Source organism: Azospirillum thiophilum (genome assembly GCF_001305595.1).
GTDB lineage: Bacteria > Pseudomonadota > Alphaproteobacteria > Azospirillales > Azospirillaceae > Azospirillum > Azospirillum thiophilum.
In genome coordinates this window covers 227,086-341,328 of sequence record NZ_CP012404.1, presented here as the reverse complement: position 1 = coordinate 341,328, position 114,243 = coordinate 227,086, and the positions used below count along the sequence as shown (strand labels likewise).

Here is a 114,243-nt window from a genome sequence, read left to right as displayed (position 1 = left end):
GCACCATCGGATCGTCATTCATCGTCCGCCTCCAATTCCGTCGGCATGCGCGCCGGTTCGGCTTGCCTTTCGGGACAGCGGGCATCGGAGAAAAGGAATTCGCACCGGAGGGGAATTTCATCCCGAAAGACAAGTCGGGGTGCGGCAAAGGCAATCGCCGCTCGCTCCATCGCCCATCACGCCCCGCCGGATTGACGTCGATAGGAACCCGACATTCCGCCGGGCACTTGCAGGGCCGACCGCAGGGCCGACCGCAGGACCGCGCCGCACCCGATCGCTGCGATTGCCGGATGGAAGGTATGCCATGAACGACACGATGTTCGTACCGCGAGTCATCCGGATCGATGACCGCCCCTACCAAATTCGCGGCAGACTCGGCCTTGGCAGTTTCAGCCGTGTCTTCGAGGCCGTCGGTCGGACCGGACAAATCCTGGCTCTGAAGCTGCCGCTACCGGAAGTTCCCGACGCGGTGCGCTATCTGCATCGCGACCGCGACGCCCGCCTGCTGTTGCGGCGTCACCATGGCCCGCTCGCCCTTCACGGGATCGACGATCTCGTCGATCACGGAACCGTGCGGGAACCGGACGAATATCTTGGACTTCCGGCGCTCGTCCTGCCGAAACATGCGGCGACCGTAGCCGATATCTTCGCACAGGCAGATCCCTTCCCGGAAATCAGGCATTTCCTGCGGACGCCGGCCGGCTTCCTGCGTCTGTGCCGGGGGTCGCTCAGCGCGCTTGCCGCCATCGAGGCGGTGAACATGCGCCACTCCGACATAAAGCTCAGCAACATGGCCGTGATCCCGCACCGGGACGGCGGCCGGCTCTACGACATCGATTTCCGTCTCCTCGATTTCGGGGGCGCCAAATGGGCGGAAAACATGGATGCCTCGATGGGCGTCGGAACCCCCTCCTACATGCCGCCGGAAGCGCGCTGGCCGGGTTTCGGCAAGTGGGAAGGCGGGGAGAACCGGGAACAGCAACCGCTGACGGACGACATGTTCGGTCTCGGAAATGCGCTGTACGGCATCCTGATGGGATCCCTGCCGCACCGGCAGCGCAACGGATTGCCCCCGCCTCCGGAAAGCGGCGACGTGCTGGAACCGGACGAGGTCAGGCAATTGAAAGCGGTCTGCGCCGCCATCGGCAAGCGGCTGCGCCCCGTGGGCTCCGCGCCCGTCGGCGGCGATGACCTGCTGTGCGACCTGATCCGCCGCTGTCTGTCCGTCGACCGCCGACGGCGTCCGACGGCTGTCGACGGTCTGGCGCGCCTCCGCAACTACGCCGATGACCATCATGATGCTGAAACCATTCTGTGCGCCGGCTTTCGCGTCGAGGGGGCGAGAGGAACGGCGGGGGCGGTTGGGCCATGCGAACCGGCCGTCGATGGCGCGCGGCGGCCTGCCGTCGGTGTGGCGGCGGAGAAGCCACGCCGCCGCCTTTTTCCCCTCCTCGGCCTGCTGGCGGTGGGATGGGCCGGCTATGCCACCGCAAGGGACCAATGGAAGGTCCCCGTCGCCATTCCGGCCGAGGCTCTGCGCTACAGCACCGGCCTGCCCGGAGCCGTTCTGCGACCGCTTTGCCCGGCCGCCGACGGCGTGCCGGCACTGCCCGCCGGCGCGGTTCTGACGCTGCAGGCGGAGTTCGGCCCAGGCTTCCCGCTCGGGGATACGCTTCATCCGCTCGCGGTCGACATGGCCGAACCGGGCCTGACCCTGGCCCACCAGCCGACGCCGTCCGGCGGACGCTGCCCCGAAGACACGGCGGCGAAAACGGCCGCATCCGGCCGACAGCGCTGGTGCCCTTCCCTCAGGCTCGGACCGGCGGCCCGGCGCCACATCGTGGCGGTGGCTGTCGCCCGTAGCGAGCCGCTGCGCCAGCAGCGCCTCGTCGAGCGTCTCAACGCCACGGAGGGGAGGACGGATGCGGTCGACCGCATCCTGTCGGAGGAGGCGCACGGTTCGGCCCGCATCCTGCTCCGGACCCTTGCCCCCTCCGCCGCCTGCCCGCTGTGAGTCCGCTGTGAGGCGGCAGGGGCGCCGCCGGCATTTCGTCCCGAAGACCAGTCCAACGACGATGCCGGCGGACCGTTCCGCCACCCGCCCGGCAAACCAAGGAGATCGCCGATGCCCATCAGCCTCGTGGCCCGCACCGACGCCCAACAGCCGAAGCGCTGGCCGATTCCACCGGAAATCGATACCCTGCATCTGTTCAATGTCGACGATCCGGTCCGTCAGATCGATCAGATCCTGTGTCGCAGCTATTTTCGCCGCAACGACAGGATCGTCGACCAGGCGAACCGCCCGCATTACCGGGTGGACCGGCTGATCCAGGACGCCTGCCACCGCCGCTCACGCCTTGATGAGGCAACCGGGCGGATGGCCGGCGGAACAATCGACGCCGTCTATCTGACCGTTCACCGCCAGTATCTGCGCCGCCCGCAGAACATCCTGGTGCTGCAGGCCCGCATTCAGCATTTCCTGCGCGAAACCGCCGCTGTCCTGCTTGGCGCCAAGGGGCGAAGCAAGGGGGGGCTCCCCGTCACGGTCTATGTCCGTGCACATGACCAGCGGCCGGACATGGTCACGGTGAATGTCTGCAACCAGACCGTCGGCCCGGTCCGGCCGGACGAGACGGCTGGCCACTTCACGCTGGCACTGGTGAAGGCGGACGGACGGCGCCTTCCGATCGGCCCGCTCGCCTGCACCGTCGCCCAGCGCACCGATGCCAACCCGAGCGGCTACGAGTTCCGCTCCCTGATGCCGGGGATCCGCCGCGGCGACCGCCATCTGATCGTGACGGCCAATCCGGTGCAGGGACCGGTTGTCGCGCCCGATGCCTTCACAAACGGGGAAGGTTTCTTCGGGGTCGACCTGTGGTGGCGGTCGGCCTATGCCGACGGCACCCACATCCTGGACATGCCGACCATGGAGGACCTCAGCCCCAACACCGTCGAATGGCGCTTCCCGACGGCCCGTCGCTCCCAGGTTCCGGGCGAGGAACCCGACGAGATCGCGCTGACCGTGACCTTCGCCCCGGAAACGGCGTTGGCCGCAACCGGCCGGGATGCGATCCTTCCATGGAACGGCTCCGTCCCGGCGGCGGCATCGGCCACGCCGGAGCCGCCGTACTTCGACCCGGCCCCCACCGTCATGACTCTGCCGGTCGACGAAGGCGGTCCAGCCGAAACCATCATGTTCCCGCTGCCCGTCCCGGCCGTCGCGCCGCCGCTCCCGGTGCCGATGCTGGTCATCGACGCGGTCCTGGCGCCCACGCTCAGCCAATTCCGCTCGGCCCTGGCGCAATGGACCGTCCGCCTCGACACGCGGGGCGACATCGTTCCCGAAGGCGGCGTCGCCACGTTCGGCGTCAATGCCGGCAAGACCGGTCTCTGGCTGCTCCGTGATTCCGCCAATCGCTGGCTCCAGGTCGGCGTCGGCGACAACGTCGCCGATCCCTCCGACGGCGACAGCCGCATCCTGGCCCCGGTCTGGCCGGAACTGACGCCTCATTTCCTGGCCCGGCTGCCAGTGGGCGGCTTCCCCGCCCGCCCGCTGCCGGTCTCCGGCACGTTCGATCTGGGGCGCTTCTCCACCGCGCCGGTGCGCGACGGACGGCCGTCCATCCTGTCCTTCGGGCTGCTGGAAGCCAGCAAGCTGACCTTGCCGAATGAAGCGAACGCCAATCTCGAACAGCTCCACTCCCGCCGCCACGCCCGCCTTCAGGTGATTGGGCGGTCGCTCCAGGTGGCATTGGCGCAGGGCCAGTCGCCGGTCTGGCGAATTCGCGACGACGCCGTTGCCGGTTTGCTGACCCCCGGAGCGGCCGAGGCTCCGCTCCTGCTGGAGGAGGGGGACCGGCTGGTGCTCGGCTGCTACCTCCTCCGCTTCCTATTCGCCTGACGTCCGGCGCCGCTCCCCTTCACAAAGGAACGCCCATGTTCGAATTTCTGCGCCTCCTCGTCGACAGTTTTTCCGCCCCCCGCTGCCAGGTGACCGCATCGCCCTCGCTCATCTCGCTCGCTATTCCGTTTGCCCCGGAGACGACGATCGACGACCGGCTGGCAAGGCGGTTCTACCGTCAGGCCGCCCGCGCGCTGCTGGCCCATCCCCGGCCGGTGCTCGACACCGATGGGGAGGGGCGGGCCATGACGACCCGTCCGGCCTACCTGGCAAACGTCCTCTGGGCTTTCCCCCCTATGGTCTTCGACCGGAACCGCCGGCGCCCACAGGGTTCGCCCCTGGACGCGCTCATCCGCCGGATCGGCTACCTGCACAGCCACGACCGCCGCTTCCACAATCGTTTCCTGAACGGCGTCACACCCAATCACCGGGTCATGCGCCACAACGGTCCTCCGGACATGGTCTTCGCCTATTGCGGAGAGCAGCCCTTTCCGGTCTCCGCCGGCTCATCCTCCCTGCCGATGACGGCCAGTTGGTGCCGGACGGAGGGCGGATGCGCCGTCACGCTGTCGGAAGAGCCGCTGCGGATCGAGGGGTACGATGATCCGGCAGCCCCGCCGTTTCCGGCAGTTCCGGCGGCTGGTGCGCAATCCGGGGGAATGGGGATCCGGCTTGCCGGCTCGGCCCGTCACGCGCCGCTGGTTCTCGACCGCTGGTTCGGCGACGGCAGCCCGGCCGCGGCGGAACGGGGGTGGATCGACATCGACTTCGCCGCCGGGACGGCATCCGGCGATGGCCTCCATATCCTGTGCACGGCGGTGCCCGATGGCCGCGCTCCAGGACAGGCGGTCTGGCGCTGCACCGCCGCCGATGCGCCGGATGGCGACCGATCCCTCCTGCTGTCATGGACGATACCGTCGACGGACATCCAGGCGGCAGCGGAGGCGGCGGTCATCGCTGCGGCTCCCGCTGATCGCCGGCCCGGCCCCGCATTGAGGGCCACGCGGATTCCTCCGGTCGTCGCGACGCCGGAAGCCGGCACCATCCTGCTGAGTCCGCCGCCGATCCGGCAGCCGCCAGCCCTCGAAGCGACCGGATTGGTCGTGCCGCTGCTGAACCCGCGCGGCATCATCGCCAGATGCGAGGTGGCGCTCGATGGCGCAGGGATGCCGATTGCCGGTGGCAACGTGCCGACAGCCGTCGAACTGGCGGTTTTCCGCGAAAGCGGAGCCGCACTGTGGTGGCGTTGGCCGGGGGAGAAATGGCGGCAGATCCGCAAGGACGATCCGGATGACTCGCGCCGTGCTTTGGCCGGACGGCTGCGCCCGCCGCCGCCGGAACTGGGCGACACGGTCGCCGCCGTGCTGGCCCTGCCCCGCCCGGTTCCCGCCCTGCTGCCGTCGCTGCCGGCCGTATTGGGGCATGGCCCCGGCGACCGGGCCGATGCCGGCGCATCGCATGTGCGGTTCCAGTCCCTGGACGGTTGCGGCTTGGTGGAACAAGGCGGACGCCGCACATCCTGGGGAACCTTGAACCTGTCCCGCAAGCATCTGCTGTTGACCGCCGCCGACAATGACGGGCTTGCCATCCGGCTGCTCGGCCGTGCTCCGGCCTTGATGCTGGATGCCGGCGGGCAGCGGATCGTCGAACGGCTGACCGTGCCGGGCGATCCACGGACTCTCGTGCTCACCGAGGGCCGTTCGCTCCTGGTCGGGTCCTTCGAGGTGACCTACCGCCGAAAAGCCGCATAGCAGACGGCGCGCATGCCGGGGCGGGAACCCGGGAAATTCCCCCTTTCCGCGAACGGAAGACCGCTATTACAGTTCCAGATCATGCGGCACTGCAAATACCGGGAAGCAGGGTGGAACATCCCCCGACCATCGCGCCATCCGGGGCGCCGTCGGTTTGTCCCGAAATATCGACCAACGGTGGAACGGTCTGTTCGCCGGCGACCTTCGAAAGGAGACGGACGCATGGAAAAGCACTCGGCGACGGGCAAAAGACGATCCAAGAGAACGCGGATCGCGACGGGTATGACGATGGTGAACACCCTGAACGCTTTCGGCTGGACGTTGTTCAAGGATCTGATCGCACGCACGCTGATCCATCCCGTCGACGGCAAAGCGCCGAAGATGCCTAAGGATACCGAGTTCGCCATCCTGCTCGAGCGCTACGTCGTTCTCTTCCTCACCACCCATTACACTGACACGCTGATTGCCGCGAACGAGAATTACGCCGCCCCGAAGATCATCTATCCGGAACTCAAGTTCCACATCGTACCCGCTTTCATCCGGGCACGCCGCCGTTTCCTGAAGGAGGCGGCGGAGCGCAACTATCCGTCCGATCGGATCGACTACCAGCGCATGACCGATTGGGGGATATCAGATGGCGGGCATGCCGAGGCCGAACATTTCGCCCAGCAGATCGGACGGCGCCTTACGATCTCCTCCACCCACCTGCCGTCCAACAAGCATCCCGCGCGGCGGAGCTACACCTCGGCCCACCGGCTGCTGTTCGCCTTTCTGCGCTGCTATCGCCGCGACGTGGAACTGGTGACCGTCCGACCGTTCCGTCATCATACGATCACCGACAGGATCCAGGAGAACGATCCGGAACTCCTCAGGAGCCTGACGGCCATCAGGGATCTCTTCCATGCGGAAGGCGGACGGTTCCAGCGCTACAGCAAAGCGCAAAATCTGCGCAGCCGATGCGGTTCCCTGCACATCCAGGTCGGCAATTCCGTGATTCCGGTTCCGGAGGAAATGTCGCTGCCGCAGGTGTTGCAATGCCTGCCGCTGTTCATCGACCCGGTCGCCCTGCCCCGCGGCGAAGGCAAGGCCTTCGTGCCGACAGAGGTCTATACCTGCTTCCTCGATTTCGTGAAGGAGCTTGCGCACAGCTATCTGCGCTGGGCGCAGTCCGGCCTGCCGCTGTCCTTGATCGCCGGGTTGGAGGAAAATCGGAAGGCGATCAGCGCCCCTCGGCTGAAGACCATAACCGCTCTCTACAAGCAGACGGTCCGCAATGCCGAATCCGAAGGGCGGAAAGCGTCCTACCCGCCGGGACGAACCGACCTGGAGATCGCCTGGAGGCAGCTTTACGGGGCGGAGACCGGCACCCGCAAGGCCGTGGCCGGTTACCGCAGCTTCTACGATTTCACGCAGACGCCCGAAGGCCGGTTCCTCGCGGGGATCCAGCCGAGGGAAACCGTCATGGCGCCGCCGCAGTTGCCGCCCGACGCGACCGACCACGCCGCACTGCTCGCCATGCTCAAAGGCGGGCTGCTCGCCCGAGAGGCCGACGCGGTGGACATCATCTGGCAGACCATGGAAAGCGACGATCTGGATGCCCTGCCCGAAGCAGCCGCACGCCATGCGCCGTTTACCGGGGTCACCGTCTTCCCCTATGGCGTCTTCCCGCCGGACAAGCGTCCGCTGGTCCTGAAATGGGTCCTGGAACATCTGATGACGGACGACGTCAATGTTTGGCAAAGCTCGGAATGGCCGGACAAATATTTCCAGACCCTTACTTGGTACAGCCACCCCGCGGACGCCGCGGACCGTTTCCGTCAGGACGCGGTTCCCGGCACCTATGGTCATCTCGCCGCCGCAAGACTGCAAAAGGCGCTGGCCTCCCGTATACCCTTCTCCTGGCTGAGCGCCGCCAGCGATGCCGAACGGCTGGAGGTGTACGACTTCTTCTGGCGTCGGCTGCGCAAATCGCCCGACCCGGAATGGCATGTTCCATGGTCCAAGCGCGGCGCCAGCCCCGGCCCATCCCCGATGGAGACACTGTGATGCTCAGAAAAGTCTTTGAAGCGCTGTTGCGTGGAAGCCGTGCCTCGGCGGACCCCGGTGCCGCATGGAACGCCCGCCTGGATCGGATCGCCGAAAGCCGTCCCGGCGAAACGCCATCGGAACGCAGCGCCCGTATCGAGAAGGCGCTTCAGGAACCACGACCTCTCCCCGCGACGCGCCTTTTCCGCAACATCGTCGATTACCGGGCGGAGCATGGCGGCGGCATCGGCACAACGGTGTCCGCTTCGCCGCCGCCGCTGTGGGCCTTGAGCGCGGGCAAGGACGGCGAAGTGCCGCTGTCCGCCGAGCCGGTTCGCTCGGCGTCCGGCGACCTCGAACTGCGCGTGACCGAGGAGGGAGAGGATCTGGTACTCGACCTCGCCGCCGATTATGGCGTCTTCGTCCAGGGCAAGCGGGCAACCGCCTTCTATTCGATGCGTACCGACCTTCTCCTGGTTCTCGGCGATCGTTCGCTGAACGACGGGCTTGGCAATATCGTGATCGAAGACCTCTCCTTCGACCGTGCCGGTTCCGCTGTCGTGAGGCTGCCGGACGATCCGTCGATCAGGCGCGCCCTGCACAGCTTTGCCATCGAACCACGGGAAAGGGGAGATGCATGACCGGCCCCTCGTTGTCCACCCGTTCCGCCGGCGCGACCACGGACGAAGCCGCCTGGCGGATTCACATCCCGCTGTGCAACGCCCTCGACCTCACGCAGACCGGGCATCTGGTTGCGGTCGAGTTCGCGCTGCCGGTGGACCGGCCGCCGCATCCGGTCGAGATCTTCAACGGCCGGACGCTGTGCACCGATATCCAGACGAAATGGCATCAGGCTTTCGGCGCCAAGACATTCGACGAGGCATTGCGCCGGGCGGTGAACCTGAGCCGGTTGAGCCGCGCCACCGGCGGCTGGCAGCGCACGATAAGCCCCGGCCGGACGCCGGCCCAATGGTTCGGTTTGATTTCCTTCCAGCGGATGCTGCGCATCACCGCAGCCGGCGCGTCGCAGGTCCAGAATGTACAGGGGGATAGAAGCGCGGAACTCGCGCTGACGCTCGGTCTGCTCGCCGTCGGCAGCACCGGCCGGAAGGAGGACACCATCGTCGCGACCGGGCAGATCGGTCCCCACTTCACGGTGGAGCATGTCGGCGGCATAGAACCGAAGCTGAAGGCGATCTGCGTGGCGGCAGATACAGGCAAACCATTCCCCCAAGGAACCCATGTCTTCTATCCCGCGGAATGCGACAGGCTGGGCGAGGTTTCGCAGGAACTGGTCGGAGCATTGCAGAACCGCGGGCTGGTCCCGATGGCGGTGTCCCATGTCCAGCAGGCGGCTGACGCGCTGCAAATCGGCCATGACGCCCGTCCCTTGAAGGCGGACCGGCTCATCCTCGATTTGTGGGGACGGGCGGGAAGGCTGTTGCATGTCGGCCGCTGGATACTCGCCCTTGCGGCCGTGTCGGCGTTGGCCGGCGGCCTGTACATCCGCCAGCGGGATGCCGTGATCGACATCGCCCCCGTCGCGCTGACCATGCCGGATCAGGACGGCAAGCCGCTGAGCCTGCAGTCCCCTTTCCATTACGTCACGTTCGTCGACAACCAGAAATATGTTGAACCGCAGCCCTTCTGCCAGGAAGGCCAGCCATCGACCGTCCCGGTACGCCACGGATACGCCACCTATGTCAGACTCGCCGGAAACTGGATCGACGATCTGATTTGGCGGGCCGGCCGAAGCGGCTTCGGGCTTCCGGCGCTGGGCTACCACCCGGCATTGGTGACGCTGCAATATGGCGCGCCCGATGAGAATCGTTCATTCAGGGTCTTTTTCGACCAGCCGGAGCCGGGAATGCCCGCATGGTTTGGAACGGCGCCAGGCGAGGTCTGGTCCAGTCGGGTCAAACTGGACGGACAGGCCGGCGATACATTGACCATGTTCGCAATCGGCCAGCGCTGGGAACGGCCCGAGGGCGACACGCTGACGAGAGAGATTGAAGAGGCGTTCAAGACAAGCAACCTCAAGGGAGCTGTTCACTTTCTTGAACGTCGCTTTTCCGGTAGGATGCGGTATATATGCACCTTCCAGACGGTGGAGAAGGGATGATGCCCGATCATGGCATGAAAATCCGGTTGTCGGCGATTCTCTGCGCTGTGGCTGCCGGAGCCGTCTGGGCGCCGCCGGCGCAGGCCCTCGGTCCATCCGGGGCCTGCCCGATGTGGAAGGAAAACCAGGAGATCAGGGATTCCGGCCTGCGCAACTTCTGCTGGCAGCTTCAGCAAGGTGTGACCGCTGTTGTTGGCGATGCTCCCGCCATTGCCATCGACCATTTTTCGGCCGCTGCTCGACTCCTGGATTCCGTCGGCCCGGCGGATCGCGACGCCGCGGCCGATGAATTGACAATCGCCGTTGCCATTGCCCGCGCCCAGAACACCGAATGGGCCACGGCAACGCAGATTCTCGAAAACTTCCATCCGCGCAGTGCCCCCGACCTCACGCTTCTCGCCCGCGGTTATCTTCTGTCCCGAATGGGCCGGCTCGACGATTCAGCCGCGCTTTTGGCAAAGGCGCGCACCGCCCTGCCCGGCCAGTGGTGCGGGCCCACCGATGGCGCGGCGCTCGCCGACCTGCAGGCGGGCAGGCCGCCGCAAGGGAGAAGGGGCGATAGCGATCCGGCAGCCGGCCATCGCCTGCCGAGCTGGCTCGGCGGTCCAGGCCAGAACGGTTGCAATGCGACGGTCGGGGCGGTCGTCGCTCCTCTGCCGCCGGTGCGCTCCTACCAGATCACTTTCGCGCTGAACTCCAGCCGGCTCCTGCTCGACTCAGGTGGTTCGAAGCGCAAGAAAGAGGTGGACGCCAACACCGCGATTCTGACACAGATGCAGCGGATCATGGCACAGTATCCCGATCGCCGTTTCACGGTGGTCGGCCGATCCGATGAATCCTGCGGGGGATTGTCGCCAGCCCGCTGCCAAAGCGGCAATCTGGCCCTTTCCCAGCAACGCGCCGATGCGGTCAGGGATTGGTTGAACAAACAGGCCACCGCCCCCAGCCGCCTAACCGCCGAGGGCGTCGGGACCGCCGGCATCCCGTACCCGCACAACAAACCGAAAGCCGATCCCCGCAATCGCATCGTCGATTTCATCCCGACGGAATCGGCAGGCGCCCACCCGACCAGGGCCTGTCCCTGGGAGGTCGCGGCCTACAGTCCGGAATTGGGTGCGCGTCAGGGCCGTTCGGTTACCCCGGTGAAGCTTGCCGACCTGCATCCGTCCGTGCAGGCGGGCGACCATCTCCAACCCACATTAGGGCCGTCCCTGGCCTCACTCGGCCTGCAGATTGAGAGCGCGGGCTACTTCATTCCAGCCGAGGCCGGTCTGCGGATCCGGTTTCGCGCCGATCTGGCGCCAAACCTCACCCACATCTATGTCCGCGACAGGACCGCCGGCAGTGGCGCCCAGACCGTCAAGAACCGCGATCTTGCCGCCATGGGCGGCATGCCTTCCGCCGGGGCAGGGGAGTTGGTGCAAAGCAATGGGTGGCTTCCGCGTACGGCCGGGGAGTTCTTCCAGCTCGACAATGACAACCTGACGGAAATCGAATTGATTGCCGCCAGCGGCCCCCTGCCCCTGGACCGGATCGGGCGGCCTAGTCTGGCGACGCTCGGTCGCGCGGATTTGGCCCAGCCCGGCCCGATCAATCCGGTGGCGGTCATCGAGAGGAGCGGCAACAGTCTTGCGATGGACAAGCCGCAGGCCGGCGAAACGGCAGCGCTGGTCCAACCGCCCCTCACGCCGCCCCTCACGCCGCCGCCGGGTCCGCCGGAATCCGCGGCGCCACCCGCCTCCGCGACCCAGCCCCTTCCTCCTCCCGTCCAGCGGGAGCCGGCTTCGCCTGTGGAACCGACCCTGGTGGTCACCCGCTGCACGGTCAAGGTTCAGCGGGCCACCGCCCTGTGAAAGCATCGTCCTGATTTCCTAGGTGCCGCCCGATGAAGAGACCCTGGACTTTCTTGCTGCTTGCCGCCGCCGCAACCTTGCTGTCCGCCAAATCCGCGGCGGCTCTGACTGCTGTCCCCGACTGCCCGGCGGACTCGCCCAACCTCGCCGTTATCATCACCAACTACCGCTATCCGGACAAAAGCGGCTGGTACTCAAAAGAAATATTCAAGAAGATTGTCGAAGACACCGTGTCCCAAAACGGCGTCGACATGGCAAAATTGTTTAAAGATGCAAAATTTTGCGTCCAGCACTATAACAATCTGACATTGCAGGATCTTAAGGCGTTGCTCGGCGATTCCAAAATGGGAAATGGAGGTCGGCTGACAACCCTCCTAAATCGGGGCATCGGGAATCGTCTGACAATCGTCTATTATTCAGGGCATTCCGAGGCGTTCGGCCGGACGCAGCGCGGCATGCTGCTGGCCCCGGTCGATGGGACGGCGGGCTTTCCAGAGACAGCCTACGATTTTGACGATCTCATCGTCACTCTGCGGGGCGAAAAGCTTAGCAGCAGGACCAGCATCGTGATGGTCGACGGTTGCCGGGACAAGGCGCCATCCTCGATCCCAGTGGCGCAGGCGTCGTCCAACAGCCTGACGGCCACGCTCGGGCATCCCACTCCAGTGATGCCCGGTGAGAATGTCGGGGCCAAGATCATCGAGCTTTATGCGACCCAAGAGCTGTACAAAGCCAAGGCGGGCAATTCAACCGACACACACACATGGTGGACGGGAGCGTTTCTAAAGGCCCTGCAAATCAAGGGAATGAATCTTCTTGAAGCGGTCAGGAAAACCGAGATCGACGTCAGCAGGCGCATCGATGAGCATGGGCTGCCCGGAACGCAACTTCCGGTTATCTACGGATCGGTTTCGCTTCTGGAACATTTTTCACTGTTTCCATCGGATGAGGAGGAACGGGAATGGACAGCGGCGCAAACCTCCAATACGGCCGCGGCCTATAGGGACTTCATCTTTCGCTTCCCGTTCAGCCGCCATGTGCGCGAGGCCGCAGTCGCCGGCGGCAAATTGCCTGATCGCACCGCGCCCATTGCAAGCGCCACCATTATCGATACGACCGAGCTGAGCAGAGCGGCTCTCGAAAAGATCAGGGAATTGCCGGTGCACTCCGTCAAAACCGCCCTGGAGACCGTTACCGGCCTGCCCAGCAAGGACGATAAGATGTTGGACAGGCGCGCGGTCGAGGAGTTCTTGAAACGTCAAGGCGAAGAGGCACTGTCTCCCAACCAGACACTGTCTCCCAACCAGACATTGGCGGTTATCGCCGCCGCCGCGGCAAAGGGCGACACCCTGGCCATCGACACGCTTGGGATCATGAATGTCCTTGGCATTGGGGTGCCCCCCAATCTGCTCATGGCGGAGGTCTGGTTCCGGGAGGCGGCGCGCGGCGGCGGAGCGGATGCCAAATATAACCTCGCCAAGTTCCTGATACAGTACAAGCCAGCGAAAACAGGAACGGAACGAACCGAAGCCTGCAGCTTGCTGAAGGATGTCAGATCGAAACACGATCAAGCCAGAACGCTCTGGGCGAAAGAGAAATGTTTGTAGTGAGGATGCCGGAAGGCATCGGGCGGTCGCTTCGCCGCCAAAGCCGCAACGCGAATGGCAGTTCGAAGTTCGAGCGTTTTCGCCAGACGCTATAGAGAACCGAGAGTTGCCATCGCTTCGGTCGGCGGCGGAGCATCGCTTGTCCAGATCTGGCCATTCGGAAGCGTCACCCCTCGTAGCTTGGCCCCGTGAAAATCCGCCTCGCGCAGATCGGCCTCACGCAGACTGGCTCCGCTCAGATCCGCGTTTCTCAGATCTGCGTTTCTCAAATCCGCGTTTCTCAGATCCGCGTTTCTCAGGTCGGCGTCGCGCAGGTCGGTATCGTTCATCCTGGCACCGCTCAGGCCGGCATTGCTCAGGTCGGCGTTTTTCAATTTGGCACCGCTCAACTCGGCCCCACGCAGGTCAGCACTTCTCAGTATAGCATCGCTCAACTCGGCCTCGAGCAGTCGTGCACCGATCAGTTTGGCTCTTCTCAATTCGGCTCCGTTCAGTTTGGCACCGCTCATCTGGACCTTGTTAAGGTCCGCATCGCTCAAATCGGCACAGCCCAGTTCGGTTTCGTTCAGTTCGGCACCGCTCAGTTTGGCCTCGCGCAGGTTGGCATTCATAAGAATGGCACCGCTGAGTTTGGCACCCGTCAAGTTGGCCTTGAACAAGGTGGCGTGGTTCAGGTCGCTTCCCCAAAGGATGGCACCGTCCATCCTTGCATCTATCAAATTGGCACCGCGAAGCTTGGCTCCGGGCAACTGGGCTTCGATTAAGACGGCTTCGCTCAGATCGGTAGGTCGTGCCCCACGGGGTGGTGTAGGAGCTGTGGGGAACCGGCCCGCCGTAGCGCCCTCCGATGGCTGGCGTAGGCGGGCCGGTTATCCATAGCGGGGCGGTCATCGCGGTTCTTCGATAGAGTCTGGTCACCACACCTCAACCCGACCGAAGGGTGACCACGATGACCGACGAGATGATGGCGCTTCGCGCGATGCTTGAGAAGGGCGCGGATGCCGATGTTCTGCGCGAGATGATCGGCTTTGCTGCCGAGCGGCTGATGGAGTTGGAGGTGCAGGGCCTGACCGGCGCCGGTCATGGCGAACGGTCGGCCGAGCGACTGGTTCAGCGCAACGGCTATCGCGATCGCGACTGGGAAACTCGAGCCGGCACCGTCGAGCTGCGCATTCCCAAACTGCGCAAGGGCTCCTACTTCCCCGGCTTTCTGGAGCCGCGGCGGATGGCTGAGAAGGCGCTGACGGCGGTGATCCAGGAGGCCTACATCCAGGGCATCTCGACGCGCTCGGTGGACGATCTGGTCCAGGCCATGGGAATGTCTGGCATCTCCAAGAGCCAGGTCAGTCGGTTGTGCGCCGAGATCGACGAGCGGGTTAAGACCTTTCTCGGCCGTCCCATCGAGGGCGACTGGCCCTACCTGTGGCTGGATGCCACCTACGTGAAGGTGCGCCAGAACGGACGCATCGTTTCGGTCGCCGTGACCATCGCGGTGGCGGTCAACACCGACGGCCGGCGCGAGGTGCTGGGCATGGACATCGGCCCGTCCGAGGCGGAAACCTTCTGGATCGAGTTCCTACGCAAGCTCAAGCGCCGTGGTCTGAGCGGCGTCAAGCTGGTGATCTCCGACGCCCATGGCGGCATCAAGGCCGCCGTCACCCGGGTCTTCCAGGCGACGTGGCAAAGGTGCCGGGTCCATTTCTCCAGGACAGCGCTCACCCACGCCGGCAAGAGCGGACGCCGTGTCGTGGCGGCCTTCATCGCCACGGCCTTCGCCCAGGACGATGCGGCATCTGCTCGCACGCAGTGGCGGCAAGTGGCCGATCAGGTCCGGGCCAAGCTGCCGAAGCTGGCCACCCTGATGGACGAGGCGGAAGAAGACGTCCTGGCCTACATGACCTTTCCCAGGGAGCATCGGGCCAAGCTCCACTCGACAAACCCGATTGAACGTCTCAACGGCGAGATCAAGCGGCGCACCGAGGTTGTCGGCATATTTCCCAACGAGGAAGCGATTACGAGGCTCATCGGCGCCATCCTCTTGGAGCAAAACGATGAATGGGCCGTTCAGCGGGCACGCTACATGACGCTGGAAACCATCGCCCCGCTCGGCGATGATCCCATCGTCAGCCTGCCCGCTGTGGCCGCCTGACCATCCGGCCAGACCGGCCGGAGAACCTGATGAGCGACCCAGATCCTACACCACTCCTCGGGGCATGATCGATCGGTATTCTGCAAGTCTGCGTCAGTCAGGTCGGCTCCCGGCAATTGAATGCCTCGCAACATCGCCCCCCGAACCGACAGGGCCTTCAGCGACACCCCATCTTGGTTCAAGTTCTGAAGTGCAATGATCCGGCCACCATCGCCCGTTCCGCCGCGCGCCGTATTGATCACGCTCCAGGCCTGATAGTGCTTTTGCTGTCGCCGATTATCTGCTTCGACCACCCAAACCACCACCCCCACAACCACCGATGCTTTTCCGATCAGTTCCAGCATCTGGAACAGGGCCAGTCCTTTGAGCCGGTACACAATATGGCACACGACCCATTCCGGACTGGCGAACCACGCCCAATACCCTCTGCGCCTCTTCCACTCACGCCAAGCCACTGGTCCTTCCTGCTCTTCCGCCATCGCGTCCGCCTAGCTCCCTCGAATTTCGCAATGCAATATTGGATTGTTTCCATTGAATCATACTCTCTTAGCTTGAAGCATCAAGCATTGAAAATTACTCATAATTGTTTTATGATTTACAGAAATCATTTTCTGATGGTTTTTTTGCAGATATATATCCTATACCGCGTCCATGTGGTGCGCTATTACAACATTTAGAATGCACATGCGCGGCAACATACCGGACAAAGGGGATTGGTCCGGACGTAACCGACTTAACGACACGGCATTGGCTAAGGTGATGCGGTGGACGGTCCTTGATTGATTTTGGTTGCCATCCCCGCATCGGGACGCGATTGACCCCAGTAGATTGATTTTGGATTCATGTCGATCAGCAAAGTTCATCAAGGCCTGTAGCCTCCGACTGCGGAAACAGTCTAGATGAACATCTCGATAAACCGTCCTTGAACGCCGGTTGAGCCCAATGAAAGGCTCGCACCGGTGAGAAGACGGCGTTCCTTTGGGTTTTTGCGGTCGATTTTGGCGGAAAATGCGGAAATATGCGGCGCTTTCGGCACTATATGGGCGTAGTTCGCCCCTCAAGCCAGATCAGGCGTCGGAAGTTGTTGGCGAGGTTGGCGAGGCCGATCTTTACCGTCGCACGACCAAGGCCGATGGTGCGGATGAACGGCCCCATGCGCTCCTTCTGGCCCGCGAGACGGTGTCTAGCCATTGCCAATCTTAGAAAAAATCCCAGCCGTTTTACCTCCCAAAGCTCCGGTACGTCTCCCAGTCACGGCACGCCGGAATCCTTGATCGCCGACCGTCCCCCGATAATCTCCGCCACCAACCCTTCCGTTTCCGTCTCCAACGCAAGAATCTTGGCTCGGATCACCTCCAGCGGGCGCAGTGCCTGCGGTTTGTAGAAGAGGCCGGTCATATTGACCTCAAAACCGACCTGCGTCTTCGTCGCGTCGACCCAGGCGTCCGGGGCGTGGGGCAGGACCTCGCGTTCGATGAACGCCGCGACACCGCCCGGTTCCAGCACCGGCACCTGTTCGGTATCGCGCAATTCGCTGTCCGGCTCATACTCCACCACGCTCGGCCAGCATCGATTGCGACAGTTTGCGGCGCTTCGCGGTCAGCTTCACGCCGCTGTATCAGCAGGGATCAGGGTCCGGAAATCCGCAACCACACCGATTTCCGGACCCTCCCTTGCCCTCCCTTCGTTTTCGCGTCCCCCTCCCTCGGACTGCCGAGGCAGGCGGATCGAAGGTCCACAGAAAGCGGAGGGAGGGTGAGTCCATCAACTCAGAATTGTACGAAGGCCGCAGCCTTTCGCTCACGAGAACGCCTGGATCCCCGTCTGCGCCCGGCCCAGGATCAGGGCATGGACGTCGTGGGTGCCTTCGTAGGTGTTCACCGTCTCCAGGTTCACCATGTGGCGGATGACCTGGAACTCGTCGGAGATGCCGTTGCCGCCATGCATGTCGCGGGCGACGCGGGCAATGTCGAGCGCCTTGCCGCAGTTGTTGCGTTTGATCAGCGACACCGCCTCCGGCGACCAGCTGCCGTCGTCCATCATGCGGCCGACGCGGATGCAGCCCTGCAGGCCCAGCGCGATCTCGGTCATCATATCGGCCAGCTTCTTCTGGACAAGCTGGGTCGCGGCCAGCGGACGGCCGAACTGCTTGCGGTCCAGCGTGTACTGGCGCGCGGCGTGCCAGCAGAATTCCGCCGCCCCCATCACGCCCCAGGCGATGCCGTAGCGCGCCTTGTTCAGGCAGCCGAACGGCCCGCCCAGCCCACTGGCATTCGGCAGCAGGTTCTCGTCCGGCACGAAGGCCCCGTCCAGCACGATCTCGCCGGTGACCGACGAGCGCAGCGACAGCTTGCCCTCGATCTTGGGCGTCGAGAAGCCCTTGGTCCCGCGCTCCACCACGAAGCCCTTGATCTTGTTGTCATGGGCGTCCGACTTCGCCCAGACGACGGCGAGGTCGGCGATGGGTGAGTTGGTGATCCACATCTTGGAACCGGTCAGCAGATAGCCGCCGTCGACCTTGGTGGCGCGGGTCTTCATGCCGCCGGGGTCGGAGCCGTGGTCCGGCTCGGTCAGGCCGAAGCAGCCGACCAGCTCGCCGGTGGCCAGCCGAGGCAGCCACTTCTTCTTCTGCTCCTCGCTGCCGTAGGAGAAGATCGGGTGCATGACCAGCGAGGACTGCACCGACATCGCCGAACGGTAGCCGCTGTCCACCCGTTCCACCTCGCGGGCGACCAGCCCGTAGGCGACGTGGCTGACGCCCGGACAGCCATATTCCTCGGGGATGGTTGACCCGAGCAAGCCAAGCTCGCCCATCTCGCTCATGATCTCGCGGTCGAACCGCTCCTCGCGGAAGGCGGAGATGACACGGGGCTGCAGCCGGTCCTGGCAGTAGGCGCGGGCGCTGTCGCGGACCAGCTTCTCGTCCTCGGTCAGCTGGGCTTCAAGGAGGAAGGCGTCGTCCCACTGAATGCTCTGCACGGTGCGTCTCCTGCTCGTGTCATATGGCGGTTCGGCCGCCACTCATCGGGCGGCAGCCATCGCCTGACAGCCATTGGCCGTCGATTGATTGAAGCGCACTGTGCCGTGTCAGCACCATACCTGCAAACACATATTTTCGATCATTCCCATATGGTTTCGATATGGATACGAACAAACTGTCTCTGTCACGCACGGTTCTACAAAAGTTTTAACGTGAAGCTTACCAATTCCTATGCAATTTTGCCGATGGCACTGTAGCCGCCACCTATCCAACGGACATCCGACCCGTGTTTGCTGCGTTGCAACCAATAACCGCCCTCGCCGGATTTCCCCTCCTGCTGGGCCTTGCTTTGCTGACACTGCTGCACGAAGACGTTGCAATTGCTGCGGGGGCCAGCCTGGTCAGCGTCGGTACGGTCAGTATCGGCGTGACCGCTTTCACGCTGCTGTGTGGGATTGTTGCCGGCGATTTGTTCATTTATGTCCTCGGGCTATCGTCTCTGCGCATCACCTGGATCCGGCGGCGGACCGAAGGGCCGATGCTTGAGCGTTGCCGTAATGCCTTGCAGCATAACTTGCTGCCGACGCTGGTGACTTGCCGGCTGATCCCCGGGGTCTTGTTCCCGACCTACTTCGCCTGCGGAGCCATGCGGGTGCCGTTCCTGCGCTTCACCGTCATCACCCTGGTGACGGCGGGCGTGCATGTCGGGCTGTTGCTGACGCTGATGACGTCGTCGCTGGAATCGGCGGCCCTGCAGGTGCAGGTCATCGGCATCGGCGGGGCGGCATTGCTGATCGCCCTGCGTACCCGGCGCGCCCGATCCATCGTAAAGGCCCTGTTCGCCCGCATCCGCGAATTGGCGGAGCCGCAGCTGCCCCCTGCCCTGCGCGCCGCGCTGCACGGCAACCCGACCCGGCGCGCAATCACCCTGCCCGGCTTGCCGGTCGTCCCCGCCGGCGCCCCCACCATCGGCTGGGCCGAGCGCATCCCGCCGCTGCTGTTCTACATCCCGCTGGTGGTCCAGTGGTTCGCGCTTGGCATCCGCTACCGCAGCCTGAGCCTGCCGACCGCCGCCAACCCGTCGATCGAGGCGGGCGGGCTGCTGGGGGAATCGAAGATCGCCTGCATGGAACTGATCGGTCCGGCGGCACGGCGCTGGGCCGCCCGGTCCATGGTGCTGGACAACCGGCCGTCGCCGACGGCTTCGGGGCTGGAGCTGCTGGCCTCGGGTGCCGGCCTGTCCTTCCCGCTGGTGGCCAAGCCCGATATCGGCTGGCGCGGCATCGGCGTGCGGCTGGTGCAGGATGCCGCCGACCTCCATGCCTATCTCCAGGGCTTCCCGGCCGAGGCGCGGGTGATCCTGCAGGAGCATGTGCCCCATGCCGGGGAGGCCGGGATCTTCTACGTCCGCAAGCCGGGGGAACGGCACGGGCGCATCTTCTCCATGACCTTCCGCTATTACCCCCATGTGGTCGGCGACGGCCGGTCCAGCCTGCGCGAGCTGATCGCCGATGATCCGCGCGCCTCCTGGAAGGCCGGGCTGCATCGCGAGGCGCTCGCCGCCCGGCTGGACGAGGTGCCAACGGCAGGCGAGACGGTGCGGCTGTCGCTGGTCGGCAGCAGCCGGGTCGGCGGGCTCTACAAGGATGCCTGCGGCCATGTCACGGCGACGCTGACCGCCCGCTTCGACGAGATCGCCGATACGATGCCGGGATTCCATTTCGGCCGCTTCGACGTGCGCTTCGCGTCGGTGGAGCGGCTGGCGGTGGGCGAGGATTTCCGCATCATCGAGGTGAACGGCGCCGGGGCCGAGGCCATCCACATGTGGGATCCGGAGTTCCGGCTGGGCGACGCCTACGCCACCCTGTTCCACCAGCAATCCCTGATGTTCGAGGTCGCCGACGCCTGCCGGGCGGCGGGCGCCACGCCGCTGACAGCGTGGGAGCTGGTGCGCTACCAGCGCCGGCAGCAGGGCTTGCTTCCGCTCTATCCCGCCTCCAACTGAACTGGCGGTCCCAGATCGGCCGGAGGCACCCAAGATCGGCCAGAGGCACGATGCACCGCAGCCTGACCCATCTCCGCAACCGCCCCACCCTGACCAGGGCGCTGGCGGTCGCCGTGCTGGCCGGGGCCGTCGCCGCCCCGTGGCTGCGGCCGTCGAGCGCTGTGCTGATCGGCTGGGATCTGGGCATCGCCGTCTATATCCTGCTGGCCGGCATCCTGATGAGCCGGGCGTCGGTGGCGTCGATGCGCCGCCGGGCACGGCTGCTCGACCCCGGCAAATGGGGTGTGTTGGCCGGGGCGGTGCTGGCCTCCCTTGCCGCGCTGGCCGCCATCGTGGTGGAGCTGGTGTCGGCCAGGGGCTCCCCGCATGAAGGGTTGGCCGCTGTGCTGGCGGCAGTGACGGTTCTGCTGTCCTGGTGCTTCCTGCATGTCTTCTTCGCCCAGCATTACGCCCACGATTATTGGCTGGACGGCGGAACCACGGGGAACCGCTGCCTGGACTTTCCCGGCAACGACGCCCCGGATTATCTGGAGTTCCTGTATTTCAGCTTCACCGTCGGCATGACGGCCCAGGTCTCCGACGTCACCACCAATGGCGCCGGCATGCGCCGGCTGGTGCTGATGCACGGCGCCCTGTCCTTCCTGTTCAACACGGCGGTGCTGGCACTGGGCGTCAATCTGGCGGCCGGGCTGGTCGGCTGATTACCCGGTTCTGAACGCCCGGTTCCGATTGCCCGGTCGTTTCGCGACGGCCCGATCAGACCGCGACGGTCTCCAGCAGCCGGTCGCGGTCGGCGGCGGAGGCCGCCTCGCCATGGAGCGTGATGCGTCCCCGCTCCACCGCATAGAAGCGGTCGGCGACCTCCAGCGCGCGATGGATGTTCTGCTCCACCAGCAGGATGGTCAGCCCGGCCCGCTTCAACTCGGTGATGATCGAGAAGATCTCGTCGACGATCATCGGCGCCAACCCCTCCGTCGGCTCGTCGATCAGCAGCAGCCTGGCGGTGCCGACCATCACGCGGGCCATCGCCAGCATCTGCTGCTCGCCGCCGGACAGGGTGGTCCCCAGCTGCCGCCGCCGCTCGGCCAGCCGCGGAAAGCGGGCGAAGGCGCTGCCGATGGCCCGCTCGTTCTCCTGGCGGGCGCGTCCGGGGCATTGGCGCAGCCCCAGCCGCAGATTCTCCTCGACGCTGAGGCCGGGGAAGATGCGGCGATCCTCCGGCACCAGCCCGAGCCCGAGACGCGCGATCTCGTCGGGCGTCCGTCCGGCCAGATCGGCACCGTCGAAGCGGATCGTGCCGGAGCTGGCCGGCACCCAGCCGGCGATGGATTTCAGGATGGTGGTCTTGCCGACGCCGTTGCGGCCGAACAGACCAACCACCTCGCCCGGCCCGGCCTGCAGGGATATCCCCTGCAGGACATGGCTGAGGCCGTAATGCGCGTGCAGGTTCTCGATGGAAAGCATGATGGCGTCACCTGTGTCCGAAATAGGCGGCCTGGACGGCCGGATCGGCGCGCACCGCCATGGGTGGCCCCTCGGCGATCTTGCGGCCCTGCGCCATCACGACGACATGGTCCGACAGGCTCATCACCAGACCGATGTCGTGTTCGATCAGCAGCACCGTCAGGTCGCCGGCCAGCGAGCGGATCAGCGCGCCGGTGTCCGCCGTGTCGCCGTGGCTCATGCCCTGGGTCGGCTCGTCCAGCAGCAGCACCCGCGGTTCGGCGGCCAGCGCCACCGCGATCTCCAGCCGCCGCTGCTCGCCGTGCGACAGGTTGCCGGCAAGCTCGCGCGCCTTGGCCGACAGGCCGAACCGCTCCAGCAGCGCGTCGGCCTTGGCCAGCGCCCGGCGGCTGTGGCCGACCGGACGCAGCGCGTGCCAGGGCCGCTCCAGCACCTGGGCCGCGATCCGCAGGTTCTCCAGGACCGGCAGCTCGAAGAACAGGTTGGTGATCTGGAAGGAGCGAGCCAGCCCGGCGGCGAGCAGCCGGTCGGGCGACCGCCCGGTGACGTCGGCGCCGTCCAGCGTCACCCGGCCGCCGGTCGGGCGGATGGCGCCGCTGATCAGGTTGAACAGCGTGCTCTTGCCCGCGCCGTTGGGACCGATGACCGAGGTGATCCGGCCGGCGGCGGCATCGAAGCCGACGCCCGCCACCGCCTGGAGCCCGCCGAAATTCACCGACAGGTCGCGCACGCCCAGTGCACAGGCGCGGCCCGCGCCCGTCGCCGCCGTCCTGAGGGAGGATGCCGTCATCGGGCCGCCCTCCCCTGGTCGCCGCGGCGGCCCAGCCGGGCCAGCAGGGCGCCGACCAGCCCCTTGCGCAGGAAGATGACGGACAGCATGAAGATGACCCCCACGACGATCAGGTGATGCTCGGTCCAGGATCCGACGACCGAGCGCAGGGCGGTCAGCAGCAGGCTGCCCACCACCGGCCCGATCAGCGTGCCGACCCCGCCGACGATGACGGTGATGACGGCGTTGCCGGAGGTCTCGAAGAACATCAGTTCGGGCGAGACGAAGCCGCGCAGCATCGGATAGAGCGCCCCCGCCGTTGCTGCGACGCAGGCCGCCAGCACATAGACCGCCAGCTTGTAGCGCCAGGCGTCGAAGCCCAGGAACGGCACGCGCTTCTCGTTGGCGCGGATGGCGGCCAGCGTCCGGCCGAACGGCGCGTCCATCAGATAGGCCAGCCCGGCATAGGCCGCCACGGTCAGGGCCAGCACCAGCAGGAAGAAGGACAGCGGGTCGGCGGTGTCGAGGCTGAGCGGACCGAAGCCGACCCGGATCTGCGGGATGCCGATCAGCCCGTCCGACGCGCCGAGCGCGCGGGTGTTGTAGACGGTCTTGGCGGCGACCTGGGCCAGCCCGAAGGTGATGAGGGCGAAATAGACGCCCTTCACCCGGTTGGCGATGACGCCGCCGATCAGCCCGGCCAGCGCCCCCGCCAGCAGGGCCGCCGCCATCGCCAGCCAGAAGCTGGCCGCGACGTCGCGCAGGACCAGCGCCGAGACATAGGCGCCCAGCCCGAAATACAGCGCCTGCCCCAGCGACAGGAGGCCGGTGTAGCCCAGCAGCAGGTCGACGCTCATCGCCAGCCCGGCGAAGATCAGCGCCTCGGTCGCCAGCCGCAGGTAGAAGCCGTTGCCGGTCGCCCAGGCGACGGCGGCGAAGCCCAGCGCCGCGGCGAGGAAGGCCAGGGCCAGCCAATGGACCGGGGCCAGACGGGAAAGCCGGGAAACCGGCCCGGCGCGGCCGGGGTCGGACAGGGTGCGCAAACTGGTGGCCTCAGGCATGTCCCAGCCTCCCGAACAGGCCCTGCGGCCGGACCATCAGCACCAGCACCATGATCCCGAACACCAGCGGGTCCGACCAGACCGGCGAGATGTAGAGGCTGGACAGCGCCTGCACCTGGGTCAGCAGCAGGCCGGCGACGACCGCCCCCTGGATCGAGCCCATACCGCCGACGATCACCACGGTGAAGGCCATCAGGATGAAGTCGCGGCCCATGGTCGGGAACACCGAGTAGATCGGCGCCAGCAGTACGCCGGACAGGCCGGCCAGCGCCACCCCGAAGGCGAAGGTGCCGGCATAGACCCGGCGCACCGGCACCCCCAGCGACGAGGCCATGTCCTTGTCGAAGGCGGCCGCCCGCACCATGGCGCCGAGCCCGGTGCGGAAGACGACCAGCCAGACCGCGGCGATCAGCGCGAGGCCGAAACCGATCAGGAACAGCCGGTAGTTCGGCAGGAACATGCCGAGGATCTCGGTGCCGCCCTCGATCGGGTTTTCGGGACGCAGGGTGTTGGGGCCGTAGACCAGCTTCAGCAGGTCCTCCAGGATCATCCCCAGCCCGAAGGTCAGCAGCAGGGTCAGGATGTGGCGGTCACGGCTGTGGAAGACCCGCGCGATCAGCCAGCGCTCGGCCAGCCAGCCGATCGGCAGCATCAGCAGCGGCACCAGCACCAGCAGCGCCCAGAAGCCGACCCCCAGCCCGGCCAGGGTCAGCGCCAGGAAGGCGCCCATGGCGTAGAACTCGCCATGGGCCATGTTGATGACGTCCAGCAGCCCGAAGATGATGGTCAGGCCCAGCGCCATCAGGACGACGGCAACCCCGAGCGACAGGCCGTTCAGCGCCTGCGGCGCCAGGACGAATTGCAGATAGTCGATGAGATCGGCCATGGCCGTCGGCTCCTTGAATGCGTCCTCAGAACCGGGTGCATTGGTCCGGCCCGATGGCGGCGTCGCCCGGAACGGTGCCGACGACGTCGAAGCGGGGGCTGTTGCCGTCCGCCGCGATGCGCACGGCGTACATGTCCTGCACCGCCTGATGGTCGCCGGCCCGCATGGTCTTGGTGCCCTGCGGCGTCGCCCAGCTCAGCCCTTCCATCGCCTTGCGCAGCGCGTCGGTGTCGGTGCCGCCGGCCTTCTCGACCGCAGCCTTGAAGAAGCCGATCAGGCCGTAGCTATCGGCGCCGTAGAGGTCGGGGGCGGTGTCGTAGGCCTTGCGGAAGGCGGCGACGAAGGCCTTGTTCTCCGGCGACGCCAGTTCCGCCGAATAGCCGACGCCGGTGACGAAGCCGTCGGCCGCCTTGCCGATGGCGCCGATGTTCTGGGCGGTGACGGTGCCGGACGCGCCGACGATGGTCAGGTTGCGCAGCAGCCCGTACTCGCCCATCTGCGTCAGCAGCCGCACGGTGTCGTTGCCGGCGGTGGAGGTGTAGAGCACGCTGGGCCGCGCGGCGCGGAGCTGGCCGAAATACTGCGAGTAATCCTTGCTGCCGAGCGGCGCGAACACCTCGCCGGTCGATTGCGCCCCGGTCTTCTCCGCCGCCGCCTTGAAGGCCGCGACGGTGGAACGGCCCATCTCGTAGTCGGGGCCGAGATAATAGACCTTGGCTTTCGGCTTGTCCTTGGCCAACCATTCCGCCAGCGCCGCCGACTGCTGCCCCGCCCGCGCGTTCACCCGGAAGACGTTGGGCGAGCATTTGTCGGTGGTGATGGCGTCGGAGAAGGAGACGGTGGTGGCGATCAGCCGGCCGTTGCGCTCGGCCAGTTGCCCGACCGCCAGGGTCGAGCCGGAATTGACGGTTCCGGTCAGGAAATCGACCTTGTTGACCTGGAACAGCTTCTCCGCCTTCTGGGTCGCGACGGCGGGGTTGGCCTCCTCATCCTCGAACAGCAGCTCGATCTGGCGCCCCATGACGCCGCCGGCGGCGTTGACCTCCTTCGTCGCCAGTTCCAGCCCCCAACGGACCTGCTGGCCGATCGGCGCATAGGTGCCCGACAGCGGGGTCACCACCCCGATGCGGATGGGTTCGGCGGCGGACGCGCCGCCGGCCAGTCCGAGCAGGACGAGCGCGGCGGTGCCGAGAAGCGTGGTCTTGGTCATGATTTTTGGTTCCTCCCTATGGGGTCCGTGCTTTGTTGTCCGTGCCTGGAGGCGTCGGTCAGACGCCCTTGAAGACCGGCTTGCGCTTCTCGGTGAAGGAGGCGACGCCCTCCTTGAAGTCCTCCGAGCCGCGCAGGCGGCCGTAGGCCTGCCCCTCGATCTCGATGGCGCCGTCGACCGACACGTTGTTGCCGCGGTTCAGCACGCCCTTGATGGTGCGCTGGGCCAGCGGCGAGAAGCCGCGCAGCTCGTCGACCAGCGCGGCGACCGCCGTCTCCAGCTCGGCGTCGGCCACGCAGTCGGTGACGAAGCCCCAGTCGGCCGCCTGACGGCCGGGAATGCGCTTGGCCCGCATCACCATGTCCTTGGTCCGGCAGATGCCGATCATGTGCAGCAGGCGGGCCGACCCGCCGGAGCCGGGGATCATGCCGATGCGCATCTCCGGCAGGGCGAACTGCGCGGTCTCCGACGCGATGCGGAAATCGCAGGCCAGCGACAGCTCGAACCCGACGCCGAAGCAATAGCCGCGGACCTGGGCGATCACCGGCTTGCGGCAGCGTTCCGGAGCGGCGATGTTGACCGCCAGCTCCGACACATGCTCCGCCGACATCTCCATGAAGCCGGCGATCCTGCCGCCGGACGAGAAATTCTCGCCCTCGGCGCGCAGGACGATCACCCGCACCCTGGGATCGCGGTCCAGTGCGGCGAACACGGCGCCGAACTGGTCGCGCTGGAGCATGCTGACGATGTTGAAGGGCGGGCGGTCCAGCACGATGTCGGCACGCTCATTGGCCTCGTCGATCTCCACGCGGAAGCCGTCGAGGTCGGCGAGCAGGCGGTCGGTGCTGTCGAAACGATAGGGGGTCACGGTGCGGAACTCCTGAAAGGACTGGACTGGATGGGGTGGGGTCAGGGGGCGGCCGGGCCGTTTTCGAGCGCGAACTCGCCGGCCTGCAGCTTGCGGCGCAGGATCTTGCCGACCGGCGATTTCGGGATTTCGTCGAGGAAGACGTACTCGCGCGGGCGCTTGAAGTTGGCGAGACCGGAGGTGCGGCAATGCTCGTCGAGATCCTTGGCCTCGACGCCGCGGGCGCGCTTGACGAAGGCGACGACCCGCTGGCCCCAGCGCTCGTCGGGCAGGCCGGCGACCGCCACCTCCAGCACGCCGTCATGCAGCGACAGCACGCTTTCGATCTCGACCGGCGAGACGTTCTCGCCGCCGGTGATGATCATGTCGTCGACCCGGCCGGTGACGAACAGGTCGCCGTCGCCGTCGAGGAAGCCGATGTCGCCGGTGAAGTACCAGCCGGCATGCAGCGCCTTGGCGTCGGCGTCCGGCCGTTTCCAATAGCCCTCGAAGGACTCGTCCCCCGACAGGTCGGCGACGATCTGCCCCTCCTCCCCGGCCGCCGCCCGCTCCTCCGGATCGAAGCTGCCGAGGCGGACGATGCGGATGCGCTGGTTCAGCGCCGCCTTGCCGGCCGATCCCGGCTTGGCCGGCGCGTTCTGGTCGATGGTGAAGGTGTAGATCTCCGACGAGCCGTAATGGTTGACGAACAGCTCGGGCCGGAAGGCGGCGTCCAGCCGCTTCAGCAGGCCGTCGGTCATCGACGCCCCGGCGAAGCCCAGCTTGCGCACCGACGACACGTCGGTCGCGGCGAATGCCGGGTCGGCCAGCAGGTCGTGATAGAGCGTCGGCACCAGATAGAGGCAGGTCAGCCGTTCCGCCGCGATCAGCTCCAGGGCGCGGGCGGTGTCGAAGCGCGGCAGGCAGACGAAGCAGCCGTCGACCAGCGCCATCGCCAGCAGCGAGCGCACCCCCATCGTGTGGTAGAGCGGCATCACCCCCAGCGTGCGCTCGCCCCGGTGGTAGCAGTTCTGGGCGACATGGGCGACGGCGGCGGCCCGCTCGGTCCGGTGGCGGCGCGGCACGCCCTTGGGCTTGCCGGTGGTGCCGGAGGTGTAGAGGAACAGCGAGACATGCTCCGTCGTGGCGCGGGGCTGCGCCGGGGCCGGGTCGCCGTCCAGCAGGTCGGCGAAGCGGTGCCCGGAGTGGCCGCCACCGGTATCGCCGACCGCGATACGGGGCAGCGCCCGCGCCGCGGCGGAGTCCCCGACGGCGTCGGCCGACACGTCCTGATGGAACAGGGCGCGCACCTCGGCATTGGGCAGGCAGTAATCCAGCTCGTCGGCCTTCACCCGCCAGTTCAGCGGCACGATGGCGATGCCGGCCAGCTGGCAGGCCCAATGGATGGTCGCCATCTCCCATGTGTTCTGCAGCGCGGTGGCGATGCGGTCGCCGGGATGGAGGCCGAACCGGTCGAAGGCGCCGACCAGCCGGCGGATGCGGTCCAGCCACTGCGCGTAGGTCAGCCGCAGGCCGCCGTCGACGATGGCGAGCGTGTCGGGGCTGCGCTCCGCACTGGCCAGGATGCTGCGGCCGAGGTCAAACATGACCGCCCTCCTTCATCGTCTGGCCTGTGACCTCCATCACCGCGCGGACGATGCCGGCATAGCCGGTGCAGCGGCAAAGATGGCCGCTCAGCATGTCGCGTAGCTCCTCTTCGGTGGGTTTGGGGGTGCGGCCCAGGTAATCGGTCAGCGACATCAGGATGCCGGCCGTGCAGAAGCCGCATTGCAGGGCGTGGTGCCGGCGGAACGCCTCCTGGAGCGCGGTCATCCGCCCCCCGTTGGCCGCCGCCAGCCCCTCGACGGTGTCGATGCGCCGGCCGTCGGCCTGCACCGCCAGCGTCAGGCAGGCACGGACCGCCACGCCGTCGATGCGGACGGTGCAGGCGCCGCACACGCCATGCTCGCAGCCGACGCGGGTGCCGTGGGCGCCCAGCTCGTGGCGCAGGAAATCGCTCAGCAGCAGGCGCGGATGGGCGTGGCCGCTGCGCGGCGTGCCGTTCAGGACGATGGAGACGGCATGGCGCGTCTCCGCCGCCAAAACCGGCGGGGAGGCTTGGGACGTCAGCGGCGGCATGACAGGGCTTCCTCAAGGACGGTGCGGCCGATCCGGCGGACGAGGTCGCGGCGGTAGCGCGCGGTGGCATGCTGGTCGTCGTCGCCGCCCAGATCCCAGGCGAAGGCGTTCAGCGCCTCGTCGAGATCCGGCGGCAGCCCGCCCGAAACGAGCGGCCAGGACCGCAGCGTCGGCCGGTCGGCGACCCCACCGACGGCAAGGCTGGCAGAGTGGCCGTCCACCGTGGCGGCGCAGGCGGTGATGGCGAAGTCGCCATGCCGCATCGACATCTCGCGGAAGGCATGGCCGCTGCCCGGCTTCGCCAGCGGGAAGCGCACGCATTCGACGATCTCGTCCGCCGCCTTCACCGTGGTCAGCGGCCCCAGGAAGAAATCGGCGGCGGCGACGGTGCGGCGGCGCTTAGCATTGCGCAGCACCACCTCGCCGCCGCTGGCGACCAGGCAGAGCGGCGTCTCGGCGCTGGGGTCGGCATGGGCGACCGAGCCGCAGAGCGTGCCGCGGTTGCGGGTCTGGAAATGGCCGACCCACGGCAGGGCGGCGGCCAGCAGCGGCACCTCTCGCGCCAGGGCCGGGCGGGCCAGCACCTCGGCCTGGGTGACGGCGGCACCGACGGTCAGCCAGCCGGCCTCGGTGCGCAGGCTGCGCAGCTCCTCCAGCCGGCTGAGGTCGATCAACAGGCGCGGCTGCACCAGCCGCATGTTCAGCATCGGCATCAGCGACTGGCCGCCGGCGATCACGCGGGCGTCGTCGCCCCCGGCCGCCAGCGCCGCCAGCGCGTCGGCGACCGTCGCCGGCCGCAGATAATCGAAGGACGCGGGTTTCATCGGGTGAGTCCCAGAAGGCGCAGCAGCCGCGCCAGGAGCGAAGGAGGCTTGACGGAAGCCGCGGGGCCGCCGGCACGGGCGACCAGCTTTTCGAAGAACTGGCCGATCAGCAGGCGGGACGCGCTGTCGAGCATCCGGCCGCCGACCGCGGCGACCTTGCCGCCGACCGACGCGCCGTAGCGGTAGGTGACGCGCGTGCCGGTCGCCGTCCGCTCCAGCGTGACATGCCCGGTGCCGCTGCCCGAGCCGAGCGCGCTGGTGCCGCTGCCGGTCAGGGTCAGCGCGTTGGGCGGGTCGAGGTCGGACAGCGCCACCTCCGCGGTGTAGCGGCCGCGCACCGGGCCGATGCCGACCACCACCTCCGCCCGGTAGGCATTCGGGCCGACGAGATCCAGCGCCTCGCAGCCGGGCAGCAGCGCCGCCAGCTCCTTGGGGTCGAGCAGGATGGCCCAGACCTGTTCGGGGGTGGCCGGCACATCGCGGCTGCCCTCCCCGGTCAGGCCCCGCCCGCCCTTCACCGCGGCCGGCGGCGGGGCGGCAGAGCCGGCTGCGGATGCCGGGCGCGGCGGTTCCGGCGGATGGATCAGCGCCGCAAGCTTGGCCGGGGTCAGCGGCAGGGACGGCACCTCGCCCGCCGCCACACCGGACAGTGCGTCCGCCACCGCGTTGGCGAGGCAGACCGGGGTGCTCATGCAGTTCCCCTCCCCCACCCCCTTGGCGCCGAGCGGCGTCACCGGCGACGGGCTTTCGCGGTGGAGGATGACGGGCACCGGCACCTCGCAGGCGGTCGGCACCAGATAGTCGGCGAAGGTGCCGGACAGGAACCGGCCGTCGTCGCCATAGGCGTATTCCTCGTACAGCGCGGCGCCGACGGCATGGGCGAAGCCGCCCAGGATCTGGCCCTCCACCAGCAGCGGGTTCAGCAGCCGACCGGCATCGTGCATGGTGACGTAGCGGTCGATCCGCAGCGCCCCCGTGGTCCGGTCGATCTCCACCCCGCAGAAGTCGAAGATGAAGCCGTAGCAGGCGGAGCTGTTAATGTGGTCGGCGTCGGTCGGCGCCTTCAGCGGCTCCGGCGTCCAGAAGGCGGTCTCGCGCAACGCCGCCTCCTGCCCATCGGGCAGCGTGCCGGGCGACCAGTGGCCGGCGGCGGCGACGCGGGAGAAGGACAGCCCGTTGTCCGGGTTGGCCTCGGAAAACACCCTGCCGCCGGCAAAGCGCACATCCTCCGCCCGGCAGTTCAGCGGACCGGCGACCAACGCCGCCATCCGTCCGCGCAGCCGGGTCGCCGCCACCTGCGCCGCCCCCGCCACCGCCCCGGCGAAGCGGCTGGAATAGTTGCCCGACGCGATCGACCAGGCGTCCTTGCCGGTGTCGAGGTCGGTGTTGACGCGGATGTCGTCGAAGCGCAGGCCGAAGACGTCGGCCACCACCTGGGCCAGCACGGTGCGGTGCCCCTGCCCCTGCGGCGCCGACGCCACCGTCACCGACACGCCGCCGGTGGGATCGACCGCGACGCTGGCGGTCGCCTGCGCGCCGTTCTTCGGCCCGGCCTTGCGCCGCTCCTCGGCGGTCAGGACGGTGGTGATGTAACCCATGTTGGAGATCGACGGCTCGACCACCGCGGCGTAGCCGATGCCGTAGAGCCGCCCCTCGGCCCGCAGCGCCGCGCGCCGGGCCTTCAGCGCGTCGAGCGCGCCATCGCGCACCGCCTGCTCCAGCGTCGCGCGGTAGTCGCCGCTGTCGAGTGTCCCGCCCGACGCCGTGCGGTAGGGCATGGCGTCGGCCGCCACCAGATTGCGGCGGATGACGTCGAGTGGATCGAGCCCAAGCTCCGCCGCCACCCGGTTCATCAGCCGCTCCAGCCCGTAATAGAGCTGGCCGCCGCCGAAGCCGCGGTTGAGGCCGGTCGGCGTCTTGTTGGTGACGACGATGCGGTTGGTCACCGCCAGGTTCGGGATGTCGTAGGCCCCGGTCAAATTGCCGTGGTTGCGGTAGAGCGAGGCCGGTTCCGGCGCCCGCAGATAGGCGCCGCAATCCTCGGTCTGCTCCATCCGCAGCGCCAGCACCCGGCCGTCCGGCTCGACCGCCGCCTCGATGCGCATGCGGCGCGCGGTGGCCGAGGTGGCGGCCATCAGATGCTCCAGCCGGTCCTCCACCCACTTCACCGGCCGCCCGGCGACACGGGCGCACAACCCCATCAGCACGACATAGGGGAAGACCGCCTGCTTGTTGCCGAAGCTGCCGCCGGAATGGGGCGGCGTCTTCAGCCGCAGCCGCGACCCCGGCACGTTCAGCGCGCGCGCCATCACCGGATGGACGGCGAAGGGTCCGGAGAAGTTCGACAGCACCTCGTACGCATCCTCGGCCGCGTCATAGTCGGCCAGGACGACGAAGCACTCCATCGGGGTGCAGGAATTGCGGGGATACTCGACCTCGACCGACACGCTGCGGGCAGCGCGGGCGAAGGCGGCCTCGGGATCGCCGTAGCGGAAGCTGCGGCTGTTGACAAGGTTGGAGCCGACCGCCGGGTGCAGCGGCTCCGCCCCCTCCTCCAGCAATCCTTCTCCCAGTGCCTGGGCGATCGAGGTCACCGGCGGCAGCGGGCGGTAGCGCACCGCGATGCGGTCGAGCGCGTCCTCGGCCAGATAGCGGCTGTCGGCCAGCACCACCGCCACCGGCTCGCCGACATGGCGCACGCGGTCGGTGGCGAGGCACCAATGCTCCATCGGCGCGCGCACGCCGACCAGGAACGGGCTGGCAAGGCGCCTGGCGTCGGCCCCGGTCACCACCGCGGCGACGCCGGGCAGCGCCAGGGCGGCGGCGGCGTCGATGCCGAGCAGTTCGGCATGGGCGTGCGGCGAGCGCAGGATCGCGGCGTGCAGGGTGCCGGGCTTCACCGGCAGGTCGTCGGCGTAGCGGGCGACCCCGGTCAGCAATGCCGCGTCTTCCACCCGAGGCATGGCGCGGCCGACGAGCGGTGCCGCATCTGTCCTGGGTTCAACGCTCTGCGTGGCGGTCTGCGTGGCCGTCATCGTCGTCCTCCGGTTACCGGGGAAGACTATTCCGTTCGCCACGCAAAGCTTTTACCGTGGAGTGTCGCGAATTACCCTAGCGTCTCATTTTCGTGCAGGTGGAGGCGGGTCAGGCGTGCCCCGCTCCTTGCCGCCCCGCTTCCTGTCGGTCGAGCAGGGTGACGACGCGGCGGTACTCGGTGGGCGTCACGCCCTGGTGGTTGCGGAAGAAGCGGCTGAAATGGCTGGGCGCCGAAAAGCCGAGCCGGCCCGACACCTCGGTCGCGCTCTCCTGCCCGGCGGCCATGGCGTCGATGGCCGCCTCCATCCGCAGCACGTTGAAATAGAGCGCCGGGGTGATCGCCATCGTCTGCTGGAACAGCCGGAACATGTGGGCGCGCGACAGGCCGGCGGCGGCGGCGACCCGGCCGGCGTCGAACTCCTCGCCCAGCGTCCCGCTCATGAAGCGGATGGCCTGGCGGATGCGGAAGTCGCCGGCCACCGGGGCGGCGTGCCGTGTCCCGCCCAGCGTCCGCCATTCGGAGAAACGGTCGATGATGGCGATCATCAGGTCGAACAGCGCCTGTTCCATCCGGTCGCCCGACGGGTCGTCGTAAAGCAGTTCCGCCGCCATCCGGTCGGCGAGCCGGCGGATGTAGGGCGTCAGCTCGCCGCAGGACTGGGCGAAGAAGCCGGGGCTGCCGCTCGCGTTGAACTCGCGCTGCATGGCGCCCAGCCAGCGCGGCTCGATGTACAGCGCCAGGATCACGGTGCGCGGAGCGCCCGGCTGGTGGGCGTAGGAATGGGCCTCCCAGCTGTTGACCAGCACCGCGGTATCGTCGCGCAGCGGATGGAGCTGGTCCCCCACCGCGAAGCGGGTGTCGGCGCCGGACGCCTTGATCAGCACATGGCAATGGGGATGCGCGTGATGGATCAGCGCATTGTCCATGTCCAGCAGGGCGACGCGGCCGAAGCTCCCCTGGTGGATGCGCATCGCTTTCGACATGGCGTCCGATCCCTTCCGCTCCGCCCGCGGCCGGTATCGGCCGGGGCGGCGTCCAATAGTTTGCTTTTCAAGCTAATCATCATGAAGCGTCATTGCCAGAGCCATATGAACGGGTATGGATGGACGGATGGCCGCCGGCGCCCCTACAGCTTCGTGCGTTTTATATGAAATGCACGAACCTCTATCCCTTTGTTTGGTGATCGGCGGTGCTCTCCGATTCAGGTACGCCCCCGCGCGATCAACTCCGGCGGCGCCAAACCTCCGCACAGACGCCTTCCGCCCCGGCCGGCACGTCCACCAGGGCCGCGGCGGCGCGCAGCAGCAGGCTGTGGCCTTCCGGCACCGGCAACGCCTCTCCCCCGTCGGGCGTGACCGTCAGCGTCCCGGCCAGGGCATGGACCAGCAGCGCATCGCCCGCGGCCCGGCCCGCAGCCCAATGGCTTCCGCCCGCCAGCAGCGTGAGGTTGCCGGTGGCGGAGGCGCGGTCGAGCATCAGGTTCACGTCGCGGATCGGACCGGCGGTCGGTTCGCACCACACCGGCGCCTCGCCGGGAAAGGCGAAGGCCGGCTCCATGCGGCGGCGCTCCACCGGCGGGGCGCCGTCGACGGACAGGCGCATGCCGTCGCCCTCGACGACCGCGATCAGGCGGTCATAGCCGGAAAAGGCGGAGAAAGGTCCGGGTTCGACGACATCGGCGATGCTAACGCGCCACAGGAAACGGCCCTGGCCGCCTTCCCCCTGCCCGTCCGGCGGCCCATCGATCGGTTCGACCGCCAGTTCGGTGGTGACGCCGCCGCCATTCTTCCAGGGAACGCGGCGGTGGTCGGCTGGGCTCAGACGCGTGATCGACGGCAAGGGGCTGCTCCGGAACGGATCGGTTCCACTCCGTCATAGCACAGGTGAGGGCGCAAGGTCAGGGCACGGGACAAGCCCGCCGCGTCACACGAACAGGCTGAAGCTTCCCATCAGCTTCTGCGTGCCGGTCTGGCCGGTGGGGATGGAGTTCATGGTGCCGATGGCGCTGTTCAGCCCGTCCAGCGTCGCCTGCTGGCCGGTGGTGAGCGTCAGGCCGGTACTGCCCTTGGCCGGCTGCTTGGCCACCGTATCGTAATCCTTGCTGTAATTGCCCATCACCACCTGCATGGCGTAGTTCTTCGGGTCCTTGTCAGACTGGCCCTTGTCCCGGGTGACGCGCAGGGTGTAGTCGCCCTTGTCGACGGTTAGGTTGCCGGCCTGCAGCTTCTTGAAGGAGTCATACTCGTCGCCGGCCTTCGGGTCGCTGTCGGCCATCACGCGGCCCAGCCGGTTCATCAGCTGGACCCGGACACCGTCGTCGCCGACCTGGCCCAGGGTCATCTCGCCCTTGGTGGTGACCTTGAACTTGTAGAAATCGACCTTGTCGTTCGGTGCCAGGGTGCTGGCGACGTTCAGGCGGGTGGCGTTCTTGGCGAGCACGCCGATGTCGGTTGCGCCGCCCGTGGTCGTCAGCGCCGACTTGTTGACCGACTTCTCGAAGGTCTGGACTTCGCCGATGGCCTGGTTGCTCTGCGACTTCCTGATCGCCTCGACCGCGTTGTTGATCGACGCGTTGAGGTTGGACACCATAGAGCTGACGCTTGAGAGAGCATCATCCGCCATGATCCGTCATCCTTCTCCCGATCCGACCGTTACGCCTGCCATGGCCGCGCTCCCGCCGACGGCCGATAAACCGACGAGGGGGGCCGCCGGCCGAGCCGTCACCCGGGCATGACTGCCCATGGAGAGTATACGACATCGGCCGGCGAAACATAGGCGGGATTCGTGATTCTTTTGGTCGAATCGTCGAAAACGGAACCGGCGCGCCACGGTGGGGACCGATCCGGGGGTCAGGATGGCCGCTTCGCCGCCGCCGCGGGATGCGACTCGGGCTGGGACCGGGGGGCCGAAACCGCCGCGACGGCCAGCGGCGCGGAGGCCGCAGCCGGTGACGCCGGCTCCTCGACGGGCTGGACATGGGGCGGCTGGGTCGGGCCGGTGACGACATCGAAATCGAACATGACAACCTCTCTTGCGGATGGTGAGGCCGCCCGGATCGCCCATGTTCGGATTTTCAGGATGTGCAGCCCATCGAGGGCCGGAGGTCACAAACACGAAAGCCGCCGCGGGTCGGTCCGGGCGGCTTCGGGAGTGAGCGACAGATGCGCGTTCCTAGGCCGCCGAACGAAACCAGCGGCCAAAATATCGGGAACGTCCGGAGGACGTGATGGAAAGCGCCTGTTGCATGGCAAAGACCATAGCGCGCCGCCGCCGCCCTGCCAAGGGACAATTTCCAAAGGGCCGCCTCACTTGGCCTTCCCTCACTCGGCCGCCCTGCGCTCGCCCACCGTGTCGGCGACATAGGCGTCGCGCCGCCCCATCGGCCGGCCGGGCTGCCCGTCGCGGCGCTTCGTGGTGTCGCGGGTGGTCTGATGCTCGATCTCCGCGTTCAGCTCCGCCCCCAGCAGCACGACGTAGGAGGTCAGGTTGAACCACAGGAGCAGGACGACGACGGCGCCGACCGACCCGTAGGTTTCGTTGTAGCTGCCGAAATTCGACACATAGACCGAAAAGCCCAGCGAGCCCAGCAGCCAGACCGTGGTCGCCGTCGCCGACCCCCAGCTGACCCAGCGCCATTGCGGCTCGCGCCGGTCGGGGGCGTAGCGGTAGAGGACGGCGAGCGCCAGCACGATCGCCAGCGCCAGGATCGGCCAGCGGATAAGGCTGGCGGCCCAGCCGATCGGCGTGTCCTTCAGCCCGACAATGGCGATGGCGGCGGGAACCGCGACGATCATCACCATGGCGACGAGGACGAACAGCAGCCCGGCCACCGTCAGCCCCATCGACAGGGCGGCCAGCTTGAGGAAGCCGCGCCTTTCGGTCTCGCCATAGGCGATGTTCAGCGCCGACACCAGCGAGTTGGTCCCGCGCGACGCGCTCCACAGCGTCAGCAGCAGGCCGAAGATCAGGCCGAATCCCAGCCCCTGCGACGGGGCGGTCGCCACCTTGCGCGCCTGGTCGCTGACGATCGACAGCGCTTCGGGCGGCAGCAGGCCGCGCATCTGGCTCAACTGGGTCTCGATCATCGCCGGATCGGCGACCAGGCCGTAGATCGACACCAGCGCCGCCACCGCCGGGAAGATGGCGAGCAGGGCGTAATAGGCGACGCCGGCCGACAGCATCGACACATTGTCCTTGCCCTGTTCGTCCCACACCCGCAGCAGGATGTCCTTCCAGCCGCGCGCGGGGATGTCGGAGGGGGTCTCCGCCGTCCGGCCGCGCCCGTCCCGGTGCCCGCCGCCGCGTCCGTCCGCGGTGGCCTGCCTGTCCTCCGGGTGGCGATCCGCACGGCCCCGATGCGCATAATAGTGGCGGCGGCTCAGCCCCAGCATGCCGGCATCCCCTCAGGCCACGGCTTCGCGCAGCGCGCCGACACGGTGGCGCGCCGTCTCGATGGCATGGAACTGGGCACCGATGGCGACCTGCAGATGCTCATCCGGCGCGTCGGCCAGGGCGTCGCGGAACAGGGCCAGCGTGTCGTCCAGCCCGCTTTCGAGCCGGACCAGCAGGTCGCCCCGCGCGCCCGGCCCACCGGCCCCGGCAACGACCCGGCCCGCGGCGGTCTCGGCCAGCCCATGCAGCGGCGACCAGGCCCGGCGGCCGTCTCCCACCCCATCCCCGGCCTCGCCGGTCTCGACCCAGCCGCCGCCGTTGCGCAGATCCTCGTCCAGCGCCGCGGCGCTGCGGTCGAGCTGGTCGGCCAGGTCTTCAAGGCGCGGCGACAGGCCCGGGTCGGCTATGGTCATGTCGGCGCGGCGGAACGCCGCCGATCCGTCGCGGCAGGCGGCGATCAGGCCGCTCAGCAGTTGCCGGCTGCGCGGGTCGAGCCGGCGGCCATGGGCGTCGTAATCGTCGAATTCGGTGGTCATCTCCGGCGTGCGGGCGACCGCCCAGCCGAGCCAGAGCGCGCCGATCCCGATCAGCGCCACCGGGATCGGGTTGGCGCGGACGGCGCGGGCGATGCGCCCGGACATGCCGTCGCCGCCGCCCTGGATGACGTCGCGCACCACCTGGACCACACCGCCAGACATCTGGCCGGGCGACAGGCGGAACTCGATCTCGTCGATCACCGAGTCCATCCGGGCGCGGATCGACTCGATCTCGTGCTCGATATCCTCGGGCCGCCGGCTTTGCGAAGCGGCCGCGGGATCGGCCAAGGGACCGGTTGGGGCGGACGGAATGGCGTCGTTGTGGTTGGGCATGCCGGACGTCTCCTGTGGAGGCTGCCGGCTTGCAACACCGCGAGGTGCCGATTGTTCCACCCGCCTCTCCGGCGATCAGGCCAGCGCGGCCATGGCGCCGACACGGCTTGCGCCCTGCCGTATCTACGTATTTTGACGCAGGTCAATGAGTTGCATCCCCGATGCGTCAGGATGGCGCGGTGGATGAGGAGGTGCCCGCCTTCATCCGATGGTCATTCTCCGATTGCCAGTGTCCGATTGCCGTCATCCGATTGCAGCAAGGTGTCCGCGCGCATGTCCCTGGGCGTTCCCATGCAGTGCCCCGACCGGGGCGGCCCGGCCGGCGGCGCTCCCCCGGCCGGCCTTCCGGACGGCTTTTCCAGCCGGCTCGACGCGCTGCTCGCCGCATACCGCATGGCCGGCCGCGGCGTGGGACGGGCCGCCAGGCGCGGGGCGGCGGGCAACCCGGCGCTGGCGGTGGAGGCGGTGGGCTTCCACCCCTGCGGTCCCGGCCGCCTGGGCTGCATGGTGACGCCCTGGTTCCTGGAGGCGGTGCTGCTGCCCGACGACCCGTTCCTGTGGGCGGAGGCCCGTGACGGCGACCCGCTGCCGCTCGAATTGCCGTCCGGCCGCCATCGCTTCACCGCGGCGCGGATGGGGCTGCTCGGCACCCTGGCGGCGATTCCGCTCGCTTCCGACATGGCGCTGTTCCTGGACGCGGAGGATGCCCGCCACGCGGCGCGCCTAGCGCTCGACACCCTGTCGGGGAGACCGGCGCAGGCGCCGTCCGGGTGCCCCGTCCTTGCCGGGCCATGGCCATGACCGTCACGCCGGGCGCCGGGCCGGGCGCCGGAATTCCGGGAGAGGGATCGGTCGCCGTCCGCCTGCAGCTTGCCGATGGACGGATCGGGCGGGCGGCGGTCGCGACCCGCCGCCCCCGCGCCGTCGCCGCCCTGGTCGGGCGCACGGCGGACGAGGCGGTCCGGCTGGCCCCTTTGCTGTTCAGCCTGTGCGGCACCGCGCAGGGGCTGGCGGTCGCCCGGGCCTGCGAGTCGGCGCTGGGGATCGATGCCGCCGCGCACGAGGCGGCGCGCGCCCTGCTGACCGACGCGGAGGCGCTGGACAGCCATGGCTGGCAGGCGGCCGTCGAATGGCCGGCCCGGCTCGGCGCCCCCCCGCGGCCGGCGGCCCTGCGCGGCCTGCGCCCGGCGGTAACGGCGGTCGCGGCGGCGCTCTATCCCGCCGGGGACGGGCTGCGGCTGGGCGGCGGCGCCCTGCGGCCGGACGCGGCGGCGCTGCGCGACGCGCTGGCCCGCCTGTCCGGCTGGCTGGAGGCGGAGATCTTCGCTGGACCGCCGCCGCGGGATGCCGACGGCCTCGCCGCCTGGGCCGCAAGGGGCGGCAACGACGCGGCGCGGCTGGCGGCGCGGCTGATCGAGCCCGATCTGGCAGGCTGGGGCGCCTGCGGCGTACCGCTGCTGGGCGAACGGTCGCCGGACCGGTTCGCCGCGGCGCTCGCCGCCGATGCGTCCTTCGCCGCCCGGCCGCCGCATCCCGCCCTGACCGGCCCGCTGGAGCGGCAGGCCGGGCATCCGCTCGTCCTGTCGGTGACGGAACGGTTCGGCGACGGGCTCGCCCGGCTGTTCGCGGCGCGGCTGGCCGATCTTGCCGAGCTGCCGCGCCGGATGGAGGCCGCCGCCGGAGCGCTGCGCCCCGCCGCCCCGGCCTTCCGCCCGGCCGCTCCATCCGGCCCGGGCACCGGCTGCGGCGTGGCGGAGACGGCGCGCGGGCGGCTGGCGCACTGGCTCCGGCTGGACGAATCGGGGCGGCTGGCCGATGCCCGGATGGTGGCGCCGACCGACTGGAACTTCGCCGCGGACGGGCCGCTGGCGCGCGGGCTGGCCGGCGCCGCGGTGCGCGACGGCGCCGATGCGGTGGAGCGGGCGCGGCTGCTGGTGGCGATGCTCGATCCCTGCGTCGCCTGCGGCATAGAGGTACACGAATGACGACCACTTGCCCGAAACGGGGCAGCCGTCCGATGATGGCCGCAGACGGCTTGCGGCTTCTGGAGTGGGAGAGCGCGTGATGTGCACGGTTTGCGGATGCGGCGAAGGCGAGACCCGGATCGACGGTGCCGCGATGGATGAGGACGGGCACGAGCACGTCGGCCCGGACGGCAAGATCTACCGCCATCGCCACGGCGAGGGGCACGCCCATCCCCACACCCACGGGCATGACCATGGCGATACCCACGAGCATGTCGGCCCCGACGGCACGGTGTTCCGCCACAGCCACGACGGCCACGGGCACCATGAGCATGAGCATGACCACGGCCATACCCATGACCACGAGCATGGCCATGGGCACCATGAGCATGGGCATGACCACACCCAGGCGCACGACCATCGCCACCGTCCCGACCGGCCGGACGCCATCGACGGCGGCGCCGCGCTGAACCGGCCGCGGCTGGTCACGATCGAACGCGACATCCTCGCCAAGAACGACGCGCTGGCCGACGTCAACCGCCGCCGCTTCGCCGGGCGCGGGGTGTTCGTGCTGAACCTGATGTCCAGCCCCGGCTCGGGCAAGACGACGCTGCTGACCCGCAGCCTGACCGACCTGAAGGGCCGCTTCCCGGTCGCGGTGATCGAGGGCGACCAGCAGACCAGCTTCGACGCCGACCGCATCCGCGCCACCGGCACCCCGGCGGTGCAGGTCAACACCGGCAAGGGCTGCCATCTCGACGCCGGCATGGTGGCGCAGGCCGCCGACCGGCTGGAGGCCGGGGGGCAGTTCGCCGGCGACGGCGTGCTGTTCGTGGAGAATGTCGGCAATCTGGTCTGCCCGGCCGGCTTCGACCTGGGCGAAACCCACCGCGTCGTGGTGCTGTCGGTGACGGAGGGCGAGGACAAGCCACTGAAATACCCGGACATGTTCGTCCGCGCCGACCTGCTGGTCGTCAACAAGATCGACCTGCTGCCGCATCTGACATTCGACGTGGAGCGGATGATCGGCTATGCCCAGCGCCTGAACCCGTCGCTGGCGGTGATCCAGCTGTCGGCCACCGGCGGCGAGGGGCTGGAGGAGTGGTACGACTGGATCGCCGACGGGCTGGCAGAGGCCCGCGCGGCCCGCGCCGCCACGCCCGAAGCCGTCTCCGCCGTCACCCCTGCCGTCTGACCGAAGGACCGCCGCCATGTGCCTCGCCGTTCCAGCCCTGGTCACCGCCCTGCTGCCCGACGACCGCGCCACCGTCAGCCTGGGCGGCGTGACCTCCACCTGCTCGCTGGAGCTGGTCGAGGACGTGGCCGTCGGCGATTATGTGATCGTCCATGTCGGCTACGCGCTGTCCCGCCTCGATGCCGGGGAGGCCGAACGCACGCTGGCCCTGCTGGCCGAGGTCGCGGACGCCGAAGCCGCCGCCTGACCGCCATCCCGCACGCCCACCCACCCGACCATCCCGGACCCCCGCCATGACCGACCGCCGCCTCTTCACCCGCAAGCTCGACATCGCCCGCGGGGCGGTGGACATGACCCACGGCTCGGGCGGCAAGGCGATGGCGCAGCTGGTGCGCGAGCTGTTCGCCGCCGCCTTCGCCAATCCCTGGCTCGACCAGGGCAACGACCAGGCGGCCTTCGACGTGCCGGGCGGGCGGATGGTGATGACGACCGACGGCTTCGTCGTCTCGCCGCTGTTCTTCCCCGGCGGCGACATCGGCTCGCTGGCCGTCCACGGCACGGTGAACGACGTCGCCATGGCCGGCGCGGTGCCGCTGCACCTGACCGCCGGCTTCATCATCGAGGAGGGCTTCCCGCTGGCCGACCTGAAGCGGGTGGTCGACAGCATGGCGGCGGCGGCGCGCGAGGCCGGGGTCGCCATCGTGTCGGGCGACACCAAGGTGGTGGAGCGCGGCAAGGGCGACGGCCTCTTCATCACCACCACCGGCATCGGCATGGTCCCGCCGGGCGTGGCGCCGTCGGGCGACCGGGCGCGGCCGGGCGACGCCATCCTGGTCAGCGGCACCATGGGCGACCATGGCGTCGCCATCATGTCGACCCGCGACAATCTGGGCTTCGAGACGGCGATCCTGTCGGACAGCGCGGCGCTGAACGGGCTGGTCGCGGCGATGGTGGAGGCGGTGCCCGGCGTCCATGTGCTGCGCGACCCCACCCGCGGCGGGCTGGCGACGACGCTGAACGAGATCGCCCACCAGTCGGGTGTCGGCATGCGGCTGCGCGAGGCCGACATCCCGGTGCGCGCCGAGGTCACCGCCGCCTGCGAATTGTTGGGCCTGGATCCGCTCTATGCCGCCAACGAGGGTAAGCTGATCGCGATCTGCGCCGAGGAGGAGAGCGGCCGGATGCTCGCCGCGATGCGCGCCCACCCGCTGGGACGGGATGCCGCCTGCATCGGCCGTGTGGTGGAAGACCCCCATCGATTCGTCCAGATGGAGACCCGGTTCGGCGGCCGCCGCATCGTGGATTGGCTGACCGGAGAACAGCTTCCCCGTATCTGCTGACCCGTACCGCCGGGCTAACCCACTGTTTCCAAAGATGCGGCCCCTTTGGCGGGACCCCTTTCGCGCGCTGGCCGTTGCCTCTCCCGGATGGTCCTATGCTCTGACCAGAGACGATCAGCGACGAGAAACTCCAATGGCGTTGTCCAACATCGCTCTTTTGGGCGCTCCCCGTCTGGACCCCGGCCGGATGGCCGGAGCCCGGTCGGCGATGCAGGCGATGGACCGGCTGCCCGGCTGCCCGCCCCTGCACCGCCACCGGGTGAAGCGCGCCTTCGACATCGTCGGCGCGCTTGGACTGCTGGCGCTGTTCGGGCCGCTGATGCTGGCGATCGCCTGGATGGTGGCGCGCGACGGCGGGCCGGCGGTGTTCGGCCACCGGCGCATCGGTGCCGACGGGCGCCCCTTCACCTGCCTGAAATTCCGCTCCATGGTGGTCAATTCCGCCGAGGTGCTGGACCGGCTGCTCGCCACCGACGAGACGGCGCGCGGCGAGTGGCTGGCGACGCGCAAGCTGCGCCGGGATCCCCGCATCACCCCGGTCGGCCGTTTCCTGCGCAAGTCGAGCCTGGACGAGCTGCCGCAGCTGGTCAACGTCCTGCGCGGCGACATGAGCCTGGTCGGGCCGCGCCCGATCATCGACGACGAGGTGCCCTATTACCGCGCCTGCTTCTCCTTCTACACCCGCTGCCGCCCCGGCCTGACCGGGCTGTGGCAGGTCAGCGGCCGCAGCGACGTCGATTACGTCCGCCGCGTCCAGCTCGACACCGCCTATGTCGTCGGCTGGAGCTTCTGGACCGACATCGGCATCATGCTGCGCACGGTGCGCGTCGTCGTGAAGGGCAGCGGCGCCTACTAGTAGTTGACTTTCCCCCCTCGAAAGCAGCCATCCGTTCACGCCGTCGCGCGCTCCATCGGGGCGCGCGACGGCGTCGTTGCCGCCCACCATCTCCCAGCTTGCCGGAACCGGGCTGGACTTTGAGAATGGGCGAACGACGTGTTAGGGTCGCTTCAACCGGCGAAACCCCTGGTAAAGTGAACGATGCGTGTGAGACCGCCGGCCGGACCGGCCAGTCAAGAGGGGCCTAGGATGGCGAAGCTGCTGGCTGCCTTGCTGCTGATGATGGTGGCGATCGGGCCGGCCTGCGCCGTGGCCCCCACCAGCCGCGCCGACACCGTCGCGGCGCTGGACCGTTACCGCAGCGATTTCGCGAAGATCCGTGGCTATGGATCGCTTTCCACCGCCGACCGCAACTACGTCCTCTTTTCCGACGCCATGCGCCGGGTGCTGACGGAGCATGTGAAGCCCTTCGATCCGCAGGTGCTGATCGACAAGGCCGAAGACGGGCTGAAGAAGAAGAAGGCGGAGAACCCGCGCGCCAGCGACCGCATGCTGACCGAAGCGGCGCTGGACGGCATGCTGGGCTCGCTCGACCCCTATTCCAGCTTCCTCGATTCCGAGCGCTACCGCTACCTGCGCGAACAGACGCAAGGGGAGTTCGGCGGGCTCGGCATCGAAGTGACGATGGACGAGGACAGCGGGCTGATCAAGGTGGTCTCCCCGATCGACGGCTCGCCCGCCGCCCGCGCCGGCCTGCGCAGCGGCGACCTGATCGCCCGCATCGACGACATGGCGGTCAAGGGGCTGAACCTGCACGACGCCGTCGCCCGCATGCGCGGGCCGGTCGGCAGTTCGGTGGCCCTGTCGATCCGCCGGCCGCCGGCGACCGACGCCAACACGCGGGTGTCGCTGACCCGCGCCATCGTCAAGATCCAGCCCGTCCGCTACCGGCTGGAAGGCAACGTCGCCTATGTCCGCATCGCCACCTTCAACCAGTCGACCTCCACGGCGCTGGATGCGGCGGTCGAGGACATGCGCCGCCAGTCCAGGGGCCGGCTGATCGGCGCGGTGATCGACCTGCGCAACAACCCCGGCGGCCTGCTGGAACAGGCGGTGCAGGTGGCCGACCGCTTCCTGGAGACGGTGGACATCGTCTCGGTCCGCGGCCGCGACCCGGAGGAATCCCGCTCCTACCGCGGCACCTCGGGCGACCTGCTGGCCGGGCTGCCGGTGGTGGTGCTGATCAACAGCGGCTCGGCCTCGGCGTCGGAGATCGTCGCCGGCGCCCTGCAGGATCACCACCGGGCGCTGCTGTTCGGCTCGCGCTCCTACGGCAAGGGATCGGTGCAGACCATCTCCTCGCTCAGCTCCGACACCGGCATCCGCCTGACCACCGCCCGCTACTACCGTCCGTCGGGGGCACTGGTCGACTGCTTCGGCGTGTCGCCGAACCTGGAAGTCAAGCCGACCCACGGCAGCACCGAGGAAAGCCATCCCGACCCCGCCACCTGCGACGCCAATGCTCCCGTCCCGCCCAAGCCGCAGGTCTGGATGGTCGCGGACATGTGCCCGGACGTGATGGACAAGGCGCCCAAGCCAGACGACGACCGTCCGCTGGAATGCGCGGTGTCGGCCATCCGCAACCGCCTGACCGGGACGCTGGCCGGAGGGGAGTGAGGGAGCCCCTCTCTCCCGCCCCGGGAGAGGGTGTTTTCCTACCCCACGAACCCCGGCCCCATCACCCGCGTCTCCACCGTCCAGCCCATCCCGTGCGCGGCGATGGCGGCGACGGTGCCCGGCAGGACGCGGCGGTCGAACAGGCTCCAGTCGGCCGGAACGCCGACATCGGCCCGCAACTCGGGCCCGATCTCCAGCAGGGCCGGTGCCGCACCCGGCGTCACCTCCACCGCGAATTGGTCGAGCGGCATCGACAGCCCGACGCCGGCCGCCTTGATGAAGGCCTCCTTCCGCGTCCAGGCCAGCAGGAAGCCCTCGTCCCCCTGGCCGGCGGGCAGCGCCCGCAGGGCGGCGCGCTCGACGGCATGGAAGAAGCGGTCGGCGATCCCCTCGGCACTCTCGATGGGGCGCAGCCTCTCGATGTCGATGCCGATCCGCCCCTCCGCCGCCACGGCGATGGCGAGGCTGTCCTCGCTGTCGCTGAGATTGAAGGCCGGGCCGCCGGCCAGCGACGGCTTGCCATGCGCGCCGTAATCGAAGCGGAGCCCCGCCGGGTCGCGTCCCGTGCAGCGCCCCAGCAGCAGCCGCAGCAGCCCCCGGCGCAGCACGAAGCGGTCGGTCAGCCGCTCCATCAGGAAACGGTCGGCGCGCTCGATCTCGTCGGCGGACAGCAGCGCCCGCAGGGCGCCCCTGTGCGCCGACAGGCGGGTGAGGTCGGCGAACCAGACGCGGACCACGCCGAGGCCGAGGACGTAATCCTCGGCGGTCGGGTCATGCCCGGCGGTACCGCCGGGTTCTTGTGCGACAGCGCCGTCATGCATCGGACAGCGATCCTCCCTCGGAAATTAGCGCCCTGGCTCCGGCAGGGGTTTGGGGTATCATGCGCCCCTCTTGCATTCGCCCCCGCATCCGGACCAGGACCCCATGGTTGACACCGCCCTGCTCGCCCCGCACCTGACCAACGTTCTTCGCGACGCCTTCATCCCGGAGCTGCCCAATCATTACCGCGGCAAGGTGCGTGAAAACTACGACCTTCCCGACCAGGGCGACGGGGCGCGGCGCATCCTGATCACCACCGACCGCCTGTCGGCCTTCGACCGCATCCTGACGGCGATCCCCTTCAAAGGGCAGGTGCTGACCCAGACCGCCCGCTTCTGGTTCGAGGCGACCAAGGACATCTGCGCCAACCATGTCCTGGAATATCCGGACCCCAACGTGGTGGTGGCGAAGCGGCTGACCATCATGCCGGTCGAGATCGTGGTCCGCGACTATATGGCCGGCACCACCGGGACCTCGATCTGGTCGATGTACAAGCAGGGCCGGCGCGAGATGTACGGCCACATCTTCCCCGACGGGCTGCGCCAGAACCAGAGGCTCGGCACCCCGATCATCACGCCGACCACCAAGGCCTTCGACGCCGGCCATGACGAGGAGCTGACCGCGGCGGAGATCGTCGGCCGCAACCTGCTGACCCGCGCCCAGTGGGACGAGGTGTCGGACAAGGCGCTGGCCCTGTTCGCCCGCGGCCAGAAGATGGCGGCGGACCGCGGCCTGATCCTGGTCGACACCAAGTACGAGTTCGGTTTCGACCAGGATGGCAACATCCTGCTGGCCGACGAGATCCACACGCCCGACAGCTCGCGCTACTGGTTCGCCGGCAGCTACCAGGAGCGGTTCGAGACCGGCGGCAAGCCGGAGAGCTTCGACAAGGATTTCGTCCGCAACTGGGTGGTCGCCCGCTGCGATCCCTACACCCAGGACATCCCGGAGATCCCCGGCGACGTCGTGCTGGAAGCCGCCCGCGTCTACATCGAGGCCGGCGAGACCATCACCGGCCGCCCGTTCGAGGTGCCGGCCACGCCCGTTCCGGTGCTGGACCGCATCCGCGCCAACCTCGCCCCCTACTTCCCCAAGTGAGACTTGCCAAGCGAGACTTGCCAAGTGAGCGGAGAGGGCTCCATGCGCATCGCCATCCTCGACGATTATCAGCAGGTCGCCCGCGACCTTGCCGACTGGTCGCAATTGCCGGACGGCGCCGGCCTGACGGTGTTCGACCGGCCGCTCGGCGACGAAGACGCGGTGGCGGCTGCGCTGGAGCCCTTCGACGTGCTGGTGATCATGCGCGAGCGGACACCGTTCCCCGCGGCGCTGATCGGCCGGCTGCCGAACCTGAGGCTGCTGGTCACCACCGGCGCCCGCAACAACTCAATCGACCTCGCGGCCTGCGCCGCCCGCGGCATCACGGTCAGCGGCACCCGCATGGTCGGCACACCGACCGCCGAGCTGACCTGGGGCCTGATCCTGGCGCTGGCCAAGCGCATCCCGGCGGAGGAGCGCGCCCTGCGGGACGGCCGCTGGCAGACCGGCCTGACCGACGACCTGGAGGGCAGGCGGCTGGGGCTGGTCGGGCTCGGCAAGCTCGGAACCAAGGTGGCGAGGATCGGCCAGGCCTTCGGCATGGAGGTGGTGGCCTGGAGCCAGAACCTGACCGACGAGCGCGCGGCGGAAGCCGGTGTCGCCCGCGTCGGCAAGCGGGAGCTGTTCGCCACGTCCGACGTGATCAGCCTCCATCTGGTGCTCGGCGACCGCACCCGCGGCGTGGTCGGGGCGGAGGAGATCGGCGCGATGAAGCCGACGGCGCTGTTCGTCAACACCTCGCGCGCCGGGCTGGTTGACGAGGCGGCGCTGATCCATGCCCTGCGGCACGGCCATATCGGCGGGGCCGGCATCGACGTTTTCCCCATCGAGCCTCTTCCGGCCGACAGCCTTTGGCTCGGCCTTCCCAACACCGTCCTGACACCCCATCTGGGCTATGTGACGCGGGAGAATTACGCGGTGTTCTACCGCGACGCCCTGGAGGACATCCTGGCCTGGACGGCCGGATCGCCGGTGCGGCTGCTCTCCCCCGTCTAGATCGGATCGCGTAAAATCGGCATCGATTTGAAGCGTGAATCCGATCGCCAAACATAAGGCTAGAGTTTCGTGCGTTTCATATTAAACGCACGAAACTCTAGACGGGCAACGGAGACGGAGGGTGCCGGTGGGGGTGCGGACAGGGATCGGGGACGGCATCCGGAACGGCTTCTGGGCAAGGGTGGGCCGGCATCAGCTGGGCCTGCTCGTCGGGCTCTCGATCATCGCCGGGCTGCTGTTCGGCTTCGTCGAGCTGGCCGGCGAGGTGATGGAGGGAGAGACCAGCGCCTTCGACAAGCGGCTGCTGCTGGCGCTCCGCGACCCGCTGAACCCCGACCAGCCCGGCGGCCCCTGGTGGCTGGCCCGGGTGGCGCGCGACATCACCTCGCTCGGCAGCACCACCATCCTGACGCTGGTCACCGTCGCGACGCTGGGTTTCCTGCTGCTGCTGCACAAGCGGGCGGCGGCGCTGCTGGTGCTGGTGTCGATCGGCGGCGGCGGGGCGCTCAGCGCCGGGCTGAAGATGCTGTTCGACCGCGCCCGCCCCGATCTGGTGCCGCACGGCGATCAGGTGATTTCCGCCAGCTTCCCCAGCGGCCACGCCATGCAGTCGGCCGTGGTCTACCTTACGCTGGGCGCCCTGCTGGCCCAGTTCGTGGAGGGGCGGCGGACCAAGGCCTACCTGCTCGCCTGGGCGATGGTGCTGACGCTGGTCATCGGATCGAGCCGCGTCTATCTGGGCGTCCATTGGCCGACCGACGTGCTGGCGGGCTGGAGCGTCGGCGCCGCCTGGGCGGCGCTGTGCTGGATCCTCGCCGAATGGCTGCAGCGCCGCGGCACCGTCGAGCAGGACCGGCCGGAGGCGACGGTGGGGCGGTAAGGCGTGCGGGCCGACTGCGGTCTTGCCGGACCGTTTGTGAACAAGCGGGTTGAATACCGAAGCGTGCCCGCCGATAGTGTCGGCCCTACCCCTTTCGGATCAGGCCGCCCATGCCTCACGGCACTCTCGACCGCGAAACCCTGGAAGCCGTGGGCGTCCTCGCCCGCGCGGTGGACGGCGAGCGGGTGCCCGGCGTCCTGGAATGCCGGCTGCTGGCGAACGCGCTCCGCCGCACCCTGGACTCCGGACGGGAACTCGAGCTGGCCGAAGCCTCCCGCGTCTTCCGCACCCTGGACGCCGACCTGCGCGACCGCATCGTCGCCCGTGCCCGGCAGGAGGCCCGGCAGGCCCGCGGCCAGGGAACCGATGCCGCAAGGCAGGCAGTCACCCAGGAGGGACCGGCGGCCGAGAGGCCGGCAGCGGCCGAACCGAAGGCGCGCGCCGGCACCAACTTCCTTGCCGCCCTCAACGGCCTGCGCCCCGCCGCCAGCAGCCGCAACGCCGCCCGCGACCGCCTGCGCGCCGCGGTGGACACCCAGCGCCGCGTCGGTCAACGGACGGAACCGACGCTGGACTGACGTCATGCCAACGGCTTTCGATGGGTCACCATCGAAAGCCGTTGGTCTTATTTCAGGAAGAACTGGACCGGAACGACCAGCTCGATGCGCTCCTGCGCCATCTCCTCCGGCGGAGCCGGCAGGGGCGAGGCGCGGCGGACCATCTCCACCGTCTCCTCGTCCAGGACGCTGTGGCCGGAACTGCGGTCGATCTGGACCGACAGCACGCGCCCCTCGCGGTCGATGGTGAAGCGGACCTGGGCGACGCCCTCCTGCCGGCGGGCCTGGGCGGAGCGCGGGTAGCGCTTGTGGCGTTCCAGATGGCCCAGAACCCGGCCCTGCCAGCTCGGCACCGCCCGGCTGGGTGCCGTCGATGGTGCCGGCGCCGCCGGCGCCGGGGCGGCGACGGGAGCGGGCGGAGCGGCGGCGGGGGCCGGCTGCGCCTGCTGGACCACCGGGCGGGGCGGCTTCGGCTTCTCCGGCTTGGGCTTCGGCGCTTCCTTCTTCACCTCGGGCTTGGGCTTCGGCGGATCGGGCGGCGGCTTGGGCAGCACCACCTCCGGCTCGACCACGGGCGGCGGCTCCGGCGGCGGGGGCGGTTCCTCGACCACGGGTTCGGGTTCGGGCGGCGGCGGCTCGGGAAGCGGCTCGACGACCGGCTCCGGCATCGGTTCCGGCAGCGGGATGTCGATGGCGGGGGCCGGTTCGGGCGGAGCCACCGGCAGCGGCGCCAACTCCAGCAGCACCGCCGGCTGTTCCGCTTCGGAGGGCATGATCGGCACATGCCAGGCGACCATGGCGACGCCGGCCGCGGCATGGACGCCCAGCGCGACCATCAGGCTGCCGCCCCAGCGGGCAAAGCCCCGCGCCGGCCTTTCCCCTCCGTCCGAGGTCCAGTCAGCCGCGCCGAAATCGGAGGCCGCGCTCATGGGGAGGGGGCCGTTTCCAGGCCGACGAGGCCGATCTTCAGATATCCCGCGCCGCGCAGGCTGTTCATCACCTCGGTCAGCGCACCGTAATCGACCGTCTTGTCGGCCCGCAGGAAGACACGCTGGCTCTTGTCGCCATGGGTGGCGGCGTCCAGCGCGGCGCCCAGCGCCTCCTTGGTGGTCGAGGTCTCGCCCAGCGACAGGGTCTTGTCGGCCTGGATGGTGAGGAACAGCGGCTTGTCGGGCCGTGGCGTCGGCATCGCGGTGGAGGCCGGCAGGTCGACCGGCACATCCACCGTCGCCAGCGGCGCCGCCACCATGAAGATGATCAGAAGGACGAGGACGACGTCGATGAAGGGCGTGACGTTGATCTCATGGGTTTCGGTCAGATCGTCGTCGTTGCCGCCGGAGCCGAGGCGCGCACCCATCCCCGTTACTCCGCCGCCTGGGATTTGCCATGGGCCTGGGTGGCCCGGGGCAATGCATGGCGGTCGATGTCACGGCTCAGCAGCCGCAGCACCGCGGCCGACGCATCGGTCAACTGCGCCTTGTGCCCGCCGATCGCGCGGCTGCAGGCGTTGTAGACCACCACCGCCGGGATGGCGGCGACCAGCCCGATGGCGGTCGCCAGCAGTGCTTCGGCGATGCCCGGCGCCACGACGGCGAGGTTGGTGGTCTGCGCCTTGGAGATGCCGATGAAGCTGGTCATGATGCCCCACACCGTGCCGAACAGGCCGATGAAGGGGCCGGTGGACCCGATGGTGGCGAGGATGCCGGTGCCGCGCGCCATGCGCCGGCCGGCGGCCGCCTCGATCCGCTCCAGACGCGAGGCCGCACGGTCCATCAGGCCGTCGCGCGACGGGGCGTCGGCCGACAGGTGCGTCTCTGCGATCACCGCGCGCACCAGCGTTGCCGCGGTGCCCTGGCTGAAACCGACCCGCTCCGCCGCCTGGGACAGCGAACGCGCCTCCTCCAGCATGGCAAGAGCGGCACGGGCCTTGCGCTTGGCCGCGGACAGCTCGAAGGTCTTGGCGATGGCGATGGTCCAGGTCACGACCGAGGCGAGCGCGAGCCCAACCATCACCGCCTGCACCACCGGGCTTGCGGTGACGAACATGCCCCAGGGCGACAGGTCGTGCGGCAGCGACGCCAAGGCCGTCGCGGCATCGGCCGCGCCCTGCCCCACTCCCTGCCCGGCTCCATTGCCCATCCCCTGACCAGCCGGAACCGTCGCCTGAACCGCCGTGTGCACCGCAGTCGCCGCGGCCGCCGGATCGGCGGCGGGCGGCGGCGATCCGGCGGCGGGAGCGGCTGCCTCCTGCGCATGGGCGGCGGCGCCGGCCATCAGCACCCCGACCGCGGCAACAGCGGCGGCCAGGACAGGACGGTGGCGAAACGATGTCGGCATGGCGGTCCAACTCCCCTCGACGCGTGTCCACCACGCGCCGTGCAAAAACCCGATGACACTCCAGAGCAAAGCCCCCATCGGGTTTATAGTGCGAATGAGTCTCAATCGCACTGAAAATCGTCCGGCACTTGCCGGGATTCCGCCGTTTTTTATGGGGTTTTCAAACGGCCTAGCCCGCATTTCGTTTGCCTGACGAACCATTTCACGCATGGGGGCAGCACAGACCGCAAATGTGCGAACGAATCTCAATACCACAAAAACCGCGGTGTCGCGAGAAATCTGGTCGTTGCAGCGACCGAATCCAACCAAATCCGCGCAACCTTCCAACCCCGTCAGCGGTTGAACAGCCGAACAGCGCATATCCGATCCGTCTTGAAGGAGGGGCCTGATGAACCGCGTGTCGGTTGTGGATGAGAATGGCAGCTTCCGGCTGGTCGTCTGCGACGGTCGCTTCGCCGTGGTGGAAACGCGGGCCGGCAAGGTCTTCGGCGTGCCGCAAGACCGTGACGGCGGCCGCGACGGCGCCGCCGACAGCCCCGACGGCATCGAATCCGTGGCCCGCTGGACCGGCGAGGGCGAGGCGCGGGACCTCATGCGCGACCTGTCCCGGCGCGGCGAGGAACTGGCCCGAAGGATGCTGTAAGCCTTCGGGCCATGCGCCGCGAACCGCCCTACCGCCCGGTCACGCCACCGAGGCCAGCGGCGTCAGCCCGCGCGTCAGATGCACCATGTCACGGTCGAGCTGCTGCTGGGCGGCCTCGGTCAGGTCGAACTTCAGATGCAGGCGGCCGTTCTCGCTGGACTTGATCCGCGCGGCCAGCGGTCCGCCCAGCCCGTCGATGCGCAGGACCAGCGACGCACCGGCCAGTCCGCCGGGAGCCCCGGTCAGCATCGCGCCGCCGGCCGACAGGTTGCAGACTGTGGCACGGGCCGGCGCGGCACCGGACAATTCGACCGAGCAGCCGACAGAAACCGCGAAACGGGGGCGTTTGCGGCGGTCGACATCGGTGGTGGCGGTGCGGACGACGCGGATCAGGACGTTGCGCAGGGAGTCGATGCCGCCGGCCACGTCGGCGGCCACCGTCCGCACCTCGCCGGCGCGGCTCTGGGTGGCATCCGCTTCGGCCGAGACGCGGGCGATCCGCAGCGACACCTCCTTGGCCGCCTCGCTCGTCTGACCGACGGAGCGGGCGATCTCCTGCGTCGCAGCCGCCTGTTCCTCCACCGCCGTGGCGATGGAGGTGGAGATGGCGGCGACCTCGTGGATGGTTTCCGACACCTCGCCGACGGCACCGACGGCCGACACCGTCACCGCCTCCACTTCGGCGATCAGCGATCCGATCTCTTCGGTCGAGCGCGCGGTCTGGCTGGCCAGGGTCTTGACCTCGTTGGCGACCACGGCGAACCCCCGTCCGGCTTCACCGGCACGCGCCGCCTCGATGGTGGCGTTCAGCGCCAGCAGGTTGGTCTGGCTGGCGATGTCGGAGATCAGCCGGGCGACGGCGCCGATGCGCTCCACCGAGACCGAAAGCCGTTCGATGGTGGAACGGGCGATGCCGGACCGTTCCACCGCGCGGCCGGTGACCTGACTGGCCGTGGACACCTGCAGCCCGATGTCGCCGATGGCCGCCGACAGTTCCTCCGTCGCGGCGGCGACGGTCTCGGCATTGCTCAGCGCCTGCTGGGCGGCGGCGGCGACGGTCTGGGCATTGTCGCTGACCTGCACCGCCGACAGGGTCATCTCTCCGGCATTGGCGCTCATGCGGGCGGTCCGCTCGGCCACATGGTCGACGGCGACCCGGGTTTCCTGCTCCACCTTCTCCGCCATGGACTCGAGCGCCCGACGCCGCTCGTCCTCGCCATGGCGCCGGGTCTCCTCCTGCGCTGCGCGCAGACGGGCGTTCTCCTGCGCGGCCTGCCGGAAGACACGGACCGTGTCGGCCATGCTGCCGATTTCGTCACGACGCTCCTCCAGCCCGATCTCGACGTCGAGGGCGCCGTCGGCCAGCGCCACCATGGCGCGGCGCAGCCGCTCGATCGGGCGGATCATCGCAGCTTCCAGGAAGACGACGCAGGCGGACGCCATCAGCAGGATGGCCAGCCCGGCAGAGATCAGGGTCCAACGCAGGTCATCCGCCGTCTCCCGCATCGCCTGGATGCCGCCGGTCAGTTCCGTCAGCCGGTCCGCGCTGGCCGCGACCACGCTGGCGCCCAGCGCCTCCAGGCTGTCGCCCATGGCATCGGCGACACTGTCGAACTGTCCCATGATGGGATTGCCGGCCGCAGGCCCGCCTTCGATATAGGCCTGCGCCATGCGCCGGCCCATCTCGTAGTAGGGATCGAAGGCGTTGCGCGTCCTTTCGATCTCCGCGACCACCTGCTCCAGCTTCAACGCGCGCGCCAGATCGGTTGCCTTGGCGGTGTGCTCCACGAAGCGGCGGGCATAGTCGGCCGCCTTCTCCGGGCCGTCGTTCATGCCATCCAGCCCGCGGGTTGCCGACACGTCTGTCAGCCACTGCTGGGTCTGCACCACGTCGTAGCGGATCTCCGCCACCAACGAGACCAGGGGAATGACCCGGCCGACCACGTCGCCGGTATCGCGCTGGACATCGGACAGATGGACGGTCTGCCGGTCCATGTCGCGCATGGTGAGGATCGAGGACAGGTCGACCGCGGAAAAAACGAACACCGCGACAGCAACAACTTTTGCCCGGATCGAGATGGCGTGGAGAACCCTGCTGGCAGAGATCATGATGAGAGGCTTCACAAGTTAAGAGTACAAACGATTCTTGCTGAATCACTTTCGTACACACTTTAGAGAGCCCCAATCACTTCGTCACCAGAAACACATCTATTCATAGCCTCCTGTGACTGATCGTCGCTATTTTTTAGAAATACTGCAAAAGTATTCAGGAAACAAATGAACTCTCACCCATCACTTCCGTTGCCTCACACCGGTGCCCGTTCATTCTCGCTCGTGGGCTCGACCACAGCCGCCTGCGGGATTCGCGAAGACAGCGCTTCGATGGTCGAGGCGGCGACGGCTTCGAGCGCATCGCACAGCGCAGCCTGGAGAGGACTTCCAGCGGACGTCTGCCCCTGCTGTTCCACCTGCGCCGCCAGCCGGCTCAGCCGCACCGCACCGATGTTGGCCGCCGTTCCCTTCAGCGTGTGGGCCATGCGGACGAGCGGCGAGGGCCCTCCCCCCGGTGCCGGGGAGGATGCGGGCAGGGCGGCCTCGCGAATGGCGGCGATGCCGTCATTCACCGTATGCCGGAACGCCTCGACCGTCCGTGCCCATGCTTCGTCACCGATCACGTCGCGCAGGGAATTGGCCTGACCCTCGTCCAGGAGGGGTGCGGTCCTCCAGAATTCCTCATCGGATACGGCCGGAGCCGGCGGCGTGGCGATGGTCGCATCGCCCGCCCCGTCCGGCCATGCGGCGTCCTGACCGGGGCGGGAAACCGCCGCCAGCGCCTTGAACAGGTCAGCCGAGACGATGGGCTTGGTCAGGTAGGCGCTCATGCCGGCGGCGAGATATTCGGCGCGATGGCCGGGCATGACATTGCCGGTCAACGCCACGATCGGCAGCCGGGCGGACTCGTTCGCCAAGGCGCGGATGTGACGTGTGGCGGTGACGCCGTCCATCACCGGCATCTGCACATCCATCAGCACAAGGTCGAAGCCGCCGTCCTCGACCAGGCGGACAGCCTGCAACCCGTCCGCCACGGCAGTCACCTGATGACCGGCGCGGCGCAGCATGGTGACGACGATGTCGCGATTGATCTCGTTGTCCTCGGCCACCAGGACATGCAGGCTGCCGGCCGCCTTCTTCCCCTGCGGAACGGCCGACGCGGGCTCCGTGACCGAGGACGCCGCCGGCGTCCCCTCGCACGGGTCGGCGGCGGGTTGGCAGCGCACGGTGAACCAGAAAACGCTTCCCTTGCCCTCGGCGCTGGACACGCCGATCCGTCCCCCCATCAGCATGACCAGCTCGCGGCTGATCGCCAGCCCCAACCCGGTCCCGCCGAAGCGCCGCGTGGTGGAGCTGTCGCCCTGGGTGAACCGGTGGAACAGGGTCGGCTGCACCTCCTCCGGAATACCGATCCCGGTGTCGGCCACCTCGAACCGCAGGTGGAAGGCACCGTCCGGCTCCGGCCTTCCCACCAGCCCGATCCGTACGGCGACACCGCCGCGGTGGGTGAATTTCAGCGCGTTGCCGACAAGATTGACCAGCACCTGACGGATCCGGCGCAGGTCGGCACGCACGTGGGCGGGCACGGCAGGCGCCACCTCCATCGTCAGGATCAGGCCCCGTCCGCCGGCGGTCGGCTCCAGCAGGTCGATGCAGTCGCGCATCACCGCGCGCAGATCGAAATCCACCGGCTCGACCTCCGCCTTGCCGGCCTCCAGCTTGGACAGATCGAGAATGTCGTCGATGATCTGCAAAAGCGCATTGCCCGACCGGTTGGCGACATCCAGCAGCTGGCGCTGCTCCTCGTCCAGGTTCGGCCCCTCCACCAGGGCCAGCGCGCCGAGCACCCCGTTCATCGGCGTCCGGATCTCGTGGCTCATCGTCGCCAGGAACTCGCCCTTGGCGCGGTTGGCCTGATCGGCCGCCTCCTTGGCCCGGCGCAGGCTGGCTTCGATCTCGCGCTGGGCGGTGACGTCGCGCAGGGCGCCGGTGACGTAACAGCGGTCGCCCGCGCGCCAGCCGGCCAGCGTCGCCTCCAGCGGGAATTCGCTACCGTCCTTGCGGCGGCCGGTCAACTCCCGCACCTCCGACCGCAGGGCGCCGCCATTGCCGTTCTCTTCGCGGCCGGCCGTCCGCAACCCATCGTGAAGCGGACCGATGGCGGCCGGCATCAACCGGGTCAACGGCCCGCCGACCACCTCGGCTGCACGGTAGCCGAACAGCCGCTCCGCCGCCTGGTTGAAGGCGTCGATCGTCCCATTCTCGTCGACGGTGACGATCGGCTGGCCGACCGCCTCGAACATGGCGCGGTAACGTGCCTCGCTCGACGCCAGCCGGTTGGCGGCCAGCTCGCGTTCGGTGATGTCGGTGGCGGAGCCGCGATAACCGCGGAAGCTTCCGCGCTCGTCGAGGATCGGACGGCCGCTGACGCTGAAATACCGTAGGCCCGACGCGGTCATCACCCGATAACGGAAGTTCCGGAACGGCTCCCGCCGCTCCATGACGCTGCGGTGCTCCTCCCATTTGACGGCGTCGCCCGGCTCGCGCAGGGCAACCTCGTCGCGCCGCAGGCCGATGGGCAGCGCCCCGCTGGCGATGTGCGGAACCAGCGGCCCGGCCAGATGGGAAAAGCGCAAGTCCGCATCCATCTCCCAGAACCAGTCCGAGGCCGTCTCCGCCTGATCGCGGAGCCGCCCCTCGCTCAGGGCCATCCGCCGGGCCAACGTCGCGAGCCGGGCCGTCTGGCGCGTCGCCAGCAGGGCCAGCCCGATCAGGCCGACGCTGCAGGCCAACGCCCCCAGCAGATAGATCCGCTGCCGACGCCGCGTATCGGACAGGAAGGCCGCCTCGTCGAAGGCGGCGGTGACGACGAGCGGATAGTCGGGCAACCGCCGGAAGGATTGCAGGCGCAGGATGCCGTCGATCACGCTGGCGCTTCGCAGGAACCCGGTCGGCTGCCGGCGCGCCATCAGCAGCGTCGGTGATTCGCCGACGTCGCGGCCGACGATCCGGTCGCTCATCAGCGAGCGGGCGCGGAGGATGCCGTCGGTTCCGATGATCGCCACCGCGCCGTTGGTGCCGACATCCAGTTCCTCCAGCGATCGGCTGAAATAGAACGGGTCCATCGATGCGACCAGCACCCCGGCGAAGCTGCCGTCGCTGCGGTCGATGCGGCGCGTGAGCTGGATCGACCATTTGCCCGACGCGCGGCCGAACACCGGCTTCCCGATGAACAGTCCCGCCTTCGGCTGGTTGACATGGACACGGAAATGCTCGCGGTCGGCCAGTTGGACGCGCTGGGGAGCATCCTCCACGCTGGTGTGGATCAGATCGCCGTGCTCGTCGATCACCGCCAACTGGAGCAGAATGGCCGACCGCTCCACCGTCTGGCGCAGAAGCCACGGGACACCAGGGGTCCAGGCATTGCCGTGCTCCTGGAAATCGTTGATCAGGAACACCATGATCTGATCGGCCTCGGCGATGGTCCGGGTCGCCTGTTCGGCGACCACGCGGGCGAGGTTGCCCCCGTCGCGTTCGGCCCGCGCCATGGCCTCGGCATGGTCGTAATGGGCGAGCATCAGCGCCGCCGCCCACAGACCGGCAGCGATCACCAGGGTTCCCGCCCACACGGCGACCATGAAGCCGTGCTGCTGAAGCGTCCGCCCCATCAACCCCGCTCCCCGCGGCCGGCGGCGAGCGCCGCCACCCCCCGCCCCAGCCGCGGCAGGTCCAGCGGCAGCGGCAACTCCAGGTCCGCCGGCCCGTCGCCTCCGACGACAGCCTCCGCGGCGAAGGTCACGCAGGGCAGGTCGGGCCGCAGCGACTTCAGGCGCACCACCAGCGCCGCGCCGGCCGTCAGCGCACTCAACCCGGGACCGATGACCACCACGTCGAAGAAACCCGGTTCGTCGGCGACGACGTCCAGCGCGTCGCGGGGATCGTCGCAGACCGAGACTTCGCAACCCTGCCGCTCCAGCCCGGTCTGCAGCCGGTCGCCGGTCGCCGGATCGGCTTCGATCACCAGCACCTGGACGACGGGCCCGATCGGATGCTTCGGTGGAACGGGCGCCGGCCGAGGCTGTGCGGGCGGAACAGCGGGGATGCGGAGCCGAACCGCCGTACCCTCCCCGGGATGGGTCAGCAGACTGAGGCCGCCGTCGTGCCGGCGGGCGGTCAGCAGGGCCGCGGGCGGGGCGTCGGCCTCGTCATGGCCCTCATTGCCCCGGCGGTTGCGGGCACGGGTGGACAGCAGCGGGTCGACGATGGCGAACAGGACGTCGTCGGCCAGCGGCCGACCGTCGATGCGCAGTTCGAACAGGGTGTGCAGGCCCGCTTGCGGCGTCAGCAGGGTACGCATACGCCAACCGGCCCGAACGGCGTCGCCGTCGCCGTTCCCGTCCTCGCCGTTCCCGTCCTTGCCATCCCCGCCATCGATCTCCCGTTCATGGGCATTCCCGCCCGGCGTCGAACCGTCCACGGCTTGGGCGCCGCTCGGAGCGACGCTCAGGCACAGCCGCAAATCGGCACCGCGGCCAGCAGCCTCGATAAGCTCTTCCGCCAGTCCTGCAAGGGTCCGCGTCAGCAGCATGGCGTCGCACCGGGGGTCGGGCGCATCGGGGTGGCTGAGAACCGTGAGGCTGGACGGCACCGACGGCGCCGCGCGCAGAAGGGCCGCCGCCTCGTTCAGCACACGGACCACCGGTTCGGTGCGCAACTGCACCGGCTCCGCGCGGGAGGCCATCGCCAGACGGCGCAGCCCCTTCCTCCCGCGGTCGACCGCGGCGAGGATCCGGTCGGCGTAATCGGCCTGGGGCGAGCCGGCGGGAAGGTCGGCGGTGAGGAAATCGGCATAGCCGGCGACCGCTCCCAACGTGTTGTTCATGTCGTGGACGATGGCGCCGGCCAGCTCCGCCCGGGCATCCATCGCAGCGATCTGCTGGTCGCGCAGGCTCCGGGCCGATTGCTCGGCCGACCGCCGGGCCTCTTGCCGGGCCGCCGCCCGAAGTTCGGCAATCCGTGCGGCATCGGCGATGCCGCTCCCCGCTTCGCACCACACCACACCGGGCGCCATACCGGGCACCGCGGCGGGAGCGGGCAGCGGAGCCTCGGGCCGGTCCGACCGGCGGTACGCGGCCCAGGCCAGCAGCAGGGCCAAACCGGCTGCCGCGCCGGTGCACGCCGCGCCCAGGGGAAGCACCCAGGGAGCGATCTCGCGCACGGGGGCCAGCGAGCCCGGCAGAAGCAGGGCGGCTCCGGCCAGCGCAGCAAGCGCCGGGGCGATGCCGCTGGTTCTTCCTGCACGGAAAGTGCGGGAACCGACTGCTGAATCCGGCGCGACGGGTGGCCGGGACGGGAGATGGTCGGACGGGCTCATCAGCGACTCGGGAGTTCGGCCGGTAGCGCTCCGGCTCCGCTGAGCAAGAGCGGACGGTCGCGACCCGATGGCCTGGGACTTTAACAGATGGACCGGGATCGCGCTGCTGGGAGCAGCCCTATGCGGCTCCGCATCCCAGCCCGCAGCCCCGAACGATCAGACCCCGGACGGCAAATCCCGGACAACAGCCCCTCTGCCGGCCGTTCAGGATGGCGCTTCGTCGAGGTTGCGGAACAGCAGCCCGGCCTGCTGGGCGCGGCGCACGGCGTCGGTGCGGTTCCGGGCGCCCAGCTTGCGCAGGATACGGCGGGTGTGCAGCTTCACCGTCACTTCCTGAAGGTTCAGATGGCGCCCGATCTCCTTGTTGGTCGCGCCGGTGGCGAGCATCGACAGAACCTGCTGCTCCCGTTCGGTCAAGGGGGCGGAAAGCGCCCCTTCGCCGTCCAGCGCCGGCCCCTCGCACTCCTCCGCCTCGTCGATGTCGAGCGACAGATCGGTCATGTGCATCAGGTCGAGCGCCACGTCCTTAGGCACGAAGCTGCCGCCTTCGGCCACCAGCCGCAGCGCCTGGGCCAGGACGCGGCGTGGCGTGGTCTTGGGTAGGAAGGCCTCGGCGCCGCACCGCAACGCCTCCAGCGCGGTCAAGGGCTCTTCCGCTCCCGTCACCACGGCGACCGGCCCCTGGATACCGGCTTGGCGAAGCACGCTGACCGGATCGCTGCCCTCCGCTCCCGGCATGCGCCAGTCCAGCACGATCAGGTCATAGCGGGCGATCCCGGCCTGAGACCCATTGGCCGCCTCCCCCAAGGCAGGCAACTCCAGCAGCGAACCGATGCATCCGACCTCGGCGTTCGGCCACGCCTGGCGGACCGACAGCTCAAGCGCATCCCGAAACAAGGGATGGTCGTCTGCCACCAAGATTCTCATCCACCGCCTCCGCCGCCCTCGGCAACCGATCTTTCCAGTATATCGACATTTCCCTATATGCCCGCCAAAATCTTAAGTTTTTGTGGCTGTGACATATTTCACGTCCGTCACACAATAGGCCTGCCGCATCATCGGCCGATCATATCCCGGGCCGGTTCGTACCGCATGCAGGATAGTATCCCCGCTATCCCATTTCCCGGCCGGGCTATCCCAGGCACCGAAGGCGCGGACAGCGGCGACCGGCTAAGGTGAATTCCATCGAAATCCATCTTGCATAGCCTGCCGCGTTGCGGCGGACGACGGAAGCGGCGACCATGGAATCCACTCTGTACGAGTTGCGGGCACGCCCCACCTCTCCGCAATCCGCATCCGCGGCGCCCGAGACATCCGCGACCTCCGCCGGCGCGGCGGGTCCGGCCGGTACCGTCCTGCTGGTCGACGACGATCCCGACTTCCGCGGCATGGTCGGCACCGCCTTCACCCGCGCCGGCTACATCGTGCTCGAGGCGGAGAACGGCAACGCCGCGCTGGCCATGCTCGCCGACCGGCGGGTCGACCTCGTGGTGACCGACATCATCATGCCGGAGGCCGACGGCTACGAGATCATCCTGAGGCTGAAGCAACTGCCGTCACGCCCGCCATTGATCGCGGTGACCGGCGGCAGCCTGCGATTGCGCATGGAACTGCCGGGGATGGCCCGCCTGCTCGGCGCCGAGGCGGCCTTCGAGAAGCCGCTCGACCTCGCGGCGCTGCTGGCGGAGGCCGGACGGCTGATCGGGGCCGGCAGGACGGAGACCACGACGTGAAGATCCTCATCGTCGACGACGACCGGACCAACCTGCTCATCATGTCCGCCATCGTCCGCCGCCTGGACGACGCCGATCCCGTCACCATGGAAAGCCCGCTCGATGCCGCCGGCTGGCTGGACGGGAACGAGCCCGACCTGATCCTGCTGGACCAGATGATGCCTGACATGGACGGCATCGACCTTCTGCGCCGCATCCGCGACGACATGCGGCTGGACAATGTGCCCGTGGTGATGATCACCGCCAACACCGCCGTGGATATCCGCGTGCGGGCGCTCGACCAGGGCTGCAACGATTTCCTGACCAAGCCGATCATCGTGCCGGAGGTCCAGGCCCGGCTGCGCAACCTGCTGGCCCTGCGCCAGAGCCGCGCCCTGCTGCGCGACCGCGCCGCCCTGCTCGCCGCCGAGGTGGAGCGGGTGACCGCCGCCCTGCAGCGCCAGGGGGAGGAACTGGTCAACCGCCTGTCGCGCGCCGCCGAGTACCGCGACCCGGAAACCGGTGCCCACATCGAGCGGATGGCGCTCTATTCGCGCCTCATCGCCGAGGCGTCGGGCTGCGGCAGCGCCTTTGCCCAGGAATTGCTGAAGGCGGCGCCGATGCACGACATCGGCAAGATCGGCATCGCCGACATGATCCTGCTCAAGCCGGCCCGGCTCACTCCGGAGGAGATGGCGCTGATGCGCCAGCACACCGTGATCGGCCACCGCATCCTGGCGGACAGCGACATCCCGCTGCTGCGGCTGGCGGCGGAAATCGCGCTGAGCCACCACGAGAAGTATGACGGCAGCGGCTATCCCAGCGGTTTGGCCGGGAAGGCGATCCCGTTGTCCGGCCGCATCGTCGCCATCGCCGACGTGTTCGACGCGCTGACCTCGCCCCGACCCTACAAGCAGCCATGGACGACGGAAGAGGCACGGACCTACATGATGGCCAACCGCGGCAGCCACTTCGACCCCGCCCTGCTCGACGCCTTCCTGTTCCGCTGGGACGAGGTCTGCGCCATCCACGAAAGCCATGCCGAGACGTTGCCGGAACTCAACCGGGAACACGCGACGGGTGGTTTCAGTTGACGATCCGCCAGGTCCCGTCGGATTGCAGGCAGGCGGTGCCGTAGACCGGCTGGGACCGGCCGCCGACGACGGCGCTGCTCTGATATTCGCGGCATTGCTGACCATTGCGCGAATAATAGGCCGGCCCGGCCGGATCGACGGCCATGGGGGCCGGAGCCGGGGCGTACACCACCGGCGGCGGCGCGTAGACGACCGGCGGCGGCGCGTAATACTGCACCACCGGCGGCGGCGCGTAGTAGCGGTAGGGCGGCGCGTAGTAACGGTGGGGATGATAATAGCCATAGCCCGGAAAGATCGGTCCGACTCCGATTCCGACCGATACCGACGTGCGCGCCTGCGCCGGCCCCGCCACGACCGTGGCGGCGGACACGGCTGCCAGCATCACAGCACCCAGGGCAACCGCCCTCCGCACCGACTTCATCATGCATCTCCCGATCGCGACGCCCGGCGGCTGTCCGGCCGGCGCGCGCACAACGGGTATCATACACCGCTCTCGCGACGGATCACAGGGGCTGCGCGGCGGGGCTGCATCGACGGAATGGGAGACGTCCGGACCACTCCCTGTTCGGAATGGTCCGGCCCCGGCATCAGATGTCGAGCGGCAGGTTGTCGGGATCGAAGCCCAGTTGCTCGACGATGGCGCGGGCGAGCGGGATGCTGGTCTCGAAACGCCATTCGGCCATGCCGGGGCGGTATTCCGACACGTTGGGCCGGCCATTGGCAAAGCGTCGCGGGTGCAGCTCGTACCAATAGATGTCGTTCAGGCCGACGCCCTGCTCCTGCGCATAGGCCTCGGCGATGCGGGGCCAGTCGTTCACGGCAGGCGGGGGCGTCCCGGCCGACTTGGCGATGTCGGTCTGTTCCAGGAAGGCGACGATGCGCTTTCCCTCACGTTCGAAATCGGCGACACGGATAGTGACGGCCGGCTTCCCCTCACGCTGATAGGTCCACTCGCGGTTCTTTTCGACCAAGGCCTTGTCCACGGCAAATGCTCCGGTTCACTCCTGCAAAGGCTAACCGACCGGCCCGCCTTGCGCCAACTGTTCCGTTGCCTCATCCGCAAGGGCGCGAGGCACATGGCTCCCGCGCCGTCCGGAAAGACGCGTCCGGCTACCAAAGCACGCCGTTTTTTCTTTGTATACGGGAATTGTAACGCCCGGCGGCGGCCGGGCGCCCTCCCGCTCCATCGCACCATCCGGTCCGGCGGAGCCGGCCTCAATAGCCCAGCGTCATGCCGTCCGGGTTGCGCGGGTCGGAATAGCCGTACAGCCCGTCGGGGCGCAGCTGGATGGTCTGGGTGCGGCCCATCGTCGGCTTGACCGCCACCTTGTGGCCCATCTGCTCCAGCAGGCGGATCGTGTCGGGGCTGAGGCCCTTCTCCACCCGCAGCTCGTCGGGGGTCCATTGGTGATGGACGCGCGGCAGTGCCGCGGCCTCCGCCGGGTTCATGTCGAAGTCGATGTGGTCGATCACCGTTTCCATGGTGGTGGTGATGATGCGGCTGCCACCGGGGCTGCCGGTCACCAGCCAGGGCTTGCCGTCCTTGAGCACGATGGTCGGCGACATCGAGCTGAGCGGCCGCTTGTAGGGCTGGATGGCGTTGGCGTCGCCACCGATCAGGCCGAAGGCGTTGGGAACGCCCGGCTTGGCCGAGAAATCGTCCATCTCGTTGTTCAGCAGGATGCCGGTGCCCTCCGCGACGATGCCGCTGCCGAAATTGAGGTTGAGCGTGTAGGTGGTGCTGACCACGTTGCCCCGGCTGTCGGCGACCGAGTAATGCGTGGTCTGGTCGCTCTCGTGGGGTGCAGGCTTGCCGGGCTTGATGGTGCCGGCCGGGGTCGCCTTTTCGGGATTGATCTTCGCCGCCAGTTCGTCGGCGTATGTGCGCGAGGTCAGGCCCTTCACCGGCACCTTGGTGAAGTCTGGATCGCCCAGATATTCGGAACGGTCGGCGTAGGCCAGCTTCATCGCCTCCGCCATCAGGTGGATCGCCCTGGCACTGTCGGGGCCGTATTCATTCAGCGGCCAGCGCTCCAGGATGTTCAGCATCTGGATGATGTGCGTCCCGCCGGAGCTGGGCGGCGGCATCGACTTCACCGTATAGCCGCGGTAGCTGCCGCTGACCGGCTCGCGCTCCACCACCTTGTAGGCCTTCAGATCCTCCCTGGTGATGGAGCCACCATGCCGGGCCATCTCCGCCGCGATCCGCTCGGCGATGGCGCCTTCGTAGAAGGCCTTCGGCCCCTGCTGCGCGATGGCCTCCAGCGACCGGGCGAGGTCGGCGTTCACCAGTGTCTCGCCGGCGGTCAGCGGCCGGCCGTCCTTGAAGAAGATGGATTTGGTGGCATCCCACGCCGCCAGATGGTCGCGCTCGACCTCCAGCAGGCCGGCCAGCTGCGGTGTGACGGTATGGCCCTCGCGCGCCAGCCGGATCGCCGGGGCCAACACGTCGGCCAGCGTCATCGTGCCGTATTTTTCCAGCGCGTGGGCAAGGCCGGCGACGGTACCGGGGATGCCGACCGCCAGATGGGTGTAGAGCGAGCGGTCGGGCACCACCTTGCCCTGGCCGTCGAGATACATGTCGCGGAAGGCCTTGGCCGGGGCCATCTCGCGGAAGTCGATGGCGACGTCCTTCCCGGTCTTGGCGTCATGCACGATCATGAAGCCGCCGCCGCCGACATTGCCGGCGTTCGGCAGCACCACCGCCAGCGCGAAGCCGACGGCGACCGCCGCGTCGACCGCGTTGCCGCCGCGCTTGAGGATGTCGACGCCGATCTCGGTCGCCAGCCGGTGTTCCGAGGCAACCATCCCGTTCTGCGAGCGGACGGGATAGAAGATGTTGTAGCCGATGTCGTAGCGGACGGATGCCGGGGACGAAGTCGAGGCGGCGGGGGCCTGCTGGGCAAGAGCCGGTGCCGGCAGCGCCATCGGCAGGCCCAGGCACAGCGCGGCCACGGCGGCGACGGACGGACGGAACCGGAGAACGGGGAACCGCATATGGTGAATCTCCTGAGCGGGACGGCAGGTCGGGGGCTCCGGCCCGAGCTGCGCAGGATGTCACACCCGCGCTTCCTGGTCTTCACCCCGTCGCTGGCCTGCCCAATAATTCACCATCAGGGTTAATGGTATCGCTCATCCAGATGAATGGAATGCGACAGCCGGTGAACGGCCGTTCAATAGGTCTCCGCCATCCGGGACTGGTCGATGCCATGGGACATGCGGGAGGAGCCGTCATGGCCGAGCGCGTCGCCGTCATGGCCGGACAGGCGGTCCTTGAGCGGGCAATGGCCGCTCATGCCGCGGGCGACCAGGGCGGCGCCGACCAGCCCCATGATGGCGCCGGGTACGCTGGCACCCTTGCGCAGGCCGCCGGCCGCGACGGCGAGGCCGAGGCCGGTCGATAGGATGCGTTCACCCATGCCGAGGTTGGCGTGGCCGTCGAACACGCTGTCATAGGCGTGGCGGATCGTGGATTGGGCGCTCATGGCGGCTCCGATGCTGGAATTGGACAGGATCACCCTGCAAACGCCGCAACGCCCCCATCTGTTCCCCGCTCTCCGCCCCCGTCCTCCGCGCGACGCGCGGCCTGGACGACGTCAGCCGGCGACCGCCGCCATGCTGCGGATCGAGCGCGCCAGCCGGGACGGCTCCACCGGTTTGGACAGCACGGTCATCGCCACTTCCTGCGCCGCGGCGGCGGAGGTCAGATCCTCGGCATAGCCGGTGACCATCAGGATCGGGGTCGCATCGCTGCGGGCACGCAGGGCGCGGGCCATGTCCAGCCCGGTCATTCCCGGCATCATATGGTCGGTGACGATGACGTCCGGCCGGTATCCGCGGTCGAGCAGGGCAAGCGCCGCTCCGGCATCGGCAGCCTCGCGCACCGAAAAGCCGGCCTGTTCCAGAAACTCGGCGGTGGCGATGCGCACCAGTTCCTCGTCGTCGACCAGCAGGACGGCACAGCCGTCCGGGCCGGCATCCACCGCGGAGATGCCGGCGGCCACCCCTGCGCTGCCTCCTGCGGCATCCTTTGCCTGCCCCCCCTCCTCCGGTGCCGTCGATGGCGACGCCGGCGCCTGGCCCGGAACCGGTTCCGCAAGCCGGGCGCGCGGCAGGTAGAGGCTGACCGTCGTGCCCTCCCCCGGCCGGCTGGTCAGTTCGATGCCGCCGCCGGACTGGGTGGCCAGCCCATGCACCATGCTGAGGCCGAGACCGGTTCCGCGCCCGACCTCCTTGGTGGTGAAGAAGGGCTCGAAGGCACGGGCGGCGACCTCGTCCGGCATGCCGGTGCCGGTATCGCGCACCCGCAACACGACATAGTCGCCGGCCATCAGACTCGGTGCCGTCACGTCCACCGCCGTCGGGGCCGGTGCCGTCAGGTCATGCCCCATATCGCTGCCGGCCGTCCGGTTGCCGGCCAGGATCCGCAACGTACCGCCGCCGGGCATCGCGTCGCGGGCATTCAGCGCCAGATTCAGCAGCGCCATTTCCAGCTGGGTCGGATCGATCATCGCCGCCCACAGCCCGGGGTCCGTCTCGACCTCGATCCGCACGGACTGGCCGAGCGTACGGCCGAGCAGTTGCCCGACCTGCTCCACCAGACCGGCCACGTCGACCGGAACCGGCCGCAACTGCTGCCGGCGTGAAAAGGCCAGCAGATGCTGCGTCAGGGTGGCGCCCCGTTCCACCGCCTGCAAGGCCAGCCGGGCGGGGCCGGCGATCCGCTCATCCTTGCTGCGGCTCTCGATGACGTGCAGGTTGATGCCGATGGCCTGCAGCAGATTGTTGAAGTCGTGGGCGACGCCGCCGGTCAATTGGCCGATCGCCTCCATCTTCTGGCTCTGGCGCAGCGCATGTTCGGCCTGCTCGCGCGCCTCCACCGCAAGGCGGGCGGAGTCCATCGCCTGGGTCGCCACCTCGTAGGCGCGGAATTGCCGGGCCAGCGCCCATATGGCGAGCAGCAGCGCCGCGATCCCGATGGTGCCGACGGCACCGATCGACCATGCCTGGATCCGCCAGTCCGCCAGAACCGCGTCCTGCGTCCGGGTGACGTTGACGATCAGCGGATAATCGGACAACGCCCGCGTGGAAACCAGGCGCGCCTCCTTGTCCAGCCCGCCCTGTGCCAGGAAAACCCCGGATCCCGCCTTCGACAACACCTCCAGGAAGCGGCGCGGCCCCACCGCACTGCCGATACCGATGCCGGGCAGCGTCGGATAGCGGGCCAGCAGGATGCCGTCGCGCCGCCACAGGCTGATGCTGCCGTTGCCGTCGGGCTGCAGCGCCTTGTACAGCCCCTCGAAATAGCCCAGCTCGATGGCGCCCAGCACCAGCCCGACGAAGCTGCCGTCCGGGCCGCTGATGCGGCGTGCCAGATAGATGGTCCAGGTGCCGCTGCCGCGGTTGCGCACCGGCTCGCTGATGAAGGGCTCGGCGGTGTCGTGGTCGCGCAGATAGGCGAAATAATCGCGGTCGGACACGTTGACCGACGGGATGGGGTAATAGCGTGAGAAATTGATCAGCTGCCCGTCGGCGGCGATCATCGTCACCGCATCGAGCTGCGGCAGACCCGAGGTTCTCGCCTGCAGCATCCGGTGGGTGTCGCGGCCCCCCATCCGGCGGACATAGTCGGCGGAGGTGACGATCCCGTCGGACTTCACCTGTTCGATGATCGTGGTCAGGACCAGATCGACGCCCTGCATCGCACGCGCCGTCTGCTCGGCAAGCGACAGGTTCAGGATGGACAGCTCGCGCTCCGCCCCCTCCAGTTCCTTGCCGCGCATGCTGTCGATGTAATGGACGGTCGCCGTCAGCAGCAGGGTGACGAGCAGCCCGCCGATGAACAGCAGGACACGCAAAGGCCGGCTGGCCCGCAGATGCGCCAGCCAATGCCCGATCGGCGAGGTCGGCGGCCCGCCGTCCGGTCGTACGCTCCTGTCGGAAGAGTTCAAGGTCGACCCTGGCTGTGATGACTGTCCCGCTGCGTCGGGATGATCCGAAGGCCATGACGCTGCGTCAAGACGGCCAAGGTCAATAGGCCTTTGACGCCGGGAACCGTTCCATCGGCGCCGCTCAGGCCCGCGCCCGTGCCGCGGCCGGCAGCTTCAGCACCGACAGGGCCAGACCGGCGAAGACCAGCAGCCCGCCGGCCAGCTTGGCCGTGGTGAAGGTCTCCCCCAGCAGCAGCGCGCTGGAGCTCATGCCGAAGATCGGAACCAGCAGCGAGAAGGGGGCGACCAGGCTGGCCGGGTAATGCCGCATCAGGAAGCCCCAGGCACCGAAACCGAACAAGGTTGCCGCCACCGCGATATAGACCAGCGAGGCCACCCCGACGACCGTCAGCGTGGTGAAGGCATGGAGGATGCGGTCCGGTCCCTCCAGGGCAAGCGACATCGCCAGCACCGGCAGCGGCGGGACCAGGCTGACCCAGACCATCAGGCTGAACAGGTCGGGAGCCTTGGCCCGCTTCATCACGATGTTCGACACGCCCCAGGCCGCCGCCGCCGCCAGGGTGAGGCCGAGGCCGAGCAGCGAGTCGCCCGCCGGCATCTCCATCGCGATCAGCCCGACGCCGGCGAAGGCGACGATCATGCCGCCGATCTGCCGCGGCCCCGGCCGGTCGCCCAGCATGAAGGCGGCGAAGATTGCGGTGAAGAAGGCTTGGGACTGCAGAACCAGCGAGGCCAGCCCGGCCGGCATGCCGGCCTCGATGCCGAAATAGAGCAGCGGGAACTTCACCACCCCGAGCATCACCCCGATGCCGATCACGAAGCGCCAGGGGACCGGCGGTCCCTTGCACCAGCCCAGCACCAGCACCGGCAGCGCCGCCAGCGCGAAACGCAGGCAGGAGAACAGCAGGGGCGGAAAATCGCGCAATCCGACCTTGATCGCGACAAAGTTCAATCCCCAGACGGCAGCGACCGCCACGGCGAGCAGGATGTGGGAAGCGCGCATGGTGGGGAGGCTAAACGGCCATCGCCGGACCGGTCAATCCGCCCCGGCCACCCGGTCCCCGCGGCAGTCGCAGGGCTGGCCTGCGCGCCGGGGTTGCGGTCACGGGTCGGCGTGCAGGATGCGGCATTCGTCCGACGCGTTGATCGCCCAGGAGGATCCCGCCAGCAGCATCGTGCCGATGTCCCCCAGGCCGCTGCTGCGGAAGCTGACGCGGCGGCCGCGGGCGAGCGGTTCGAGCTCATCCAGATAGCTCTTGGTCGGCAAGGCGACATAGAGGCTGCCGTCCGGCAGGCCCCGGGCGCCCAAGGTCAGGCGCGAGCCCTGGTCGAGGCTGGCCGTCAGGTCGTAGCGCTCGCCGGGCTTCACCGTCGCCCCGCTGTCCGACGGGGTGAAGCCGGACAGGATGAAGCCCGATTCGACAGACGCGGTGCGGAAGGTCAGGCGCGGCGCCGCATTCTGTCCGACCGGAATGCCGCGTTCGGCGACGCAGAAGGCCTTGCCGCCGGGTGGGGTGTGGATGGTGACGGTCCAGCCCTTGCCGGCACTGAAGGGCTTGGCCGGCCCGTCCTCCAGCCCGGCGGCGGAAGGCGGCTTCACCGGCGGCGGCGGCACGGTTTCGCAGGCGGAAAGCGCCAGCGCGAGGCCGGCAAGCAGGGCCAAAGGCGTCGCCGCCCGGACGGCGCGGCGGTCCCGAAGGACCGGCAGCGGTCGGGCGACGGGTGCAAGGTGCAGCCGATCCATCGCGGCGTCCTCCCCATCCCAAGTTCCGTTACGGGGTCTTGTTGCGGCGACCTGCATACCACGTTCGCATGCATCCGCGCGACGGTCGCGGCAGCAGCACCGGCTGTGCTAGAACCGGGGGCCCTCGTCTCAGCAAGCCGCCGGTCGCCATGCCCCACGCCGACTTCATCCACCTGCGCGTCCATTCCGCCTATTCGCTGTCGGAAGGTGCGATCAAGGTGAAGGAGCTGGTCAAGCTCTGCCTCAAGCAGCAGATGCCGGCCGTCGCCGTCACCGACACCGGCAACCTGTTCGGCGCGCTGGAATTCGCGCTGGCGGCGTCGGATGCCGGCGTGCAGCCGATCGTCGGCACCGTGCTCGGCATCACCCGTGCCGGTCCGGCCCAGACGAAGCCCGGCCTGCCCGGCAAGGCGGCGGCCACCCCCGACCAGCTCGTCCTGCTCTGCCAGAACGAGGAGGGCTACCGCAACCTGATGGCCCTGGTGTCCAAGGCCTTCCTGGAGTCCGATCCGCTGGCCGGCCCGCAGGTGGCGCTGGATGCGCTGGAGGGGCGCTCCGGCGGGCTGATCGCGCTGACCGGCGGCCCCGGCGGCTCGGTCGGCCGGTTGCTGCACGAGGGCCAGAAGGATTTGGCGCTGGAGGTGCTGGAGCGGCTGAAACGGCTGTTCCCCGGCCGCCTCTATGTCGAGCTGCAGCGGCACGAGGGAGGGCGCGGCCATTTCGCCGCCGTCGAGAACGCCATCGAGCCGGCGCTGATCGACCTCGCCTATGCCCACGGCCTGCCGCTGGTCGCCACCAACGACTGCCATTTCGCCACCGCCGACATGTACGAGGCGCACGACGCGCTGCTCTGCATCGCCGAGGGCGCCTATCTGAGCCAGGAGGAGCGCCGCCGCCTGACCCCCGACCACCGTTTCAAGTCGGCCGAGGAGATGCGGGCGCTGTTCGCCGACCTGCCGGAGGCGGTGGACAACACGGTGGCGATCGCCCGCCGCTGCTCCTTCCTGCTGAAGCCGATCAAGCCGATCCTGCCGCCGTTTGCCTGCGAAGGCGGCCGGACCGAGGACGACGAGCTGCGCGCCCAGTCGCGCGCCGGCCTGGAGACGCGGCTGGAGAAGGTCGTCTATACGCCCGACATGACGCCGGAGCAGCGCGAGGCGACGCGCAAGACCTATTTCGAGCGGCTCGAGTTCGAGCTGGACGTCATCGTCTCGATGAAGTTCCCCGGCTATTTCCTGATCGTGTCGGACTTCATCAAATGGGCGAAGAACAACGACATCCCCGTCGGCCCTGGCCGCGGGTCGGGTGCCGGCTCCGTCGTCGCCTGGGCGCTGACCATCACCGACCTCGACCCGCTGCGCTTCGGCCTGCTGTTCGAGCGCTTCCTGAATCCCGAACGCGTGTCGATGCCCGACTTCGACATCGATTTCTGCCAGGACCGCCGCGAAGAGGTCATCCGTTACGTCCAGAACAAGTACGGCTACGACCGCGTCGCCCAGATCATCACATTCGGTAAGCTCCAGGCGCGCGCCGTGCTGCGCGACGTCGGCCGCGTGCTGCAGATGCCCTACGGGCAGGTCGACAAGATCTGCAAGATGGTGCCGAACAACCCGGCCAACCCGGTGACGCTGCAACAGGCGCTGGACAGCGAGGAGATGCTGCGCCAGGCCCGCGACGGCGACGACACCGTGCGCCACCTGATCGACATCGCGCTGAAGCTGGAGGGTCTCTACCGCCACGCGTCGACCCACGCGGCGGGCGTGGTGATCTCCGACCGGCCGCTGCACGATCTGGTGCCGCTCTACCGAGACCCGCGCTCCGACATGCCGGTCACCCAGTTCAACATGAAATATGTCGAACAGGCCGGCCTGGTGAAGTTCGACTTCCTGGGATTGAAGACGCTGACCGTGCTGAAGACGGCGGTCGACATGATCGACGGGAAGCCCGACCTGACCACCGTCCCGCTCGACGACGAGAAGAGCTACCAGCTGCTCAGCCGGGCGGAGGCGACCGGCGTGTTCCAGCTGGAAAGCTCCGGCATGCGCGACGTGCTGCGCCGGCTGAAGCCGAACCGGCTGGAGGACATCATCGCGCTGGTGTCGCTCTACCGCCCCGGCCCGATGGACAACATCCCGAAATACATCCGGGTCAAGAACGGGGACGAAAAGCCCGACTACATGCATGACAGCCTGGAAGGCATCCTGAAGGAGACCTTCGGGATCATGATCTACCAGGAACAGGTCATGCAGATCGCCCAGGTGCTGTCCGGCTATTCGCTGGGCGGCGCCGATCTTCTGCGCCGCGCCATGGGCAAGAAGATCAAGGAGGAGATGGACAACCAGCGCAAGATCTTCTGCGATGGCGCCGAGGAGCGCGGCGTCAAGGCGGAGCTGGCCAGCCTGATCTTCGACCAGGTGATGAAGTTCGCCGGCTACGGCTTCAACAAGTCCCACGCCGCCGCCTATGCGCTGGTCGCCTACCACACCGCGTACCTCAAGGCGAACCATCCGGTGGAGTTCATGGCGGCGTCGATGACGCTCGACCTCGGCAACACCGACAAGCTGAACGTCTTCCGGCAGGAGCTGGCGCGGCTGCGCGTGCGGCTGCTGACGCCGGACATCAACAGGTCCGACTCCATCTTCGGGGTGGAGCAGCTGGCCGACGGGACCAAGGCGGTGCGCTACGCGCTGGCCGCGGTCAAGGGCGTCGGCCTGCCCGCCATGAAGGCGGTGGTGGAGGAGCGGCGGAAGAACGGCCCGTTCAAGAGCCTGTTCGACTTCGCCCGCCGGCTGGACCTGAAGACCATCAACAAGCGCCAGCTCGAGAATCTCGCCTGTGCCGGCGCCTTCGACGGGCTGAACCCCAACCGTGCCCAGGTCCATGCCGCGCTGGAGACCATCATCCGCTACGCCCAGGCCGAGGCGGCGGAGCGCGACAGCGGCATCGGCAATCTCTTCGGGGGGGGAGGCGGCGGCCTGCCGGAACCCGACCTGCCCAAGGTGAAGGATTGGGAGCCGCTGGAGAAGCTGAAGCACGAGTTCTCCGCCATCGGCTTCTACCTGTCGGCCCACCCGCTGGACGCCTATTCCGGCCCGCTCGGCCGCATGAAGGTGGTGCGCTCCGCCGAATTGCAGACCGCCATCGCGAAGGGCGGTTCCACCCGCTACAAGATGGCGGGCATCATCGTGTCGAAGAAGGAGAAGACCGCCAAGTCCGGCAACCGCTTCGCCTTCGTCGAGCTGTCGGACGCCACCGGCGGCTACGAGGTGACGCTGTTCTCGGAGGTGCTGGCCGTCAACCGCGACCTGCTGGAGCCCGGCCGGCCGGTGCTGATGACGGTCGACGCCCAGCTGAACGGCGAGGAGGTCCGCCTGACCTGCCAGGAGATCAAGCCGCTGGAGGAAGCCGTCGCCTCGGTCAGCGCCGGTCTGCGCGTGGTGCTGCGCGACCCCTCTCCCATCGACACGCTGCGCGCCACCCTGGAGCGGCTGTCGCGCGGCCGGAGCCGCATCAACGTCCTGGTCGAGATCGACCCGCTGAAGGAGGTCGAGATCGAGCTGCCCGGCAGCTACACCATCACCGCGCAGAGCCGCTCCGCCCTGAAGGCTGTCCCCGGCGTGATCGAGGTGGCGGAGCTGTGAACGGGGCGGCGCCCGCCTTCGGCCGCTTCATTGCCATCGACTGGTCGGGTGCCCGTGGCAGACGTTACACCGGCATCGCGGTGGCGGAGTGTGCGGCGGGCGATGGGGCACCGCAGCCGATCGCCGGGCCGGACGGCTGGTGGTCGCGGACGGCAGTGTACGACTGGCTGCGGACGGAACTGGCGCGGGAGCCGGCGCTGGTCGGCATCGACTGCGCCTTCTCGCTGCCCTTCGCCGTGGCGGCGCACGGCTTGCCCGGCTCCGCGGCGACCGTCTTCGACCTGTGGGACGCGGTGGAGGAGGTCTGCGCCGACGAACCGGATTTCGGCGGCGGCCCCTTCGCCGTCCACGCCCTGCACGGAGCCGGGTTCTGGCATCGCGGACCGCAGCCGGATTGGTACGACGACCCGCACCGGGCAACCGAATGGGCCTGCCGTGCCGACGGGTTGGGCCACCCGCAAAGCCCCTACAAGCTGATCGGCTCCAAACAGGTCGGCAAGGGCGCGCTCGCCGGAATGCGGGTGTTGCGCGCCCTGCGCGCGGCTCTGCCCGGACGGCTTGCGGTCTGGCCCTTCGAGCAGCCGGCGCCGGGCATCGGCGCGATGGTGGAGATCTATCCCCGCCTGTTCCTGAAGCAGACCGGTTTCGGGCAGCGCAAGATCCGGGATGGCACAGAGCTGGACGTGGCGCTGGCCGGATTGGGATCGCAACCGCTGGGATTGGCCGGCACGGTCAGCGACCATGACAGCGATGCGTTGGTGTCGGCCGCCGGCCTGCGCTGGCTCGCCGCCAAGCCGCAGGCATGGGCGCCGCCGGGACTGGACGATACGGCGCGGCGTCGGGAAGGATGGATTTTCGGAGTGGGAATGAGCGGATCATGAGCGACACCGGTTCCGCCCCCCTGGGCTCCCCCCTGGGCTCCCCCCTGGGCAAGCACCGCCGCCCGGCGATCGACGTCGCCCGCGGGCTGGCGCTGGTCGCGATGGCCGCCTATCACGCCAGTTGGGACGCCACCTATTTCGGACTGGCCGGCTTCGACCTGCTGGGCGACCCGCTGTGGCTGGCCGCGCGTACGGCGATCCTGTCGAGCTTTCTGCTGCTGGCCGGGATCGGGCTGGTGCTGGCGACACGGGGCGGGCTCGACCGCGGACGCTTCCTGCGCCGGCTGGGCCGGGTGGCGGCGGGAGCCGCGGCGGTCTCGGCGGCGTCCCATGTCCTGTTCCCCGACAGCCCGATCTTCTTCGGCGTGCTGCATCACATCGCGGTGGCGAGCGTGATCGGCCTCGCCTTCATCCCCCTGCCGGCCGCGCTGACGCTGACGGCGGCGGCGGCGGCGGTGCTGGCCGGAACGACGCTGTCCTTCCCGCCGTTCGACGACCCGTGGCTGCGCTGGATCGGGCTGACCACGGTCGCGCCGGACTCCAATGATTTCGTGCCGCTGCTGCCCTGGATCGGCGGCGTGCTGGCTGGAATCGGACTCGCCCGGCTGTGGCCGGAGATGGGCGACGGCATGACAGTGACCGGCCGCGCCGGGCGGGCGCTGGCCTGGAGCGGCCGCCACAGCCTGGCCTTCTACCTGCTGCACCAGCCGCTGCTGTTCGGCCTGGCCTGGGCCGCCGCGCAGATCGTCCCGGTGGAACTGCCGGCGGTGCGCGATTTTCAGGCGGCCTGCGTGGCGAGTTGCGAACGGGCAGGCGTGGCGTCGGCGCCCTGCGCGGCCAACTGCCGCTGCGTACGGTCCGAACTGGCGCGAAACGGGCTGTGGGAGGGGTTCGTCGCCAACCGGCTGAGCGAACGCGAGCGTCGTGGTCTTGAGGACGCGGCGGCAGCCTGCCGCAAGCCCTGACGGGCCTTGTCAAAACAGGTGGCCTCAGACCGACTGCCGCTTCTCCAGCAGCCCGCGCAACAGGCTGGTCAGGGTTTCGGCCAGACGATACTGGTCGTCGGCCGGCAGGTCGGCGATGACGCCGGCGAAATCGTTCAGCGGATCGTGGCGCAACAGTTCGAGCGCCTTCGGGGTCGGGTGAAGCTGGGTGACGCGGCGGTCCTCCGGAACCGGCACGCGGACAAGCAACTCCTTGCCGACCAGCACCTCGACCATCTGCGAGGCGGCTCCGCGGGTGGTGGCGTGGAAGTCGGCGAAGGCCGAGACAGTCCGCTGGCTGTTGTTGGCGCCTGCGAAGAAGCGGAGCGCCGTCCATTGCGACGGCTTCAGGCCGTGGGTGTAGCCCAGGCTGTCGGCGATGTGGGTGATCTGAAGCATCACGTCGGCAATGGCCTGCGGCGATGCGCCGCCCATATGGTCGCTGTCCACATGTTCGGAGTCGACGATGTCCATTCCAGCTCCAATTGGACCGGCTCCAATGGACCCGACTCCAATGGGCGATCCGATCGAGGGGCGATCCGACACGCTGTTGTTCCTCACCAAAACCCGGCCCGCAGCAGCGCCGCGCAATTTTGCGAAGTCCATTTGTTCCACTCTATAAGGTATAGTGGCTATACGATGGGCATACAAAAAGGCTGGCGGCCATCGCTAGCAAGGCGGCAGCCACATCGCTCACAAGAGCATTGAACACTGTACCGCGACCGAACTGAAAACGGAACCGGTAACACTTCATCCTTTTGTTGCAAATTGTCGCATCACCTTCATGGCCCGATCGGCTCCGGCGCGCCGGGATCTCCCGCCAAGCATAAGCGAAATCAGCATGCCCGCCATGCCGATTTCGGTCTTTATCCATGTTTCACTGGCGTAACCCGCGATTCGCAGGTATACGCGCGCGATGACCACATTCCCCGTTCCGAAGTCCGCATCGCCGGCCGCCGTCCAGAGCATGGGCGCCCCGAAGGTCGGCATCGTCAGCCTCGGCTGCCCGAAGGCTCTCGTCGATTCAGAGCGCATCCTGACGCGCCTGCGCGCGGAAGGGTACGAGATCTCTCCCAGCTACGACGGCGCCGACGTCGTGCTGGTCAACACCTGCGGATTCCTCGACAGCGCCAAGAAGGAATCGCTGGACGCCATCGGCGAGGCGATCAAGGAGAACGGACGGGTCATCGTCACCGGCTGCATGGGCGTGGAATCGGACATGATCCGGAAAATCCACCCCGACGTCCTCGCAGTCACCGGGCCGCACCAGTACGAGCAGGTGGTGAACGCGGTGCACGACGCCGTGCCGCCGACGCACAACCCCTTCACCGACCTGGTGCCGCCGGAAGGGCTGCGGCTGACCCCGCGCCATTACGCCTACCTGAAGATTTCGGAGGGCTGCAACAACCGCTGCAGCTTCTGCATCATCCCGTCCCTGCGCGGCGATCTGGTCAGCCGGCCGATCCATTCCGTCCTGCGCGAGGCGGAAAAGCTGGCGGTGGCCGGCGTCAAGGAACTGCTGGTCATCTCGCAGGACACCAGCGCCTACGGCGTCGACGTGAAGTACAAGGCGGAGAAATGGTACGACCGCGAGGTCCGCACCCGCTTCTTCGACCTGTGCAACGAGCTGGCGAACTTCGACCTGTGGGTCCGCCTGCATTACGTCTACCCCTACCCGCATGTCGACGAGGTCATCCCGCTGATGGCGGAGGGCAGGATCCTGCCCTACCTCGACATCCCGTTCCAGCATGCCTCGCCCACCGTGCTGAAGGCGATGCGCCGCCCGGCCGCCCAGGAAAAGCAGCTGGACCGCATCCGCAAATGGCGGCAGGACTGCCCCCATCTGGTCCTGCGTTCCACCTTCATCACCGGCTTCCCCGGCGAGACGGAGGAGGACTTCCAGTTCATGCTGGACTGGCTGAAGGAAGCCCAGCTCGACCGCGTCGGCTGCTTCAAGTACGAGCCGGTCGAGGGCGCCACCGCCAACGACCTGCCCGGCGCCGTGCCGGAAGAGGTCAAGCAGGAGCGCTGGGAACGCTTCATGGAGACGCAGAAGGCGATCAGCGCCGAGCGGCTGCAGCAGAAGGTCGGCTGGACGCTGGGCGTGCTGATCGACGAGGTCGACGAGGATGGGGCGATCGGCCGCTCCTACGCCGACGCGCCGGAAATCGACGGCAACGTCTTTTTGAACGGCGAGACCGGGTTGAAGCCGGGCGACATGGTCGACGTCACCATCGAGCATGCCGACGAGTACGACCTGTGGGGCAGCGTCGAACGCGACCTGTAACAGCAGTCCCGATCGGAGCGCGCCCATGCCCGTCACGCCGGACGATGCCAGACTGATGGATGTCCAGCAGGGCGGGCGCTGCTTCTACTGCGACGGGCCGATTGGGGCCGGAGCCACCTTCGACCATCTGATCCCCCGCGCCTATGGCGGGATCGACGATCCGGCCAACGTCGTGCTGGCGCACCGCCGCTGCAACCAGCGCAAGGGCGACCGGCTGCCCGACCGGGGCGAGCTCGACCGTTTCTTCGCGCTGCGCCGATCCAGCCGCCTCGGCGTTTGGGGGCCGTTGCGCACAGTGCGGGACGCGGAAGAGGGCGACGAATGGATCGCCGCGGCGCGCGCCATCTCGCAGGAAAAATGAGCTGCAACCGAAGTCTCGCGGCCGGCCGCGGCTGGAAACCGCCTTCGGCTGGAAACCAATGCGACCCGATCCGGTTGAAGGAGGACATCCATATAATAGGGGAGAGTCCTTCGATGACCGGTTCCGAGACCGAGCGGCAGAACAAGCAGCCCCACACCGAAGAGACGGTCCGCCACACCGGCGGCGAGCAGAACACCGGCAACCACAAGAAACCGGACGCCCCCGATGCCAAGGGCGCCGACCGTTTCGGCGGCACCCGCGCCGGGGCGGAGAATGTGGAGCCTGGGAAATAGGATCCCGGCCAAATAAGACCGGGGACATGATGGACAGGAGGCTGGCATCCGCCCGGCCGCCTGTGCCAGATCCGGGGGACGGCATTCAAAGGACGTCTCCCGCATGGCACCTTCGATCTTCAAACGCTACAAGCTGCACTTCACCCGCCCGCTGCCCGGCCTGCGTCCGGGCCGGCCGGAGCGCGACGCGATGGTGGAGCGGGTGCGGCGGCTTGCCAGCGAGAACGGCATGGCAGGCGATCTGCACGCCATCGCGCCCAACGCCGGCTTCGGCATCCTGGAGGTGCGCTGCACCGAACGGCTGGCCCGCCGCCTGTCCGACCTGTCGGAAATCGAGACCGTGCAGGAGGCTTGAGCCCCGGCCGGAGAAGCAGGCGGCCTACCGCAGACGGGGTATGCGGCTGGCGGCCGGGCTTTCCGGCCCTAGGTCAGGCTTGACCGGTGTGCGCGACGCGGCCGGCCGGACCCGAACCAACCGAAGGGGAGACACCTGACATGACGATGCGGCAATCGGATGCCGAATGGCGCGGCGACCTGAAATCGGGCAGCGGCACCATGCGGCTGGGCAGCGGCGCGTTCGAAGGCGCCTATTCCTTTCCATCGCGCTTCGAGAATGGCCAGGGCACCAACCCGGAGGAGCTGATCGCCGCCGCGCATGCCGGCTGCTTCTCCATGGCGCTGTCGGCCGCGCTGAGCCAGGCCGGCCATCCGCCGACCCGCGTCCATACCACCGCCAAGGTGCATCTGGAGAAGGCCGGCGCCGGCTTCGCCATCAGCCGGATCGAACTGGACTGCGAGGCCGAGATTCCCGGCATCGACGATGCCGCCTTCCAGGAACAGGCGGCCGGCGCCAAGGCCAACTGCCCGGTGTCGAAGGCGCTGACCGGCACCCAGATCAGCCTGACCGCCCGGCTGCTCTGAACGGACACGCTCCGAACCCTTTTCTCCCTGTGTCCGACCGATGATAGGATACGCCGTCCGGAACCGGGCGGCGCTTCCCGTCTACCGCGCTCCGGATGAAACGGGCCGGATGTATCGAAGATGGGATTGAGCGGGAAGGTGGAGCATCCGGCGTTGGACGGCTTCGTGGATGTGGACGGCGCCCGGCTGGAATACCGGCGCATCCCGTCCAGCCGCCCCGGCGCGCCGACCCTGGTGTTCCTGCATGAGGGGCTGGGCTGCGTCGCCATCTGGCGGGATTTCCCCGACCGGCTGGCGGCGGCGACCGGCTGCGGCGCCCTCGTCTATTCGCGCCAGGGCTATGGCGGCTCCAGCCCCTGCCGCCTGCCCCGGCCGTTGCATTATCATGACGACGAGGCCGACGGCGTGCTGCCGGCGCTGCTCGACCGGCTGGGCGTGACCGGCGACCTCGTGCCGGTGGGGCACAGCGACGGCGCGACCATCGCCCTGCTGGCGGCGGCGGGCCGGCTCGGCCCCCGCATCCTCCTTGCCATTGCCGAGGCGCCGCACGTCTTCGTGGAGGACGTCACCATCGCCGGCATCGAGACCGCATGCACCGCCTGGCGCAGCGGCGCCCTGCGCCGCGGGCTGGAGCGGCTGCATGGCGACAACACCGAGGCCGCGTTCCGCGGCTGGAGCGAGACCTGGCTGGAGCCGCGCTTCCGCGCCTGGAACGTCGAGGACCGGCTGCCGGCGATCGCCAAGCCGCTGCTGGTCATCCAGGGCGTGGACGACGAATACGCCACCGCGGCCCAGTACGACGCCATCGCCGCGAAGGCCGGCGGGCCGGTGAGCGTGCTGGTGCTGGAGGATTGCGGCCACACCCCCCACCGCGACCAGCCCGACCGCGTGCTCGCCGCGATGGCGGAGGCGATAACGACAGCGGAGGCGGCGGCAGCGGAGACGGCGGCAGCGGGCCGGGCCCTCCCGCCGGAACGGCACAAGCCGTCCGCCCTGCCGCTCGGCCAAAGGGCAGATTGACCCCACCGCTTCCACCCTACCATAGTGCCGCCTTCCGCGCGCGGAAGCCCGTCTTCCGTCCGCCGCTTCATCGAACGACGGACAATGACTGCCGCAGCCTTCCGCCTTCTGTCGCCGATCCTCCTCCTGCTTGCGCTCGCGTGGGCGGCACCGGCGACCGCAACCTCCCCTGACGGCCGGGAGCCGGTGATCCTGGCGCTGGACGGGGAATTCGGGCTGTCCAACAGCACCTCGGCCGAAGCCATCGAACGCGGCATCCTGACCGCCATCGACGAGATCAACCGCGAGGGCGGCGTGCTGGGCGGCCGGCCGCTGGCCCTGGTCACGCGCGAACACCGGTCGATCTCCGCCCGCGGCATCAAGAACATCCGGGAACTCGCCACCATCCCCGATCTGGTCGCGGTGTTCGGCGGCCGGTTCAGCCCGGTGGTGATCGAGGAACTGCCGGTGCTGGAACAGACCCGCACCCTGTTCCTGGCGCCCTGGTCGTCGGCGGACGCCATCGTCGACAACGGGATGCGGCCCAACTACATCTTCCGCCTGTCGCTGCGCGACAGTCTGGCGATGCCCTTCCTGCTGGCGCGCGCGGCCGACCGCGGCCTGACCCGCGTCGGCCTGCTGCTGACCAACACCGCCTGGGGCCGGTCCAACCTGGAGGCCGCCAACCGCCATCTCGTCGCCCACCGTGTTCCGGATGTGGTCGGCACCGCCTGGTACAACTGGCGGGACCGCTCGCTGATCGACAAGTACGAGGCGCTGGCAGCCGCCGGCGCCCAGGCCATCGTGCTGGTCGCCAACGACGACGAGGCCGCGGTGCTGGTGCGCGAGATGGCGGCCCTTCCACCGGAACGCCGGCTGCCGATCCTCAGCCATTGGGGGGTGACCGGCGGCGATTTCGTCGGCCAGGCCGGGCCGGCGCTCAGGTCGGTGGATTTCAGCGTGATCCAGACGGTCAGCCCTTTCAACATCCCGCGCGACCGGCTGGCTCCGGTGCTGGAGACCGCCGGGCGGCTGTTCGGCATCCATCGGCCGGAGGACATCGTGTCGCCGGTGGGATTCCTGCACGCCTACGACCTGACCCGCATCGTGGCGCTGGCGATCGACCGCGCCGGCACCACCGACCGCGCCGCCGTTCGCGACGCGCTGGAACAGGTCGGCCCCTACCGCGGGGTGATCCGCGACTTCGACCGCCCCTTCGCCCCCGGCCGTCACGAGGCACTGGGCCCGGACGACCTGCTGATGGCCCGCTTCCGCGCCGATGGCGTGCTGGTCCCGGCGGAGTGACGGCGCGGATGTCCGGCCCCGACTCTCTCCCGGACCCCTTGCCCGATCCGGAACCGGGCAGCGCCGGCCATCGCCGCCGCGGCGCTTTTCCCGGCGCCTCCGCCAACGCGCCCCGACGGTTGCCGACGTCCGGCCGGCTGGCCCGCCGTTTCGCGCTGGTGTCGCTGATGCTGGGGGTGCTGATCGCCGTCCTGATCGGCGCCAGCCTCTATGTCGTGTCGAGCCGCCATCTGGCGCGCCAGCACCATGCCAATGTGGAGGCGAACGCCACGCTCGCCGCGCGCCAGACCGAAGGGGTGGTCAACACGATCGCGACGACGGTGCGCGAGTTGGCCGACAACAGCGTGCTGGCTACCGCGCTGGTCGATTCCGCGGGCAAGGAAACCTACCTGGCCCCCTTCCTGCGCAGCTTCAACCACATCGCCAGCGTGCCGGTGGCGATGGTCTTCACCGATTTCGAAGGCGAGCCGATCGCCGACAACGGCCGCCATTCGGGCGCGCTGGCCGTCAGCCCGGCCGACATGGCCTGGCTGCGCAAGGCCATCGCCGCCGGACGCCCCGCGGCCACCGTGGTGCATCAGGACGGAACGCACTTCCTCCTGGCTGCGGAAATGCTGATCTATTCCCGCACCGCCTCGCCGGAAGGTGCGCTGATCTACAAGGTGCCGCTCGATGCGATGGTGCTGCATCCGGAAGCGATGCTTCTCCATGCCAATGAAACGCCGCCGCCGGTGCCGGACGGCATGGTGGCGGTGACGATCCCGCTGAAGGTGCCCGACAGGCTGGCCGGGCTGGACCTGCGGCTGCGGCTGGAGGCTCCCGGTGTGCCGACCGCCGCCTTCCTGTCCTGGATGCTGCCGGCCTACGGGCTGGCGGCGGCCGCCGCACTGCTGGCGATCTATGTCGGCAGCCGCGCCGTCGGCAACCATCTGACCCGCTCCCTGCGCGAGTTGGAGCGGCTGGCCGGTGCCATCGCCACCGACGGCTTCACCGGGCAGCGCGCGACGGTGCGCGGCAACGACGAGGTGTCGGCGCTGGCGACGGGCTTCAACGCCATGCTGGACCACATCGCGGCGATCCAGCGCGAGCGGGAGATGCGCGCGGCGGAGGAGATCACCATCCAGCGGACGCTGGCCGAGCGGGCGGAACAGGCGCGTGCCGAAGCCGAAGGCTCCCGCAACGAGGCGGAGCGGTCGCGCCAGGAGGCGGTGATGGCCCTGATGGTGGCGGAGCGGGCCAATGCCGCCAAGACCCATTTCCTGGCGGCGGCCAGCCACGACCTGCGCCAGCCGGTGCAGTCGCTGGTGCTGTTGACCTCGGCGCTGGGGATCCGGCTGGGCGACCACCCTGCCGCGTCGCTGGTCGGCAGCATCGAGGCGTCGATGGACGCGCTGTGCCGCCTGCTCGACGCCATCCTGGACATCTCCAAGCTGGATGCCGGCACCGTGTCGCCCAATGTGCAGGCGGTGTCGCTGGGCGCCATCTTCGCGCGGCTGGAGGGCGAATACCGGCTGCGCGCGGCGGAAAAGGGCGTCGCCTTCCACAGCGTCCCCACAACCGTGACGTTGAACGCCGACCCGGCACTGCTGGAACGGATCATCCGCAATCTGGTGGAGAACGCCCTGCGCTACACCGACCATGGCCGTATCCTGCTGGGCTGCCGCCGGACGCGCGGCAGCCTGAGCATCCAGATCCACGACACCGGAATCGGCATTTCGCCGGAACATCTGGAGCGCATCTTCCACGAGTTCTATCAGGTCTCAAATCCGACCCGCAACCGGGGCAAGGGGCTGGGGCTGGGGCTGGCCATCGTCGACCGGCTGGCGCGGCTGCTGGGATACCGCGTGCATGTCGCCTCCCGCCCGGACAAGGGCTCCTGCTTCACCCTGGACATACCGACCCCGGCCCTGCGCGCCGCCGCGGCGATAACGGCGCAGACGGCGGAGCGGCCGCCGGAACCGGGCCGGGGCATGGCGCTGGTGATCGACGACGACCCGCTGGTGCGCGAAGGGCTGACCCTGCTGATCGAGGATTTCGGCTGGCGCGTGCTTGCCGCCGACAGCGCGGCGGACGCACTGCGCCTGCTGCGCGAGGGGTCGAAGACGCCCGATCTGGTGATCGCCGATTACCGGCTGGAGGCTGGCGCCACCGGGCTGGAGGCCATCCGGGCGGTGGAGACCGCGCTTCAGGCGCAAGGTCGCCCTTCGCCGCTCAGCGTCGTGCTGACCGGCGATACCGCCCCCCAGCGCATCGCCGACGCCGAGGCCAGCGGCTACCGCATCCTGCACAAACCGATCGCCGCAAAGGACGTGGCCCAGCTGCTGAGCTTGTCCGCAAGGCCGCAAGGGTCTGCCGGCCGCAATCTCGGCGCCGCCATGCCGCAAGACTGACGACGCCGCTGAGCAACGGCGGAGCCGGGGCGGACCGCGCAGGATCGACATCGATCCGACGCGATCCGCCCGTCAAACGATGACATGACGCTCCCGTGCGTTTCCCAAACAGACTCGCCGCACCCTAACCGCGTCGCAGCGGGCCGGCCGCATCCACCTGAATGACGAGCCGCTCGATGAGGCGCACCGCCATGTCATGATGCAGAAGCAGCGGCTCCTGCATTTCCGAGCGCTGCTGGTCCTGGCGCAGATACGGCGCTGCCGCATCTTCAAGAAGGCCCCGCACCTCCTCCACGGTGAAGAAGCCTTTCTCGACCATGGCGATCACCAGCGATTCACAAATCGAGAGCGCGGCCATGCCTGCCGCCTCCTCCTCCGCCATCATCACGCCCCCCGTCTTGTCGTTCGATCCAGTGTCGCGGTCTACCGCCTGGACTGCCTTAAGGGCATAGGAACAACAAACGGGTCGGCGGGGCGTCGCACCACGTTCGAGAAAAATCTCAGCGCCTTTAACCTATGTTGTGGCCGCCTTTGTCGAAAGCCTTAATCGTTCGAGACCGCGCGGAACCGGCTCAACGGCGCAACCGTTCATTAAGGCGCCAATATTAGGACAAAGAAGGCAAAGAGACGACCATGACTCGCGCCCCGGCGAGCCGCGTACAAGAGTCCACTCCATTGTGGCTCAAATTGAGCAGCTACCTCGTCCTGTCGGATGAGGAAAAAATGTATCTTTCCGAATTGGAAAGGACAATCGCAAGGCATCCTCCCCGGACCGATCTTCTACAACAGGGCGAACGGTACCGTGACGTCCGCATCATGCGGGACGGGTGGGCGATCCGTCACAAGGCATTGCCGGACGGGCGGCGGCAGGTCGTGAACTTCGTTCTTCCCGGCGACATCATCGGCATGTACTGCACATTGTTCGAATCCGCGGACCACAGCGTGACCACCCTGACCCCGGTCGAGGTGGCGAGCTTCCCGCCCGAGCGGATCGGCGAGCTGTTCCGCTCCTTCCCCCGCCTCGCGGCGGCGCTCGCCTGGTCCGGCGCGCGGGAAGAGGCCATCGTCGCCGAACGGCTGCTCAGCCTCGGCCGGCGCACAGCGCTGGAGCGTACGGCACATCTGATCGTGGAGTTGCTGCGCCGCCTCAGCATCGTGAACATGGCCGCCGACGGACATTTCGTGTTGCCGGTGACGCAGGAGATCCTGGCCGACGCGCTGGGGCTCAGCATCGTCCACATCAACCGCACCCTGCGCCGGTTGCGCGACAGCGGGCTGATCGAACTGAACGGCCAGCGCATCACCGTGAACGACGTGCGCCAGCTCGCTTCCGTCGGCCAGTTCGACGAACTGTACCTGCACCTCATCCGCGCCCCGCGTCGACTGGAACGTGCCTTTTCCGAAGACGGCCGCCGTCACGCCAACGCCAATGGAGCTGAACGGTCCAAGGCATGAGCAAAGGTTGGAGTGCCTCCCTCCTCCGTCAACGATGGCGGAGGGGGCATCCACCAGCGGTCCTCATCACAGAACGCCAAACGAAAACGAGGCGCCGGAAGGCGCTCTGATGGTCGGTCATAGATTCGACCATTCAAAACAAATGGTTGTGCCGCCAGACAGCTCACGAGCCGCCGCATCGACTTGCGACGACTTCCGGGCAATCCCGCCAATGCCGGCGGATCTTCTTGAATTCCATCGATAATTGATACGTATGGATGCGTTCGGATGGCACCCTTCCCGTTCGGTGCATCTGCAACGTAAGGCGGCATCGCTGCCGGGGGCCGGCAAAAGCCGAGCAATCCGCTCAGCAGCGTCTTGCACCGCCCTTCCCTCTTGGCCCCATCTTTTCCGCACCGCACAAGACAGTCGGAAAGATGCATTCCCTGTATCGCCGATTGGGCTAATGCCAGGCATACCTGCCATAAAAAGCCGCCGGACCCACGATGAAAAATCAATTTAACATATTGATATTATTGTATATACTCTGGAGAAGCCCACCCCCTTCAAAAGCGACACACAAATACGCTTTACAGGCGTTGATCTGTATCATATTTTCCCAAGACGCATTGTTCGCTGGACGTGCAATCCATCTCGGGGATGCCGATGTACACGCAAGCTTTGGACACCAAGACCGAGCAGGGCGCTCAGCCGTCTCCCCGGCTGGTGACGGAAGAGGACTCCGCTCTCCTGGGCCGCTTCCAGGACCGCGTCGACGCCGAAGAGAAGATCGAGCCGCGCGACTGGATGCCCGACGGCTACCGCCGTACGCTGGTCCGCCAGATCTCGCAGCACGCCCATTCGGAAATCGTCGGCATGCTGCCGGAAGGGAACTGGATCACCCGCGCGCCGACGCTGCGCCGCAAGGTGGCCCTGCTGGCCAAGGTCCAGGACGAGGGCGGGCACGGCCTCTACCTCTACAGCGCGGCGGAGACGCTGGGCGTGTCGCGCGACGAGCTGGTCGGCCAGCTGCTGTCGGGCAAGGCAAAATATTCCAGCATCTTCAACTACCCGACCCCGAGCTGGGCGGACATCGGCGCCATCGGCTGGCTGGTGGACGGGGCGGCGATCATGAATCAGGTGCCGCTCTGCCGCTGCTCCTACGGCCCCTATGCCCGCGCCATGGTCCGCATCTGCCGGGAGGAGAGCTTCCACCAGCGCCAGGGCTACGAGCTGATGCTGGCGCTGGCCCAGGGCACGACCGATCAGAAGCGGATGGCGCAGGACGCGCTGAACCGCTGGTGGTGGCCGGCGCTGATGATGTTCGGGCCGTCCGACGAGCAGTCGGCCCACTCGTCGCAGAACATGGCATGGAAGATCAAGCGCTTCTCCAATGACGAGCTGCGCCGGCGCTTCGTCGACGCCACCGTGCCGCAGGCCGAGTTCCTGGGATTGACGATCCCCGACCCGGAGCTGCGTTTCGATGCCGAAACCGGCCATTACGCGTTCGGCGCCATCGACTGGACCGAGTTCAACGAGATCCTGAAGGGCAACGGTCCCTGCAACCGCGAGCGCCTCGAGGCCCGCCGCAAGGCGTGGGATGACGGCGCCTGGGTTCGGGACGCCGCCACCGCCCACGCCGCCAAACGCAAGCAGCGCGCCCTCAAGAAGGCCGGCTGACCCAAGAATTCCGAGGGAAGAGACGATGGATCGCCCCACCACCGACCGCAAGGACTGGCCGCTGTTCGAGATCTTCATCCGGCCGAAGAACGGGTTGTCGCACAAGCATGTCGGCAGCCTGCACGCCGCCGACGCCCGTATGGCGCTGGACAATGCCCGCGACGTCTACACCCGCCGCGGTGAAGGCGTCAGCATCTGGGCGGTGCCGGCCGCGGCCATCGCGGCATCCGACCCGTCGGAGAAGGCCAGCCTGTTCGACCCGGCCGACGACAAGGTCTACCGCCACCCGACCTTCTACGACATCCCCGCCGACGTCAAAAACATCTAGCCGGAAGACCATCCGATGAGCACGGAACTGCAACAGGCCCTGTTCGGCACCGCGCTGCGGCTCGGCGACACGTCGCTGGTGCTCGGGCACCGGCTGTCGGAATGGTGCGGCCACGCGCCGGAGCTGGAGGAGGACATCGCGCTGACCAACGTCGCGCTCGACCTCGTCGGCCATGCCCGGATGCTGCTGACCCATGCTGGCGAGCTGGAGGGCAAGGGCCGCGACGAGGATCGCCTCGCCTACCGCCGCGACGTCTTCGACTACCGCAACCATTTGCTGGTCGAGCAGCCCAACCGCGACTTCGGCCACACCATCGTCCGCCAGTTCCTGCACGATGCCTGGGCGGTGGAGTTGTACGAGCGGCTCTGCGCCTCGACCGACGCCACGCTGGCCGGCATCGCCGCCAAGGCGGTGAAGGAGGTGCGCTACCATGTCCGCCACAGCGGCGACTGGCTGGTGCGGCTGGGCGACGGCACCGACGTCAGCCACGCCAAGGTCGCCGACGCGCTCGGCCGGCTGTGGCCCTACACCGGCGAGATGTTCGAGCGGGACGAGGCCGAACAGGCGTTGGTCGCCGCCGGCATCCTTCCCGACCCGGCCGAGCTGAAGGCCGCCTGGACCGCCCGCGTCGAGGCGGTGCTGATTGACGCCACCCTCGATCGCCCGGCCGACGGCTGGATGCAGAAGGGCGGCCGGCGCGGCGAGCACAGCGAGCATCTGGGCTTCCTGCTGGCCGAGATGCAGTTCCTGCCGCGCTCCTATCCCGACGCGACGTGGTGAGGCCGAGATGCCGGATGCAGCAGGCTGCTGGGGACCGGAACCGGGTGCCGACGCGGGCGTGAAGGCCGCTTGGGATGCCCTGGCCGGGGTGATGGATCCGGAGATCCCGGTGCTGAGCATCGTCGATCTCGGCATCGTCCGCGCGGTGTCGCGGGAGGGCGGCGGTCCGCTGTCGGTGGCGTTGACGCCCACATATTCAGGCTGCCCGGCGACCGGCGTGATCGTGCTGGAGGCGGAGACCGCGCTGGCCCGCGCCGGCCTGGACGCGGCCGTTTCGGTGGTGATCGCCCCGCCCTGGACGACCGACTGGATCAGCGACGCCGGGCGCGAAAAACTGGCCGAGGTCGGCATCGTCCCGCCGCCGCACTCCGGCAAGCGCGCCCTGACCGCGCCGGACGAGGTGATCGCCTGCCCGCGCTGCGGGTCGGAGGACACCCGCCAGATCAGCCGCTTCGGCTCCACCGCCTGCAAGGCGCTGCACGCCTGCAACGCCTGCCTCGAACCGTTCGACGTGTTCAAATGCCATTGAGTGGAGGCGCCGGCAGCGATGCCCCCTCCCTAACCCTCCCCCGCTGGGCGGGGGAGGGAACTCCGCCGCACTCCCGCAAAGCTCCTGCCCCCTCCCCCGCCCAGCGGGGGAGGGTCGGGGTGGGGGCAACCGCCGCGACCACTCAACCGGCCCGACCGAGGACCACCCCATGACCACCCCCAGCTTCCACCCGCTGACCATCCGCGAGTGCCGCCGGGAGACCGCGGACACCGTGTCGATCGCCTTCGACGTGCCGGCCGATCTCGCCGACCGCTTCCGCTTCGTCCAGGGCCAGTACCTCACCCTCAAGACCGCCATCGGCGGCGAGGAGGTGCGGCGCTCCTACTCCATCTGCTCGGGCGTGGACGAGGGCGAATTGCGCGTGGCGGTGAAGACGGTGGAGGGCGGCCTGTTCTCCACCCACGCCAACCGGTCTCTGGCGCCCGGCGCGGTGCTGGAGGTGATGACGCCGATGGGGCGCTTCCACACCCCCCTCGACCCGGCAGCCTCCCGCACCTATGTCGCCTTCGCCGCCGGCAGCGGCATCACCCCGGTGATGTCGATCCTCAAGACCGTGCTGGCGCAGGAGCCGGAGAGCCGCTTCGTCCTGGTCTACGGCAACCGCACCGTCACCTCCATCATCTTCCGGGAGGATCTCGAGGATCTGAAGAACCGCCACATGGGCCGGCTGGTCATCCACCATGTGCTGAGCCGCGAGCCGGAGGAGGCCGGGCTGCTGGGCGGCCGCATCGGCGCCGGTCTGGTGCGCGAGCTGTGCGCCGGTCCCTTGAAGGCCGAAGACATCGACGCCGCCTTCCTCTGCGGCCCCCAGCCGATGGTCGAGGAGGTGCGCGACGCGCTGGCCGCCTGCGGCACGCCGGCCGCCAACATCCATGTCGAGCTGTTCGGCACGACGCCGACCGCGCGCCCGGCGGTGAAGAAAATCGCCGCGGACACGCCCACCGACGCCGCAACCATCGCCATCCTGCAGGACGGCAAGCGCAAGGAATTCACGCTGCCCTATGACGGCGAGAGCATCCTGGAGGCCGCCCACCGGCATGGCGCCGACCTGCCCTATTCCTGCAAGTCCGGCGTCTGCTGCACCTGCCGCGCCAGGGTCCGCGAAGGCAAGGTGGAGATGGCCGAGAACTACTCCCTGGAGCCGTGGGAGGTCGAGGCCGGCTATGTGCTGACCTGCCAGTCGCGCCCGCTGACCGAACGGGTCGTCATCGACTTCGACGCCGCCTGACGCAACCACAGCCGACAACGACAACAAGGAAACGCCCCGCCATGACCACCACCCCGCAAAGTCTGTTCGAGACGCACGAGGCGACGCTGCAGAAGGCCGTGGAAGCCTGCCGCAGCCGCGCCTACTGGTCGGCCTTCCCCGAGATGCCGAACCCGCGTGCCTATGGCGAGACGGCGGCGGCCGATGGCGAGGCGGCCTTCGCGGCCTACCGCGACAAGCCGTTCGAGCTCGACCAGCCGGGCGCGGCCGGCACGGTCGGCGGCGAACGCTCGCCCTTCGGCTTCGACCTCGGCATCACCTATCCGGTGTCGGACGTCGATGCGCTGGTGAAGGCTGCCAGGGCGGCGATGCCGGGCTGGCGCAAGGCGGGCCCGAACGGCCGGGCCGGGGTCTGCCTGGAGATCCTGAAGCGGCTGAACGCGCGCTCCTTCGAGATCGCCAACGCGGTGATGCACACCACCGGGCAGGCCTTCATGATGGCCTTCCAGGCCGGTGGCCCGCACGCCCAGGACCGCGGGCTGGAGGCGGTCGCCTATGGCTGGAAGGCGATGACCGACCAGGCGCCGGCCGCCCGCTGGGAGAAGCCGCAGGGCAAGAACCCGCCGCTGGTGATGGACAAGCGCTTCGAGCTGGTCGGCCGCGGCGTCGGGCTGGTCATCGGCTGCGCGACCTTCCCGACCTGGAACGGCTATCCCGGCCTGTTCGCCAGCCTCGTCACCGGCAACGCGGTGATCGTGAAGCCCGGCCCGACCGCCATCCTGCCGCTTGCCATCACGGTGAGGATCGCGCGCGAGGTGCTGGCGGAATGCGGGCTCGACCCCAACCTCGTCACGCTCGCCATCGGCGACACCATCGCCAGGGATCTGGCGCTCAGGCCGGAGGTGACGATCATCGACTACACCGGCTCGACCGGCTTCGGCGACTGGCTGGAACAGAACGCCCGCCAAGCCCAGGTCTACACCGAGAAGGCCGGGGTCAACAGCGTGGTGATCGACGGCACCGACGATCCAAAGGGCATGGTGCGCAACCTCGCCTTCACGCTCAGCCTCTATTCCGGGCAGATGTGCACGACGACCCAGGTCATCTTCGTGCCCAGGGACGGCATCCAGGCGGGTGCGGAGCGCATGGGCTTCGATCAGGTCGTCTCGGCGCTGGCCGGCGGCGTCGACAAGTTCCTGTCCGATCCGGAGCGCGCGGTGGAGGTGCTGGGCGCCATCCAGTCCGACGCCACGCTCGCCCGCATCGACGAGGCGGCCAAGCTCGGCACCGTTGTGCTGCCGTCGCGTGCCATCGCCCATCCGAAATTCCCGGACGCCCGCATCCGTACGCCGCTGATCCTGGCCATGGAGGCGGCCGACGAGGACAAGTACGGCCATGAGCTGTTCGGCCCGATCACCATCATCGTGAAGACCGACAGCACCGCCGACAGCCTCGAGCGCGCCGCCCGCCTGACCCGCACCAAGGGGGCGCTGACCGCCGGCCTCTACAGCACCGACACGGCCCTGATCGAGCAGGCGACCGACCTGTTCGTCGAGGCCGGCGTCGCCCTGTCGGTCAATTTGACCGGCGGCGTCTTCGTCAACCAGTCGGCGGCCTTCAGCGACTTCCACGGCACCGGCGCCAACCCGGCCGCCAACGCCGCGCTGTGCGACCTCGCCTTCGTCGCCAACCGCTTCCGCGTGGTGCAGAGCCGCGTTCCGGTGCTGGAGGCCGCGCAATGAGCGGGACTATGGGGAGCGACAAAACGATCCTGCTGACCATCGCCGACGGCGTCGCCACCGTCACGCTGAACCGGCCGGACCGGCTGAACAGCTTCACCGCGGCGATGCATGAGGAGCTGCGCGAGGCCATCGCCGAGCTGCGCGACGACAAGGCGGTGCGCTGCCTGCTGCTGACCGGGGCCGGGCGCGGCTTCTGCGCCGGGCAGGATTTGTCCGACCGCGCCGTCGCGCCGGGTGCCCAGGGGCCGGATCTCGGCGCCTCGATCGAGACCAACTACAACCCGCTGGTCCGCAGCCTGCGCAGCCTGCCGATGCCGGTGGTCTGCGCGGTGAACGGCGTCGCCGCCGGCGCCGGGGCCAACATCGCGCTGGCCTGCGACATCGTGCTGGCGGCGCGCTCGGCCAGCTTCATCCAGGCCTTCTGCAAGATCGGGCTGATCCCCGACAGCGGCGGCACCTGGACCTTGCCGCGGCTGGTCGGCCATGCCCGCGCCATCGGCCTCGCCATGCTGGGCGACAAGGTCTCCGCCGAGCAGGCGGAAGCCTGGGGCATGATCTGGAAGTCGGTGGACGACGACAAGCTGATGGAGGAGGCGGGGGCGCTCGCCCGCCATCTCGCCAGCCAGCCGACGCATGGTCTGGCGCTGATCAAGCAGGCGCTCAACGCGTCGTCGGCCAACGACCTCGACACCCAGCTCGACCTGGAACGCGACCTCCAGCGCGAGGCCGGCCGCAGCCGGGATTATCGCGAGGGCGTGGCGGCCTTCGTCGAGAAGCGCGTGCCCAAGTTCGAGGGGCGGTGATGGCGGCGCTCGATCCGTCCGTCACCGTCGCGGTGGTCGGGGCCGGCGCCATGGGCCAGGGCATCGCCCAGGTCGCGGCCCAGGCCGGCCACCCGGTCCTGCTGGTCGACAGCCGCCCCGGTGCCGCCGAGGCCGCCGTCGACTCCATCGCCAAAGCCCTGACCGCGCTGGTCGAGAAGGGCAAGCGCACGGCGGTGGAGCGCGACGCCATCGTCGGCCGGCTGCGCGCGGTGGACGGCCTGCCCGACCTCGCCCCCGCCGGGCTGGTGGTGGAGGCCATCGTCGAGGATCCCGACGTCAAGCGCCGCCTGTTCGCGGAGCTGGAAGGCATCGTCGGCGAGGGCGCCATCCTCGCCACCAACACCTCGTCGCTGTCCGTCACCGCCATCGGCGCCGGGGTGCGGCGGCCGGAACGGCTGGCCGGCCTGCATTTCTTCAACCCGGCGCCGCTGATGGCGCTGGTGGAGATCGTCAGCGGGCTCGCCACCGACGCCGCGGTGCTCGACACGCTGGCCGACACCGCACGGGCCTGGGGCAAGAGCCCGGTGCGCTGCCGCTCCACCCCCGGCTTCATCGTCAACCGCGTCGCCCGCCCCTTCTACGCCGAAGGGCTGCGGCTGGTGCAGGAACAGGCGGCCGATCCCGCCACCATCGACGCCGTGGCGCGGGAGGCCGGCGGTTTCCGCATGGGGCCGTTCGAGCTGATGGACCTGATCGGCCATGACGTGAACTTCGCCGTCACCCGCTCCGTCCACGCCGCCTATTTCGGCGACCCGCGCTTCCAGCCCTCGCTGATCCAGCAGGAGCTGGTGGAGGCCGGGCGGCTCGGCCGCAAGACCGGCCGCGGCTTCTACGACCACGGCCCCGGTGCGCCCAAGCCGGTGCCGCACAGCGCCGAACCGGCGCCCAGGCCGGAGAGCGTGATCATGCAGGGTGACCTCGGCCCCGCCGCATCCCTGGCCGGGCTGCTGCGCGCGGCCGGCATCGCGGTGGAGGAAGCGCCCGGCCCCGGCGTGCTCGTCGTCGACGGCGTCACGCTGGCCCTGACCGACGGCCGCACCGCCACCGCCCGGGCGGCGGAGGACGGCATCGCCCCGCTGGTGCTGTTCGACCTTGCGCTGGACTACGCCAAGGCGACCCGCGTGGCGCTGGCCCCCGCCGACGGCACCCCGGCCGATGCGGTCGCCGCTGCCGCCGGCCTGTTCCAGGCGCTGGGCAAGGCGGTGTCGGTGATCGACGACGCCCCCGGTCTGGTGGTGATGCGCACCGTCGCCATGCTCGCCAACGAGGCGGCGGACGCGGCGATGCAGGGCGTCGCCAGCGCCGCCGACATCGACACCGCGATGACCAGGGGCGTGAACTACCCGCTGGGTCCGCTGGCCTGGGCCGACCGCATCGGCCTGCCCCATGTGCTGGGCGTGCTCGACGCGCTGGCCCGCACCTACGGCGAGGACCGCTACCGCGCGTCCGCCCTGCTGCGCCGCAAGATTTCCGGAGGAAACCGCTTCCATGGCTGAAACCCACACCGATCCCCAAGCCCTCGCCGAAGCGGTCGGCCGCGGCATGTACGAGCGCGACCATTGCGCCCAGGCCCACGGCATCGAGCTGCTGGAGATCGCCCCCGGCTACGCCCGCATGGCGATGACCGTGCGCAAGGACATGGTGAACGGCCACGACATCGGCCATGGCGGCATGACCTTCACCCTGGCCGACACCGCCTTCGCCTATGCCTGCAACGCGGCGAACGAGGTGACGGTGGCGGCGGGCTGCTCCATCACCTTCCCGGCCCCGGCGAAACTGGGCGACGTGCTGACCGCCGAATGCCGGGAGGTGCACAAGCGCGGCCGGTCCGGCGTCTACGACGTCACCGTCACCAACCAGGATGGCACGGTGGTCGGCCTGTTCCGCGGCCAGTCGGCGCGCATCGCGGGGACCGTGATCCCGGTGGACTGACTCCACCGAAGGCGTCGCCCCTGGCAGTCACGCCGACGATCCCCATCTGTTTGTTTCTGGAGCGAACCATGCGTGAAGCCTACATCTGCGATGCCGTCCGCACCCCCTTCGGCCGTTACGGCGGCGGGCTGGCCCCGGTGCGCCCGGACGACCTCGCGGCAATGCCGCTGAGGGCGCTGATGGAGCGCAATCCCGGCATCGAATGGTCCGCCGTCGACGACGTGATCCTCGGCTGCGCCAATCAGGCCGGCGAGGACAACCGCAACGTCGCCCGCATGGCGGCACTGCTGGCAGGATTGCCCGACGCGGTGCCGGGCACCACGGTCAACCGCCTGTGCGGCTCCGGCATGGACAGCATCGGCATGGCCGCCCGCGCCATCAAGGCGGGCGAGGCCGAGCTGATCGTCGCCGGCGGGGTGGAAAGCATGACCCGCGCGCCCTTCGTCATGGGCAAGTCCGACAGCGCCTTCTCCCGGCAGGCCGAGATCTTCGACACCACCATCGGCTGGCGCTTCGTCAATCCAGCCATGAAGGCCAAGTTCGGCATCGACAGCATGCCGGAGACGGCGGAGAACGTCGCCGCCGACCACGGCATCTCGCGCGCCGACCAGGACGCCTTCGCCGTCCGCAGCCAGCAGCGCGCCGGCCGCGCCCAGGAGTCCGGCCGCTTCGCCCGCGAGATCGTTCCCGTCGCCATCACCCGCCGCAAGGGCGAGCCGGCCATCGTCGCCGCCGACGAGCATCTGCGCCCCGACACCACTCTGGAGGCGCTGGCCAAGCTCTCCACTCCCTTCCGCAAGGAGGGCGGCAGCGTCACCGCCGGCAACGCATCGGGCGTCAATGACGGCGCCGCCGCGGTGATCGTGGCCTCGGAGGACGCGGTGAAGCGCTATGGCCTGACCCCGCGCGCCCGCGTCGCCGGCACCGCGGTGGCCGGCGTCGCCCCGCGGGTGATGGGCATCGGCCCGGCCCCGGCGACTCAGAAGCTGCTGGCCCGCCTCGGCCTGACCATCGGCGATATCGACGTGATCGAGCTGAACGAGGCCTTCGCCGCGCAGGGCTTGGCCGTGCTGCGCATGCTGGGGTTGCCGGACGATGCCGAGCATGTGAACCCCAACGGCGGCGCCATCGCGCTCGGCCATCCGCTGGGCGCCAGCGGCACCCGCCTCGTCGCCACCGCCGTGATGGAGCTGGAGGACCGCAAGGCGACGCGCGCGCTCTGCACCATGTGCATCGGCGTCGGCCAGGGCATCGCCATGATGGTCGAACGGGTCTGAACTATACCGGCAACACCGGCCGCCAAGCGCCGGGCATCCGAATCGAGGGGAGGAGCGCACCATGTCCATCATGACCGAGACCGGCACCGATCAGGCGGGCGCCGATCAGGCGGGCACCGATCTGGGCACCAAGGCCGGCATGGACCGCTACGAGTTCGCCAGCCGTGACGAGATTGTGGCGATGCAAACGGAGCGGCTGGCATGGTCGCTCCGCCACTCATACGCCAACGTCGCCCCCTTCCGCGCCAAATGCGAGGCGAAGGGCGTCCATCCCGACGACTTCAAGGAGTTGAGGGATCTGGCGCTGTTCCCCTTCACCGTGAAGGACGACCTGCGCCGGGCCTATCCCTTCGGCATGTTCGCGGTGCCGATGGAGGACATCGTGCGCGTCCATGCCTCCAGCGGCACCACCGGGCGGCCGACGGTGGTCGGCTACACCAAGGGCGACATCGACGTGTGGGCGGAGGTGGTCGCCCGCTCCATCCGCGCGGCCGGCGGCACGCGCGGCGACCGGGTGCACATCGCCTACGGCTACGGCCTGTTCACCGGGGGCCTCGGCGCCCATTACGGGGCGGAGCGGCTGGGCTGCACCGTCATCCCGATGTCGGGCGGCCAGACCGAGAAGCAGGTCCAGCTGATCCAGGACTTCAAGCCGACCATCATCATGGTCACGCCGTCCTACATGCTGAACATCGCCGACGAGATGCGCCGCCAGGGCATCGACCCGCGCAGCACCAGCCTGCGCGTCGGCATCTTCGGCGCCGAACCCTGGACCGGCGCGCTGCGCGAGGAGATCGAGCGCACCTTCGACATCCATGCGGTGGACATCTACGGCCTGTCGGAGGTGATGGGGCCGGGCGTCGCGTCGGAATGCGTCGAGACCAAGGACGGCCCGGTGGTCTGGGAGGACCATTTCTATCCCGAGATCATCGACCCCGACTCAGGCGAGGTGCTGCCCGACGGATCCTATGGCGAGCTGGTCTTCACCACGCTGACCAAGCAGGGCATGCCGGTCATCCGCTACCGTACCCGCGACCTGACCCGGCTGCTGCCGCCGACGGCGCGCGGCATGCGGCGGATGGACAAGATCACCGGCCGGTCCGACGACATGCTCATCATCCGCGGCGTCAATGTCTTCCCGACCCAGGTCGAGGAGCTGATCTGCAAGATCCCGGCGCTCGCCCCGCATTACGAGCTGGTGGTGACGCGCGACGGCCACATGGACAATCTCGCCGTCCGGGTCGAGATGCATGACGGAGTCCACCCGTCGGAATGGGACGGCCATGCCAAGCACCTTCAGCACTCGATCAAGTCGCTGATCGGCATCAGCACCCGCGTCGAGATCGCCGAGCCCGGCGGCATCGCCCGGTCGATCGGCAAGGCCAGGCGGGTGCAGGACCTGCGTCCGAAGGCCTGAGGCTCAGCCCTTCTGCGACAGCGGCGGGAAGGCGTCCAGGACACCGGTCAGCAGGATCTGGACGCCGACGCAGAACAGCAGAAAGGCGAACAGCCGGGTCAGCACCCGCACCCGCGTCGGCCCCAGGAAGGCGACGATGCGGTCGGCGGAGCGGTAGGACAGCCAGATCAGCGCGGCGATGGCCAGCGCCGCGCCCGACATGCCGATGAAGAACTCCATCAGCCCGCCGGCCCCGCGCGTCGGCCGGGTGGATCCCAGCGCGATGGCGACCGAGATGGTGCCCGGCCCGGTGGTGAAGGGAATCGTCATCGGAAAGAAGGCCGATTCGGCCAGCCGGTCGCCGTCGCCGGTCGGCGCGGCCTGTTCCTGCTTGCGCGCCTCGTGGCGTTCCGGCGCGGTCAGCAGCGCCCAGGCGCGTTCCGCCACCACGAAGCCGCCGGCGATCCGCAGCGCCGCCATCGACACGCCGAAGAAGTTCAGCACATAGGCTCCGGCCCACAGCGCGGTCAGCATGACGATCGCCGAATAGAGGCTGACCAGCCCGGCCAGCCGCGCCCGGTCGCGCGGGCTGCTGTCCGCCGTCACCTGACTGAAGATCAGCGCCATCGCCAGCGGATTGACGATGGAGAAGAGCGCCGTGAAGGCGAGCAGGAAGCTGTCGATCATGGGATCCGGATGTCCGTCGGCTGTCCGGACAGTTAGCGGGGACGCCGGGGCGCTGGCAAGGGGATGGTTGCGCTCCCCCTGGGCTGGAGTGGCCCTGCCCCGCCTGCCCGGAAAGTGGCCAGCAGGACGGTTTCGGCGTGAATTTGTGCGTTTCCCGGACGGGCACCCCGTCACACATGCTGTCCGCACCGTCGGTTTCCGTCCGTTCGGACAGGTTTTTCAAGAGCGGAAACAATAGCCTGCGGCAAGACTCGCATCTCGTCGGCTCCTCTGGCTTGCTTCTTGCTCCTGCCGTTGCGGGAGATCAAGAACGCGAAGGAACGAAGGCCGTGCCGATACTCCGCCCTGCATGGTCCTCCCATCGGCTGCGGCGCCGACCGACCCACGCGACGCCGGCGATGCTGCGGCGTCCCTCCGCCTTGCCCTTTTCGTTCGACGGCCTGAATATCGACCTCGCCTTGGTCCCGATCGGGGCCATCGTCCCCCGGGTTCTTCGGCACGCCGGTGGTGGGCATTCTTCCGCAAACGCCAATCGACACCCCAATCCTTCAAGCCAAAAAAGCCCTTTCGCTCCAGCCAGAAGAGGATCGCACGCGATGAAGACCCTTGCCTCCGCCGTCCTGCTCGCCGCCACCGCGCTCACCGGCCTCGCCGGCTGGGGCACGCCGGCCGCCGCCGCCGAACCGCTGACGCTCCAGTTGAAATGGGTCACCCAGGCCCAGTTCGCCGGCTATTACGTCGCGGCGGCCAAGGGCTTCTACAAGGACGCCGGGCTGGACGTCACCATCAAGGCCGGCGGCCCCGACATCAACCCGACCCAGGTGATCGCCGCCGGCGGTGCCGACGTGATCGTCGACTGGATGCCGTCGGCGCTCGCCAGCCGGGAGAAGGGGGTGCCGCTGGTCAACATCGCCCAGGTCTTCCAGAAATCGGGCATGATGCTGACCTGCCGCAAGGACGCCAACATCAAGGATCCGAAGGATTTCAAGGGCAACACGCTGGGCGTCTGGTTCTCTGGCAACGAATATCCGTTCCTGTCCTGGATGAGCAAGCTGGGCTACTCCACCTCGGGATCCAGCCCGGACGTGAAGGTGCTGAAGCAGGGCTTCAACGTCGACCCGCTGCTGCAGAAGCAGGCGGCCTGCATTTCCACCATGACCTACAATGAATATTGGCAGCTGATCGAGGCCGGCATGAAGGCCGACGAACTGACAATCTTCAAGTACCAGGACCAGGGCGTGGCGACGCTGGAAGACGGCCTCTACGCCACCGAAAAGGGGCTGTCCGACCCCAAGATGGTGGAGAAGCTGGCGAAGTTCGTGAAGGCCTCGGCCAAGGGCTGGGACTATGCCGCCAAGAACCAGGCGGAGGCGGTGAAGATCGTGCTGGAGAACGACACCACCGGCGCCCAGACCGAAGAGCACCAGACCACCATGATGCAGGAGGTCGCCAAGCTGATCGAGGGCGGCGCCAAGGGCACCGGCTATCTCGACCCGGCCGATTTCGACCGCACGGTCGGCATCCTGATGTCGGGCGCCTCCACCCCGGTGATCTCCAAGAAGCCGGAAGGCGCCTACAGCCACGCGGTGTTCGACGCGGCGGCGAAGCTGTAAGCCGCTTTTCCGCATGATACCGGGGCCGGAAGCCGGAACTTCCGGCCCCGGTATCCCGGACGCCGGCCGGGCGAGGCGTTACCGGTAAATCATCCCACCAGCCCCGACATCACCGCGCGCAGCTGCGCCGGCTTGACCGGCTTGTTGAGCACCAGGCATCCGGCCGCCTTGGCCTCGTCGGCCAGTTCGGGCGTGCGGTTGGCGGTGACGATCACCGCGGGCAGGATGCGGCCGCAGGCGGCGCGCAGCCGCGCCACCTCGTTGACCCCCAGCGCGCCGTCATCCAGGTGATAATCGGCGATCAGCAGGTCCGGCGGCTGCGGCATGCCCGACAGCAGGGCCAGCGCCTCGTCGCCGCTGGTCGCCGACACCACCTTGCAGGCCCAGCCGCGCAGCAGCGCCTCCATCCCCGCCACCACCGCCGGCTCGTTGTCCAGCACCAGCACCGACCTGCCGGCCAGCCGGTCGGCCATCGGCCGGGCGGCGACGCTGGCCGGGCGCGCGGCGCGGCGTTCGGTGCCGCGCGGCACGGTGACGGCGAAGACCGAGCCGCGCCCCGGTTCCGACCGCACCGTGATGGGATGGCCCAGCATGCGGGCGACGCGGTCGACGATGGCGAGCCCCAGCCCCATGCCGCGGTCGCGCCCCTTGGTGACCGGGGTGTCGAGGCGGCGGAACTCCTGGAAGATCTCCTCGATCTTGTCGCGCGGGATGCCGGGGCCGTTGTCCCACACCTCGATGCGGATGCCGTCGCCGGTCCGGCGGCAGCCGACGACCACCCGGCCGCCCTGGACATAGCGCAGCGCGTTGGACAGGAAATTCTGCACGATCCGGCGCAGCAGCCGCATGTCGCTGCGCACCACCGCGCCCGACCCGATCATCTTCAGGTCGATGCCGCGCTCCGCCGCCACCGCTGCATATTCGGTGGCGAGCGGGGCCAGGATGCCGCGCAGCGGGAAATCGGTGACCTCCGGCGTTACCGCCCCGGCATCGAGCTTGGAGATGTCCAGCAGCGCCGACAGCAGATCCTCGACCGAGGCCAAGGCCACGTCGATGTTCTCCACCAATTCGCCATTGGCGTCCGGCTGCTCCAGGTCGCCCAGGGCGGAGACGAACAGGCGGGCGGCGTTCAGCGGTTGCAGCAGATCGTGGCTGGCGGCGGCGATGAAGCGGGTCTTGGACAGGTTGGCGCGGTCGGCCTCCGCCTTGGCCAGCTGCAGCTGGTCGTTCAGCAGCATCAGGGCGGATTTCTCCGCCTGCTCGGATTCGCGCCGCCGCTCCTCCTCGCGTTTGATGACGGTGATGTCGGTGTAGACGCCGACGATGCCGCCGTCGCGGGTGCGCCGCTCGTTCACCTGGATCCAGCGTCCGTCGGACAGCCGGTTCAGGAAGACGCCCTTCAGGTCGTGGCGATGTTCCATCCGCTCGCGCAGCCAGATGTCGGGTGGCGGCTCGCTGACCGCACCGGCGGCGGCGACCATCGCCACCAGATCGTTGAAGCGGATGCCGGCCTGGATGCGGTCCGCCACCGTCGGCCAGTAGGACAGGTATTTGCGGTTGCATAGCACCAGCCGGTCGGCGGAGTCGAACAGGGCGAAGCCCTCGTTCACCGACTCGATCGCCTCGAACAGGCGGGTCCGCATCGTCTCCGCCAGCTCCTTGGCGCGGGCATGGTCGCGGTTGCTGTCCTCCAGCTTGTGCAGGGCGCGTTCCAGCTCCAACGTGCGCTCGCGGATCTTCTGCTCCAGCACGATGGCGGTCTGGAACAGCGAGAAGGCGCCGCCCTGGAAATCCATCGACCGCTCGACGCGGTCCATCAGCACCTTGTTGATGCGCTGGAGCTTGGCGTTCTCGCGCTCCAGCTCGGCGATGCGGTCGGCGGGATCGAGCGTCCAGCTGCGGGTTTGGATGCCGGCCATGGCTTAGCGCCCTCCGATGGCGACGCCCGTGAAGGTCTGGTTGACGTGCATGCCGTTCACCTGTTCGCCATAGGCGCAGAATCCGACAACCCGGTGGCGGGCCAGCCGGTCGGACATCACCGCGTTCAATTGCCGCTGCTCCATCTCCAGCCGGCGCAGGATGCAGTCGCAGCCGAGGATCAGGTCGGGGGCGCCGACCTCCGCCTCGATCCCCTCGATCAGCCCGTCGAAGTTGGCGACCGGATCCACCCCTTCCGCCACCGTGAGCACGATGCCCTCGTCGATGGCGCAGAAGAAGGTCAGGCTCTCGTCGTCATTCACCTTCTGGATCGATCGGACATGATACTGGCCGCCGACCCGCACCACGACGGGGTGCGCGGCGAAGATCATCGGGGTCAGCGGCTCGCCCTCCAGCCCGACCAGCCGGGCATATTCGCGCCCCGCCGGCTCGGCGTTGATCTCATGGACGATGCGGCGCTGCGGGTCGGCGCCGGTGACCACCATCTTGCGCTCCGAGCTGACGAAATGCTGGGTGCGGAAGACGGTGAAGGGCCGGGCGGTGGTGAACAGCGCGACCACCGCGGCGTTCGGGTGGAAGGCACCCTCATGCAGGACGAAGGTGCGTTCGAAATGCAGGTCGTCGCCGGCCGACGCGCCGAACAGCGGGATGTCGATCAGCGCATTGTGCAGCGCGCTGACCACCGTCTCCTCGCTCATCGACAGCCCGTCGATCAGCAGCATGGCGAAGCTGCGGGCCTCCTCGCCCAGCGGCACCGGCCGGGCCGCCATGGCGCGGTCGCGCCGCGACAGCAGCGAGCGGGCGATGACCGCGCTGTCGGCGATCTCGAAACGGTCGACATGGTCGACCAGCGCGGTGACGATGGAGAAATCCTCGCTCGGGAAACCCACCGCCACCAGCGCGTTGGTGGTGTAGCCGCCGGGGCCGATCTCGCCAGCGGTGGTGCAGCCGATGACCGGCACCGTGCCGAACTCCGCCGCCAGCGCATCGGCCAGCGCCGCACGGTCATAGCAGGGGGCGCAGAAGACGACCACGAGTTCCAGGCCCATGGCGCCAGCCCCTATACCCAACCCGGCGCCCAGCCCGGCACGCAGCTCGCGCGCGGCCTCCTCCGGCCGTTCGGCATGGGTGACGGCGCGCGGCATGCCGTCGCCGCCCGCCGTTTTCGCCGGCCCCTTTGCCGACATCCCCCATGCGGACGTCTCTTGTGCGGACATGGCAGCCCCCGGCGCCTCCCCCTCCGTCCGCGGAGGCGATCCGGCAAGGGTACTCCAGGGATGGCGGCGGGCAAGGCCAATCCGCGGACCGGTGAAGGAGGGCATCGTCGAAACAGTCTCCCTACGGCATCTCTTGCATGGCGGTCGCCGGGGTGGGGTCCGGCAGGTCGATCAGTTCCCCGTCGGTGAACAGACGGGCCTTGGCGGTGAAGCGTACGCCGTCCGGCGCCTCCAGGGAAAAACCGCCGCCGCGCGCTTGTATCACGTCCAGGATGACCTGGCTGTTGCGCCACCATTCGAAAGTGTCGTCGGCCATGCAGAAGGGCGCGCCGCCTACCCGCCCGATGCAGAGATCCCGCCCGCCCATGCGGAACTCCCCCAGCGGCAGGCAGAGCGGTGCCGACCCGTCGCAACAGCCGCCCGACAGGTGCAGCATCAACGGCCCATGCCTGGCCGACAGGCGGTCGAGCAATGACAACGCTTCCGGTGTGGCGGTGACGCGGTCGGCCATGATGCGGTTCCCGATGGGCGCGATGCCGTTGAAAGAAAAAAGGCCGGGGGACGTACCCCCGGCCCAGGTTTGCCCGATAGGGAGGAGCGGGGCTCAGAAGAAGCCGAGCGCTTTCGGGCTGTAGCTGACCAGCAGGTTCTTGGTCTGCTGGTAGTGGTCGAGCATCATCTTGTGGGTCTCGCGGCCGATGCCGGACTTCTTGTAGCCACCGAAGGCGGCGTGCGCCGGGTACAGGTGGTAGCAGTTGGTCCAGACGCGGCCGGCCTGGATGCCGCGGCCCATGCGGAAGGCGCGGTTGCCGTCACGGCTCCACACGCCGGCGCCCAGGCCGAACTCGCTGTCGTTGGCGATGGCCAGCGCCTCTTCCTCGGTCTCGAAGGTGGTCACGGCGACGACCGGGCCGAAGATCTCCTCCTGGAAGATGCGCATCTTGTTGTGGCCTTCCAGGATGGTCGGCTGGACGTAGTAGCCGCCCTCCAGCTCGCCGCCCAGATGGGCGCGCTCGCCGCCGGTCAGCACCTTGGCGCCCTCGGCCTTGCCGATCTCGATGTAGGAGAGGATCTTCTCCAGCTGCTCCTGCGAGGCCTGGGCGCCGATCATCGTGCCGCCGTCCAGCGGGTGGCCCTGGGCGATCTTGGCGACGCGCTCGACCGCCAGCTTGATGAAGCGGTCGTAGATCGACTTCTGGATGAGGACGCGGCTCGGGCAGGTGCAGACCTCGCCCTGGTTCAGCGCGAACATCGCGAAGCCTTCCAGCGCCTTGTCGAGGAACTCGTCGTCCTCGGCCATCACGTCTTCGAAGAAGATGTTCGGCGACTTGCCGCCCAGCTCGACCGTCGACGGGATGATGTTCTCGGACGCGTATTGCAGGATCAGGCGGCCGGTCGAGGTCTCGCCGGTGAAGGCGATCTTCGAGATGCGCTTGTTGGTGGCGAGCGGCTTGCCGGCCTCGATGCCGAAGCCGTTGACGATGTTCAGCACGCCGGGCGGCAGCAGGTCGCCGATGATGTCGGCCAGCACCATGATCGCCATCGGGGTCTGCTCGGCCGGCTTCAGCACGACGCAGTTGCCGGCGGCCAGCGCCGGGGCCAGCTTCCAGGCGGCCATCAGCAGCGGGAAGTTCCACGGGATGATCTGGCCGACGACGCCCAGCGGCTCATGGAAATGATAGGCGTAGGTGGTGTGGTCGATCTCGGCGATCGACCCTTCCTGGGCGCGGATGCAGCCGGCGTAATAGCGGAAATGGTCGATGGCGAGCGGCACGTCGGCGGCGCGGGTCTCGCGGATCGGCTTGCCGTTGTCCAGCGTCTCGGCCAGCGCGATGACCTCCAGCCGCTCTTCCATGCGGTCGGCGATCTTCAGCAGGATGTTCGAGCGCTCGGTCGGCGACGTGCGGCCCCAGGCATCCTTGGCCTTGTGGGCGGCATCGAGCGCCAGTTCCACGTCGGCAGCCTGGGAGCGGGCGACCTCGCACAGCGGCTTGCCGGTAATCGGCGTGAGATTGGTGAAGTATTGGCCGTCCACCGGTGCCACCCACTGGCCGCCGATATAATTGTCGTAGCGGGGGCGGAGCGCGATCTGCTTCTGCAGGGTGTCGAGAGCCTGGTGGAGCATTTGGGCCGTTCCTCTCAATAAGGCGAACCGGTCGGGTTGCCGGTCCGGCGCGTTTGTCTGGCGCCATTCAGCCATTTCGGGAGGGAGGGGGTAAATTGTACTATGGAAGGAGACGGCGGAGGAAGGCGACGGTCAGATGACGTGATTGTTCGCACGCCATCGGATAAGGCTGCTCACTCCGCCGGCTGCCGGTCGCCTGCGTGCCCGCCCGGCCGGCCCTCGACATAGCCCTTGCGCAGCTGCTCCTCGTACCAGCGGCGGTGATGCTCGATCGCCCAGGCCTCGTCGACCTCGCCGCGGCCCATGGCGTCGAAGGCGCCCTCCATGCCGATGGTGCCGATGTAGATATGCCCGATCACCACCGCGATCAGCACCGCCGCCAGCAACCCGTGGATCACATGCAGGATCTGCATGCCGCCGATCCCGGTGACGGCGAAGGGCACCATCATCAGCCAGCCGGTGGCCGTCATGCCGAGGCCGCCCAGCACGATGCCCCAGAACACCCCCTTCTGCCCGGCGTTGAAGCGCCCGGCCTCCGGATGCTTGCCGCCGGCCTTGGTGAAGAGGCCGCCGGCGGACTTGATCCACAGCCAGTCCGATTTCTCCGGAAGATTGTCGCGCAGCCACAGCGCCATGATCATCACCAGCCCGACGATGAAGGGCACGCTGACATAATTGTGGATCGACTTCGACGTCTCGGCCAGCGCGGTGAAGGCCGGATGGCCGATCAGCGGGATCAGCAGCGGACGCCCGAAGGTCAGGATCGCGCCGGTCAGCGCCATCGCCAGGAAGCTGACCGCCGTCGTCCAATGGGCGAAGCGGTCCAGCCCGTTGAAGCGCAGCACCAGCCGCCCGGCCTTGCCGCCATGGATGCGGATGGTGCCGCGATAGAGGAAGAACGCCGCCAGGATCGCCGTCATGCCGATGGCGAAGCCGCCGATGGTCAGTTGCAGCGTCTGGCTGCGGAACTCCCGCCAGTCCCGCCCCTGCGGCTGGACCAGCACCCCCAGCTTCTCGTCCGGGATGCTGACCCGGCCGACCAGCTTGTCGGTCTGCGGGACGTAGAGCGGCACCTGCTCCTTGGTGGTGGGCGAGTTGGGGCCGGGGGACTGGGTCAGCTGTGCCTGCGCGACGGTCGGCGCGGCCAGCAGGGCGATCAACAGCAGCAGGGCTTGGAGGGCGCGCATGGTGGTCTCCCGATTGAATTGGCGCCTTACTTGCCCCCACCCCAACCCTCCCCCGCTGGGCGGGGGAGGGAGCAAGCGCTTATGCGGGAGAGTGGCGGCAGTCCCTCCCCCGCCCAGCGGGGGAGGTTAGGTGGGGGTATCATCGACCGACGCTCACGCCCCTCCCCGGCCGCCCGGCCCGCCGGGAGCGAAGGGCTGGCCGCGGTCGTTGCGGCCGTAGGCTGTGAACCAGCCCGGCGCACCGGAGCCGTAGCCGCGGCGCAGCGACCGTTCCTGGTAGATGTCGGCCAGCACTGCACCGTCGCCGGCCATCAGCGCGCGGGTCGAGCACATCTCGGCGCACAGCGGCAGCTTGCCTTCGGCCAGCCGGTTGGCGCCGTATTTCTGGTACTCCTCGACGCTGCCGTCGGGCTCGGGACCGCCGGCGCAGAAGGTGCACTTGTCCATCTTGCCGCGGCTGCCGAAATCGGTGGTGCGCGGGTACTGCGGCGCTCCGAACGGACAGGCGTAGAAGCAATAGCCGCAGCCGATGCACAGGTCCTTGCTATGCAGCACGACCCCATCCTCGGTCTGCAGGAAGCAGTCCACCGGGCAGACCGCGGCGCAGGGCGGGTCGTTGCAATGCATGCAGGCCATCGAGATCGACCGCTCGCCGGGCTTGCCGTCGTTCAACGTGACCAGCCGGCGGCGGTTGATGCCCCAGGGGACCTCATGCTCGTTCTTGCAGGCGGTGACGCAGGCGTTGCATTCGATGCAGCGTTCGGCGTCGCACAGGAACTTCATCCGGGCCATTGCTTTCCTCAGCTCCTGCACGTCATGCCGGTTCGACCCGGCAGAGGGTGACCTTGGTTTCCTGCATGAAGGTGACGGGGTCGTAGCCGTAGGTCGTCACCCCGTTCACCGGCTCGCCCAGCACGATGGGGTCGGTGTCGGGCGGGTAGTTGTCGCGCAGGGATTCGCCCTGCCAGACTCCCGAGAAGTGGAAGGGCATGAACACCGTGCCGCTGCCCACCCGCTCGGTCACCAGCGCCTTGACCTTGGCCTTGCCGCCGTCCTCCGGCCCGTAAACCCAGATCCAGGCTCCGTCCTTGATGCCCAGCCGCTCGGCGTCCTTGCTGTTGATCTCCGCGAACATCGACTGCTGCAGCTCGGCCAGCCAGGGGTTTGACCGGGTTTCCTCGCCGCCGCCCTCATACTCGACCAGCCGGCCGGAGGTCAGCACCATGGGGAAGCGCTGGCGCAGGTCGCTGTCCGCCACCTTGAACTGCAGCGAGCGGGCGAGCTGGACCAGCCGGAAGTCGCGCCGGTCCTCGATCGCCGGGAAGGCCTTCACCAGGTCGGGGCGCGGGGAATAGATCGGCTCGCGGTGGACCGGCACCGGGTCGGGCAGGTTCCAGGCGACGGCGCGCGCCTTGGCGTTGCCGTGCGGCACGCAGCCATGCTTCAGCGCCACCCGGATGATGCCCATCGACAGGTCGGTCTGCCAGCTGACATTGTCGATTTCCGCACTGCCGGCCCCGCCGCCGATGGCCTGGATGACGCGCATCTCCTCGGGCGTCAGGTCCTTGTCCCAGCCCAGCTTCCTCAGCACCGCCATGGTGAATTCGGGATAGCCGTCCTCGATCTCCGACCCCTTGGAATAGGAGCCGTCGGCAAGCAGCGAGACGCCGTTGCGCTCCACCCCGAAGCGGGCGCGGAAGACGCCGCCGCCGTCCATGACATGCTTGGATGTGTCGTAGAGCACCGCCGAGCCGGGATGCTTCAGCTCCGGATGGCCCCAGCTCGGCCAGGGCAGGCCGTAATAGTCGCCGGCGCAGGGGCCGGCGGATGCCCGCATGGTGATCTTGTCGAAATCGGCCTGATGCTTCATGTGCATCTTCAACCGTTCCGGCGACTGGCCGGTGGCGCCGATCGACAGGCAGCCGCGGTTCATCTCGCGCAGGATGTCCTCCGGCACCGGCCGGGTCTCCTCCACCGTGATGTGCTTGAACATCTCGTCGGCGAAGCCCAGCTTGCGGGCCAGCAGATACATGATGGTGTAGTCGTCCTTCGATTCGAAGATCGGCTCCACCACCCTCTCCCCCCACTGCATCGAGCGGTTGGAGCAGGTGCGCGACCCGTCGGTTTCGAACTGGGTGCAGGCCGGCAGGATATAGGTGCCGTTGCGCCGCTCCTTGATCGCCGCGAAGGTGGTCGGGTGCGGGTCGGCGACGACCAGCAGGCTCAGCTTCTCCAGCCCCTTCAGCATCTCCGGCATGCGGGTGACGGTATTGCCGCCATGGCCGAAGCACATCATGGCGCGCAAGGGGCTCGGCTGGTCGATCTCGTTCGGCTTGGCCAGCACGGCGTCGAACCAGCGCGTGGTCGGGATACCTTTGGCCTCCATCAGATCCTTGGAGGCGAAGCGGCCCTTGAGATCGTCGTACCCGACGTCCCAGACCCGGGCGAAATGCTTCCATGCGCCTTCGGCCAGCCCGTAATAGGCGGGCAGCGTGGTGACGTCGAGGCCGAAGTCGGTGGCGCCCTGCACGTTGCAGTGGCCGCGGTAGATGTTGGCGCCGCCGCCGGCCACGCCGATGTTGCCCAACGCCAGCTGCAGGATCGATAGCGCCCGGACGTTGGCGGTGCCGACCGTGTGCTGGGTGACGCCCATGCACCAGATCACCGTGCTGGGCTTGTTCTTCGCCAGCGCCTCCGCCACCCGGCGCAGCTGGGTGCCGGGAACGCCGGTCACCCGCTCCACCTCCTCGGGCGTCCATTTCTTCACCTCGGCGCGGATCTCGTCCATGCCGTAGACGCGCTGGCGGATATACTCCTTGTCCTCCCAGCCATTCTCGAAGATGTGCCACAGCAGGCCCCAGGCGATGGGGATGTCGGTGCCGGGGCGGATGCGGACATATTCGGTGGCATGCGCCGCGGTGCGGGTGAAGCGCGGATCAATGACGATGAAGGGGGCGCGGTTGTGCTCCTTGCCGCGCAGCATGTGCTGCATCGACACCGGGTGCGCCTCGGCCGGGTTGCCGCCGACGATCACCAGCGCCTTGGAATTCTGGATGTCGTTGTAGCTGTTGGTCATGGCGCCGTAGCCCCACGTGTTCGCCACGCCGGCGACCGTGGTGGAGTGGCAGATGCGCGCCTGATGGTCGACGTTGTTGGTCCCCCAGAAGGCCGCCAGCTTGCGGTAGAGATAAGCGCCCTCGTTGGAGAATTTGGCAGAACCGAGCCAGAACACCGCGTCGGGGCCGGACGCCTTGCGGATCTCCAGCAGCCGGTCGCCGATCTCCTCGATCGCCTGGTCCCAGCCGATGCGCTGCCAGACGCCGTCCACCAGCTTGAGCGGGTATTTGACTCGGCGGGTGCCCTTGGTCAGCTCGCGCACCGACGCGCCCTTGGCGCAATGGGTGCCCTGGCTGATCGGGCTTTCCCAGCCCGGCTCCTGCCCGACCCAGACGCCGTTCTGCACCTCGGCGATCACCGTGCAGCCGACCGAGCAATGGGTGCAGACGTTCTTGCGGGTCACCAGCTCGACATTGGGCAGGATCGGCCCGGCCTCGGCCTTGCGGATCATCGCGCCGGGCAGCGCGCCGACGGCGGCGATGCCGCCTGCGGCAATCCCGGAGCGGCGCAGGAAGGCGCGGCGGCTGACGCCCGGCTCCAGGCTGTCGGCCAGCGCGCCGGCCAGACCGGAGCGGGCGGTACGGGACGCCTTGGCGAAGGCGTTGCCGGAGCCTTTGCCAGTGGCATTGGGGGACCGTTTGACCAGCATGGACACCCTCCCGGCCGCTCTACAGGCGGTTCAGCGCATAGAAGCGCTTGACGTGTTCGGTTTCGCGGTAGCGGGTCTTCACCTGCTCCTGCGGCGTTTCCGCGGCCTGCGCCGCGTCGCCGGCCGGCAACATGGTGGCCGCGGCGGCACCGGCCGCGCCCAGGCCAAGCGTCTTCAGGATGTCGCGGCGCTGAAGCGGGGTGCGGGGAGGCTCGGGCTGGCTCGTCATGCGTCGGTTCCCTCCAGCATGCGGTTCGGTTGGGCGGACGCCTCCTGCCGGATCTCGGCTTCGATCTGCAGGAACAGGCGGCCGACGGTGCCGACCGGGCGGTAGAAATCGGCGGACTCCGCCCGTTCCAGATCCTGGAAGAAACGGCCGGCCCAGGGCGCAAGATGGCTGTCCAGCATGTGCCACTGCACCGCCGGGTCGGCGCCCTCGCGGATCAGCACGGCCATGACCTCGCACAGCGCGGCGATGTGGTCTTCCGGCTCCGACACGCCGGGCGCCCGTTCCAGCCCAAGCGCCTGGAGGTCGGCGCGGACCGCCGCCAGCGGCCGGTCGGTGAGGAAGCCGGTGCGGTAATAGGAGGCGTAGGGGACCAGTTCGCCCTGCACGACGCCGATGAACAGCGCATTGAATTCACGCTCCGCCCGCGCCTGGACGAGCTGCGAGTCGCCGTCCCGTGCGCGGGAGGCGAGGTCGTCGAACGCCTGCCCGAGCGGCGTGGCATCGCCCGACAGGCCGCCCAGCAGGGCAAGCAGGGAGGCGGACGGCGGAGCCGCCAGGGTCAGGGCCAGCAGCCGGTAGACGTCGGCGCGGGCGCCATCCGCACCGGTTTCCGGATCATGGATCGTCATCGCACTCCCGCAAGCCTGTGTCCTTGAGACCGCATCAAAGTCGTGACCGGCCTGGACGAGGTTGGCCGGACTTGGAACAACGCCGCACACGAACAAAAGTTGCCGCACCCGGTCGAGGTCGTCCGGGCGTGCTAATTCCTTTGCGCCGACGGCCGGCAGCCGGTGCAGACGCCTGTCGTCCGACCCTAGTGCTGCGCCCGGCCGGAGAAGTTGCGGTGTTCGACCGATGCCTCCTCCCCCACCCGGGCGCCGCTGGAGGCGAAGGTCTCGTCGGCGCTGCGGGCCAACAGGGTCGGCAAGGCGACCCGCGCGCCGACGGCCAGCACGGCGATGGCGCACAGGGCGGCGAGAAAGGCTTTCATCGGGGCTCTCCCATCGGGGCTCTCCAGGCGGCCGTCATGCCGGGCACAACGCTGCAGGAGACCGATTGTTTCCATCGCCCGTTTTTTCCGCTTGATATGCTCTAAAGGAGCACATATGGTTTTGCTCACAACGAGCATTGATCGGAGCGCCAAGATGCCCGAGGTCGCCGAACTCGCCTACACCCCCGCCGTCGCCGCGGCGACCGCGCCGATCTATGACCGGATGAAGCGCGTCGTGCCCGCCATCGAGTGGCCCTTCCACGCCCCGCTTGTCCACGCCATCAACGAGCTGAAGCGGGAGCGCAACGCCGTCATCCTGGCGCACAACTACCAGACGCCGGAGATCTTCCACGGCGTCGCCGACATCGTCGGCGACAGCCTGGCGCTGGCCGCCAAGGCGACCCAGACCGACGCCGACGTCATCGTGCTGGCCGGCGTGCATTTCATGGCGGAGACGGCGAAGCTGCTGAACCCGTCCAAGACGGTGCTGATCCCCAGCCGCAACGCCGGCTGCTCGCTGGCCGACAGCATCACCGCCGCCGACGTCCGCCTGCTGCGCGAGGCCCATCCCGGCGTGCCGGTGGTCGCCTACGTCAACACCTCGGCCGAGGTGAAGGCGGAGGTCGACATCTGCTGCACGTCGGGAAACGCGGTGGAGGTGGTGGAATCGCTCGGCGTCGAGCGGGTGATCTTCCTGCCCGACGAATATCTGGCGAAATACGTCGCGACCCAGACCAAGGTGGAGATCATCGCCTGGAAGGGCCATTGCGAGGTGCATGAGCGCTTCACCGGCGCGGAGATCGGCGAGTTCCGCCGCCGCTTCGACCGGCTGACGGTGATCGCCCATCCCGAATGCCCGCCCGATGTGCTGGAGGCCGCCGATTTCGTCGGCTCAACCGCCCGCATGATCGACTTCGTCGGCAACGAGAAGCCGCCGCGGGTGCTGATGGTCACCGAATGCTCGATGAGCGACAACGTCGCCGCCGCCTCGCCGGACACCGAGTTCGTGCGCCCCTGCAACCTGTGCCCGCACATGAAGACGGTGACGCTGTCGGGTATCCTGGAGTCCCTCCAGACCCTGGAACCGCGCGTCGAGATTCCGGACGCCCTGGCCGCCCGCGCCCGCCGCTCCGTCGAACGCATGCTGGCGGTCAAGCCGAAGTGAGCGTCTGAAACGCCCTCTCCCGCCCCGGGAGAGGGAGGGGACCCGCGCCAATGGCGCGGGGAGGGTGAGGGGCAATCCAAACATGGATTTCCGATCCTTGCCTCACCCCTCACCCTTCCCGCTTCGCGGGCCCCTTCCCTCTCCCGGGACGGGAGAGGGAGCCCCAGGAGTCCTTCCATGACCTCCAGCACGCCTTACGATGTCCGGGATGCCGAGGTGATCGTCGTCGGGTCCGGCCTTGCCGGGATGACGGCGGCGCTTCAGCTGGCGCCCCGCGCGGTCACGCTGATCACCAAGACCGCCGGCCTCCCCGGCGGCTCCAGCCTGCACGCCCAGGGCGGCATCGCCGCCGCCGTCGGCCCGGGCGACCGGCCGGAGGACCATGCCGCCGACACGATCGCCGCCGGAGCCGGGCTGGTCGATGCCGCGATGGCGGCGCTGCTGACCCGCGACGGCGCCGCCCTGGTGCGCCGGCTGCTGGACGACGGGCTGCCCTTCGACCGCGCCGCCGACGGCTCGCCGCTGCTGGGACGCGAGGCTGCCCATGGCGCCGCGCGCATCGTCCATGCCGGCGGCGACGCCACCGGCCGCACCCTGGTGACGGCACTGGCGGAGCGGCTGCGCGCCACCCCGTCGGTCCGGGTGGAGACCGACGCCTTCGCCGTCGACCTCGTGCTGCGCAACGGGCGGGTCTGCGGGCTGCTCGCCTGCCATGGGCAAGGCTGGGTGCTGCACCGGGCACCGCGGGTGATCCTGGCGACCGGCGGCATCGGCGCCGCCTTCGCCCGCACCACCAACCCGGCGGAGGCGACCGGCGACGGACTGGCCATCGCCGCAAGGGCCGGCGCCCGGCTCGCCGACCTGGAATTCGTCCAGTTCCACCCCACCGCGCTGGCCGTCGATTCCGACCCGGTTCCGCTGCTGACCGAGGCATTGCGCGGCGCCGGCGCCGTCCTGCTCGACCGCCAGGGCCGGCGCTTCATGCCCGCCGAGCATCCGCTGGCCGAGCTGGCGCCACGCGACGTGGTCGCCCGCGCCATCGGCCGGCGCGTCGCGGCATCTGAGCCGGTGTTCCTCGACCTGCGCCCGGCGCTGGCCGCCAAGCCCGGCGGCTTCCCCACCGTGCTGGCGCTGTGCGCCGACCATGGGATCGACCCCTTCGCCGGACCGGTGCCGGTGGCGCCCGCCGCGCACTACCACATGGGCGGCGTCGTCACCGACGCCGACGGCCGCACCAGCCTGGAAGGCCTGTGGGCCTGCGGCGAGGTCGCGTGCACCGGCGTCCATGGCGCCAACCGGCTGGCCAGCAACTCGCTGCTGGAGGCGCTGGTGTTCGGCGCCCGCGTCGCCCGCGACGTGGCGGAGCGGCCGCTGGCGCCGCTTCCCCCCTTCGCCCTGCCCCGCCCGCCCGCGGTGGCTGCCGATGCCGGCCATGCCCTGCTCGCCGCCATCGGGGCGGAGGCGCGGACGGCGCTGTACGAGGGGGCCGGGCTGGTCCGCGACGGGCTGGGGCTGCGCGCGGCGCGGCGCAAGCTCGACCGGCTGGCGGCGGCGCTCGACACGCTGCGCTGCGAAGATGGGGACGGGAATGGGGACGGGGACGGCACGCAAGCCCCGCCGCCGGTCGTCCGCCAGTGGGGCGAGGCGCGCAACCGGCTGCTGGTCGGCCGGCTGGTCGTCCATGCCGCCCTGGCGCGGGAGGAGAGCCGCGGCGCCCACAGCCGCAGCGACCATCCGCTGCCCAACCCGGCCCATAACCCCGCCCATGGGCGCAGCGAACGCCGCACCCTCACCCTGACCGATCTGGCCGGCGCCGCCGGCCCCCTGCCCGGAGACGCCGCATGCTGCATCCTCTGACCGTCGAGCCCATCGTCCGCGCCGCCCTGGCGGAGGATCTGGGCCGGGCCGGCGACATCACCACCGACAGCATCGTTCCGGCCGACGCGGTGGCG

General features: G+C 68.7%; 100 protein-coding genes (2 of these 100 cut by a window edge). 52 read left to right on the top strand and 48 right to left on the bottom strand.

Annotation, left to right across the window (positions count from 1 at the left end; all coding sequences use genetic code 11):
* From AL072_RS24365 to AL072_RS24330, 8 genes are all read left to right on the top strand, one after another.
* Window positions 1-2,014: the 3' portion of a protein kinase domain-containing protein gene (locus AL072_RS24365; protein WP_158511095.1), read on the top strand. 38 nt of this gene lie to the left of the window's left edge; only the last 2,014 of its 2,052 coding nucleotides appear in the window; its start codon lies beyond the left edge, outside the window; the stop codon is at window positions 2,012-2,014.
* A 111-nt stretch (window positions 2,015-2,125) separates the two neighbouring features.
* The gene (locus tag AL072_RS24360; protein WP_045583554.1) at window positions 2,126-3,901 is read left to right on the top strand and encodes a hypothetical protein; all 1,776 of its coding nucleotides are present in this window, start codon (window positions 2,126-2,128) and stop codon (window positions 3,899-3,901) included.
* A gap of 35 nt (window positions 3,902-3,936) precedes the next feature.
* Window positions 3,937-5,652 carry a hypothetical protein gene (locus tag AL072_RS24355; RefSeq protein WP_045583555.1) on the top strand — a complete coding sequence of 572 codons (1,716 nt, stop codon included), beginning with the start codon at window positions 3,937-3,939 and terminating at the stop codon, window positions 5,650-5,652.
* A 222-nt stretch (window positions 5,653-5,874) separates the two neighbouring features.
* The gene (locus AL072_RS24350) at window positions 5,875-7,698 is read left to right on the top strand and encodes a hypothetical protein (RefSeq protein ID WP_144428365.1); all 1,824 of its coding nucleotides are present in this window, start codon (window positions 5,875-5,877) and stop codon (window positions 7,696-7,698) included.
* Window positions 7,698-8,318: a hypothetical protein gene (locus AL072_RS24345; protein WP_045583557.1), complete on the top strand. Its 621-nt coding sequence runs from the start codon at window positions 7,698-7,700 to the stop codon at window positions 8,316-8,318. The genes AL072_RS24350 and AL072_RS24345 overlap by 1 nt, the downstream gene beginning before the upstream one ends.
* The gene (locus AL072_RS24340) at window positions 8,315-9,799 is read left to right on the top strand and encodes a hypothetical protein (RefSeq protein ID WP_045583558.1); all 1,485 of its coding nucleotides are present in this window, start codon (window positions 8,315-8,317) and stop codon (window positions 9,797-9,799) included. The genes AL072_RS24345 and AL072_RS24340 overlap by 4 nt, the downstream gene beginning before the upstream one ends.
* Window positions 9,796-11,652, top strand: a complete 1,857-nt coding sequence (locus AL072_RS24335; RefSeq protein ID WP_158511094.1) for an OmpA family protein — start codon at window positions 9,796-9,798, stop codon at window positions 11,650-11,652. Before AL072_RS24340 ends, AL072_RS24335 begins: the two co-directional genes overlap by 4 nt.
* A gap of 53 nt (window positions 11,653-11,705) precedes the next feature.
* Window positions 11,706-13,259 (top strand): caspase family protein, encoded by a 1,554-nt coding sequence (locus AL072_RS24330; RefSeq protein ID WP_158511093.1) that lies wholly within the window; start codon window positions 11,706-11,708, stop codon window positions 13,257-13,259.
* 89 nt (window positions 13,260-13,348) lie between these two features.
* Here AL072_RS24330 and AL072_RS33730 read toward each other — a convergent pair whose 3' ends face one another.
* Entirely contained in the window at window positions 13,349-13,963 is a 615-nt protein-coding gene (locus AL072_RS33730; RefSeq protein ID WP_158511092.1) for a pentapeptide repeat-containing protein, read from the bottom strand.
* 245 nt (window positions 13,964-14,208) lie between these two features.
* Here AL072_RS33730 and AL072_RS24320 point away from each other — a divergent pair, with 245 nt between their 5' ends.
* Window positions 14,209-15,408: an IS256 family transposase gene (locus tag AL072_RS24320; protein WP_045582226.1), complete on the top strand. Its 1,200-nt coding sequence runs from the start codon at window positions 14,209-14,211 to the stop codon at window positions 15,406-15,408.
* On the opposite strand, the gene AL072_RS34490 is transcribed toward AL072_RS24320, so the two are convergent.
* From AL072_RS34490 to AL072_RS24310, 3 genes are all read right to left on the bottom strand, one after another.
* Window positions 15,336-15,887: a pentapeptide repeat-containing protein gene (locus AL072_RS34490; protein ID WP_144428364.1), complete on the bottom strand. Its 552-nt coding sequence runs from the start codon at window positions 15,885-15,887 to the stop codon at window positions 15,336-15,338. The genes AL072_RS24320 and AL072_RS34490 overlap by 73 nt on opposite strands.
* A gap of 772 nt (window positions 15,888-16,659) precedes the next feature.
* Window positions 16,660-16,965, bottom strand: a complete 306-nt coding sequence (locus AL072_RS24315; RefSeq protein ID WP_045583562.1) for a hypothetical protein — start codon at window positions 16,963-16,965, stop codon at window positions 16,660-16,662.
* A 243-nt stretch (window positions 16,966-17,208) separates the two neighbouring features.
* Complete coding sequence (locus AL072_RS24310) at window positions 17,209-18,387, bottom strand: acyl-CoA dehydrogenase (RefSeq protein ID WP_045583563.1); 1,179 nt, start codon at window positions 18,385-18,387, stop codon at window positions 17,209-17,211.
* A 287-nt stretch (window positions 18,388-18,674) separates the two neighbouring features.
* Here AL072_RS24310 and AL072_RS24305 point away from each other — a divergent pair, with 287 nt between their 5' ends.
* Window positions 18,675-20,393, top strand: a complete 1,719-nt coding sequence (locus AL072_RS24305) for a VTT domain-containing protein (protein ID WP_144428363.1) — start codon at window positions 18,675-18,677, stop codon at window positions 20,391-20,393.
* Window positions 20,394-20,443: 50 nt separating this feature from the next.
* Entirely contained in the window at window positions 20,444-21,094 is a 651-nt protein-coding gene (locus AL072_RS24300; protein WP_045583564.1) for a DUF1345 domain-containing protein, read from the top strand.
* Between the two features lie 55 nt (window positions 21,095-21,149).
* Here the strand turns inward: AL072_RS24300 and AL072_RS24295 are convergent, their stop codons facing one another.
* From AL072_RS24295 to AL072_RS24225, 16 genes are all read right to left on the bottom strand, one after another.
* On the bottom strand, window positions 21,150-21,857 hold the full coding sequence (locus tag AL072_RS24295; protein ID WP_045583565.1) for an ABC transporter ATP-binding protein: 708 nt from the start codon (window positions 21,855-21,857) through the stop codon (window positions 21,150-21,152).
* A gap of 7 nt (window positions 21,858-21,864) precedes the next feature.
* On the bottom strand, window positions 21,865-22,647 hold the full coding sequence (locus AL072_RS24290; RefSeq protein WP_052710162.1) for an ABC transporter ATP-binding protein: 783 nt from the start codon (window positions 22,645-22,647) through the stop codon (window positions 21,865-21,867).
* Window positions 22,644-23,687 carry a branched-chain amino acid ABC transporter permease gene (locus AL072_RS24285; RefSeq protein ID WP_082109098.1) on the bottom strand — a complete coding sequence of 348 codons (1,044 nt, stop codon included), beginning with the start codon at window positions 23,685-23,687 and terminating at the stop codon, window positions 22,644-22,646. The genes AL072_RS24290 and AL072_RS24285 overlap by 4 nt, the downstream gene beginning before the upstream one ends.
* Window positions 23,680-24,573 (bottom strand): branched-chain amino acid ABC transporter permease, encoded by an 894-nt coding sequence (locus AL072_RS24280; RefSeq protein WP_045583566.1) that lies wholly within the window; start codon window positions 24,571-24,573, stop codon window positions 23,680-23,682. The genes AL072_RS24285 and AL072_RS24280 overlap by 8 nt, the downstream gene beginning before the upstream one ends.
* Before the next feature lie 25 nt (window positions 24,574-24,598).
* Window positions 24,599-25,783 (bottom strand): ABC transporter substrate-binding protein, encoded by a 1,185-nt coding sequence (locus tag AL072_RS24275; RefSeq protein ID WP_045583567.1) that lies wholly within the window; start codon window positions 25,781-25,783, stop codon window positions 24,599-24,601.
* A gap of 58 nt (window positions 25,784-25,841) precedes the next feature.
* Entirely contained in the window at window positions 25,842-26,651 is an 810-nt protein-coding gene (locus AL072_RS24270; protein WP_045583568.1) for an enoyl-CoA hydratase/isomerase family protein, read from the bottom strand.
* A 41-nt stretch (window positions 26,652-26,692) separates the two neighbouring features.
* Window positions 26,693-28,237 carry an AMP-binding protein gene (locus AL072_RS24265; protein ID WP_045583569.1) on the bottom strand — a complete coding sequence of 515 codons (1,545 nt, stop codon included), beginning with the start codon at window positions 28,235-28,237 and terminating at the stop codon, window positions 26,693-26,695.
* Complete coding sequence (locus AL072_RS24260; RefSeq protein ID WP_045583570.1) at window positions 28,230-28,769, bottom strand: (2Fe-2S)-binding protein; 540 nt, start codon at window positions 28,767-28,769, stop codon at window positions 28,230-28,232. Before AL072_RS24260 ends, AL072_RS24265 begins: the two co-directional genes overlap by 8 nt.
* Window positions 28,757-29,593 (bottom strand): FAD binding domain-containing protein, encoded by an 837-nt coding sequence (locus AL072_RS24255; RefSeq protein ID WP_045583571.1) that lies wholly within the window; start codon window positions 29,591-29,593, stop codon window positions 28,757-28,759. Before AL072_RS24255 ends, AL072_RS24260 begins: the two co-directional genes overlap by 13 nt.
* Entirely contained in the window at window positions 29,590-32,628 is a 3,039-nt protein-coding gene (locus AL072_RS24250; RefSeq protein WP_045583572.1) for a xanthine dehydrogenase family protein molybdopterin-binding subunit, read from the bottom strand. Before AL072_RS24250 ends, AL072_RS24255 begins: the two co-directional genes overlap by 4 nt.
* Window positions 32,629-32,737: 109 nt before the next feature.
* Complete coding sequence (locus AL072_RS24245) at window positions 32,738-33,613, bottom strand: helix-turn-helix transcriptional regulator (protein ID WP_045583573.1); 876 nt, start codon at window positions 33,611-33,613, stop codon at window positions 32,738-32,740.
* A gap of 238 nt (window positions 33,614-33,851) precedes the next feature.
* Complete coding sequence (locus AL072_RS24240; protein ID WP_045583574.1) at window positions 33,852-34,469, bottom strand: HutD/Ves family protein; 618 nt, start codon at window positions 34,467-34,469, stop codon at window positions 33,852-33,854.
* An 84-nt stretch (window positions 34,470-34,553) separates the two neighbouring features.
* Window positions 34,554-35,252, bottom strand: coding sequence for a hypothetical protein (locus AL072_RS24235; protein WP_045583575.1), 699 nt, complete (start codon window positions 35,250-35,252; stop codon window positions 34,554-34,556).
* 227 nt (window positions 35,253-35,479) lie between these two features.
* On the bottom strand, window positions 35,480-35,650 hold the full coding sequence (locus AL072_RS34990; RefSeq protein WP_158511091.1) for a hypothetical protein: 171 nt from the start codon (window positions 35,648-35,650) through the stop codon (window positions 35,480-35,482).
* A gap of 300 nt (window positions 35,651-35,950) precedes the next feature.
* Window positions 35,951-37,021: a YihY/virulence factor BrkB family protein gene (locus AL072_RS24230; RefSeq protein ID WP_082109100.1), complete on the bottom strand. Its 1,071-nt coding sequence runs from the start codon at window positions 37,019-37,021 to the stop codon at window positions 35,951-35,953.
* A gap of 12 nt (window positions 37,022-37,033) precedes the next feature.
* Complete coding sequence (locus AL072_RS24225) at window positions 37,034-37,891, bottom strand: DUF3618 domain-containing protein (RefSeq protein ID WP_045583576.1); 858 nt, start codon at window positions 37,889-37,891, stop codon at window positions 37,034-37,036.
* Between the two features lie 273 nt (window positions 37,892-38,164).
* On the opposite strand from AL072_RS24225, the gene hybE reads away from it, so the two are divergent.
* From hybE to AL072_RS24190, 7 genes are all read left to right on the top strand, one after another.
* Window positions 38,165-38,692 (top strand): [NiFe]-hydrogenase assembly chaperone HybE, encoded by a 528-nt coding sequence (hybE, locus tag AL072_RS24220; RefSeq protein WP_052710163.1) that lies wholly within the window; start codon window positions 38,165-38,167, stop codon window positions 38,690-38,692.
* Complete coding sequence (locus AL072_RS24215; RefSeq protein WP_245637002.1) at window positions 38,689-39,876, top strand: nickel-dependent hydrogenase large subunit; 1,188 nt, start codon at window positions 38,689-38,691, stop codon at window positions 39,874-39,876. Before hybE ends, AL072_RS24215 begins: the two co-directional genes overlap by 4 nt.
* Before the next feature lie 79 nt (window positions 39,877-39,955).
* Complete coding sequence (hypB, locus tag AL072_RS24210) at window positions 39,956-41,050, top strand: hydrogenase nickel incorporation protein HypB (RefSeq protein ID WP_082109101.1); 1,095 nt, start codon at window positions 39,956-39,958, stop codon at window positions 41,048-41,050.
* Between the two features lie 16 nt (window positions 41,051-41,066).
* Window positions 41,067-41,297 carry a HypC/HybG/HupF family hydrogenase formation chaperone gene (locus AL072_RS24205; RefSeq protein ID WP_045583578.1) on the top strand — a complete coding sequence of 77 codons (231 nt, stop codon included), beginning with the start codon at window positions 41,067-41,069 and terminating at the stop codon, window positions 41,295-41,297.
* Between the two features lie 46 nt (window positions 41,298-41,343).
* Window positions 41,344-42,390 (top strand): hydrogenase expression/formation protein HypE, encoded by a 1,047-nt coding sequence (gene hypE / locus AL072_RS24200; protein ID WP_045583579.1) that lies wholly within the window; start codon window positions 41,344-41,346, stop codon window positions 42,388-42,390.
* Between the two features lie 133 nt (window positions 42,391-42,523).
* The gene (locus AL072_RS24195) at window positions 42,524-43,246 is read left to right on the top strand and encodes a sugar transferase (RefSeq protein WP_052710164.1); all 723 of its coding nucleotides are present in this window, start codon (window positions 42,524-42,526) and stop codon (window positions 43,244-43,246) included.
* A 231-nt stretch (window positions 43,247-43,477) separates the two neighbouring features.
* Window positions 43,478-44,905 (top strand): S41 family peptidase, encoded by a 1,428-nt coding sequence (locus AL072_RS24190; protein ID WP_045583580.1) that lies wholly within the window; start codon window positions 43,478-43,480, stop codon window positions 44,903-44,905.
* A 38-nt stretch (window positions 44,906-44,943) separates the two neighbouring features.
* On the opposite strand, the gene AL072_RS24185 is transcribed toward AL072_RS24190, so the two are convergent.
* Window positions 44,944-45,726: a 4'-phosphopantetheinyl transferase family protein gene (locus AL072_RS24185; RefSeq protein WP_052710165.1), complete on the bottom strand. Its 783-nt coding sequence runs from the start codon at window positions 45,724-45,726 to the stop codon at window positions 44,944-44,946.
* Window positions 45,727-45,829: 103 nt separating this feature from the next.
* On the opposite strand from AL072_RS24185, the gene AL072_RS24180 reads away from it, so the two are divergent.
* The 4 genes from AL072_RS24180 to AL072_RS24165 all read left to right on the top strand — a co-directional run bounded on the left by AL072_RS24180 (window position 45,830) and on the right by AL072_RS24165 (window position 49,276).
* Window positions 45,830-46,822 (top strand): phosphoribosylaminoimidazolesuccinocarboxamide synthase, encoded by a 993-nt coding sequence (locus tag AL072_RS24180; protein ID WP_045583581.1) that lies wholly within the window; start codon window positions 45,830-45,832, stop codon window positions 46,820-46,822.
* 42 nt (window positions 46,823-46,864) lie between these two features.
* A complete protein-coding gene (locus AL072_RS24175) occupies window positions 46,865-47,818 on the top strand; it encodes a D-2-hydroxyacid dehydrogenase family protein (protein WP_045583582.1) in 954 nt (317 codons plus the stop codon).
* A 127-nt stretch (window positions 47,819-47,945) separates the two neighbouring features.
* Entirely contained in the window at window positions 47,946-48,698 is a 753-nt protein-coding gene (locus AL072_RS24170) for a phosphatase PAP2 family protein (protein ID WP_045583583.1), read from the top strand.
* 110 nt (window positions 48,699-48,808) lie between these two features.
* Window positions 48,809-49,276 carry a hypothetical protein gene (locus AL072_RS24165; protein ID WP_045583584.1) on the top strand — a complete coding sequence of 156 codons (468 nt, stop codon included), beginning with the start codon at window positions 48,809-48,811 and terminating at the stop codon, window positions 49,274-49,276.
* Between the two features lie 47 nt (window positions 49,277-49,323).
* Here AL072_RS24165 and AL072_RS24160 read toward each other — a convergent pair whose 3' ends face one another.
* Genes AL072_RS24160 through exbB form a run of 3 tightly spaced genes read right to left on the bottom strand, consistent with a single transcriptional unit; the run spans window position 49,324 to window position 51,592 of the window.
* Window positions 49,324-50,184 (bottom strand): energy transducer TonB, encoded by an 861-nt coding sequence (locus AL072_RS24160; RefSeq protein WP_082109102.1) that lies wholly within the window; start codon window positions 50,182-50,184, stop codon window positions 49,324-49,326.
* A complete protein-coding gene (gene exbD, locus AL072_RS24155; protein WP_045583585.1) occupies window positions 50,181-50,612 on the bottom strand; it encodes a TonB system transport protein ExbD in 432 nt (143 codons plus the stop codon). Before exbD ends, AL072_RS24160 begins: the two co-directional genes overlap by 4 nt.
* Window positions 50,613-50,617: 5 nt before the next feature.
* A complete protein-coding gene (gene exbB, locus AL072_RS24150; protein WP_045583586.1) occupies window positions 50,618-51,592 on the bottom strand; it encodes a tonB-system energizer ExbB in 975 nt (324 codons plus the stop codon).
* A gap of 388 nt (window positions 51,593-51,980) precedes the next feature.
* Between exbB and AL072_RS24145 the strand changes: the two genes are divergently transcribed.
* Window positions 51,981-52,235, top strand: a complete 255-nt coding sequence (locus tag AL072_RS24145) for a hypothetical protein (protein ID WP_045583587.1) — start codon at window positions 51,981-51,983, stop codon at window positions 52,233-52,235.
* Window positions 52,236-52,274: 39 nt separating this feature from the next.
* On the opposite strand, the gene AL072_RS24140 is transcribed toward AL072_RS24145, so the two are convergent.
* From AL072_RS24140 to AL072_RS24125, 4 genes are all read right to left on the bottom strand, one after another.
* On the bottom strand, window positions 52,275-54,344 hold the full coding sequence (locus AL072_RS24140; RefSeq protein ID WP_045583588.1) for a methyl-accepting chemotaxis protein: 2,070 nt from the start codon (window positions 54,342-54,344) through the stop codon (window positions 52,275-52,277).
* Between the two features lie 197 nt (window positions 54,345-54,541).
* A complete protein-coding gene (locus tag AL072_RS24135; protein WP_045583589.1) occupies window positions 54,542-57,955 on the bottom strand; it encodes an ATP-binding protein in 3,414 nt (1,137 codons plus the stop codon).
* On the bottom strand, window positions 57,955-59,661 hold the full coding sequence (locus tag AL072_RS24130) for a response regulator (protein WP_045583590.1): 1,707 nt from the start codon (window positions 59,659-59,661) through the stop codon (window positions 57,955-57,957). The genes AL072_RS24135 and AL072_RS24130 overlap by 1 nt, the downstream gene beginning before the upstream one ends.
* 204 nt (window positions 59,662-59,865) lie before the next feature.
* The gene (locus tag AL072_RS24125; RefSeq protein WP_045583591.1) at window positions 59,866-60,588 is read right to left on the bottom strand and encodes a LuxR C-terminal-related transcriptional regulator; all 723 of its coding nucleotides are present in this window, start codon (window positions 60,586-60,588) and stop codon (window positions 59,866-59,868) included.
* A 314-nt stretch (window positions 60,589-60,902) separates the two neighbouring features.
* On the opposite strand from AL072_RS24125, the gene AL072_RS24120 reads away from it, so the two are divergent.
* Both AL072_RS24120 and AL072_RS24115 read left to right on the top strand, forming a co-directional pair.
* Window positions 60,903-61,394 carry a response regulator gene (locus AL072_RS24120; protein WP_052710166.1) on the top strand — a complete coding sequence of 164 codons (492 nt, stop codon included), beginning with the start codon at window positions 60,903-60,905 and terminating at the stop codon, window positions 61,392-61,394.
* Window positions 61,391-62,467: an HD domain-containing phosphohydrolase gene (locus tag AL072_RS24115; RefSeq protein ID WP_045583592.1), complete on the top strand. Its 1,077-nt coding sequence runs from the start codon at window positions 61,391-61,393 to the stop codon at window positions 62,465-62,467. Before AL072_RS24120 ends, AL072_RS24115 begins: the two co-directional genes overlap by 4 nt.
* Here AL072_RS24115 and AL072_RS24110 read toward each other — a convergent pair.
* The 7 genes from AL072_RS24110 to AL072_RS24080 all read right to left on the bottom strand — a co-directional run bounded on the left by AL072_RS24110 (window position 62,460) and on the right by AL072_RS24080 (window position 70,162).
* Window positions 62,460-62,849, bottom strand: coding sequence for a hypothetical protein (locus tag AL072_RS24110; RefSeq protein ID WP_245637001.1), 390 nt, complete (start codon window positions 62,847-62,849; stop codon window positions 62,460-62,462). The two genes, AL072_RS24115 and AL072_RS24110, sit on opposite strands and share 8 nt — an antisense overlap.
* A gap of 205 nt (window positions 62,850-63,054) precedes the next feature.
* A complete protein-coding gene (locus AL072_RS24105; RefSeq protein ID WP_045583593.1) occupies window positions 63,055-63,450 on the bottom strand; it encodes a hypothetical protein in 396 nt (131 codons plus the stop codon).
* Window positions 63,451-63,682: 232 nt separating this feature from the next.
* A complete protein-coding gene (ggt, locus tag AL072_RS24100; protein ID WP_045583594.1) occupies window positions 63,683-65,464 on the bottom strand; it encodes a gamma-glutamyltransferase in 1,782 nt (593 codons plus the stop codon).
* Window positions 65,465-65,640: 176 nt separating this feature from the next.
* On the bottom strand, window positions 65,641-65,952 hold the full coding sequence (locus AL072_RS24095) for a YgaP family membrane protein (protein ID WP_045583956.1): 312 nt from the start codon (window positions 65,950-65,952) through the stop codon (window positions 65,641-65,643).
* A 111-nt stretch (window positions 65,953-66,063) separates the two neighbouring features.
* Window positions 66,064-68,418 carry a hybrid sensor histidine kinase/response regulator gene (locus tag AL072_RS24090; RefSeq protein ID WP_144428361.1) on the bottom strand — a complete coding sequence of 785 codons (2,355 nt, stop codon included), beginning with the start codon at window positions 68,416-68,418 and terminating at the stop codon, window positions 66,064-66,066.
* 121 nt (window positions 68,419-68,539) lie between these two features.
* The gene (locus AL072_RS24085; RefSeq protein WP_045583595.1) at window positions 68,540-69,421 is read right to left on the bottom strand and encodes an EamA family transporter; all 882 of its coding nucleotides are present in this window, start codon (window positions 69,419-69,421) and stop codon (window positions 68,540-68,542) included.
* Between the two features lie 99 nt (window positions 69,422-69,520).
* Window positions 69,521-70,162, bottom strand: coding sequence for a hypothetical protein (locus AL072_RS24080; protein ID WP_045583596.1), 642 nt, complete (start codon window positions 70,160-70,162; stop codon window positions 69,521-69,523).
* Between the two features lie 149 nt (window positions 70,163-70,311).
* Here AL072_RS24080 and dnaE point away from each other — a divergent pair, with 149 nt between their 5' ends.
* The 3 genes from dnaE to AL072_RS24065 are packed head-to-tail and all read left to right on the top strand — an operon-like array spanning window position 70,312 to window position 75,649.
* Window positions 70,312-73,803: a DNA polymerase III subunit alpha gene (gene dnaE, locus AL072_RS24075; protein ID WP_045583597.1), complete on the top strand. Its 3,492-nt coding sequence runs from the start codon at window positions 70,312-70,314 to the stop codon at window positions 73,801-73,803.
* Window positions 73,800-74,684 (top strand): hypothetical protein, encoded by an 885-nt coding sequence (locus tag AL072_RS24070; RefSeq protein ID WP_045583598.1) that lies wholly within the window; start codon window positions 73,800-73,802, stop codon window positions 74,682-74,684. The genes dnaE and AL072_RS24070 overlap by 4 nt, the downstream gene beginning before the upstream one ends.
* On the top strand, window positions 74,681-75,649 hold the full coding sequence (locus AL072_RS24065) for an acetyltransferase domain-containing protein (RefSeq protein WP_063840366.1): 969 nt from the start codon (window positions 74,681-74,683) through the stop codon (window positions 75,647-75,649). The genes AL072_RS24070 and AL072_RS24065 overlap by 4 nt, the downstream gene beginning before the upstream one ends.
* Window positions 75,650-75,673: 24 nt before the next feature.
* Here AL072_RS24065 and AL072_RS24060 read toward each other — a convergent pair whose 3' ends face one another.
* Window positions 75,674-76,141: a MarR family winged helix-turn-helix transcriptional regulator gene (locus AL072_RS24060; RefSeq protein WP_245637000.1), complete on the bottom strand. Its 468-nt coding sequence runs from the start codon at window positions 76,139-76,141 to the stop codon at window positions 75,674-75,676.
* Between the two features lie 493 nt (window positions 76,142-76,634).
* Here AL072_RS24060 and rimO point away from each other — a divergent pair, with 493 nt between their 5' ends.
* From rimO to AL072_RS24015, 8 genes are all read left to right on the top strand, one after another.
* Complete coding sequence (gene rimO / locus AL072_RS24050; RefSeq protein ID WP_045583600.1) at window positions 76,635-77,954, top strand: 30S ribosomal protein S12 methylthiotransferase RimO; 1,320 nt, start codon at window positions 76,635-76,637, stop codon at window positions 77,952-77,954.
* A 25-nt stretch (window positions 77,955-77,979) separates the two neighbouring features.
* Window positions 77,980-78,315, top strand: coding sequence for an HNH endonuclease (locus AL072_RS24045; protein ID WP_045583601.1), 336 nt, complete (start codon window positions 77,980-77,982; stop codon window positions 78,313-78,315).
* Window positions 78,316-78,428: 113 nt separating this feature from the next.
* Entirely contained in the window at window positions 78,429-78,608 is a 180-nt protein-coding gene (locus AL072_RS24040) for a hypothetical protein (protein ID WP_045583602.1), read from the top strand.
* Window positions 78,609-78,711: 103 nt separating this feature from the next.
* On the top strand, window positions 78,712-78,963 hold the full coding sequence (locus tag AL072_RS24035; protein WP_014189516.1) for a hypothetical protein: 252 nt from the start codon (window positions 78,712-78,714) through the stop codon (window positions 78,961-78,963).
* 140 nt (window positions 78,964-79,103) lie between these two features.
* Complete coding sequence (locus tag AL072_RS24030) at window positions 79,104-79,529, top strand: OsmC family protein (protein WP_045583603.1); 426 nt, start codon at window positions 79,104-79,106, stop codon at window positions 79,527-79,529.
* Between the two features lie 120 nt (window positions 79,530-79,649).
* Window positions 79,650-80,549: an alpha/beta fold hydrolase gene (locus AL072_RS24025; RefSeq protein ID WP_063934293.1), complete on the top strand. Its 900-nt coding sequence runs from the start codon at window positions 79,650-79,652 to the stop codon at window positions 80,547-80,549.
* Between the two features lie 84 nt (window positions 80,550-80,633).
* Window positions 80,634-81,833: an ABC transporter substrate-binding protein gene (locus AL072_RS24020; protein ID WP_063840368.1), complete on the top strand. Its 1,200-nt coding sequence runs from the start codon at window positions 80,634-80,636 to the stop codon at window positions 81,831-81,833.
* An 8-nt stretch (window positions 81,834-81,841) separates the two neighbouring features.
* Window positions 81,842-84,223 carry an ATP-binding protein gene (locus AL072_RS24015; RefSeq protein WP_082109103.1) on the top strand — a complete coding sequence of 794 codons (2,382 nt, stop codon included), beginning with the start codon at window positions 81,842-81,844 and terminating at the stop codon, window positions 84,221-84,223.
* Between the two features lie 124 nt (window positions 84,224-84,347).
* On the opposite strand, the gene AL072_RS24010 is transcribed toward AL072_RS24015, so the two are convergent.
* Window positions 84,348-84,581 carry a hypothetical protein gene (locus AL072_RS24010; RefSeq protein WP_144428360.1) on the bottom strand — a complete coding sequence of 78 codons (234 nt, stop codon included), beginning with the start codon at window positions 84,579-84,581 and terminating at the stop codon, window positions 84,348-84,350.
* Between the two features lie 275 nt (window positions 84,582-84,856).
* On the opposite strand from AL072_RS24010, the gene AL072_RS24005 reads away from it, so the two are divergent.
* From AL072_RS24005 to paaK, 12 genes are all read left to right on the top strand, one after another.
* Window positions 84,857-85,678 carry a Crp/Fnr family transcriptional regulator gene (locus AL072_RS24005; RefSeq protein ID WP_082109104.1) on the top strand — a complete coding sequence of 274 codons (822 nt, stop codon included), beginning with the start codon at window positions 84,857-84,859 and terminating at the stop codon, window positions 85,676-85,678.
* Between the two features lie 645 nt (window positions 85,679-86,323).
* Entirely contained in the window at window positions 86,324-87,337 is a 1,014-nt protein-coding gene (gene paaA / locus AL072_RS24000; RefSeq protein WP_045583606.1) for a 1,2-phenylacetyl-CoA epoxidase subunit PaaA, read from the top strand.
* A 25-nt stretch (window positions 87,338-87,362) separates the two neighbouring features.
* The gene (paaB, locus tag AL072_RS23995) at window positions 87,363-87,665 is read left to right on the top strand and encodes a 1,2-phenylacetyl-CoA epoxidase subunit PaaB (RefSeq protein ID WP_045583607.1); all 303 of its coding nucleotides are present in this window, start codon (window positions 87,363-87,365) and stop codon (window positions 87,663-87,665) included.
* Between the two features lie 15 nt (window positions 87,666-87,680).
* Window positions 87,681-88,445, top strand: coding sequence for a 1,2-phenylacetyl-CoA epoxidase subunit PaaC (gene paaC, locus AL072_RS23990; protein WP_045583608.1), 765 nt, complete (start codon window positions 87,681-87,683; stop codon window positions 88,443-88,445).
* A gap of 7 nt (window positions 88,446-88,452) precedes the next feature.
* A complete protein-coding gene (gene paaD / locus AL072_RS23985) occupies window positions 88,453-88,974 on the top strand; it encodes a 1,2-phenylacetyl-CoA epoxidase subunit PaaD (protein ID WP_045583609.1) in 522 nt (173 codons plus the stop codon).
* 169 nt (window positions 88,975-89,143) lie between these two features.
* Entirely contained in the window at window positions 89,144-90,223 is a 1,080-nt protein-coding gene (gene paaE / locus AL072_RS23980; protein WP_045583610.1) for a 1,2-phenylacetyl-CoA epoxidase subunit PaaE, read from the top strand.
* A 41-nt stretch (window positions 90,224-90,264) separates the two neighbouring features.
* Entirely contained in the window at window positions 90,265-91,944 is a 1,680-nt protein-coding gene (gene paaN, locus AL072_RS23975; protein WP_045583611.1) for a phenylacetic acid degradation protein PaaN, read from the top strand.
* An 8-nt stretch (window positions 91,945-91,952) separates the two neighbouring features.
* Window positions 91,953-92,747 (top strand): 2-(1,2-epoxy-1,2-dihydrophenyl)acetyl-CoA isomerase PaaG, encoded by a 795-nt coding sequence (paaG, locus tag AL072_RS23970; protein ID WP_045583612.1) that lies wholly within the window; start codon window positions 91,953-91,955, stop codon window positions 92,745-92,747.
* Entirely contained in the window at window positions 92,747-94,264 is a 1,518-nt protein-coding gene (gene paaH, locus AL072_RS23965; protein ID WP_045583613.1) for a 3-hydroxyacyl-CoA dehydrogenase PaaH, read from the top strand. Before paaG ends, paaH begins: the two co-directional genes overlap by 1 nt.
* A complete protein-coding gene (gene paaI, locus AL072_RS23960) occupies window positions 94,257-94,700 on the top strand; it encodes a hydroxyphenylacetyl-CoA thioesterase PaaI (RefSeq protein WP_045583614.1) in 444 nt (147 codons plus the stop codon). Before paaH ends, paaI begins: the two co-directional genes overlap by 8 nt.
* Before the next feature lie 68 nt (window positions 94,701-94,768).
* Window positions 94,769-95,977, top strand: a complete 1,209-nt coding sequence (gene pcaF, locus AL072_RS23955; protein WP_045583615.1) for a 3-oxoadipyl-CoA thiolase — start codon at window positions 94,769-94,771, stop codon at window positions 95,975-95,977.
* Window positions 95,978-96,038: 61 nt separating this feature from the next.
* On the top strand, window positions 96,039-97,394 hold the full coding sequence (gene paaK / locus AL072_RS23950; protein ID WP_425388614.1) for a phenylacetate--CoA ligase PaaK: 1,356 nt from the start codon (window positions 96,039-96,041) through the stop codon (window positions 97,392-97,394).
* A gap of 3 nt (window positions 97,395-97,397) precedes the next feature.
* On the opposite strand, the gene AL072_RS23945 is transcribed toward paaK, so the two are convergent.
* Window positions 97,398-98,060 (bottom strand): MarC family protein, encoded by a 663-nt coding sequence (locus tag AL072_RS23945; RefSeq protein WP_045583616.1) that lies wholly within the window; start codon window positions 98,058-98,060, stop codon window positions 97,398-97,400.
* Window positions 98,061-98,656: 596 nt separating this feature from the next.
* Between AL072_RS23945 and AL072_RS23940 the strand changes: the two genes are divergently transcribed.
* On the top strand, window positions 98,657-99,673 hold the full coding sequence (locus tag AL072_RS23940; RefSeq protein ID WP_045583617.1) for an ABC transporter substrate-binding protein: 1,017 nt from the start codon (window positions 98,657-98,659) through the stop codon (window positions 99,671-99,673).
* Window positions 99,674-99,762: 89 nt separating this feature from the next.
* Here the strand turns inward: AL072_RS23940 and AL072_RS23935 are convergent, their stop codons facing one another.
* The 10 genes from AL072_RS23935 to AL072_RS35250 form a co-directional block, all read right to left on the bottom strand.
* Window positions 99,763-101,592, bottom strand: coding sequence for a NahK/ErcS family hybrid sensor histidine kinase/response regulator (locus AL072_RS23935; RefSeq protein ID WP_045583618.1), 1,830 nt, complete (start codon window positions 101,590-101,592; stop codon window positions 99,763-99,765).
* A gap of 3 nt (window positions 101,593-101,595) precedes the next feature.
* Window positions 101,596-102,828, bottom strand: coding sequence for a nitric oxide-sensing protein NosP (gene nosP, locus AL072_RS23930; protein ID WP_052710170.1), 1,233 nt, complete (start codon window positions 102,826-102,828; stop codon window positions 101,596-101,598).
* Between the two features lie 121 nt (window positions 102,829-102,949).
* Window positions 102,950-103,339, bottom strand: coding sequence for a DUF779 domain-containing protein (locus AL072_RS23925; RefSeq protein ID WP_045583619.1), 390 nt, complete (start codon window positions 103,337-103,339; stop codon window positions 102,950-102,952).
* A 93-nt stretch (window positions 103,340-103,432) separates the two neighbouring features.
* The gene (gene adh / locus AL072_RS23920) at window positions 103,433-104,953 is read right to left on the bottom strand and encodes an aldehyde dehydrogenase (RefSeq protein WP_045583620.1); all 1,521 of its coding nucleotides are present in this window, start codon (window positions 104,951-104,953) and stop codon (window positions 103,433-103,435) included.
* A gap of 173 nt (window positions 104,954-105,126) precedes the next feature.
* Entirely contained in the window at window positions 105,127-106,140 is a 1,014-nt protein-coding gene (locus AL072_RS23915) for a formate dehydrogenase subunit gamma (RefSeq protein WP_045583621.1), read from the bottom strand.
* 153 nt (window positions 106,141-106,293) lie between these two features.
* Window positions 106,294-106,932 (bottom strand): formate dehydrogenase FDH3 subunit beta, encoded by a 639-nt coding sequence (gene fdh3B / locus AL072_RS23910; RefSeq protein ID WP_045583622.1) that lies wholly within the window; start codon window positions 106,930-106,932, stop codon window positions 106,294-106,296.
* A gap of 22 nt (window positions 106,933-106,954) precedes the next feature.
* Entirely contained in the window at window positions 106,955-109,906 is a 2,952-nt protein-coding gene (locus AL072_RS23905) for a formate dehydrogenase subunit alpha (protein ID WP_045583623.1), read from the bottom strand.
* A gap of 19 nt (window positions 109,907-109,925) precedes the next feature.
* Window positions 109,926-110,135, bottom strand: coding sequence for a hypothetical protein (locus tag AL072_RS23900; RefSeq protein WP_045583624.1), 210 nt, complete (start codon window positions 110,133-110,135; stop codon window positions 109,926-109,928).
* On the bottom strand, window positions 110,132-110,764 hold the full coding sequence (locus tag AL072_RS23895) for a TorD/DmsD family molecular chaperone (RefSeq protein WP_045583625.1): 633 nt from the start codon (window positions 110,762-110,764) through the stop codon (window positions 110,132-110,134). Before AL072_RS23895 ends, AL072_RS23900 begins: the two co-directional genes overlap by 4 nt.
* A 185-nt stretch (window positions 110,765-110,949) precedes the next feature.
* A complete protein-coding gene (locus AL072_RS35250; protein WP_167543402.1) occupies window positions 110,950-111,126 on the bottom strand; it encodes a hypothetical protein in 177 nt (58 codons plus the stop codon).
* Between the two features lie 154 nt (window positions 111,127-111,280).
* Between AL072_RS35250 and nadA the strand changes: the two genes are divergently transcribed.
* The 3 genes from nadA to nadC all read left to right on the top strand — a co-directional run.
* Window positions 111,281-112,291: a quinolinate synthase NadA gene (nadA, locus tag AL072_RS23890; protein WP_052710171.1), complete on the top strand. Its 1,011-nt coding sequence runs from the start codon at window positions 111,281-111,283 to the stop codon at window positions 112,289-112,291.
* 177 nt (window positions 112,292-112,468) lie between these two features.
* Window positions 112,469-114,148 carry an L-aspartate oxidase gene (locus AL072_RS23885; protein ID WP_063840369.1) on the top strand — a complete coding sequence of 560 codons (1,680 nt, stop codon included), beginning with the start codon at window positions 112,469-112,471 and terminating at the stop codon, window positions 114,146-114,148.
* Window positions 114,133-114,243, top strand: the start of a protein-coding gene (gene nadC / locus AL072_RS23880; RefSeq protein WP_045583966.1) for a carboxylating nicotinate-nucleotide diphosphorylase. The gene runs 723 nt beyond the window's last position; 111 of the gene's 834 nt are visible here — the first part of the coding sequence; its start codon is at window positions 114,133-114,135; its stop codon lies off the right edge, out of view. The genes AL072_RS23885 and nadC overlap by 16 nt, the downstream gene beginning before the upstream one ends.

What these genes read in the sequence shown, in the direction of transcription:
- AL072_RS24290 (WP_052710162.1), bottom strand. Translation starts at nt 22,647, where the DNA reads ATGACGGCATCCTCCCTCAGGACGGCGGCGACGGGCGCGGGCCGCGCC.
- paaH (WP_045583613.1), top strand. Translation starts at nt 92,747, where the DNA reads ATGGCGGCGCTCGATCCGTCCGTCACCGTCGCGGTGGTCGGGGCCGGC.
- AL072_RS24345 (WP_045583557.1), top strand. Translation starts at nt 7,698, where the DNA reads ATGCTCAGAAAAGTCTTTGAAGCGCTGTTGCGTGGAAGCCGTGCCTCG.
- exbD (WP_045583585.1), bottom strand. Translation starts at nt 50,612, where the DNA reads ATGGGTGCGCGCCTCGGCTCCGGCGGCAACGACGACGATCTGACCGAA.
- AL072_RS24285 (WP_082109098.1), bottom strand. Translation starts at nt 23,687, where the DNA reads ATGCCTGAGGCCACCAGTTTGCGCACCCTGTCCGACCCCGGCCGCGCC.
- AL072_RS24135 (WP_045583589.1), bottom strand. Translation starts at nt 57,955, where the DNA reads ATGGGGCGGACGCTTCAGCAGCACGGCTTCATGGTCGCCGTGTGGGCG.
- AL072_RS23895 (WP_045583625.1), bottom strand. Translation starts at nt 110,764, where the DNA reads ATGACGATCCATGATCCGGAAACCGGTGCGGATGGCGCCCGCGCCGAC.
- paaN (WP_045583611.1), top strand. Translation starts at nt 90,265, where the DNA reads ATGACCACCACCCCGCAAAGTCTGTTCGAGACGCACGAGGCGACGCTG.
- AL072_RS24360 (WP_045583554.1), top strand. Translation starts at nt 2,126, where the DNA reads ATGCCCATCAGCCTCGTGGCCCGCACCGACGCCCAACAGCCGAAGCGC.
- AL072_RS24130 (WP_045583590.1), bottom strand. Translation starts at nt 59,661, where the DNA reads ATGAGCCCGTCCGACCATCTCCCGTCCCGGCCACCCGTCGCGCCGGAT.
- AL072_RS24250 (WP_045583572.1), bottom strand. Translation starts at nt 32,628, where the DNA reads ATGACGGCCACGCAGACCGCCACGCAGAGCGTTGAACCCAGGACAGAT.
- hypE (WP_045583579.1), top strand. Translation starts at nt 41,344, where the DNA reads ATGACCGACCGCCGCCTCTTCACCCGCAAGCTCGACATCGCCCGCGGG.
- pcaF (WP_045583615.1), top strand. Translation starts at nt 94,769, where the DNA reads ATGCGTGAAGCCTACATCTGCGATGCCGTCCGCACCCCCTTCGGCCGT.
- AL072_RS24275 (WP_045583567.1), bottom strand. Translation starts at nt 25,783, where the DNA reads ATGACCAAGACCACGCTTCTCGGCACCGCCGCGCTCGTCCTGCTCGGA.
- AL072_RS24045 (WP_045583601.1), top strand. Translation starts at nt 77,980, where the DNA reads ATGCCCGTCACGCCGGACGATGCCAGACTGATGGATGTCCAGCAGGGC.
- nadA (WP_052710171.1), top strand. Translation starts at nt 111,281, where the DNA reads ATGCCCGAGGTCGCCGAACTCGCCTACACCCCCGCCGTCGCCGCGGCG.
- AL072_RS24300 (WP_045583564.1), top strand. Translation starts at nt 20,444, where the DNA reads ATGCACCGCAGCCTGACCCATCTCCGCAACCGCCCCACCCTGACCAGG.
- AL072_RS24245 (WP_045583573.1), bottom strand. Translation starts at nt 33,613, where the DNA reads ATGTCGAAAGCGATGCGCATCCACCAGGGGAGCTTCGGCCGCGTCGCC.
- AL072_RS24125 (WP_045583591.1), bottom strand. Translation starts at nt 60,588, where the DNA reads ATGAGAATCTTGGTGGCAGACGACCATCCCTTGTTTCGGGATGCGCTT.
- paaI (WP_045583614.1), top strand. Translation starts at nt 94,257, where the DNA reads ATGGCTGAAACCCACACCGATCCCCAAGCCCTCGCCGAAGCGGTCGGC.
- AL072_RS33730 (WP_158511092.1), bottom strand. Translation starts at nt 13,963, where the DNA reads ATGGACGGTGCCATCCTTTGGGGAAGCGACCTGAACCACGCCACCTTG.
- AL072_RS24175 (WP_045583582.1), top strand. Translation starts at nt 46,865, where the DNA reads ATGCGCATCGCCATCCTCGACGATTATCAGCAGGTCGCCCGCGACCTT.
- AL072_RS24320 (WP_045582226.1), top strand. Translation starts at nt 14,209, where the DNA reads ATGACCGACGAGATGATGGCGCTTCGCGCGATGCTTGAGAAGGGCGCG.
- AL072_RS23945 (WP_045583616.1), bottom strand. Translation starts at nt 98,060, where the DNA reads ATGATCGACAGCTTCCTGCTCGCCTTCACGGCGCTCTTCTCCATCGTC.
- AL072_RS24060 (WP_245637000.1), bottom strand. Translation starts at nt 76,141, where the DNA reads ATGGACATCGTCGACTCCGAACATGTGGACAGCGACCATATGGGCGGC.
- AL072_RS24215 (WP_245637002.1), top strand. Translation starts at nt 38,689, where the DNA reads ATGACCGTCACGCCGGGCGCCGGGCCGGGCGCCGGAATTCCGGGAGAG.
- AL072_RS24190 (WP_045583580.1), top strand. Translation starts at nt 43,478, where the DNA reads ATGGCGAAGCTGCTGGCTGCCTTGCTGCTGATGATGGTGGCGATCGGG.
- paaC (WP_045583608.1), top strand. Translation starts at nt 87,681, where the DNA reads ATGAGCACGGAACTGCAACAGGCCCTGTTCGGCACCGCGCTGCGGCTC.
- AL072_RS24260 (WP_045583570.1), bottom strand. Translation starts at nt 28,769, where the DNA reads ATGCCGCCGCTGACGTCCCAAGCCTCCCCGCCGGTTTTGGCGGCGGAG.
- AL072_RS34490 (WP_144428364.1), bottom strand. Translation starts at nt 15,887, where the DNA reads ATGGCGGAAGAGCAGGAAGGACCAGTGGCTTGGCGTGAGTGGAAGAGG.
- paaD (WP_045583609.1), top strand. Translation starts at nt 88,453, where the DNA reads ATGCCGGATGCAGCAGGCTGCTGGGGACCGGAACCGGGTGCCGACGCG.
- dnaE (WP_045583597.1), top strand. Translation starts at nt 70,312, where the DNA reads ATGCCCCACGCCGACTTCATCCACCTGCGCGTCCATTCCGCCTATTCG.
- AL072_RS23915 (WP_045583621.1), bottom strand. Translation starts at nt 106,140, where the DNA reads ATGCGCGCCCTCCAAGCCCTGCTGCTGTTGATCGCCCTGCTGGCCGCG.
- AL072_RS24040 (WP_045583602.1), top strand. Translation starts at nt 78,429, where the DNA reads ATGACCGGTTCCGAGACCGAGCGGCAGAACAAGCAGCCCCACACCGAA.
- AL072_RS24280 (WP_045583566.1), bottom strand. Translation starts at nt 24,573, where the DNA reads ATGGCCGATCTCATCGACTATCTGCAATTCGTCCTGGCGCCGCAGGCG.
- AL072_RS24035 (WP_014189516.1), top strand. Translation starts at nt 78,712, where the DNA reads ATGGCACCTTCGATCTTCAAACGCTACAAGCTGCACTTCACCCGCCCG.
- AL072_RS23935 (WP_045583618.1), bottom strand. Translation starts at nt 101,592, where the DNA reads ATGGCCGGCATCCAAACCCGCAGCTGGACGCTCGATCCCGCCGACCGC.
- AL072_RS24350 (WP_144428365.1), top strand. Translation starts at nt 5,875, where the DNA reads ATGGAAAAGCACTCGGCGACGGGCAAAAGACGATCCAAGAGAACGCGG.
- paaB (WP_045583607.1), top strand. Translation starts at nt 87,363, where the DNA reads ATGGATCGCCCCACCACCGACCGCAAGGACTGGCCGCTGTTCGAGATC.
- nosP (WP_052710170.1), bottom strand. Translation starts at nt 102,828, where the DNA reads ATGTCCGCACAAGAGACGTCCGCATGGGGGATGTCGGCAAAGGGGCCG.
- AL072_RS24005 (WP_082109104.1), top strand. Translation starts at nt 84,857, where the DNA reads ATGACTCGCGCCCCGGCGAGCCGCGTACAAGAGTCCACTCCATTGTGG.
- AL072_RS24095 (WP_045583956.1), bottom strand. Translation starts at nt 65,952, where the DNA reads ATGAGCGCCCAATCCACGATCCGCCACGCCTATGACAGCGTGTTCGAC.
- AL072_RS24080 (WP_045583596.1), bottom strand. Translation starts at nt 70,162, where the DNA reads ATGGATCGGCTGCACCTTGCACCCGTCGCCCGACCGCTGCCGGTCCTT.
- AL072_RS24205 (WP_045583578.1), top strand. Translation starts at nt 41,067, where the DNA reads ATGTGCCTCGCCGTTCCAGCCCTGGTCACCGCCCTGCTGCCCGACGAC.
- AL072_RS24165 (WP_045583584.1), top strand. Translation starts at nt 48,809, where the DNA reads ATGCCTCACGGCACTCTCGACCGCGAAACCCTGGAAGCCGTGGGCGTC.
- AL072_RS23885 (WP_063840369.1), top strand. Translation starts at nt 112,469, where the DNA reads ATGACCTCCAGCACGCCTTACGATGTCCGGGATGCCGAGGTGATCGTC.
- fdh3B (WP_045583622.1), bottom strand. Translation starts at nt 106,932, where the DNA reads ATGGCCCGGATGAAGTTCCTGTGCGACGCCGAACGCTGCATCGAATGC.
- AL072_RS24110 (WP_245637001.1), bottom strand. Translation starts at nt 62,849, where the DNA reads ATGCTGGCAGCCGTGTCCGCCGCCACGGTCGTGGCGGGGCCGGCGCAG.
- AL072_RS24145 (WP_045583587.1), top strand. Translation starts at nt 51,981, where the DNA reads ATGAACCGCGTGTCGGTTGTGGATGAGAATGGCAGCTTCCGGCTGGTC.
- AL072_RS24225 (WP_045583576.1), bottom strand. Translation starts at nt 37,891, where the DNA reads ATGCCCAACCACAACGACGCCATTCCGTCCGCCCCAACCGGTCCCTTG.
- AL072_RS23905 (WP_045583623.1), bottom strand. Translation starts at nt 109,906, where the DNA reads ATGCTGGTCAAACGGTCCCCCAATGCCACTGGCAAAGGCTCCGGCAAC.
- AL072_RS24235 (WP_045583575.1), bottom strand. Translation starts at nt 35,252, where the DNA reads ATGGCGGATGATGCTCTCTCAAGCGTCAGCTCTATGGTGTCCAACCTC.
- AL072_RS23900 (WP_045583624.1), bottom strand. Translation starts at nt 110,135, where the DNA reads ATGACGAGCCAGCCCGAGCCTCCCCGCACCCCGCTTCAGCGCCGCGAC.
- paaA (WP_045583606.1), top strand. Translation starts at nt 86,324, where the DNA reads ATGTACACGCAAGCTTTGGACACCAAGACCGAGCAGGGCGCTCAGCCG.
- AL072_RS24340 (WP_045583558.1), top strand. Translation starts at nt 8,315, where the DNA reads ATGACCGGCCCCTCGTTGTCCACCCGTTCCGCCGGCGCGACCACGGAC.
- AL072_RS24030 (WP_045583603.1), top strand. Translation starts at nt 79,104, where the DNA reads ATGACGATGCGGCAATCGGATGCCGAATGGCGCGGCGACCTGAAATCG.
- ggt (WP_045583594.1), bottom strand. Translation starts at nt 65,464, where the DNA reads ATGCGGTTCCCCGTTCTCCGGTTCCGTCCGTCCGTCGCCGCCGTGGCC.
- AL072_RS24255 (WP_045583571.1), bottom strand. Translation starts at nt 29,593, where the DNA reads ATGAAACCCGCGTCCTTCGATTATCTGCGGCCGGCGACGGTCGCCGAC.
- AL072_RS24065 (WP_063840366.1), top strand. Translation starts at nt 74,681, where the DNA reads ATGAGCGACACCGGTTCCGCCCCCCTGGGCTCCCCCCTGGGCTCCCCC.
- AL072_RS23925 (WP_045583619.1), bottom strand. Translation starts at nt 103,339, where the DNA reads ATGGCCGACCGCGTCACCGCCACACCGGAAGCGTTGTCATTGCTCGAC.
- AL072_RS23940 (WP_045583617.1), top strand. Translation starts at nt 98,657, where the DNA reads ATGAAGACCCTTGCCTCCGCCGTCCTGCTCGCCGCCACCGCGCTCACC.
- AL072_RS34990 (WP_158511091.1), bottom strand. Translation starts at nt 35,650, where the DNA reads ATGTTCGATTTCGATGTCGTCACCGGCCCGACCCAGCCGCCCCATGTC.
- AL072_RS24010 (WP_144428360.1), bottom strand. Translation starts at nt 84,581, where the DNA reads ATGGCCGCGCTCTCGATTTGTGAATCGCTGGTGATCGCCATGGTCGAG.
- AL072_RS24185 (WP_052710165.1), bottom strand. Translation starts at nt 45,726, where the DNA reads ATGCATGACGGCGCTGTCGCACAAGAACCCGGCGGTACCGCCGGGCAT.
- exbB (WP_045583586.1), bottom strand. Translation starts at nt 51,592, where the DNA reads ATGCCGACATCGTTTCGCCACCGTCCTGTCCTGGCCGCCGCTGTTGCC.
- adh (WP_045583620.1), bottom strand. Translation starts at nt 104,953, where the DNA reads ATGCTCCACCAGGCTCTCGACACCCTGCAGAAGCAGATCGCGCTCCGC.
- AL072_RS24025 (WP_063934293.1), top strand. Translation starts at nt 79,650, where the DNA reads ATGGGATTGAGCGGGAAGGTGGAGCATCCGGCGTTGGACGGCTTCGTG.
- paaE (WP_045583610.1), top strand. Translation starts at nt 89,144, where the DNA reads ATGACCACCCCCAGCTTCCACCCGCTGACCATCCGCGAGTGCCGCCGG.
- AL072_RS24020 (WP_063840368.1), top strand. Translation starts at nt 80,634, where the DNA reads ATGACTGCCGCAGCCTTCCGCCTTCTGTCGCCGATCCTCCTCCTGCTT.
- AL072_RS24160 (WP_082109102.1), bottom strand. Translation starts at nt 50,184, where the DNA reads ATGAGCGCGGCCTCCGATTTCGGCGCGGCTGACTGGACCTCGGACGGA.
- AL072_RS24015 (WP_082109103.1), top strand. Translation starts at nt 81,842, where the DNA reads ATGTCCGGCCCCGACTCTCTCCCGGACCCCTTGCCCGATCCGGAACCG.
- AL072_RS24195 (WP_052710164.1), top strand. Translation starts at nt 42,524, where the DNA reads ATGGCGTTGTCCAACATCGCTCTTTTGGGCGCTCCCCGTCTGGACCCC.
- AL072_RS24295 (WP_045583565.1), bottom strand. Translation starts at nt 21,857, where the DNA reads ATGCTTTCCATCGAGAACCTGCACGCGCATTACGGCCTCAGCCATGTC.
- AL072_RS24265 (WP_045583569.1), bottom strand. Translation starts at nt 28,237, where the DNA reads ATGTTTGACCTCGGCCGCAGCATCCTGGCCAGTGCGGAGCGCAGCCCC.
- AL072_RS24085 (WP_045583595.1), bottom strand. Translation starts at nt 69,421, where the DNA reads ATGCGCGCTTCCCACATCCTGCTCGCCGTGGCGGTCGCTGCCGTCTGG.
- AL072_RS24230 (WP_082109100.1), bottom strand. Translation starts at nt 37,021, where the DNA reads ATGCTGGGGCTGAGCCGCCGCCACTATTATGCGCATCGGGGCCGTGCG.
- AL072_RS24120 (WP_052710166.1), top strand. Translation starts at nt 60,903, where the DNA reads ATGGAATCCACTCTGTACGAGTTGCGGGCACGCCCCACCTCTCCGCAA.
- AL072_RS24140 (WP_045583588.1), bottom strand. Translation starts at nt 54,344, where the DNA reads ATGATCTCTGCCAGCAGGGTTCTCCACGCCATCTCGATCCGGGCAAAA.
- hypB (WP_082109101.1), top strand. Translation starts at nt 39,956, where the DNA reads ATGTGCACGGTTTGCGGATGCGGCGAAGGCGAGACCCGGATCGACGGT.
- AL072_RS24180 (WP_045583581.1), top strand. Translation starts at nt 45,830, where the DNA reads ATGGTTGACACCGCCCTGCTCGCCCCGCACCTGACCAACGTTCTTCGC.
- rimO (WP_045583600.1), top strand. Translation starts at nt 76,635, where the DNA reads ATGGGCGCCCCGAAGGTCGGCATCGTCAGCCTCGGCTGCCCGAAGGCT.
- paaK (WP_425388614.1), top strand. Translation starts at nt 96,039, where the DNA reads ATGTCCATCATGACCGAGACCGGCACCGATCAGGCGGGCGCCGATCAG.
- AL072_RS35250 (WP_167543402.1), bottom strand. Translation starts at nt 111,126, where the DNA reads ATGAAAGCCTTTCTCGCCGCCCTGTGCGCCATCGCCGTGCTGGCCGTC.
- AL072_RS24355 (WP_045583555.1), top strand. Translation starts at nt 3,937, where the DNA reads ATGTTCGAATTTCTGCGCCTCCTCGTCGACAGTTTTTCCGCCCCCCGC.
- hybE (WP_052710163.1), top strand. Translation starts at nt 38,165, where the DNA reads ATGTCCCTGGGCGTTCCCATGCAGTGCCCCGACCGGGGCGGCCCGGCC.
- paaG (WP_045583612.1), top strand. Translation starts at nt 91,953, where the DNA reads ATGGGGAGCGACAAAACGATCCTGCTGACCATCGCCGACGGCGTCGCC.
- AL072_RS24335 (WP_158511094.1), top strand. Translation starts at nt 9,796, where the DNA reads ATGATGCCCGATCATGGCATGAAAATCCGGTTGTCGGCGATTCTCTGC.